Below are 112408 nucleotides of genomic sequence, written 5' to 3' on the forward strand. Positions count from 1 at the left end.
TCGACATCGTGACCTTCCGTACGGGAGCTCTGCTGGCGGGGTGCGAGGAGCGTAAATTCGCCTCGAACAATGCGTCAACAGTTTGTTGAAAATGAAGTGTGGTGTTCCGGTCGGCGGCGACGCCTGGGCGCGACAGGACAGGTTGTCAGCGCCGCCGCCGACCGGAAATCAGGGGCCCCGGGAAGGGGCTGGGGCCTGGCCCGGAAGACAGGCCCCAGGGATCAGACCTGCTGGCCGGAGAGGCGCTCGACGGCGCGCAGCAGGGCCGAGTGGTCCAGGCCGCCGTCACCCTGCGCGCGCAGCGAGGCGACGAGCTGGGCGACGACCGCGCCGACCGGGAGGGCCGCACCGACGTTGCGGGCGGCGTCGGTGACGATGCCCATGTCCTTGTGGTGCAGGTCGATCCGGAAGCCGGGCTTGAAGTCCCGGTTCAGGAAGTTGTCCTTCTTGCGGGTCAGCACGGTCGAGCCGGCCAGACCGCCGTTGAGGACGTCGAGGGCGGCGTTCAGGTCCACGCCCGACTTCTCCAGGAAGACCACGGCCTCGGCGCACGCCTGGATGTTGACGGCGACGATCAGCTGGTTGGCGGCCTTCACCGTCTGGCCGGAGCCGTGCGGGCCGCAGAGCACGATGGTCTTGCCGAGGGCCTCCAGGATCGGGAGGGCCTCGTCGAAGTCGGCCTGCTCGCCGCCGACCATGATCGAGAGGACGGCCTCGATGGCGCCGGCCTCGCCGCCGGAGACGGGAGCGTCGATGACGCGGATGCCCTTCTCCTTGGCGTTCTTCGCCAGGTCGACCGAGGTCTGCGGGGTGATCGAGGACATGTCCACGATCAGCGCGCCCTGCTTGGCGTTCTCCAGGATGCCCTCGGGGCCGTAGGAGATGGCCTCGACCTGCGGGGAGGCGGGCACCATCGTGATGATGACGTCGGCGTCCTTGACGGCCTCGGCGATCGAGCCGGCCGCGGTGCCGCCGGCCTTGGCCAGGCGGTCCAGCTTGTCCTGCTCCAGGGTGAAGCCGGTGACCGAGTAACCGGCCTTCAGGAGGTTCTCGGACATGGGGGAGCCCATGATGCCGAGGCCGATCCAAGCGATCTTGGGGAGGGTGCTCATGAGGGTGCCTCTCAAAACAAGGTGGTACGGGGAGGGGGCCTGCGTCAGCGGGCGGGGCGGGCCTCGGCCGGCAGCCATTCGAAGGAGGCGGCGGCGTCGGCGGCCTTGTACTCCAGGCCGACCCAGCCGTCGTAACCGGCCTTCTTCAGCTCGTCGAGCAGCTGCTCCAGGGGGAGCTCGCCGGTGCCCGGCGCGCCGCGGCCCGGGTTGTCCGCGATCTGGACGTGGCCGGTCTTGGCCGCGTACTCCGCGATGACCTGGCTGACGTCCTCGCCGTTCATCGACAGGTGGTAGATGTCGAGGAGGAACTTGGCGTTGCCGAGGCCGGTGGCCGCGTTCACCTTGTCGACGACCTCGATCGCGGCGGGGGCGCTCACCAGCGGGTAGAGCGGCGACTCCGGCTTGTTGAGGGTCTCGACGAGGAGGATCGCGCCGATGCGGTCGGCCGCGCGGGCCGCCAGCACCAGGTTCTCCAGGGCGAGGGCGTCCTGGATCTGCGGGTCCACACCCTCGACGCGGTTGCCGTAGAGGGCGTTGAGCGCCTTGCAGCCGACCGAGGCGGCGAAGTCGGCGGCCACCTCGATGTTGGCGCGGAAGCGGTCCGACTCTTCCCCGGGCACGGAGAGGGCTCCGCGGTCCGGGCCGGGGAGCTGCCCGGCGTAGAAGTTCAGGCCCACCAGCTGGGTGCCGGCGTCCTCAAGGGCCTTCTTGAGGGCGTCGAGCTCGCTCTGCTCGGGGGTGGCGGTGTCGATCCAGGGCCACCACAGCTCGACCGCGGTGAAGCCCGCCGCGGCGGCGGCCGCGGGGCGCTCCAGGAGCGGGAGTTCCGTGAAGAGGATCGACAGGTTCACATCGAAGCGCTGGTCCGAGTATCCCATGAGGGGCGGCGCTCCTTCCGTATTGCGGAAGTAAGTTTCTGTCTGACGGAATGTTGCAAGGCGGGCGGCGCACTTGTCAAGAGGTCCCCGCAGGTCCGGGGCTCCCGTGGGGGCGGGTGGGGCCTTAGCGTGGGGCCATGGAGCGTTTGAGAGTGGAGTTCACGACCGAGCCGTTCGACCTCGACGAGGCGCCGGCGCACGCGGTCGTGGCCCGTGAGGTCATCCAGTCGGCCGAGCTGGACGCGGTCGACGTAGGTCCCTTCGGCAACACGGCGGAAGGCGACGCCGACGCGGTGCTCACCGCCGTCGACGCCCTGCTGCGCGAGTCACTGGCGGCCGGCGCCACGCGCGTCTCGCTCCAGGTGAACGTGATCGGGGAGGACGGGAAGTGAGCGAGCACCCCTTGGTCGCGGCGGTGAAGCCCCTGGTGGACGCCATGGGCGCCGAGCTGCTCGTCCCCGCGCAGGCGGAGGGCGACGACGTCGTCCTGTCCTGGGAGGGCGAGGACGTGCTCGCCGTGCGCCTGCCCCAGCTCTCGGACTCCCTGGACCACATCCTCGCGGCGATGGAACGGCGGCACGGGATGCCGCTGGCCGAACTGGACCGCAAGGCGAAGCAGGAAGTCGTCCGGATCCTGGAGGCACGCGGTGCCTTCTCGGTGCGCCACGGGGTGGAGACGGTGGCGGGCGCGCTCGGCGTCAGCCGCTTCACGGTGTACAACTACCTGAACCGGGAGACCGCCCTGAACAGGGAAAAAGCCGCCAAGGCCGAGTAGTTGATCATGTGTGACCGGGAGCCGTCGTCCAGATGTCGGGACGACGGCTTTTGTGTGGCCGAGTTTTCAACAAAGTGTTGACGTTGTGTTGCGGAGGGCGTTAGCTATCCGCAGCCCGTCCGACGCACAGCGAAAAACAGCCACGGAGGCTTCCCGTGACTTCAGGTACGACACCGGGCCTCACCCGGTTCAACACCTCCTCGGACAGCGAGGCCGCCGCCGCGCTCCACGAGGTGTGTTCCAGTTCGGCGTGGGGGAGCAAGGTCCTCGCCCAGCGCCCGTACTCCACCGCCGAAGCCCTCTTCCTCGCCAGCGACGCCGCCATGGCCGAGCTGACCACCGAGGACCTGGCCGAGGCGATGGCGGGGCACCCGCCGATCGGTCGTCCGAAGGCAGGGGACCCGACCTCCTCCCGCGAGCAGAGCGGGATGGCCGGCGCCTCCGCGGAGCTCAAGGCCGAGATGCTCGAACTGAACCTGGCCTATCAGGAGAAGTTCGGTCATGTCTTCCTCATCTGCGCCACCGGCAGGACCGGCGAGCAGATGCGCGACGCGGTCCGGGAACGGATCGGGAACTCACCCGAGACGGAGCGGGAGATCGTCCGCACCGAACTGGGCAAGATCAACCGCATCCGGCTGAACCGTCTCGTGGAGACCACCGAGAACCCCGAGACCTCCGAGACCTCCGAGGAAGAGAGCTCCGCATGAGCACCGACACCACCGCCTCGGTGTCCACGCACATCCTGGACACCAGCATCGGCCGCCCGGCCGAGGGCGTGGCCATCACGCTCGCGGCCCGCAGCGGCTCCGACGCGCAGTGGGTCACGCTCGGCGGCTCCGCCACCGACGCGGACGGGCGCTGCAAGGACCTGCCGGCGCTGCCGGAAGAAACCACCCACGTGCGTCTCGACTTCGAGACCGAGACGTACTTCGCCAAGAAGCAAGCCGAGGCGCAGCAGGACGCCCCCCGCGTAAGGGACAGCGGTGCGTTCTTCCCGGAGGTGGCGATCACGTTCGCCGTCAAGCCGGGCGAGCACTACCACGTACCGCTGCTGCTCAACCCGTTCGGCTACTCCGTTTACCGAGGGAGCTAGCAGACATGCCCACGATTCTCGGCCAGAACCAGTACGGCAAAGCAGAGAACCGCGTCGTCAAGATCACGCGGGACGGCGCCACCCACCACATCAAGGACCTGAACGTCTCCGTCGCCCTCTCCGGCGACCTCGACGACGTCCACCTCACCGGCTCCAACGCCCACTGCCTCCCCACCGACACGACGAAGAACACCGTCTTCGCGTTCGCCAAGGAGTACGGCATCGAGTCCGCCGAGCAGTTCGGCATCCACCTCGCCCGCCACTTCGTGACGAGCCAGGAGCCGATCCACCGGGCGCGGATCCGGATCGAGGAGTACGCCTGGGAGCGCATCGCCTCCTCCGACGCCAACTCCAAGTTCATCGGCGCCGACGAGGTCAACCACTCCTTCGCCCGCAAGGGCCAGGAGACCCGCGTCACCCAGATCACCTACGACGGCGAGAAGTGGGAGGTCATCTCCGGCCTCAAGGACCTCGTCGTCATGAACTCCACCAACTCGGAGTTCTGGGGCTACATCAAGGACAAGTACACGACGCTCCAGGAGGCGTACGACCGCATCCTGGCCACCCAGGTGTCCGGTCGCTGGCGGTTCAACTGGACCGACGACGACCAGCGCATGCCCAACTGGGAGCGGTCCTACGAGCAGACCAGGAAGCACATGCTCGAGGCCTTCTCGGAGACGTACTCGTACTCCCTCCAGCAGACGCTGTACCAGATGGCCACGCGCATCATCAACCACCGCTCGGAGATCGACGAAGTCCGCTTCTCGCTCCCGAACAAGCACCACTTCCTGGTGGACCTCGAGCCCTTCGGCCTGAAGAACGACAACGAGGTCTACTACGCCGCCGACCGCATGTACGGCCTCATCGAGGCCACCGTCCTCCGCGACGGAGCCACGGCGCAGATCCCGGTCGACATGACCAACCTCTAAGCGGCATCTGAGTGACCGGCCCCCGCCCGCCCGCAGTCGGGCGGGGGCCGCACCAGACCGGAGGGAATCTCATGGCACAGCCTGCAAAGGGGCCGGCAACCGCCGAAGGCCCGTGTTCCACCCCTCCGTCCACCCCGGGACCGGCCTCGGCCGAATGCCATCCGGTGGACGAAAAGCTCCCCGCCTCGCGGCTCGTCCCCGCGGCACTCCAGCACATCGCCGCCATGTACGCCGGCGTCGTCACCCCTCCGCTCATCATCGGCCAGGCCGTCGGCCTGGACGCCGCAGGAATGACACGGCTCATCGCGGCCAGCCTGCTCATCGCCGGCTGCGCGACCATCCTGCAGACCCTCGGCCTCGGACGCTTCGCCGGCAACCGGCTCCCGTTCGTCAACGCCGCCTCGTCCGCCGGCATCGCCCCGATGCTCGCCATCGCCGAGACCAGCGCCCCCGGACACCAGCTCCCCGCCATCTACGGCGCGGTGATGGTCGCCGGAGTCTTCTGCCTCGCCGTCGGACCCTTCTTCGGCAGGCTCCTGCGCTTCTTCCCGCCGCTCGTCACCGGCGTCGTCATCACCCTGATCGGCGTCACCCTGATGCCGGTGCCCGTCAGCTGGGCCCAGGGCGGCGACAAGACCGCCGCCGACTTCGGCGCCATGAAGTACCTGGCGCTCGCCGGCTTCACCCTCGTCGTCGTCCTGCTCTTCCAGCGCTTCGGCAAGGGCTTCGTCAAGCAGATCGCCCTGCTGCTCGGCCTGCTCATCGGCACCCTCGCCGCGATCCCCTTCGGGATGGCCGACTTCAGCGCCCTGCGGGAGGCTCCCGTCGCGGCCCTGCCCGCCCCCTTCGCCTTCGGAGCCCCCGAGTTCCAGCCCGCCGCGATCCTCTCCCTGTGCATCGTGATGCTGGTCCTCATGACCGAGTCCAGCGCCGGCATGCTCGCCCTCGGCGAGATCTGCGAGCGCCGCAGCGACGGGAAGACCATCACCCGCGGCCTGCGCACCGACGGCATCGCCACCCTGCTCGGCCCCGTCTTCGGCGGCTTCCCGACCTCCGCCTTCGCGCAGAACGTCGGCGTCGTCTCGCTGACCCGGGTCCGCTCCCGGTACGTGGTCGCCGTCGCCGGCGGCGCCCTCCTCGTCCTCGGCGCCTTCCCCGTCCTCGGCGCGGTCGTCTCCATGGTCCCGATGCCCGTCCTCGGCGGCGCCGGCATCGTCCTCTTCGGCTCGATCGCGGTCAGCGGCATCCGCACCCTGTCCGAGGCCGGACTCGACGACAGCTCCAACATCATCCTGGTGGCCGTCGCGCTCGGAGCGGGCATCATCCCGCTCGCCGCGCCCACCTTCTACGCCGGCTTCCCCGCCTGGGCGCAGACGGTGCTCGGCTCCGGCATCAGCGCGGGCGCGCTCGTGGCCGTCCTGCTGAACCTGTTCTTCCACCATCTCGGCACCCGGAGCCGTCACGCGGCTCCGGCACTCAAATCCTCCTAGGGTCCTGCCGTGCCCGAACCATCCCCGAGGAATGAAGGAAGCACCGCCATGGCAGCACCTTCGGCAGCCCAGCGCATCGTCATCGAGAACGCGGCGATCGCGACCGTCGACGCGAACGACACCGAGTACGCCTCCGGCCACCTCGTCGTCGCCGACAACAAGATCGAGTCCATCGGCGCCGGCAGGGCGCCCGAGGGCCTGGAGAACGTGGTCCGCCGGATCGACGCCACCGGTCACCTGGTGACGCCCGGTCTGGTCAACACCCACCACCACTTCTACCAGTGGATCACCCGAGGCCTGGCCACCGACCACAACCTGTTCAACTGGCTGGTCGCGCTCTACCCGACGTGGTCCCGGATCGACGAGTCGATGGTCCGCGTGGCCGCGCAGGGCTCCCTGGCGATGATGGCCCGCGGCGGTGTCACCACGGCCATGGACCACCACTACGTCTACCCGCAGGGCTCCGGCGACCTGTCCGGCGCCATCATCGGCGCGGCCTCCGACATGGGCGTCCGCTTCACCCTGGCCCGCGGCTCCATGGACCGCAGCGAGAAGGACGGCGGCCTGCCGCCGGACTTCGCCGTCGAGACCACCGAGGGCGCGCTCGCCGCGACCGAGGAGACGGTGCGGAAGTACCACGACGCCTCCTTCGACGCGATGACCCAGGTCGCCGTCGCCCCCTGCTCGCCCTTCTCGATCTCCACCGAGCTGCTCCGCGAGGGCGCCGCCCTCGGCCGCCGCCTCGGCGTGCGCATGCACACCCACGGCTCGGAGACCGTGGAGGAGGAGAAGTTCTGTCACGAGCTCTTCGGCATGGGCCCGACGGACTACTTCGAGTCGACCGGCTTCCTCGGCGAGGACGTGTGGATGGCGCACTGCGTCCACATGAACGACTCCGACATCGAGGCCTTCGCCCGCACCAAGACCGGTGTGGCGCACTGCCCCTCCTCCAACGCGCGCCTCGCCGCCGGCATCGCCCGCGTACCGGACATGCTCAAGGCGGGCGTCCCCGTCGGCCTCGGCGTCGACGGCACCGCCTCCAACGAGTCCGGCGAGCTCCACACCGAGCTGCGCAACGCGCTCCTCATCAACCGCCTCGGCGCCCACCGCGAGGCCGCGCTCAACGCCCGCCAGGCCCTGCGCCTCGGCACCTACGGCGGCGCGCAGGTCCTCGGCCGCGCCGACAACATCGGCTCGCTGGAGGCCGGCAAGCTCGCCGACTTCGTCCTCTGGAAGATCGACGGCCTCGGCCACTCCTCGATCGCCGACCCGGTCACCGCCATCGTCTTCGGCGCGGCGGCCCCGGTCACCGCCTCCTTCGTCAACGGCAAGCAGATCGTCGAGAACAACCGACTCCTGTTCGCCGACGAGGAGCAGATCGCGCGCGACGCGCGCGCGGAGGCGCAGCGCCTGGCCCGGATCACGGCCCAGAGCTGACCCTCCCCATGGAGTCCGACCGAGGGGGACGGCCCTCGGCCGGTCGCCGCGGACCCGAGCGGGGTCCGCGGCAGCCCGACCGGGTGGTGCCGTACGCCGTGTGCGTACGGCACCACCCGGGACGGTGAAGCGTGCCCGCACCCCCACACCGGGCACCCGTCCCGCACCGCGCCCCCTCCAGCGGCACCGCTCCACCCCGGAACGCGCCGCACCCCTTCCGCGGTACCGCTCCACCCCGCAACGAGCCGCACCTCCTGCACTTCGCATCGCATCGCACCACCTCCCTGAACCCCTCGTCGCCGCCGACGTGTAACCGACCGGAGGAACCGCCGTGGCCGCCAAGCCCCAGGTTCGCAATGCACCAGACGCAGGCCCCGCCCCCGAAGACCGCGAGAAGCATCCGGTCGACGAGACGCTGCCCCCACTCAAGATGCTCACCAGCGGCCTCCAGCACGTCGCCGCCATGTACGCGGGCGTCGTCGCCCCGCCCCTGATCGTCGGAGCGGCCGTCGGCCTCTCCGGCACCGAACTCACCTTCCTCACCGGCGCCAGCCTCTTCACCGCCGGCCTCGCCACCTTCCTGCAGACCCTCGGCATCTGGAAGATCGGCGCCAAGCTGCCGTTCGTCAACGGCGTCACCTTCGCCGGCGTCGCGCCGATGCTGGCGATCGTCGACACCACCGAGAACAAGGCCGACGCGCTTCCCGTGATCTTCGGGGCGATCATCGTCGCCGGACTCCTCGGCTTCGCCGCCGCCCCCTTCTTCTCCCGGCTCGTGCGGTTCTTCCCGCCGGTCGTCACCGGCTCCGTGATCACCCTCATCGGCGTCTCCCTCCTCCCGGTCGCGTTCGGCTGGGCCCAGGGGCCCAACCCCAAGGCCCAGGACTACGGTTCGACCACGTACCTGTCGCTCGCCGGCATCACGCTCGTCGTGGTCCTGCTGCTCCGTCGCTTCACCCGCGGCTTCCTCAAGCAGGTCGCCGTCCTGGTCGGCCTCGTCCTCGGCACGCTCATCGCCATACCCTTCGGGGTCACCGACTTCAGCCCGGTGCAGGAGGCCGACATCGTCGGCTTCCCGACCCCCTTCCACTTCGGCGCCCCGCAGTTCGCCCTCGCCGCGATCATCTCCATGTGCGTGGTCATGCTGGTCTCCATGACCGAGTCGACCGCCGACATGCTGGCGCTCGGCGAGATCGTCGAGCGGCCCGCCGACGAGAAGACCATCGCGGCCGGACTGCGCGCCGACACCCTCGGCTCCGCGCTCAGCCCGCTCTTCAACGGCTTCATGTGCAGCGCCTTCGCGCAGAACATCGGCCTGGTCGCCATGACCAGGATCCGCAGCCGCTTCGTCGTCGCCGCCGGCGGCGGCTTCCTGGTCCTGATGGGCCTCTCGCCGGTCGCCGCCTCGCTCATCTCGGTCGTGCCCCGGCCGGTCCTCGGCGGCGCGGGTGTCGTCCTCTTCGGCTCGGTCGCCGCCAGCGGCATCCAGACCCTGGTCAAGGCCGGCCTGGAGAAGGACAACAACGTGCTGATCGTGGCCGTCTCGCTGGCCGTCGGCATCATCCCGATCACGAAGCCGGACTTCTACCACGCCTTCCCGGAGACCGCGCAGATCATCCTGGACTCCGGCATCTCCACCGGCTGCGTCGCCGCCGTCCTCCTCAACGTGGTCTTCAACCACCTGGGCCGGGGCCGCGACGCCGACGAGGTCACCGCGCCCATGGAGCCCGGCGAGGAGATCTCCGGCAGCGCCTCGGCGAAGGCGGCGCACGTCCACTGAACCCGCTCCTCGACCCACCGCCCGCCCCGGTCCCCGCGCACGCCGCGGGGGCCGGGGCCCCGGTGCGTGTTGACCGCACGCGGGCCGGGGCCGTGGTGCTGGTCAACCCCAACACCTCCACCGCCACGACCGCGATGATGACCGCCCTCGCCCGGCGCGCCCTCGGCCCCGCCCGACCCGTCCGGGGCGTGACCGTCGCCCGGGGCCCGGAGATGCTCACCGACCCGGAGGCCCTGCGGGCCGCCGCGCCCGAGGTCCTCGCCGCGGGCCTCCGCGCCACGGCCGAGGGCGACTGCGCCGCCCTCCTCGTCGCCGCCTTCGGGGACCCGGGCCTCGCGCGGTTGCGCGAGGCGGCCGCCCCGGCCGGGATCCCGGTGGTCGGCCTCGGCGAGGCGGCGCTCCTGGAGGCGGCCGCCGAAGGAACGCCCTTCGGGATCGCCACCACCACCCCGCTCCTCGCCGACGCCATCCACGCGCGCGTGACCGCGCTCGGCCTCGCCGACCGGTACACCGGCCTCCGGCTCACCGCCGGCGCCCCCGAGCGCCTCTCCGCCGATCCGGTGCTCCTCCTCGACCGGCTGGAACGCGCCGTCCGCGCCTGCGCCGAACGCGACGGGGCCCGCGCCGTCGTCATCGGCGGCGGCCCGCTCGGCGAGGCCGCCGAGGAGCTCCGCGTCCGCTGCGCGGTCCGCGTCGTGGCCCCGGTCCCGGCGGCCTGCCGCGCGATCACCCGCCTGCTGACGGAGTGACGGCCACCGAAGGCCCTCACCGCTCGACCGCGATCCGGCGCCGGCACTCCCCGGCCAGCGAGGGGTAGGCGGCGGCGATCGCCTCGTACAACCGCCGCCTCAGCAGCCGTTCCGCCTCGCCGCGTCCGGCCTCCCCGTACAGACCGTCGAGCAGCGCCTCGTACCGCGACAGGGCGTGTCGCAGATAGCTCACCTGCCACCGCACGAGCGCCCCGGCGGGCGGGGGCACGGCCATGGATCCGGACGCGGACGCGGGCGCGGCCGCCGCCCCGGCCGGTGCGCCGCCCGGGGCCGCGGCGGGACCCGGGGGCACGGCGGGACCCGGGGCCGCGGCGGGGCCCGGCCCGGGGCTCCGCGCTCCCAGCAGATGCCGGTGCCGCACGGCCCGCCGCTCCAGCTCGGGCCGGGGCAGCAGGGGCACCTCGATCGGCTCCGCGCGGATCGCGGCCAGGACGGCGGCCCGCCGCCGCTCCGCGTGGACCCCGGCGGCCGAGGCCCGGGCCCGGCAGAGCGCGGCCGTCTCGGCGAACTCCGGCGTCCGCTCCACCGTCTCCACCCGGGCCAGCAGATAGAGCCGCACGGGCGCGAGGGACCAGCGGCGCGGATCGCGCCCCTGCACGTCCGGGGTGCCGAGCAGGTCCCGCACCATCGCGTCGGTCCAGCCGCGCAGGCGCACTCCGGCAAGGCTCACATAGGTCGTACGGTCCGTCATGATTCCCCCTGGTTCGACTACGGAGCGTGACGATTCCAGTGAAGCGCACCCCACTGACAACGACCCCTTGCCGAGTCGCCGCCCCTTGTGCGATATAGGTCTGGACCTTTTCGACGGACGGAGGCCGGCCCGTGCAACGCCAGCTCGCCGCAAGCCTGTTGACCGCACTCGCGCTCGCCCTCACCGCCTGCTCCACCGCCGCCCCCGCCCCGGAGGACACCCAGGCGCCCACCGCCCCCGCCGGAGTCACCGCCACCGCGGGCAGCGCGAGCACGGTCCACGTCATGTGGAACGCGGCCACCGACGACCGCGCCGTCACCGGATACGCCGTCTACCGCGACGGCCGCGAGGTCAGGGACCTCCCCGCCACCACCCTGATGACCGACGTCGTCGGCATCGCCCCCGCCACCCGCCACCGCTTCACCGTCCGCGCCCGCGACGCCGCCGGCAACGTCTCGCCCCCCAGCGCCGCCGTCACCGCCACGACCCTCCCCGCCGCCGCGGAGGACCGCACGCCGCCCACCGCCCCGACCGCCCTCCGCGTCACCGCCGACGGCAGCCGCGCCGCCTCCCTGCGCTGGTCGCCGTCCCGCGACGACACCCGGGTCACCGCGTACGACGTCTACCAGGCCGACACCCGTGTCCACACCGTCCCCGGCACCGCCACCACCGCCCACCTCACCGGCCTGCGCCCCGGCACCGCCTACGCGTTCACCGTCCGCGCCCGCGACGCCGCCGAGAACTCCTCCCCGGACAGCGCCCCGGCCGACCTCACCACCGCCCCCTCCCCGGGCGCCCCGCCGAACACCGCCCCCCAGGACCTCACCGCGACGGCCGCGAAGGGCGAGATCACCCTCACCTGGACCCCACCGAAGACGGGCGCCCCCGTCACCCACCACGAACTCCACCTCGACGGCCGCTTCGCCACCACCATCGTCTGGGGCACCACCCCGCCCCCGGGCCGCGCCACCTACACCTTCCCGGTCCAGGACCCGCCGGGCACCCGCTACGTCGTCACCCTCCGCGCCCGGCTTCCGGACGGCACCTGGGGCGACTTCTCGGCGCCGAGAACCGTGACGGTCCGCTGAACCCCCCTCCGGCCGAACGGAATCGCGCCCTCCCGCGCAACCCGGCGGAACCCCACCCCGCGACCGAGGGAAGCGACAGGCCGCCGGGGGCGCCGATGGCCGAGCCGCTCCGCGCACCCCGGCCTCCGGACCCCGGCCGGCCGCGGCCGGCGCCAGACCCGGGGCGTCCGCGGCCCGCGGCGACACTCCTGAGCCGCGGCGCCTGCCCGCCGGAACCGGCTGCCCGGAATTACCCTGGGAAGCGTGGCCGAGACCGTTCTCACCAACACCGGGCTCGACAGCTTCCTCGACGGAGCGCCCGAGCATCGTGACCCCGCGTTCGCGCGGGCCGCCGAAGCGGTCCTGGGACTGCTCGCCCTGCGCGGCGCCGACCGGGCGACGGGCCTGCCCGAGCCGACGCCCGGCCTCGTGCGGCAGCTCCTGGTGGAGGACCTGCCGACCTTCGTGTACGCCCCGCCCGGCCAGCTCGCCGCCTACCCGGCCGTCCTCGGGGCCCTCGCGGCACGGTTCGACGGAGGGCGGCGCGAGCGGATCGCCTCGGTCGTCGCCGAGTCCGCGCCCGACTTCGAACGCGCCATGAACGACCCCGGCAACCTCACCTGGCACCGCTGGTACGCCTCGCTCCTGCGGACCGTCGGCGCCGACCTCACCGACCCCGAGGACGTACGGCGCCGGCTCGCCGCCCTCGACGGGGCCCCGCTCCCCGACGGGGTGCGCCGCGCCCACCTCATGGGGCGGACCGCCCTCGCCGACGTCCTGCTCTCCGAGGCGCTCACGCGCGCGTACGTGCGGGACGCCGAAGCGCCCCCGGCCGCCGGGCCGCTGCTCACCGACCACGCCGTCGCGACCGGCATCGGCCGGCTCGCCGCCGCGCTCCAGGACCGGTGGACCGCCGCCGGGCTCGCCGAACAGCTCGCCGGGCCGTACGCGCGGTTCGCGCCGGGACCCGAGGCCTTCCCCCACCTCGTCCTCGCCGACGCCCTCCTCGACGAGCACCTCGACTACCACGGCGACCCCGCCGCCCCCGTGCCCCCGCCGCCCGCGATCGAGGCCGGGCCCGTCGAGGAGGACGCCGACAGCCTCATCGGGGCCGTCGAGGAGCTCGCGGAGGAGGAGTTCGAGCCCTACGGGGGCGAGGCGCCGCACCTGCTGTACGTGGTCTACCAGCGCGGCTGCGCCGCCGAGTCCGTCGCCCGCAAGGCCGCCGAGTACGAGGACTGGACCGTCGACCCGGCCCTGGAGGACCTGGCGGTGCCGGTGCCGGACGCGGCGCCCGAGGAGTACACCGTCCCGCCCCTGCCGGAGCTCGTACGGCTCCTCGGCACGGCCGAGCTGACCGAGGCCGACCGGGCCCGGCTCGAAGGAGCGGCCCGCGAGCTCGCCGCGGTCCTCGACCGCCTCGCCGCCACCGGCCTGGTCTTCCGCCGCGGCGACGCCTTCGGGCTCACCCCGCGCGGGGCGGGCGCCGTGCGCTATCTGCTCGCGGTGCGCGGGGTCACCGCGCCCGACGCCGCCGAGGCCGCCGCCTGGACCGCGCCGGAGGCGGTCGCCGCCGCCGGGGGCTGGCCGACCTCCGTCGCCGCGCGCGTGCTCGCCGACTGGCTGCACGCGCGCATGGACACCGCGGACGCCTGGTCCGAGCTGCTCGCCGCCCTCGGCACCGTCCACGCCGGGACCTCCGAAGCGGCCGCCACCCGGGGCCTCTTCGCCGTGCTGGACACGGCCGGGGTGCCGCCGGAGGCCCTGCGCGGCGCCCTCCGCGACCCGGTCATCGGCGCGTACGCCCTGGAGGCCCTGCGCGAGCGGGGCGAGCCGGCGGACCCGATCCAGGTGCGGGCCTCGGCCCGGGCCCTGCACGTCCTCGACGGGCTGCCGGCCAAGAAGGGCCCCCTGGAGTCCCGCCGTGCCGCCTTCGACGCGGCGGCGGCCGACTGGCCCGGCGGTTCCGCCGCCCTGGTCCGCGCGATGGCGGCGGCGGACCGCCACGAGACCGAGCGGGTCCTCCGCCCGCTCGGCATCGCGCTCCCGTGACGAGCGCCGGGCCCCGCTCCTCGACCCGACCCGATCCGAGAGACAGGCCCTAGCCCGCCGCGAGGTACATCCCCGACGTCCCCGCCCCCGCCGTGTTCCGGCAGCTCCGGTTCCCCGTCGGGACGGCGTTGATCAGGGCCAGGCAGCGGCCGAGGGCCTGCTGGCCGTAGGCGTTGGGGTGCATCGACTCCTGGACGAGGCCCTGGGTGCTCTGGCTGTCGATCCAGCGCGCCCACTCGCTCGTCGCCGCCGACGGGGGCACGGTCGAGGTGACCTGCTTGCTCGCCTTCGCGCAGACCTCACGGCCCTGGAGCGCGTCCCGCAGGTCCAGGAACTGCACGCCCTTGGCCGTGGCGACGCCCTTGAGGCGGTCGGCGATCTGGGGGACCAGCGAGTCGCGGGCCCAGTCGGAGTCGGCGTTCCAGAAGGGGCAGCCACCGGTGTTGGTGCGGGACCAGCCGCTCTCCGCGTACCGGTTGTCGGCGGCGCGCGGGATGGGGGAGGGGTACGACTGGAGGACGATCCGGTAGTCGCCGGCGGCGTATCCGGCGGCGGACATGACCGCCCGGATCTCGTCGACGGACCGGCCGACGGCGGCCATCGCGCCGTCGATCTTCGCGTCGACGGCGGCCTGCTGGTCGTCGTGGCAGTACGAGTACCAGACGATGTAGTCGGTCGCGCAGGTGCTGATGATGTCGCCGAAGCCGAGGTCGTTGCCGCCGATGGACAGGGCGATCAGCTTGACGTCGTTCGCGGCGGCCACGGCCGCCAGTTGGTCGGCCTGCGGTGCCTCGCCCTTGAAGGCCTGGCCGCCCTGGGAGGCGCGGAAGACGTTCGCCGTGGTCGCCCCGGAGCAGGCGAGGTTGATCAGCGAGCTCGCGATCGGACCGGCGCTCCTGACCTCGGAGACGTCCGAGCGGTGGCAGCCGCCGGCGGTGGCGCCGTACACCCTGGACGGGTCGTAGGCGCTGCCCGTCCAGGCGCGGTCGGTGCCGTTGCGGCTGCCGGAGTTGGTGAGGCTGTTGCCGAGCCAGCGGCCGGCCTCGCCGGAGATGTAGCTGTCGCCCATGGCGACGACGGCGGTGGGGCCGGAGCCGGGGGAGGCGTGGGCGGCGGGGGCGGCGAGGGAGGCGAGCCCGGCGGCGGTACACAGTGCCAGGAGTGCGCGCAGCGCACGGCGGGGGGACGAAGGCATGGCTGTGCTCCTGCGGTACGCAGTGACGTGGGGGACAGCCGCCGGCCGGTGGCATGGCGGAATCTCGCACGGCGTGGCTTGTTACCGCTAGGTAGCTGCATATCTCGGTTCCGTCACGTCCCCTGTGGGATCACAGGAACGGGAACAGGGCCCCGCCCCCGGTGCTGTGCGACACCGGGGACGAAGCCCTGCTCAGGTTGCTGTCGGCGGCTGTGCGGGCAGCCGAATCAGCCGTACGGGTCGAGTCAGCCGACCAGCTGCTCGTACGCGGGAAGCGTCAGGAAGTCCGCGTAGTCCGCGTCGAGCGAGACGTGCAGGAGCAGGTCGTGCGCCTGCTGCCACCTGCCGGCCGCGAAGGCCTCCTCGCCGATCTCCGCGCGGATGGCGGCGAGCTCCTCGGCGGCGACCTTGCGGGCCAGCTCGGGGGTGGCCTTCTCGCCGTTCTCGAAGACCACGCCCGCGTTGATCCACTGCCAGATCTGGGAGCGGGAGATCTCGGCGGTGGCCGCGTCCTCCATCAGGTTGAAGATGGCGACGGCGCCGAGGCCGCGCAGCCACGCCTCGATGTAGCGGACGCCGACCTGGACGGCGTTGCGCAGGCCTTCGTACGTGGGCTTCGCGTCGAGCGAGTCGATGGCGATGAGGTCGCCCGGGGCCACCGAGACGTCCTCGCGCAGGCGGTCCTTCTGGTTGGGCCTGTCGCCGAGGACGGCGTCGAAGGAGGCCATCGCGATCGGGACCAGGTCGGGGTGGGCGACCCAGGAGCCGTCGAAGCCGTCGCCGGCCTCGCGGTCCTTGTCGGCCTTGACCTTCTCGAAGGCGACCTTGTTGACCTCGGCGTCCTTGCGGGACGGGATGAACGCCGCCATGCCGCCGATCGCGTGCGCGCCGCGCTTGTGGCAGGTGCGCACGAGGAGTTCGGTGTACGCGCGCATGAACGGGGCGGTCATCGTGACCGCGTTGCGGTCCGGCAGGACGAACTTGGCCCCGCCGTCACGGAAGTTCTTGACGATGGAGAAGAGGTAGTCCCAGCGGCCCGCGTTCAGGCCGGCGGCGTGGTCGCGGAGCTCGTAGAGGATCTCCTCCATCTCGTACGCGGCCGTGATGGTCTCGATGAGGACCGTGGCGCGGACGGTGCCCTGCGGGATGCCGACGTAGTCCTGCGCGAAGACGAAGATGTCGTTCCAGAGGCGGGCCTCCAGGTGCGACTCCGTCTTCGGGAGGTAGAAGTACGGGCCCTTGCCGAGGTCGATCAGACGCTGGGCGTTGTGGAAGAAGTACAGGCCGAAGTCGACGAGCGCGCCGGGCACCGGGCGTCCGTCGAAGGTGAGGTGACGCTCCTCCAGGTGCCAGCCGCGCGGCCGCATGACGACGGTGGCGAGCTCCTCGGCGGGCTTCAGGGCGTACGACTTGCCCGAGCGCGGGTCCGTGAAGTCGATCTTCCGGGTGTACGCGTCGATCAGGTTGACCTGGCCGAGGACGACGTTCTCCCAGGTGGGCGCCGAGGCGTCCTCGAAGTCGGCGAGCCAGACCTTCGCGCCGGAGTTGAGCGCGTTGATCGTCATCTTGCGGTCGGTCGGGCCGGTGATCTCGACGCGGCGGTCGTTCAGGGCCGCCGGGGCCGGCGCGACCCTCCAGGAGTCGTCGGCGCGGATCGCGGCGGTCTCCGGAAGGAAGTCCAGGGTGGACGTGCGGGCGATCTCGGCGCGACGCTCCGCTCGGCGGGCGAGGAGCTCGTCCCGGCGCGGGGTGAACCGCCGGTGCAGTTCGGCGACGAAGGCCAGGGCGGCCTCGGTGAGCACCTCCTCCTGACGCGGGAGGGGCTCGGCATCGACGACGGCCAGGGGGGACGGCGCTGGTGCGGACATGAACTGTCACTTCCTTCAGCGGACTTCACGGGCGGTGCCAGGCGGCCGCCGGGCGTCACGGGGCGGCACGGAGTGCCGCAGGCGCCGAGATACGGCCGCGAGCGCCTTCTGAACGAGCAGGCGCTTCTGAACAGTGGATACTAGTTTCCTCATGGTGGAAGTTCAATGGTTTGTTGATGTCGAGATTCTCCGGATCGACAGAACATGGCGCTCGGTGCCAGGCCGTTCACTCCGTGGGTTCACCGCGGTTCACTCCAGACGGGACAGATCCGCCTCCGTGTCGATGTCGTAGGGCTCGGCCACATCCGAACAGTCCACCGGGGTGATCGCATCCCGGTGCGCCGCCAGGTAGTCCCGCGCGCCCCGGTCGCCCACCGCCGTCTCCGCGATCCCCGCCCAGTGCCCGGCGCCGAACAGCACCGGATGCCCCCGCACCCCGTCGTACGAGGCGGCCGCCAGCGCGTCCCGCGAGCCGTACGCCGCCCGCACCCGGGCCACGGCCTCCACCCCGATCCCCGGCTGGTCGACCAGCAGGACGAGCGCCGCGTCCACCCCGCGCGGGTCGGCGGCCAGCGAGGCGAGCCCGGCCCGCAGCGAGGAACCCATCCCCTCCGCCCACTCCGGGTTGTCCACCAGCACGCACCCGGGCAGCTCCGCCCGCTCCCGTACGACCTCGGCCGAGGCCCCCAGCACCACGTGCACCACCTCGCAGCCGGCTCCGCGCAGCACCCCCACGGCATGCTCGACCAGCGGCCGCCCCCGGTGCGCGAGCAAGGCCTTCGGCCGCCCTCCGAGCCGTCTGCCGCCTCCCGCGGCGAGCAGCAGTCCGGCGACGACGGGGCTTCGATCCTCTGCGGTTGTCATGAGGACTGCATACCTCATGGGGCGGAATCACACGGTCGCCTGAATTCCGTTCACCAAGGGTGGCGCGCTGGGGTGGCGAAGGAGTTAACTGACCCGCGACTCACGGCGCCCGACCGCCGTCCGGGGGCGACTCGGAGTGTTCGGAGTGGAGTTCTGCGCACAGTGGGGTGCGAGGGGGAGAACCGTGTTGCGAAGCGTGGGGCAGAGGCGAGTGACCGGCGAGGGCGTGGACCCCAGGGTGGCCGAGCTGCGGGCCGCGGTGTCCCGGCTCCGGCGCGAACTGGCCGCACACCGGGTCGACTTCGCCGACCGGGGCATCGCCGAGGACGAGCTCGCCGCCCTTGACGCCATGGCGCTCAGCGGCGACCCCGAAGTACGCCGGCTGCGCCGCTCGCTGCTGCTCGTCGCGGGCTCCGTCGGCTCCGTCAGCGCCCTCGCCGAGGGCCTCGCCGGGGTTCGGCGCGCGGTGGAACTCTTCGGCCCGCCGCAGCCCGGGCAGTAGACCGGCGACAGGGCCCGGGTCCGGTCCGGGGGCCGTCCGCGACCCGTCCCGGGGCCCGTCCGCGATCGGTCCCGGGTCTGTCCACGATCGGTCCGGGGCCCGTCCACGGCCGGCCCCGGGCCCGTCCACGACCGGGTCGGAAGCCACCGTCCAAGGCCGGGCACGGATCCGTCCAAGGCCGGCCCCAGGCCCGTCCACGGCCGGCCCCGGGCCCGTCCACGGCCGGCCCCGGGCCCGTCCACGACCGGGTCGGCGGCGACCGTCCAGGACCGCCCCCGGGCCCGTCCACGGCCGAGCCGGTGACCGTCCAGGACCGGGGCGAGGCCCGGCGGGCCACGGCGGCCGGGCGGGTTCTCCCGGAGGCCCCTCCGGGCCGGGACCTCCGGGTACCCCGGAGGGGTTCCCATGGCTCTGTGCGGTGGCCGAAACGGAGAGAAGACTCCCACCCTGGAGGAAGGACCCGCCTCGGCGGGCCCGGCCGGAAGGCGGTGGTGGACGTGGAGGACACGAGCGAAGAACCTTCCCGGGACGTCCCGCTCCCGGACGGCGCCGACCCGCTCTCGGACGGCACCGACCCGCTGGGGAACCCGTTCCTGCGGACCCGGTTCGCCCTGCCGGCCCGCCCCGGCACGTTCCTGCGCCGCGACCGGCTGGTCCGGCATCTCGGGCAGGCCCTGCGGACCCCGCTGACCGTGGTCAACGGCAGCGCGGGAGCCGGCAAGACCCTCCTGGTCGCCGACTGGGCCGCGAACCCGGAGGAACCGCTCGCCTGGCTCACGCTCGACGCGGCGGTCGAGGGTCCGGGGATGTTCTGGGCCCATCTGCTCCAGTCCCTGAAGGCCGGCGGCGTACCGGTGCCCGCCACGATCGGCTTCCCCGCCGACGCGTCCCGGGTCCACCCCACGCTCCTGAGCCGGCTCGCCTGGGAACTCGCCCGGCGCGACCGGCCCGTCGTCCTGGTGATCGACGAGTTCGACCGGATGACCGACCCCGAGGTCGCGCGGCAGCTGGAGTCCGTCCTGCGGCACGCGGGGCGGGGACTGCGCCTCGTCCTCGTCAGCCGTACCGAACCCCTCCTCCCGCTCCACCGCTACCGCCTCGCCGGCGAGGTGACCGAGATCCGGGACGCCGATCTGGCCTTCACCACCGAGGAGGCGGCGGAACTCCTCGGGATGCACGGGCTGTCGCTGGCCGCTCCGGTGGTCGCGGCGCTGGTGGAGCGCACCCGGGGATGGGCGGCGGGCCTCCGGCTGAGCGCCCTGGCGGCACGGTCGAGCCGGGATCCCGAGCTCTATCTGAAGGAGTTCGAGGCGGGACGGGGCACGATCGCCGACTTCCTGCTGGCCGAGGTGCTGGAACGGCAGCCTCCCGAGACCCAGGACCTGCTGCTGCGGATCAGCGTGCTGGACCGCTTCTGCCCTGACCTGGCGGACGAGCTGACCCGGCGGCGCGACGCCGCGACGATCCTGGCGGAGCTGCACCAGGCGAACGCCTTCGTCGAGGACTTCGGACACGACTGGTACCGGCTCCATCCGCTCTTCCGGGAGATCCTCCGGGCCCATCTGCGTCGGCGCGCTCCCGGCCTGGAGCCGCAGTTGCACCGGCGTGCCGCGCACTGGCTGCGACGCTCCGGAACGCTCTCCGAGACGCTGTCCAACGCCGCCGCCGCGCAGGACTGGACGTACATGGCCCAGGTCCTGGTCGAGGACCTGGCGATCGGACAGCTCTTCACCGGCCCGGACTCCGGAGAGCCGGCGGACTGGTTCGCCGGAATGGAGCGGGAGGGAGAGGCGTCCGACCCGGCCACGAACCTCGTCCGCACCGCGTGCGCGCTGGCCAGGTCGGACCTCGACGGCGGCATGGCACACCTGCGCCGGGCCGCCGGACAGCTCGCGGTCGACGGCCGCGGCACCCCGGCGGCCCTGCTGAGCTGCGCCCTCCTGGAGGCACTGGCCGGCCGGCTCGCCGGCTCGGTGCGTCTGGCCGACCGGGCCGACCGGTCGGCCCGGCGGTTGATGCCGCAGCTTCCTCCCCGGCTGCTGGAAGGGCACCCGGAACTCGGCGCCCTGCTGCTGACCCACGTGGGCGCGTCCCGGCTGTGGGCCGGACGCCTCGACGAGGCCCGGGCCACCCTCACCGAGGTGACCCGCGGTCCCCGTACGGCGTCCACGGCGCTCCCGCGCATGGAGGCGCTGGAACACCTGGCACTCGTCGACCACCTCAACGGGTGGCCGAGCGCGGCGGAGCGCAAGGTCCTCGCGATGGAGGCCGAGGCCGAGCGGTACGGTCTCGCCCGGCCGCCGGGCTCCGGACTCGGACAGTCGGTGCTCGCCGCCGTCGCCGTCGACCGGGGCGAGGTGGACCGCGCCGAGGCCCTCCTCGCCCGGACGTCCGACCAGCCGCCGGCGACCCCGGTGGCGGCCGCCGCCAGGCGGACCGTTGCGGCCGGCGTGCTCCTGGCCCGGGGCCGCAGGGGGGACGCACTGGCCGTCGCGACCCGGTCCCTCCCCGCAGCCGAGGCATCGCCCTGGGCGCAGGGCCGCGCCGCCCTGGCCGTCGCGGACGTCCACCTGGCCGAGGGGCGCCCGGACGCGGCCGTCGAAGCCCTCCGGCAGGTCGTCGGTGACCAGCCGCTGTGCACCGTCGGCGTGGCACGGGCCCGCCTCGCCGCCGGGGACCCCGGCACGGCCGTCCGCCTGCTCGACGATCTCGCGGCCCGTGTCCGGTCAGGACCGGGGGTGGCCGTACCGGCCGCGCTGGTACGGGCTCAGGCGGCGGTGCTGGAGGAGGATCCCGTCTTCGCCCGCAGGCTGCTGGCGAAGGCTCTCGTCGAGGGCCGCCGCGAGGAGCTCAGGGGCCCCTTCCGGAGCGCCGGGCCATGGATCGACCCCTTCCTGGCGGAGCCTCCGCTGCGGGCACTGGCCGCCGGATGGCTCGTACCCGACCCGGAGCCGTCGGACGAGGAGGCCCGGGGCGGGTCCGGGCCCGGGACGCCCGTGGAGGAGCTCAGCGGGCGGGAGCGCGAGGTCCTGGAGCGGCTCGCCCGGGCGATGTCGGCCGAGGACATCGCCGCCGACCTCTGCGTGTCCGTGAACACGGTCAAGACCCACCTCAAGAGCGCCTATCGCAAGCTGTCGGTCCACCGGCGCAACGAGGCCGTCCGCCGCGCCCGTGAGCTGCGGCTCCTGTGACCGGGCGCCCGGCGCCGGAACGACGACGGACGCCGGCGGCCCTCACCCGCGGCGGGTGAGGCGGCCGGCGACCGTTTCGGATGTGATGGCGGGGAGGGTGGGCTTCCCCTTCCGCTGCCGCTGACACCGGCGGCCCGGCCCGGCGAGGTGGCGACCGTGAAGAAGTGGCACGCTCTGATCGTGCTGGGGGCGGCCCAGTTCCTGATGGTGCTGGACACCGCCGTCATGAACGTCTCCATCAGCCAGCTGGTCGAGGACTTCGACACCGAGGTGACCACGATCCAGGCCGTCATCACCCTGTACGCCCTGGTCATGGCCGCCTTCATGATCATCGGAGGCAGGTTCGGGGACATCCTGGGCCGGCGCCGCGTCTTCCTGATTGGCATGACGGTCTACGGCGTCGGATCGGCCCTGACCGCCGTGGCGCCCCGGCTGTGGGTCCTGGCCCTGGGATGGTCGGTCATCGAGGGGCTCGGCGCCGCCCTGGTGCTCCCGTCCATGGCGGCCCTCGTCGCCGCGTCCTACCAGGGCCGCGACCGCTCCGTCGCCTACGGCGTCATCGGAGGCCTGGCCGGTGCCGGCATCGCGGTCGGCCCGCTGCTCGGCGGCTGGGTGACGACGTACCTCACCTGGCGCCTGGTCTTCGCGGGCGAGGTCGTGGTGGTGCTGGCCGTGCTGCTCCTGCGGCGGGTGATACCCGAGGAGCCGCCGGCGGACCGGCGTCCCGGCCTGGACGGCGTCGGCGCCGTCCTGTCGGCCGCCGGCCTGGGCCTCGGAGTGCTCGGTGTGCTGCAGAGCAGCACCTGGGGATGGGTGGAGCCGCGCAACCCGCCCTTCACGGTCTTCGGCTTCGCCCCCACGCTGTTCGTGGTCGGGGCCGGAGTGGTGGTCCTGTTCCTCTTCCGGCTCTGGGAGGACAGGCGGGAGGCGCGGGGCGCCGACCCCCTGGTCCACCTGGCCCTGCTCCACAGGCCCGCCCTGCGTTCGGGGCTGATGACCCTGCTGAGCCAGAACCTCATCCTGCTGGGGCTGTTCTTCACCATCCCGCTGTATCTGCAGGTGGTGCAGGGGCTCGACGCCTTCGAGACGGGACTGCGGCTGCTGCCGGTCTCCCTCACCATGCTCGCGGCCTCCCTGGGAGCGGCGAAGCTCGGGCGCAGGCTGGGCCCGCGGCTGATCGTGCGGACGGCCCTGGTGCTGCTCCTCGCCGCCATCGCCTGGCTCCTCGGCACCATCGACCCCGTCATCGACGACGCCCAGTTCTTCGGGGCCATGGCGCTCCTCGGCCTGGGCATGGGACTGCTCGCCTCGCAGCTCGGCAACGTCGTCCAGTCCAGTGTGGGAGAGCGGGAGCGCAGCGAGGTCGGGGGCCTGCAGTTCACCGCCCAGAATCTGGGATCCGCGCTGGGCACGGCCCTCATCGGTTCGATGCTGATCGGGGCCCTGGCCCAGGCCTTCACCACCCAGGTGGAGGACGACCCGAGGCTCTCGGACGAGGCACGCCGGCAGACGAGCGTCGCCCTGGAGGCCGGGATCAGCTTCGTCCCCACCGACCAGGTCCGCTCGGCCGCGGAGGACGCCGGGCTTCCGCCGCGCGAGGTGGACGCCGTCACCGACTCGTACGCCTCGGCCCAGTTGCGCGGTCTCAAGGCGGCCGTCCTCGCGACCGGGGGCATCACCCTGGCGAGCTTCCTGGTGACGCGCGGCCTCCCCGGCGCGGGCGGGGCCGCAGGGGCGGACGGGGCCACGGGGACAGGCAGTGCCGCAGGGACGAACGGGGCCACGGGGACAGGCGGGTCCGCAGGGACGGGTGGGGCCACGGCCGACGGGCCCACGGGGCCCACGGGTGCGGGGCGCCGCCGGAACACCGGGGGCCCCACGCCGCCGGAGTCGGACTCCGCGGCCCCCTGATTCACCCGCGGAGGGTGAGGACGCCGGAGACGCGGAGACGGACCATCGCATCAGGGCCCGACCGGCCCCGTGACAGCCACCCCCACCACGGGAGGGGCAGACCATGCAGTACGAGATCCGGATCGACGGGCTCATGTCGGAGACGCTGATCGGATCCTTCCCCGAGCTGGAGCACGTGATGATCTCCGGCCAGACGGTGCTGTACGGCCCCCTCGTGGACGAGGCCCACCTCTACGGGCTGCTGGCCCGCTTCCAGTCCCTCGGACTGCACGTGGTGGAGCTGCGGCGGCTGCCGGAATGACCGAGGGGGACCCCGGCGGGAGCCCGGCGGGAGAAGGAACCGGAAACGGAGCGGAGACATGGACACACAGATGTACCTCGCCTACGACTACCCGCTGCTGAGCATGTTCTGGACCATGCTGTGGCTCTTCCTGTGGGTCCTGTGGTTCATCCTGCTCTTCCGGATCATCGCCGACATCTTCCGCGACGACAGCATGGGCGGCTGGGGCAAGGCCGGCTGGATGGCGTTCGTCATCCTGCTGCCGTTCCTCGGCGTGCTCGTCTACGTGATCGCCCGCGGCAAGAGCATGGGCCGCCGGGAGATCGACCACGCACGCGAGAAGCAGCAGGCCTTCGACGCCTACGTCCGCGAGACCGCCGGCAGCGGCGGAAGCCGTCCCAGCCGGGCCGAGGAACTCCGCCGGCTCGCCGACCTCCGCACCCAGGGCGACATCAGCGAGGAAGAGTTCCAGCAGGCCAAGGCCCTCGTCCTGAACGACGACCGTCCGTCCACGGCCGCCGGCGCCACCACGGCCCCCCGGTGAGACGGGTCCGGGAGAAGGAGAGACCGAGATGAACGCCACGCACACCGCTCACCCCTCATCGGCGAAATACGCCTGGGCCGGAGGCCTGCGGGTCTTCGCCGCCGTCATGCTCGCCCTCGCCGGACTGTTCGGCATCTTCCGGGGGATCATGGCCATCGCCGAGGACGAGGTCTTCGTCACCACGCCCCACTACGTCTTCCAGTTCGACCTGACCGGCTGGGGCTGGGTCCACCTGGGCCTGGGCATCGTCGCCCTGCTGGTCAGCTTCGGACTCTTCACGGCGGCCGCCTGGGCCCGGTACACCGGCGTCGGCATCGCCGCGCTCGTGATCATCGCCAACTTCCTGTCGCTGCCGTACTACCCGTGGTGGTCCGTCATCATGATCGTGATGTCCGGAGTCATCATCTGGGCCCTGTGCGTCGACCGGGGCGAGGACGAGGGCGTCATGGGCGGGAGGCAGCCGTGAGCGACCTCAAGTTCGAGCAGAAGGGCTCCCTGACCCGCACCGAGGCGGCCGAACAGCTGGAGGCGCTCGCCGAGGCCCTCAGGGCGGGCGAGGAGGCCGAGATCCCGCTGGGGACCGGCGTACTGAGCCTGCGGGTCCCCGAGAGGCTCCGCAGCGAGGTGGAGTTCGAGGTCGGCGACGGCGAGATCGAGCTGGAGATCGAGCTGAAGTGGCGGACGGGCGGCGGCTCGCGCGACACGGCCGCCTCCGGGGAGGAGGACGACGGGACGGAAGAGCCCGAGCCGGAGTCCGAGCCCGAACCGGAGCCCGAGCGGAGGACCCGGCCCGCGCCGAAGAAGGCCGGGGCGAAGAAGACCGGGGCGGGGAGCGGCCCGTCCGCCCCCGCCGCCCGGAGACGGAAGGCCGCGCCACCCGCCAAGACCAGGCGGGCCGCCGCGAAGCCCGCGTGAGCCGGTTCCCGCTCGGGGGCGGGGTCCTCGTTTCACCCACTTGACCTGGCCACCGTGCCGGTCCGGCCGGGCACGAGTTGGGTGGGAACCCGGACCCCGGAGAACGGAACCTGCCATGTACGAGATGCACATCGCGCCCGACAGCTCCAGCGGACTTCTGGTCTGGCACGTGATCGCCAAGCAAGCGGGCAGCAGCCTGTGCGGACAGACCGTCGACCGTGACGCGGACGGGATGCGGACGGACCGGCACTGCCTGCCGTGCATGCGGTCCTTCCAGAACCTGATGGCCGCCCGGGCGGACTCCCCGGCCGAGGGCCGGCCCGACGGTCTCACCGCCTGATCAGCCGCCGTGCCGTCGCCGCCGCCACCGCCGCCGTGCGCGAGTCCACGCCCAGCTTCGCGAAGACGTGCACCAGGTGGGACTTCACCGTCGCCTGGCTCAGGAACAGCGCCTTGCTGATCTGCTGGTTCGACAGGCCCTCGCCCACCAGCTGGAGCACCTCCAGCTCGCGCTTGGTGAGGGCCTCCGCCGGCGTCCGCATGCGGTCCATCAGCCGGTGCGCCACCGCCGGTGCGAGGGCCGACTGGCCGGCCGCCGCCGTCCGGACCGCCGCCGCCAGCTCCTCCGGCGGCGCGTCCTTCAGGAGGTAGCCGGAGGCGCCCGCCTCCACCGCCGCCAGGATGTCCGCGTCCGTGTCGTACGTCGTCAGGACCAGCACCTTCGGCCCGCCCGGCGCCGCCGTGATCGCCGCCGTCGCCTCCGAGCCGTGCATCCCGGCGCCGAACTGCAGGTCCATCAGGACCACGTCCACGTCCCCGGCGGCGGCCAGCTCCACCGCGCGCTCGGCCGTGGCCGCCTCCGCGACCACCGCGAAGTCCGGCTCGGTGTCGAGGACCGCGCGCAGGCCCGCCCGCACCACCGGGTGGTCGTCGGCGAGGAGGAGTCGAATGGTCATGCGGACGCTCCAGCGGGGAGGGGGAGGGAGACGGCGACGGCGGTGCCCTGGCCGGGCGCCGACTCGACGGTGAACGTGCCGCCCAGCGACTCCGCCCGCGAGCGCATCGCCGGAAGACCGAAGCCGCCGTCGGAGGAGGGGCGCACGGACGCGGGCTCGAAGCCCCGGCCGTCGTCGACCACGTCCAGGGTCACCGACGCGTCCATGAACGACAAGGTGATCTCCGCCCGCGAGGCCGAGGCGTGCCGCACCGTGTTCGCGAGCGCCGATTGCGCGATCCGCAGCAGCGCCACCTCGTACGGCGTGGGCAGCTCGACCGGCGTGCCGCTCACCGAGAACCGGACCCGGGGCCCCGCTCCCGGGGCCGCGCCGGTGACCGGCTCGCACAGCCGCTCCAGCGCCGCCGCGAGGGAGCCGTGCTCCAGGTCCGGCGGCGAGAGCGCCCGGACGAAGCGCCGCGCCTCCGCCAGGTTGTCCTGCGCCGCCTCGCGGGCCCGGCCGATGTGGCCCGCGGCGGGGGAGTCCGGCGGGAGCACCCGCTCGGCCGCCCGCAGCAGCAGCTGGATCGAGGACAGGCCCTGCGCGAGCGTGTCGTGGATCTCCCGCGCCAGCCGCTCCCGCTCGGCGAGCGTCCCCGCGTGCCGCTCCGCCGCCGCCAGCTCCGCCCGCGTCTCGATCAGCTCCTCGATGAGCCGCCGCCGCCGCTCGCTCTCCCGGTACAGCGCCTGGTAGCCGAGGACCGTCGCCACCGCGACCGCGGCGCCGAGCAGCGGCCCGATGAAGACCCCGGGATTGAGCGCGGCACCGTGCCCGACGTACGAGAGGATCGCCGCGCCCGCCGTCAGCGTCACGGCCGGCAGCGACCAGCGCGTGGGCAGCAGGTGCAGCTGGAGGAAGTACAGGGGGAAGGCCAGCCAGAGCGCTTCCGGGGTGAGCCAGAGCAGCCCGAGCCACGACGCTCCGAGGACCGCGAGCCAGACGGCGGCGGCCCGCTGCGAGCTCCGCACGGACGGCAGGTACGAACCGGTCGCGTACACCCCGCCCATGACGACCGCCCCCGCCGTCCCGGCGGCCGAGTGCGCCCGTACCGCCGCCAGGACGAGCAGCCCCGCCATGAGGAGGTGCAGACAGAGGCGCAGCGCGCGCAGGGCGGGAGTGAGGGAGCGGGGATCCATGATCCCTCCAGCGTAGACAGCGGGCGACGATCCGGACTCAACCGAAAGTTTGATTGCGGAGCCATCCGTGGCGCGATGCCCGCGGGGCGCCTCGCGGACCAATCTGGTCGGCATGTTCGTGGCATGGAGAGACCTGAGATTCGCCAAGGGGCGTTTCACCCTCATGGGCACCGTGATCGTGCTGATCACCCTGCTCGTGGGGTTGCTGTCCGGGCTGACCGCCGGACTCGCGCGAGAGAACATCTCCGCGATCACCGGTCTGCCCGCCGACCGGCTGGCCTTCGCGGCGCCGCCGTCCGGGCAGTCGGTCTCCTTCACCAACTCGACGGTGACGGAGGCACAGTGGCGCGGCTGGGCGGAGCGGCCCGGGGTGACGGAGGCCGATCCGCTCGGCATCCGCACCCTCAACGCCGCCGCCGGGGACCGCACCGCGGCCGTCTCCGCCTTCGGCACGGAACCGGACGCGGGACTCGCCCCCGCCGCCGTCGGCGCGGGCCGGGCCGTCCTGTCCGAGTCGGCGGCGGAGGAACTGGCCGTGCGGGCCGGCGACCGCGTCCGCCTCGGCACGCTGGAGGTCACCGTCGCCGCGGTCTCCGGCGACGCCTCGTACAGCCACACCCCCGTGGTGTGGACCTCCCTCGACGACTGGCAGAGGCTCGACCACAGCGGCACCACCTCCGAGGACCAGGCCACCGTCATCGCGCTGAGCGGCGGTGACGGCGTCGACTGGGCGGCCGGCGACGGGGCGGTCGGCACCGAGGCCCGCACCCTCGACGGGGCCCTCACCGCCATAGGGTCCTACCAGGCCGAGAACGGCTCGCTGCAGCTGATGCGCGGCTTCCTCTTCGCGATCTCCGCCCTCGTCATAGGAGCCTTCTTCACCGTCTGGACCATCCAGCGCAGCGGCGACGTCGCCGTCCTCAAGGCGCTCGGCGCCTCCACCCCGTACCTCCTCAAGGACGCCCTCGGGCAGGCCGTCCTCATGCTCACCGCGGGCACCCTGCTCGGCACCGCGCTCGCGGTCGGCATCGGCGCCCTCGTCAGCGGCGGGAACGTGCCCTTCGTCCTGGAGCCGCTCACCGTCCTCGGGCCGGCCGCCGTGATCGTCGTCCTCGGTGTCCTCGGCGCCGCCCTGTCCATCCGGCGGATCACCGCCGTCGACCCCCTCACCGCCCTCGGGAGCGCCCGATGAGCCTCGTCCTCGACGCCGTCACCCTCACCTACCCCGACGGCGACGGCCGGCTCACCGCCCTCGACGCCGTCTCCCTGACCGTCCCCGCCGGCACGCTCACGGCCGTCGTCGGACCCTCCGGCTCCGGCAAGTCCAGCCTCCTCGCGGTCGCCGCCACCCTGGTGACCCCGGACGAGGGGCGGGTCGTCGTCGCCGGTACGGACACGGGGGCGCTCACCCCCGCCGCCAAGGCGGAGCTGCGCCGGGAGCACATCGGGATCGTCTTCCAGCAGCCCAATCTGCTGCCCTCGCTGAGCGCGGCGGAGCAGCTCCAGGTGATGGCCCATCTGTCGGGGCGTTCCCCGAAGGCGGTACGGGACCGGGCCCTGGAGCTCCTCGACGCGGTGGGCCTCGCGGACCAGGCGCACCGGCGCCCGCACCAGCTGTCGGGTGGTCAGCGGCAGCGCGTGAACATCGCGCGGGCGCTGATGAACGAGCCGTCCGTCCTCCTGGTCGACGAACCGACGAGCGCCCTGGACCACGAGCGGGGGGCGGCGGTCATGGACCTCCTCGCCGCGCTGACGGCCGAGCGCGGGACGGCGACGGTCCTGGTCACCCACGACCGCACGCACCTGGCCCGTACGGACCGCACGGTGACGGTCCAGGACGGCCGTCTGACGGGGACGGAGTCGGAGTCGGTACGGGCCTGAGGGCCGGGCGGTCGGGCGGGCCCGAGGCGGGCCGTCGTCCGGTCCGGCGGGCCCGAGGCGGGTCCGCCGTCCGGATCGGCGGCTCCGGGCCGGGCGTCACCCGGTCCGGCGGGTCCCGGAGCGGGCCCGCCACCCCAGGGCGACCGCGGCCAGGCCCACCAGCACGGCGACGTACGCGCCGCCGAGGCCGTTGCCGGTGCCGAGGCCGCCGTCGGCGGTGACCGCGACCACCGTCCCGACGGCCACGGCGATCGGCCCGGCCACGAGGGCCGTGACGGAACCGTTCCGGCGGGCCCAGGCGCGGAGGCGGCCCCGGCCCGCCGTACGGGCCAGGGCGAGGCCGCCGTTGACCGCTCCGAGCAGGCCGACCAGCGCGGCCATGGAGGAGGCGACGCGGCCGACGCTCAGGGTGTAGACGCTCGCGGCGACCGGCTGGACGGCGGGCTCGGCGGCCGCCGGCACGGCGAGCGCGAGGCCGCCGACCAGGACGGCTCCGGTCAGGGCGAGCACGGTGCGGACCGACATGGGGTGCTCCTTCTCCTCGGGGGAACGGGACCTCCCGAGCATGTCCGCCGGACCCGCCGCGCGTCGTCCGGCGGGCGCGGTCACTTCGCGCTGCCGCGGGCGCGGCAGGAACGGACCGGACTACCGCGTCCGCGGTAGTCGCGGCTCCTCCGCGGGCGGGATCCGCCCGCGCTCCCGCGCGGCTAGGGTGCGCGCATGATCAGAGGACGGTTCGGTGTTCCGGACGGCGTCGTCGACGCGGTGATCGCCGTCGGCGTGACGGGGGCGCTGCTGCTCACCGGGGCTTCCGGGGAGCACGCGGCCGGCGGCCTTGACCTCCTGGGCCTCGGGCTCCTCGCCGCCGGCGGGCTGGCCCTGGCCGCGCGCCGTCGCGCTCCGGTGGCCGTCCTGGTCGTGACCGGGCTGTGCGCGGTCGGCCATCAGACGGCCGGTTTCGACGTGCCCGCCGTCGCGTACCTGTTCGCGGTGTACGCGGCCGTACGGGCGGGGCACCGCGCCGTCACGGTCGCGGTGAGCGTGCTCGTGCTCGCCGCCCTGCCGGTGGCGGCGCTGGCCTCGGGCCTGCACGACACGGGCGAGGCGTTCGCGCGGGCCCGCGGCGCCCTGGAGCTGGCCTGGCTGGTGGCCGCCGGCGCCGCGGGGGAGGCACTGCGGCAGGCCGAGCGGCGGGCGGACGAGGCCGAGCGCACCCGGGAGGAGACCGCGCGCCGCCGCGCCGACGAGGAACGGCTGCGCATCGCGCGCGAGCTGCACGACTCGCTCACCCACCAGATCTCGATCATCAAGGTGCAGTCCGAGGTCGCGGTGCACGTGGCCCGCCGGCGCGGCGAGCGGGTGCCGGAGGCGCTGCTCGCGATCCAGGAGGCCGGGCGGGAGGCGACCCGGGAACTGCGGGCCACCCTGGAGGCGCTGCGCGACGACGACACGGCCCCGCCGCGCGGTCTCGCCGACGTTCCGGAGCTGGTGGCGCGGGCCCGGCTGGCAGGTCTGGACGCGACGTTGACGATCGAGGGCGAGCGGTCCGGGGTGCCGGTCGCGGTGGACAGGACCGTCTACCGGATCGTCCAGGAGTCGCTCACCAACGTCGCCCGCCACGCGGACGCGGCCACGGCCTCGGTACGGATCGACTGCCGCCCCGACGCCCTGACCGTACGGGTCGACGACGACGGGAAGGCGGCGCCGGGCGCCGTGCCGACGCCCGGCACGGGACTGCTCGGGATGCGCGAACGGGTCGCCGCACTCGGCGGGGGCCTGAGCGCGCGGCCGCGTACGGAGGGCGGCTTCACCGTCCGGGCCCGGCTCCCCCTGGAGCGGACCTCGTGATCCGCGTCCTGCTGGTCGACGACCAGCCGCTCATCCGCAGCGGGTTCCGCGCGCTCCTCGACCTGGAGGACGACATCCGGGTGGTGGGCGAGGCCGGGGACGGCCGGGAGGGGCTGGCCCTGGCGGGGGAGCACCTGCCGGACATCGCGCTCGTGGACGTCCGGATGCCCGTCATGGACGGCGTCGAGCTGACCCGGCGCATCGCCGCCGATCCGGCTCTGGCCGGGGTGCACGTGGTCGTCCTGACCAACTACGGCCTGGACGAGTACGTCTTCGAGGCGCTGCGTGCGGGCGCCGCCGGGTTCCTGGTCAAGGACGTCCTGCCGGAGGACTTCCTGCACGCCGTGCGGGTCGCGGCGCGCGGTGACGCGCTGCTCGCCCCGTCGATCACGCGCAGGCTCATCGACCGGTACGTCTCCGAGCCGTTCGGGACCGGCACCGGCGCCGGTCTGGAGGAGCTGACCAACCGCGAGCGCGAGGCCGTCGCCCTGGTCGCGCGGGGTCTGTCCAACGACGAGATCGCGGACCGCATGGTGATCACGCCGATGACCGCGAAGACCCACGTCAACCGGGCCATGGTCAAGACCGGGGCCCGCGACCGGGCCCAACTGGTCGTCCTCGCCTACGAGTCGGGTCTGGTGGCACCGCGTGCTCCCCGCCCCTGACGGGCGACGTCGGGGCCGACGGTCCGGTGGCGGTCGCGCTCGCGTGCGTCCTCGCCCCCGGGCCCGCCCACGGTGGCGGGCCCCGGGGGCGGCCGGGGCTCAGCCCTGGCCGTTGCCCGAGGTGTTCGCCAGGGCCGCCGACAGTTCGCGGGCGACCTCCTGGAGGATGGGGACGATCTTCTCGGTGGCCGCCTCGGTGACGCGGCCCGCCGGGCCCGAGATGGAGATGGCCGCCGCGGTGGGGGAGTCGGGGACGGAGACCGCGAGGCAGCGGACTCCTATCTCCTGCTCGTTGTCGTCGACCGCGTAGCCCGTCTCGCGGACCGCCACGAGCGCGTCGAGGAAGCCGTCCGGCGTGGTGATGGTCTTCTCGGTCGCGGCGGGCATGCCGGTGCGGGCGAGCAGCGCCCGCACCTCCTCCGCCGGCGTGTGCGCCAGGAGCGCCTTGCCGACGCCGGTCGAGTGCGGCAGGACCCGCCGGCCGACCTCGGTGAACATGCGCATGGAGTGCTTGGACGGCACCTGCGCGACGTACACGATCTCGTCGCCGTCGAGCAGCGCCATGTTCGCGGTCTCGCCGGTCTCCTCGACGAGCCGCGCCAGGTAGGGGCGGGCCCAGGTGCCGAGGAGGCGGGAGGCGGACTCGCCGAGCCGGATGAGCCGGGGGCCGAGGGCGTAGCGGCGGTTGGGCTGCTGGCGCACGTAACCGCAGGCGACGAGGGTCCGCATCAGGCGGTGGATGGTGGGGAGCGGAAGTCCGCTGCTGGCGGAGAGCTCGCTCAGCCCTACCTCGCCCCCGGCGTCGGCCATCCGCTCCAGGAGGTCGAAGGCGCGCTCAAGGGACTGGACGCCCCCGCTCGCGGCGGGTTTGGCGGCGTCGGTGGTGCTGGCGCTGGACGTCGGCACGTCAACGGTCCTTTCGGGGCAGGCGGGCAAGGCAGCAGCCTACCGGGCCGTCGACCGGGGCACACGGCCCCGGTACCGGCGTCAGCGCCGGTCAGGGGGTGTTTGTCCGGTGTCGGTGACGGCCCGGGGCGGTCCCGGTCCGGCTCGCATGTGCGGAGCTACGTTCTACTGTACGAAATTTAGATTCCACTTTGTGGAAAGATCCAAGTCGGGTTCACCGGCGCCCGATGCTGGAAGTGTGCCCTTGACGACCCCTCGCTCGGAAGTGAAGACTCCTTTTCAACAGTTCGTTGAAATTCCGTTGAAGTGCTTGAAGAAGGGGTACGGGTGGACGTCAACCTGGTCCTGCGCTCGACACGCGTCATCACCCCCGAGGGGACGCGCCCGGCGTCGATCGCCGTCTCCGGAGGGACGATCGCGGCCGTGCTGCCGTACGAGGCCGAGGTGCCCGCCGGCGCCCGGCTGGAGGACGTCGGCGACGACGTCGTCCTTCCCGGGCTGGTCGACACCCACGTCCACGTCAACGACCCGGGCCGCACCGAGTGGGAGGGCTTTTGGACCGCCACCCGCGCGGCCGCGGCCGGCGGCATCACCACCCTGCTCGACATGCCGCTCAACTCGCTGCCCCCGACCACCACCGTGGAGAACCTGCGGATCAAGCAGGAGGTCGCCCGGGCCAAGGCCCACATCGACGTCGGCTTCTGGGGCGGCGCCCTGCCCGACAACGTCAAGGACCTGCGCCCGCTGCACGACGCCGGCGTCTTCGGCTTCAAGTGCTTCCTGTCGCCCTCCGGCGTCGAGGAGTTCCCCGAGCTCGACCAGGAGCAGCTGGCCACCTCGCTGGCGGAGATCTCCGGCTTCGGCGGCCTGATGATCGTGCACGCCGAGGACCCGCACCACCTGGCCGCCGCGCCGCAGCGGTCGGGCGGCGCGTACGCCGACTTCCTCGCCTCCCGGCCCCGGGACGCGGAGAACACCGCGATCGAGAACCTGATCAACCAGGCCCGCCGGCTCGACGCCCGGGTCCACGTGCTGCACCTGTCGTCCTCGGACGCGCTGGCGGCCCTCGCCGCGGCCAGGGCCGAGGGCGTGAAGGTCACCGTCGAGTCCTGCCCGCACTTCCTGACCCTGACCGCGGAGGAGATCCCGGACGGGGCCACGGAGTTCAAGTGCTGCCCGCCCATCCGCGAGGCCGCCAACCAGGACGCGCTGTGGCAGGGGCTGGCGGACGGGGTGATCGACTGCATCGTCTCCGACCACTCGCCGTCCACCGCGGATCTGAAGACGCCGGACTTCGCCTCGGCCTGGGGCGGGATCTCCTCGCTGCAGCTGGGCCTGCCGGCGATCTGGACCGAGGCCCGCCGCCGCGGTCACACCCTGGAGGACGTGGTGCGCTGGATGTCGGCGGGCCCGGCCCGGCTGGCGGGGCTGGAGCGCAAGGGTGCCATCGAGGCCGGCCGGGACGCCGACTTCGCCGTCCTGGACCCCGACGCCGTCTTCACCGTCGACCCGGCCGAGCTCCAGCACCGCAACCGGATCACCGCCTACGCGGGCAAGACCCTCCACGGCGTCGTGAAGTCCACCTGGCTGCACGGGGAACGCATCAACGACCACGGCACCCTGACCGAGCCCTCCGGCCGCCTCCTCGAAAGGAACAACTGACGTGTCGTCCATACCCAGCTTCACCGGTGACGCGAGCCCCTACGGCGGCGGCGATCCGTACGCCGACTACCGGACGGCCGACTTCCCCTTCACCCAGTACGCGGACCTCGCGGACCGGCGCCTGGGCGCGGGCGTCATCGCGGCCAACGACGAGTTCTTCGCCGAGCGCGAGAACCTGCTCAAGCCCGAGGCCGCCGAGTTCGACCCCGAACACTTCGGCCACAAGGGCAAGATCATGGACGGCTGGGAGACCCGCCGCCGCCGCGGTGTCTCGGCCCAGCAGCCGCACCCCACCGAGGACGACCACGACTGGGCCCTCGTACGCCTCGGCGCGCCCGGCGTCGTCCGCGGCATCGTCGTCGACACCGCCCACTTCCGCGGCAACTACCCGCAGGCCGTCTCCGTCGAGGCCACCTCCGTGGCCGGCTCGCCCTCGCCCGAGGAGCTCCTCGCCGACGACGTGAAGTGGACGACGCTGGTCCCGCGCACCGCCGTCGGCGGCCACGCCGCCAACGGCTTCGCCGTCGACGTCGAGCAGCGCTTCACCCACCTGCGCGTCAACCAGCACCCCGACGGCGGCATCGCCCGCCTCCGCGTCTACGGCGAGGTCGCCCCGGACCCGGCGTGGCTCGGCGTCCTCGGCACCTTCGACCTCGCGGCCCTGGAGAACGGCGGCCAGGTCGAGGACGCCTCGGACCGCTTCTACTCCCCGGCCACCAACACCATCCAGCCGGGCCGCTCCCGCAAGATGGACGACGGCTGGGAGACCCGCCGCCGCCGCGACAAGGGCAACGACTGGATCCGCTACGGCCTGGTCGCCGAGTCCGAGATCCGCGCCGTCGAGATCGACACCGCCTACCTCAAGGGCAACAGCGCGGGCTGGGCCGCCCTCTCCGTCGCGGCCGAGGGCTCGGAGGAGTGGACCGAGATCCTGCCCCGGACCCGCCTCCAGCCCGACACCAACCACCGGTTCGTGCTCGACACCCCGGCCGTCGGCTCCCGCGTCCGGATCGACATCTACCCGGACGGCGGCATCTCCCGCCTCCGCCTCTTCGGCTCCCTCACGGAGGCCGGTACGGCGCGGCTGACCGCCCGCCACCAGGAGCTCGGCGGCTGACGCCACCGGCTCCCCGAGCCGGGCGTGTCCACGCGGCCCGGCTCCCCCGAACTGGGCGGGTACGACACCCCGCCCGGCCCGCGAGGGCGCACCGACCCGACAGCACCGGTGCGCCCTCGCGCCCCCTTTCCTAGGCGGCGTGCCCGCCGTCCACCGAGAACTCGGCGCCCGTCACGTACCGCCCGCCGGGCCCCGCCAGGAAGGCGACCATCGCCGCCACCTCGTCCGGGGTGCCGAAGCGGCCGAGCGCCGTCATGGCCGCCTGCCCCTCCGCGTACGGCCCGTCCGCCGGGTTCATGTCGGTGTCGACGGGGCCGGGGTGGACGATGTTCGCCGTGATGCCGCGCCCGCCCAGCTCCCGGGCGAGCGCCTTCGTCAGGCCGATCAGCGCGGCCTTGCTCATCGTGTAGAGGCTGCCGCCGGGGCCCGGCACCCGCTGGGTCATGCAGGTGCCGATCGTGACGATCCTGCCTCCCTCGGGCAACCGCGCGGCCGCCGCCTGCGAGGCGAGGAAGGCCGCCCGGACGTTCACCGCCAGGACCCGGTCCACGTCCGCGAGGGAGAGTGACTCCAGCGGGCCGAGGACGCCGGCGCCGACGTTGTTCACCAGGACGTCGAGGCGGCCGAGGGCGTCCGCCGCCCACTCCACCGCGCCCGCCGCGTCCCCGGCGTCGGCCGCGTCGGCCCGCAGGGGCAGCGCCTTGCGGCCGGCCGCCTCGATCCGCCCGGCGACCTCCTTGGCCCGTGCCTCGTCCCGGACGTAGGTGAAGGCCACGTCGGCGCCCTCCCGGGCCAGCCGCACCGCCGTCGCCGCACCGATCCCCCGGCTGCCGCCCGTCACCAGGACCGCCGTGCCGTTCATCGTGGACATCCCGAAACCTCCGTGAGAAGTGCTAACTGGTTGCGGGTTCAATGAAAGTCGGCGGGGCGTCAGGACGCTGGCGGGAATCGGACGCCGACCCGGCCGGCGGCCGGCGAGACGCGGACCCGGCCGCCGGGGCGCCGACCCGGTCGCCGGTCGGCCCCCGACCAGGCCGCCGAGACACCGCCCCCTCCGCCGATGACTTCCGCCGGGCGGTGGAGTCGGAAGGGGTGAGACACGATGGTCCGGAGAACAGAAAGGGCACCCGCCATGGCCACCCTCAGCCTCACCCAGTTCCTCACCCTCGACGGCGTCGTCCAGGCCCCCGGCGGCCCCGAGGAGGACCCCAGTGAGGGCTTCGGGCACGGCGGCTGGTCCGTGCCCTTCGGCGACGAGGACTTCGGGCAGCGCATCACCGAGATCTTCGCCCGCCCGACCGCCTTCCTCCTCGGCCGCCGCACCTACGACATCTTCGCGGGCTACTGGCCCCGGCACACCGACCCCACCGACCCCGTCGCCTCCAAGCTCAACGCCCTCCCCAAGTACGTCGCCACCACCACCCTCACCTCCGCCGACTGGCAGAACACCACCCTGCTCCACGGCGACGTCGTCAAGGAGGTCGCCGCCCTCAAGGAGCGCCTCGACGGGGAGATCCAGATGCACGGCAGCGCGGGACTCGCCCGGACCCTCCTCGACCACGACCTCATCGACACCCTCCACCTGCACGTCTTCCCCGTGGTCCTGGGCACCGGCCGCCGCCTCTTCACCGACGGGGTCCGCCCCACCGCCTTCCGCCTCACCGACGCGCGCACCACCGGTGCGGGCGTCGCCCTCCACACGTACGAGCTGGCCGGCCGCCCCACGTACGGCAGCTACTGATCCGGAGCCGGACACCGTTCCGGGCGGCAGGAAAGGTGTAGCCACCACGGGCCGGTCCCGGTACGGTGATCGCTCCGAGTGCGAGCCGTCGAAGTCTCCACCCCGCCCCGACCGTTGGAGAACCGGCCCGCGATGTCAGCCTCGTCGATCGCCGCCCCCGTGTCCCTTGGCGCCCCGCGCCGCGCCTGGCTCACCGACCTGCCCGTCCTGCTCGTCGCCCTCGTCTGGGGCACCAGCTATCTCGCGGCCAAGGGCATCACCACCGGCCACACCGTCATCGCGGTCCTCGTGCTGCGGTTCGCCGTGGTGGTGCCCGTCCTCGTCGCCGCCGGGTGGAGCAGGCTCCGGGCCCTGAGCGCCGCCCAGTGGCGCGGCGCCGCGACCCTCGGACTGATCCTCGGCGGGATCTTCCTCCTGGAGACGTACGGCGTCGTCCACACCTCCGCCACCAACGCAGGCCTGATCATCAGCCTCACCATGATCTTCACCCCGCTCGCCGAGGCCGCCGTCACCCGCACCCTCCCTCCCCGCGCCTTCCTCGCCGCCGCCGCGCTCTCCGTCACCGGTGTCGTCCTGCTGACCCAGGGCGGAGGGTTCACCACCCCCTCCCTCGGCGACCTGCTCATGCTGCTCGCCGCCCTCGCCCGCACCGTCCACGTCCTGGCCATGTCCCGGATCAAGGCGGTCCGGTCCGCCGACTCGCTCTCCCTCACCACCGTCCAGCTCGGCTCCGCCGTCGCCGTGTTCGCCGTCATCGCCACCCTCCCCGGCACCGGCGCCTCCCCCTGGGCCGTCGCCCTCGACTTCGGCCCGCGCGAGTGGGCCGGGCTCCTCTTCCTCTCCGTCTTCTGCACGCTCTTCGCCTTCTTCGTGCAGATGTGGGCCGTCCGCCGCACCTCGCCCTCCCGGGTCAGCCTCCTCCTCGGCACGGAACCGCTCTGGGCCGCCGCCGCGGGCATCGCCCTCGCCGGCGACCGCCCCGGCGCCCTCGGCCTCGCGGGCGCGATCCTCGTTCTCGCGGGCACGAGTTGGGGCCGCCGCACGGCCGACGGGGAAGCCGGGTAGGTTCTTCGACCATGCGTTCACTCGTGTACGACAATGCGTTCCGCGCCCGTGCCCGACGCACCCAGGGCTGGGGCCTCGGACTCCTCGCCCTCGCCGTGCTCCTGTGGATCTGGCTCGCGGTGCTCCTCTTCACGCCCTACGAGACCGGTGAGTCCGACCACGACTGCACATCCCGGTTCACCAGCGAGAACCTCCACGACAGCGACAGCGGCTGCGTCAACGAGCGCGACTGGCCCGAACTCCTCGCCGTCCTCGGCGCGTCCGTGCCCGTGGCCGTCATCGGCTCCGTCCTCTACACCAGCGGCTCCGTGTCCCACCGCATGGCCGAACACCTCGCCGAGGTCACTCGCCTCGACCGGGCGAGCGCCTGACCCCGCCGGGGCTCAGTCCTCGGCTGTTCGGCTCCCCGCGATCGCGAGGACCAGCCCGAGGACCGCGACGACGATGTTCGCGAACAGCTCCCGGTCCTCCAGGAACCACACGTTCTCCGTGAGGAACCGGGTCAGCCCCATGAAGTGGAACCAGCCGCCGGTCAGCTCGCGGATCACTCCGGCGACACCGGCCAGGAACAGCAGCACCCCGAGACCCTCAAGAAACTTCTTCATGACCCGATCATGGAGGGGACGGCCGGCCGGCCGCGTCCGCCGCTCGTCCACGGAGATCGATACCAAAGTATCGATCTCCGCGACTCCGGTAGCCCGACGGCCTGTACGACCGCCTGCGCACGCCCGGCCTGCGTACATTTGCGGACATGACCCGTACGGACCGGCAGCGTTGGCTGCTCCCCTCCCACCTGGCCGAACCGGGCGGGACCGGAGCGGCCAGGCCCCGCCGTACCCTCCGCGACTGGATCGTGGACACCACCCTGTTCCTCCTCGCCGCGTTCGTCGGCCTCCTCGCCGCCGACACCAGCGCGCAGTACACCAGCGAGACCGTCACCCTCGTCGACCAACTGGCCGGCGCCGTCGCCTGCTGCGCCCTCTGGCTGCGCCGCCGGTGGCCCGTCGGGCTCGCCGTCGCCCTCTCCCTGGCGAACGTCGTGGCCCCGGTCGCCGCCGGAGCCCTCCTCGCGAGCCTGTTCAGCGTCGCCGTACGCCGTCCGTTCCGCGAGATCGCCTGGATCGGCGCGCTCGCCGTCGCCACCTCCGCCGCCCAGGTCTTCGTCCGCCCCGACCCCACCACCAACGCCGGTCTCTCCGTCGCCCTCGGCTTCGTCCTCATCCTCCTCGTCACCGCCTGGGGCATGCTCGTCCGCTCCCGGCGCCAGCTCGTCGAAGCCCTCAGGGAGCGGGCCCGCCGCGCCGAGGCCGAGGCCGAACTGCGCGCCGCCCAGGCCCAGCGGCTCGCCCGCGAGGCCATCGCCCGGGAGATGCACGACGTGCTCGCCCACCGGCTCACCCTGCTGAGCGTGCACGCCGGAGCCCTGGAGTTCCGGCCGGATGCCCCGCCCGAGCAGATCGCCCGCGCGGCCGGAGTCATCCGCGACAGCGCCCACGAAGCCCTCCAGGACCTCCGCGAGATCATCGGCGTCCTACGAGCCCCCGGCGAGAACGGCGACGGCGACCGGCCCCAGCCCACCCTCGCCACCCTCGGCGCGCTGGTCGACGAGTCCCGCGAGGCCGGTGCGAAGGTCGTCCTCGACAGCACCGTCGACGACCCGGCCGCCGTGCCCGCCGCCACCGGCCGCACCGTCTACCGCATCGCGCAGGAGGCCCTCACCAACGCCCGCAAGCACGCCCCTGGCACCACCGTCACCGTCACCGTGCGCGGCCGGCCCGGCGAAGGCCTCACCGTCGACATCCACAACCCGGCCCCCGCGGGTCCGGTGCCCCACGTCCCCGGCTCCGGGCAGGGCCTCATCGGCCTCACCGAACGGGCCACCCTCGCCGGCGGCCGGCTGGAGCACGGCCCGGCCCCCGACGGCGGTTTCGCCCTGCACGCCTGGCTGCCGTGGCCGGCGTGACCTTCCGACCGATCCCGTCGTACGTGCGGCTGCCGTGGCCGGCGTGACCTTCCGACCGATCCCGCCGTACACGCGGCTACCGTGGCCCCCATGACCATCCGGCTGATCGTCGTCGACGACGACCCCCTGGTCCGCGCGGGCCTCTCCCTCATGCTCGGCGGCGCCGACGACCTCGAGATCGTCGGCGAGGGCGCCGACGGCCGCGACGTCCCCGAACTCGTCGCCCGGCACGCCCCGGACGTCGTCCTCATGGACATCCGCATGCCCCACGTGGACGGCCTCACCGCCACCGAACGGCTCCGCGCCCGCCCCGGCGCCCCCGAGGTCGTCGTCCTCACCACCTTCCACGCCGACGAGCAGGTGCTGCGCGCCCTGCGGGCCGGTGCCGCCGGTTTCGTCCTCAAGGACACCCCGCCCGCGGAGATCGTCGCCGCCGTCCGCCGGGTCGCCGCGGGCGACCCCGTCCTCTCCCCGGCCGTCACCCGCCAGCTCATGACCCACGTCGTGGAGCGGCCGGAACGGTCGCCGCGGCGCGCCACGGCCGCCGGACGCCTCGCCGAACTCGGCGACCGCGAGAGGGAGGTGGCCGTCGCCGTCGGGCGCGGCCGGTCGAACGCCGAGATCGCCGCCGAGCTGTACATGAGCGTCCCCACGGTCAAGACCCACGTCTCCCGGATCCTCGCCAAGCTCGGCCTCAACAACCGCGTCCAGATCGCGCTCCTGGTCCATGACGCGGGCCTGCTGGACGAGGCGGGCGGAGACTAGTCGGATAGTCTTCCCCGATGTCCGTCATCGAACTGGGGGAGTACGGCGCGGACTTCACCGCGAACCCGTACCCCTACTACGCGAAGCTCCGTGAAGCAGGGCCCGTCCACGAGGTGCGGATGCCCGACGGCTTCCAGTTCTGGCTGATCGTCGGCCACGAGGAAGGACGCGCGGCGCTCGCCGATCCCCGGCTCGCCAAGTCCCCGTCCGTCATCGGCGTCCGCCCCCCGGAGGAGGACGTCATCGGCGTCCACCTCCTCGCGGCGGACGCCCCCGACCACACCCGGCTGCGCCGCCTGGTCACGGCGGAGTTCACCGGCCGCCGGGTCGAGGGCCTGCGCCCCCGCATCGAGCGGCTCACCCACGAACTCGCCGACGCCATGGAGCCGGCCGGCCGCGCCGACCTCGTCGACGCCTACGCCTTCCCGCTGCCGATCACCGTCATCTGCGAGCTCCTCGGCGTCCCCGCCGAGGACCGCGCGACCTTCCGCGGCTGGTCGAACGAGCTCGTCACCCCGACCGGCGAGCGGGGCATCCTCGACGCCCTGGAGGGCTTCGGCGGCTATCTCGACGGGCTCATCGAGGACAAGCGGGCCGCAGGGCCCGCCGACGACCTGCTCTCCGGTCTGATCGCCGCCCGCGCCGAGGACGGCGACCGGCTCTCCGGGCCCGAACTCCGCGCCATGGCGTATCTGTTGCTCATCGCCGGCCACGAGACCACCGTCAACCTGATCTCCAACACCGTGCGCAACCTGCTCACCCACCCCGAGCAGCTCGCCGCCCTGCGCGCCGACCCGGACCTCCTCGACGGGGCGATCGAGGAGTCCCTGCGGTACGACGGACCGGTGGAGACCGGCACCTTCCGCTTCACCCGGGAGCCCGTCGCCATCGGCGACACCGTCATCCCGGCGGGGCAGAGCGTCCTGGTGGGGATCGGCGCGCTCGACCGGGACCCGGCCCGCTTCCCCGAACCCGACCGCTTCGACATCCGCCGCGACACCCGGGGCCACCTCGCCTTCGGTCACGGCATCCACTACTGCCTGGGCGCGCCGCTCGCCCGGCTGGAGGGCAGGATCGCCCTCCGGACGCTCCTGGACCGCTTCCCCCGGCTGGAACTCGACGCGGACCCGAACACGTTGGACTGGCTGCCCGGCATGCTCATGCGCGGGACCCGTCATCTCCCCGTCCGGTGGTGAACCCTTGAGCGATCAGACCCCCGCCCTCGACCTCGACCTCGCCCAGAAGGTCCTCGACGCGCAGCCGTTCAGCCGGCTCGTCGGCGCCCGCCTCACCGAATTCGGCGCGGGCCGGGCGGTTCTGGAGCTGGACCGCCGCGACGAGCTGAGACAGCAGAACGGCTTCCTGCACGGCGGGGTGCTCTCGTACGCGGCGGACAACGCGATCACCTTCGCCGCGGGCGCCGAGCTCGGCCCGGCCGTGCTGACGGCCGGGTTCTCCATCCAGTACGTCCGGCCCGCGACCGGCGGCGTGCTGCGCGCCCGGGCGGAGGTGGTCCACGCCGGGCGGCGGCAGGCGGTGGTGCGCTGCGACCTGTCGACCGTCGACGAGCAGGGCGCCGAGACGCTGTGCGCGGTGGCCCAGGGCACGGTGTTGTCAGCCGGCTGACCCGGCCCCGTCGCCCCGACCGGCTCACCCGCCCTGGTGAGACGGACCGGCCCCGTCGCTTCGACCGGCTCACCCGCCCCCATGAGCCGGACCGGCCTCGCCGTTCCCGACCGGCTCACCCCGCCCCGGTGAGCCGGACCGGCACCCGCTCCCGCCGTGAGCGCTCGCACGCCTCGGCGATCCGGAGCGCCGCCAGGGCCTCCCGGCCGTCGCAGGGGTTGGGCGCCTCGCCGCGCACCAGCCGTACGAAGGCGTCCAGCTCCGCCTCGTACGCGGGGGCGAACCGCTCCAGGAAGCCGGGCCAGGGCTTGTCCGGGGCGGGCGGGCCCTGCGGCTCCGCCGAGGTGAGCGGGGTCCGGTCGTCCAGGCCCACCACGATCTGGTCCCGCTCGCCCGCCAGCTCCATGCGGACGTCGTACCCGGCGCCGTTGCAGCGGGTCGCGGTCGCCGTCACCAGCGTGCCGTCGTCCAGGGTGAGCACGGCCGCGGCCGTGTCCACGTCGCCCGCCTCCCGGAACATCGCGGGCCCGGCGTCCGAGCCCGTCGCGTACACCTCGACGACCTCCCGCCCGGTCACCCAGCGGACGACGTCGAAGTCGTGCACGAGACAGTCGCGGAAGAGACCCCCGGAGAGCGGCAGGTACGCGGCGGGCGGCGGCTCCGGGTCGGAGGTGACCGCCCGCACGGTGTGCAGCCGGCCGAGCCGCCCCGACCGCACGGCCTCGCGCGCCGCCCGGTACCCCGCGTCGAAACGGCGCATGAAGCCCAGCTGGAGCACCGTGCCCGCCTCCGTCACCGCGTCGAGCGCCCTCAGCGTCCCCGGCACGTCCAGGGCGATCGGCTTCTCGCAGAAGGCCGGCAGGCCCGCCCGGGCGGCGCGGGCGATCAGCTCCGCGTGCGCGGCCGTCGCCGAGGCGATCACCACGGCGTCCAGGGCGTGCCCGAGCAGCGCGTCCACGTCCGGCGCCGCCTCCGCCCCCAGCGCCCCCGCCACCCCGGCCGCCCGGACGGCGTCCGCGTCCGCCAGGACCAGCGACTCGACCTCCGGGTGCCGGGCCAGCACCCCCGCGTGGAAACTCCCGATCCGTCCCGTACCGATCAGTCCGATGCGCATGGCCCCACCGTGGAGGCGGGCGGCCCGACTGTCAAGGATTTGTCCGGACAACCGGACGTCACGACTTCCCGTCATCAGCTTCCGGTCCTCAGCGGCCCCGGGCTACGCTCGCCCCGTGTCCAAGCAGTCCGGCTCCTCCCTCCCCCCGCTCTCCGTGGACCGCACCAGCCCGGTCCCGCTCTACTTCCAGCTCGCCCAGCAGCTGGAGAGCGCCGTGGAGAACGGGACGCTCGCCCCGGGCACCCTCCTCGGCAACGAGATCGACCTCGCCACCCGCCTCGGCCTCTCCCGGCCCACCGTCCGCCAGGCCATCCAGTCCCTCGTCGACAAGGGCCTCCTGGTCCGCCGCCGCGGCGTCGGCACCCAGGTCCTGCACGGCAGGGTCCGCCGCCCGATGGAGCTCAGCAGCCTCTACGACGACCTCGCCGCCGCCGGACAGCGCCCCGCCACCCGGGTCCTGGTCAACCGGCTCGAACCCGCCGCGGGACCGGTCGCGGCCGCCCTCGGCGTGCCCGAGGGCACCGAGGTCCACTACCTCGAACGGCTCCGCACCGCGCACGGCGAGCCGATGGCGTACCTGCGCAACCACCTGCCCGCGGGTCTCGTCGACCCCGACACCGCACGCCTGGAGACCACCGGCCTCTACCGCCTGCTCCGCTCCGCCGCGCTCACCCTGCACAGCGCCCGCCAGGCCGTCGGCGCCCGCGCCGCGACCGCCGAGGAGGCCGCGCTCCTCGACGAACCGGAGGGCGCGCCGCTGCTCACCATGGAGCGCGTCACCTTCGACGACACCGGACGCGCCGTCGAGTACGGCTCCCACCTGTACCGGGCCACCCGCTACTCCTTCGAGTTCCAGCTGATGGCCCGTCCGTAGCCACTCGGGGGGACCCCTCACCGGCGCCACGACCCGCATGACCGATACTGCAATGCACGCAGAAGGACACAAAGGAGGGCACGGCCTCGTGACCAGGCTTCGGACAGGAGGGGTACGCGCCGCAGTCGGCGCCGTCCTCGCCCTCGCACTCACCGCGGCGCTCGCCGGGTGCAGCAGCACCGGCGGAAAGCGCGCGGAGGACGCCCGCAAGGCCGCCGCGGCCCAGGGCAGGGCGGCCGTCGACACCCCCCGCTGGACCTTCGCGATGGTGACCCACTCGGGCGACGGCGACACCTTCTGGGACATCGTCCAGAACGGCGCCAAGCAGGCCGCCGTCAAGGACAACATCAACTTCCTCTACGCCCACAACGACGAGGGCAAGGAACAGGCGCAGCTGATCGACTCGTACGTCGCCAAGGGCGTCGACGGACTGATCGTCACCCTCGCCAAGCCCGACGCCGTGAAGGCCGCCGTCGAGAAGGCCGTCAAGGCCGGCATCCCGGTGATCACCGTGAACTCGGGCGCCGAGCAGTCCAAGGCCTACGGCGCGCTCACCCACATCGGCCAGGACGAGACCGTCGCCGGCGAGGCCGTCGGCGAGGAACTCGACAAGCGCGGCAAGAAGAAGGCCCTCTGCGTCCTGCACGAGCAGGGCAACGTCGGCCACGAGCAGCGCTGCGCCGGAGTGAAGAAGACCTTCGGCGGCGAGTTGGTGAACCTGTACGTCGACGGCACCAACATGCCCGACGTCAAGGCCTCCGTCGAGGCCAAGCTCCAGTCCGACAAGGACATCGACGCCGTCGTCACCCTCGGCGCCCCCTTCGCCGACACCGCCGTCCAGGCCGTGAAGGGCGCCGGCAGCAAGGCCGAGGTCGACACCTTCGACCTCAACGCCAAGGTCGCGACCGCCCTGGAGGCCGGCACCCTCGGCTTCGCCGTCGACCAGCAGCCCTACCTCCAGGGCTACGAGGCCGTCGACCTGCTCTGGCTGTACCGCTACAACGCCGACGTCCTCGGCGGCGGCAAGCCGGTCCTGACCGGCCCCCAGATCATCACCAAGGACCAGGCCGCCGCGCTGAAGCAGTACGCGGATCGGGGCACCCGATGAGCTCCACCGCCCCGCCGTCGGACGGCGTCGACCACGTCGACGAACGACTGCTGCGCACCACCCCCCTGAAGAAGCTGCTCGCCCGCCCCGAGCTCGGCTCGGTCGTCGGCGCGATCGCCGTCTTCGCCTTCTTCGCGGTGGCCGCCGACAGCTTCCTCAACCCCTCCAGCCTCGGCACGGTCCTCTACGCGGCCTCCACCCTCGGCATCATGGCCGTCCCGGTCGCCCTGCTGATGATCGGCGGCGAGTTCGACCTCTCCGCCGGTGTCCTGGTCACCAGCTCCGCGCTGGTCTCCTCGATGTTCAGCTACCAGATGACGGCGAACGTCTGGGTCGGCGTCGGCGTCTCGCTGCTCGTCACCCTGGCGATCGGCGCCTTCAACGGCTTCATGCTGACCCGCACCAAGCTCCCCAGCTTCATCATCACGCTCGGCACCTTCCTCATGCTGACCGGCCTGAACCTGGGCCTCACCAAGCTGATCAGCGGCACCGTCTCCACCAAGAGCATCGCCGACATGGAGGGCTTCCCCTCCGCGCGGAAGCTCTTCGCCTCGGAGGCGACGATCGGCGGCGTCGAGTTCAAGGTCACCATCCTGTGGTGGCTCGGCCTCGTCGCGCTCGCCACCTGGATCCTGCTCCGCACCCGCTTCGGCAACTGGATCTTCGCCGTCGGCGGCGGCGCCGACGCGGCCCGCGCGGTCGGCGTCCCCGTCCACCGCACGAAGATCGGCCTCTACATGGGCGTCGCCTTCTGCGCCTGGATCTCCGGCCAGCACCTGCTCTTCTCCTTCGACGTCGTCCAGTCGGGCGAAGGCGTCGGGAACGAGCTGATCTACATCATCGCGGCCGTCATCGGCGGCTGCCTGATCACCGGCGGATACGGTTCGGCCATCGGCTCGGCGGTCGGCGCCCTCATCTTCGGCATGACCAGCAAGGGCATCGTGTACGCCGAGTGGAACCCCGACTGGTTCAAGTTCTTCCTGGGAGCGATGCTGCTCCTGGCGACCCTGCTGAACGCCTGGATCCGCAAGCGCGTGGAGGCCACGAAATGACCACTCCGCTCGTGGAGCTGGCCGACGTCAGCAAGTACTACGGCAACATCCGCGCCCTCGAAGGCGTCTCCCTGGAAGTGAACGCGGGCGAGATCTCCTGCGTCCTCGGCGACAACGGCGCCGGCAAGTCCACCCTCATCAAGATCGTCGCCGGTCTCCACCGGCACGACGCCGGGACCTTCCGCATCGAGGGCGAGGAGGTCACCCTCGCCAACCCGCGCGACGCCCTCGACCGGGGCATCGCCACCGTCTACCAGGACCTCGCCGTCGTCCCCCTCATGCCGGTCTGGCGGAACTTCTTCCTCGGCTCCGAACCCACGAAGGGCAAGGGCCCCCTCAAGCGGCTCGACGTCGAGCTGATGCGCACCACGACCCGCGAGGCGCTGCTCCGCATGGGCATCGACCTCCGCGACGTCGACCAGCCCATCGGCACCCTCTCCGGCGGTGAGCGCCAGTGCGTGGCCATCGCCCGCGCGGTCCACTTCGGCGCCAAGGTCCTCGTCCTCGACGAGCCCACCGCCGCGCTCGGCGTCAAGCAGTCCGGGGTCGTCCTGAAGTACGTGGCGGCCGCCCGCGACGAGGGCCTCGGAGTGGTTCTCATCACCCACAACCCGCACCACGCCTACCTCGTCGGCGACCGTTTCGTCCTCCTCAAGCGGGGCGTCATGGCCGCGAGCCACACCAAGGACTCCGTCACCCTGGACGAGTTGACCCGGCAGATGGCGGGCGGCAGCGAGCTGGAGGACCTGCGCCACGAACTGGAGCGGCCGACCGGCGCGTGACCGGCCCGTTCCCCGACGTGACGGCCCCTTCACACCCCACCTGGCAGAATCGGAGCCGATGAGTACCTACCGTGACCTCGCCCACCGGGGAGCCGCCCGCGGGACCGTGCTGCGCACCGTCGGGAGCCGGGAGCGGCGCTCCCACCTGACGGCGCCCCGGGTGCCGACCGTCGGCATCGACATCGGCGGTACGAAGGTGATGGCCGGCGTCGTCGACGCCGACGGCAACATCCTGGAGAAGCTCCGCACGGAGACCCCGGACAAGTCCAAGAGCCCCAAGGTCGTCGAGGACACCATCGTCGAGCTGGTCCTGGACCTCTCCGACCGGCACGACGTGCACGCCGTCGGCATCGGCGCGGCCGGCTGGGTCGACGCAGACCGGGCCCGGGTCCTCTTCGCCCCGCACCTCGCCTGGCGCAACGAACCCCTCCGCGACGCCCTCCAGGGCCGCCTCGCCGTCCCCGTCATGGTCGACAACGACGCCAACACCGCCGCCTGGGCCGAATGGCGCTTCGGCGCCGGACGCGGCGAGGACCACCTCGTCATGATCACCCTCGGCACCGGCATCGGCGGGGCCATCCTGGAGGACGGCCAGGTCAAGCGGGGCAAGTACGGCGTCGCCGGAGAGTTCGGCCACATGCAGGTCGTCCCGGGCGGCCACCGCTGCCCCTGCGGCAACCGGGGCTGCTGGGAGCAGTACAGCTCGGGGAACGCGCTGGTCCGCGAGGCCCGCGAACTGGCCGCCGCCGACTCCCCGGTCGCGTACGAGATCATCGAGCGGGTGAAGGGGAACATCCCCGAGATCACCGGCCCCCTCATCACCGAGCTCGCCCGCGAGGGCGACGCCATGTGCGTCGAGCTGTTCCAGGACATCGGCCAGTGGCTCGGCGTCGGCATCGCCAACCTCGCCGCCGCCCTCGACCCCTCCTGCTTCGTCATCGGCGGTGGCGTCTCCGCCGCCGACGACCTGCTCATCGGCCCCGCGAGGGACGCCTTCCGCCGCCACCTCACCGGCCGCGGCTACCGCCCCGAGGCCCGCATCACCCGCGCCCAGCTCGGCCCCGAGGCCGGGATGGTCGGCGCCGCCGACCTCGCCCGGCTCGTCGCCCGCCGCTTCCGCCGCGCCAACCGGCGCCGCGTCGAGCGGTACGAACGGTACGAGCGCTACGCCCAGGCCCTGCGCAACGGGACCTCGGGCCGGACCGCACGCACCCCCGAGGACCCCTCTTCATGACCCCGCCCCAGCAGACCACCCTGCCCCAGCAGGCCACCCTGACCCGCCCTCCGCAGGACAAGCTGCCCGAGGACCGGGGGCACATGATCCGCCGCCGCTGGCTGACGGCCGTCATCATCGTGCTCCTGGTCGGCATCCCGGCCGGCTACCTCGTCGTCTCCGCGGAACAGAGCCGTGCCAGCGGCCGCGACAAGGAGCGCGAGTCCTCGCCGGCCGGCCTCCAGGACAACTGGCCCTCGCTGATGAAGCGCCGGGTCTTCGAGATCCCGATCCCCTCCGGGGCCTGGGACGTCGCCTACTACGAGACCAGCAACTGGAAGACCAGCCGGCTGTACGTCCAGTTCACGACGACCGCCGGCGGCCTCGACGCCTTCCTCGCCGAGTCCGGGACCTCCCGCTCCGCGCTCGCCCCGGGCCGGGTCACCGTCGGGGAGCGCGACGCCGACATCGCCGGCTGGACCTTCACCCCCGGCGTGAGCTGGGCGGGCGCCGTCGTCACCCGTGAGGAACCGCGTCCGCGGACCGACATCACCGTCGACCTCACCGACCCGGCCTTCCCCCGGGTGTACGCGGTGTCGACGACGAGCCCCTGACGCCCCCCACAGCCCCGAGGAACCGCCCCGAAGAACCGCCGCGGGGACCGATCCCCACGACGATCGCCCCCGGGAGACCCCGGGGGCGATCGTCGTTCACGTGCGCGTGCGGACCGGTCGTCGATCAGCCGGTGCTGTCACCCAGGCCCAGCACCCGCGGGTCGTGGCCGGGGAAGTCCCCGGGCACGCCGCCCACGTCGATCGTGCGGCCGTACACGCCGGCCAGGAACGCGACGGCGCCGACCGGGAACTCCGGCCAGTCGCCGTTGTCCCCGCGCACGACGGCCGGCCACGCGTCAGGATCGGCCGGGCTCGTCCTCCAGGAGAAGGTGTCCCCGGAGGAGGACGACGCCCGGGAGATCAGGCCGCCCGGCTGCGGGAAGGGGACGTGGTCCTCGGTGTCGCCCCTCTCGAACAGGTCCTGGAGGACCTCGTCGTCCCTGGCCTCGGCCGCCCACAACGCCTCGGCGCCGGGCCGGGGGACGGACACCGTCAGGAAGTCGTCGACGACCAGGACCGGGTAGGCCTCCGCCAGAGCACGGAAGTCCGGGGGCAGAGCGGCCCCGAGGCCCGCACCGCGCGCTCCGCGCTCACTCCGGGGGCCGGATCACCCGGCCCCCGGGCCGACCCGGATGTTCACTCCGTGGACAGGTGGTCGCGGTGCTTCCGGTCGGTGCTAGGGTCCCGCCCATGCAGCGCACCACCACCCTCGCCATGATGCGAATGATGCCCCGAACTTCGGAGGCGCTTCGCTAGCGAAGCCGTGCGCGCACAGGATTGCGACGGACCCTCCGGAAACGGAGGGTCCGTTTTTCGTTTCCCCCGATTTCTTTCCCCCAGTTCGACAGAAGGCGAAGAACCCGCCATGACCCGTCCACCGGTCGTCTCCCTCACCGACTGTGCCGATGCCAACGCCCTGGCCCGGCAGTCCACCCGTATCGCCACCCTCTTCGGCGCCACGCCGACCGTCCTGCCGCTGACGGGGCCGGACCCGGAGGGCGCAGCCGCCCTCACCCTGCTCGACCTGCTGCGCTCCACGGACCTGATCGGCGGGCCGACGCAGCCCGTGGTGGTCCTGGTCAACATCGCCCCGAGGGACGGGCACTGGCCCAACGGCGTGCCGTTCTGCTGGTTCCGGCACGGGGAGCACCTGGTCATCAGCACGCTGAACCACCGGGTCCTCGCCCCGCTGGCGGCCTACCTGGGCGTCACCGAGGTTCACGTCACCGACGTCCGCGAGGTGCTGGAGGCCGCTGCCGCCGGATGGGCCGAGCTGGCGCCCGCCGAGGTCGAGGAGATGGTGCGGACCCAGTTCCGCAGCCTGTGGTACGTGCCCCTGCTCGCCCGCTGGCTCGCGGACGGCCGCGAGGTTCCCGCGCGGCCGCAGGCGGTTCAGCCGCCCGTCGCGCGCGAGGTGCGGGTCGCGGTCGTGGACAACTTCGGCAACTGCAAGCTGGACCTGCCGGCCGTCGAACTTCCCGGCTACGACGGCGAGAAGGGCCTGCTCGTGCACAACCGGCACGAGGGCCGCGACGTCGAGGTGCGATGTTACGACCGGCTCCCCGACGTCCCCTACGGCGAGCCCGGAATCACGGTCGGAAGCTCCGGTGTCGGCTTCGCCGAACTGGTGATCCGCGGCGGTTCCGCGGCCGACGTGTTCGGTCTGCACCAGGGCGACCAGGTGTTCGATCTCACCAGCTGATATCTCTATCTCACCTCTCTTTTCCCGGACCTCTCCCGAAGGACCCCCGATGTCCCGTACCCGGATAGCCGTCGCGGCCTCCGCCGCCGCCACCGCCGTCGTCCTGGCGGCGGCCGGCTGCGCGCCCCAGCCCCAGAGCACCACCCCCGGCGCGGCCGGTTCCGCCAAGGCCGCCGACTGCACGACCGGCAGCCCGAGCCTCCACAAGCCCGGCCAGCTGACCGTCGCGACGGATTCCCCCGCCTACGAGCCGTGGTTCGACAGCAACACCCCGTCCAACGGCAAGGGCTTCGAGAGCGCGGTGGCCTATGCGGTGGCCGGCAAGCTGGGCTTCGCGAAGGACCAGGTGAAGTGGGTCGTCGAGCCCTTCGCACACTCCTACGCCCCCGGCGCGAAGTCCTACGACTTCGACATCAACCAGATCTCCATCACCCCGCAGCGCGCCAAGGCCGTCGACTTCTCCGGCAGCTACTACACGGCCAGCCAGGCCGTCCTGACGCTGAAGGACTCGAAGTTCGCCGACGCCACGTCCCTGAGCGCCTTCAAGGACGCCAAGATCGGCGTTCAGGTCGCCACGACCAGCTACCAGGCCGTGCTCGACCAGCTCAAGCCCTCGCAGAAGCCGAGCGTCTTCAACACCACCAAGGACGAGGTCACCGCGCTGACGAACGGACAGATCGACGCGATCGTCACCGACCTGCCCACCGTGTTCTACCTGGCGGGAGCGGAGCTGGACAACGGGAAGATCGTGGGCCAGTTCGGCTACGCGGGCGGCACCCCCGAGGAGTTCGGCCTGCTCCTGCCGAAGAACAGCGGCTACACCTCCTGCGTGGACAAGGCCCTGAGCGCCCTCAAGGCCGACGGGACCATCGCCAGGCTGACCAAGCAGTGGCTGTCCGCGTCGGCGAACGTCCCCGAGCTGAAGCAGTAACGGGCCCGACCGTGGAACTCACGAAAACCGCCGTGTCGCCGGCACCGGACGACGACACCCACCGGCCCAGCGAGCACGAGCTGGAGCGGCGGCGCTTCCGCCGCTCCCGCCGGCGCCGCCACACCTGGATCTCCGCCCTGTGCACCGTCCTGGCCCTGGTGGCACTGGGCGCGGGGGCGGTCGCCTCGCCGGGCTGGGAGCGGGTCCACAGCCTGTTCCTGGACGGCGCCGAGCTGCGGGCCGCGTTCCCCGAACTCCTCAAGGGCTTCTGGCTCAACATCCAGATGTTCCTCGTCGCCGAGGTGCTGATCCTCGTCCTGGGACTGCTGATCGCCCTGGTGCGGGTGACCCGCGCGCCGGGCCTGCAGCCGCTGCGGCTCGCCGCGACCGTCTACGTGGACGTCTTCCGCGGGGTGCCGACCCTGCTGCTCGTCTTCCTCGTCGGCTTCGGCCTGCCGGCCCTGCAGTTGCAGGGCACCCCCTCCCAGCCCTGGGTGCTCGGCGTGATCGCCCTGGTCCTCTCCTACGCCGCCTACGTCGGCGAGGTGTTCCGGGCGGGGCTGAACTCGGTGCACCCCGCGCAGCGCAACGCCGCCCGGGCCCTGGGGCTCAACCAGCGCCAGACGCTGCGGCACGTGGTGCTGCCGCAGGCGGTGCGCAACGTCGTTCCGCCGCTGCTCAACGACTTCATCGCGCTGCAGAAGGACACCGCGCTGGTCGCCGTCCTCGGCCCGCTGGAGGCGCTGCGCGCCGCGCAGATCAAGGCCGACTACGACTTCAACTACACCCCCTACCTGGGAGCGGCTCTCTTGTTCATCGCGGTGACCATCCCGCTGACCCGCTTCGCCGACCGGCTCCAGCGGCGGGCCGCGGAGCGCACCTGGGCGGGGGCGGGCCGATGAGCCGGCCACTGCTGCGCATCCGCGGCCTCCGCAAGCAGTACGGCTCGCGCCCGGTGCTGCGCTCGATCGACCTGGACGTCGCCGAGCACCAGGTCGTCTGCCTCATCGGCGGCTCCGGCTCGGGCAAGTCCACCCTGCTGCGGTGCGTGGACCTGCTGGAGGTCGTCGACGACGGCACCGTGCACCTGGGCGACAGCGAACTGACCGACCCGCGCCTGGATCCCGATGTGGCCCGCAGGCGGATCGGCATCGTCTTCCAGGCCTACAACCTGTTCCCGCACCTGAGCGTGCTGGACAACGTCACCCTCGCGCCCCGCCAGGTCCACGGGGTGCCCCGCAAGCAGGCCGAGGCACGGGCCCTGGAGCTGCTGGACCGGCTCGGCCTGGCGGACAAGGCGCGCGAGCACCCCGACCGGCTGTCCGGCGGCCAGCAGCAGCGTGCCGCGATCGCCCGCGCCCTGGCCACCGAACCGGAGCTGCTGCTCTTCGACGAGATCACCTCGGCCCTCGACCCCGAGCTGGTCGGCGAGGTACTGGAGGTGGTCGCGGACCTCAAGCAGCGCGGCCTGACCATCCTGATGGCCACCCACGAGATGGACTTCGCCCGGCGCGTCGCCGACCGGGTCTGTTTCCTGGAGGGCGGCGTGATCGTGGAGCAGGGCACCGCGGAACAGGTGCTGACGGCCCCGCGGGAGGCGGCCACCCGGCGCTTCCTCGCCCGCGCCCTCGACACCCCCTAGGGCCGGTTCCTCCGGATCGCCACGAGGGGCGGACCCCCTCAGGTTCGACCCGGCGCTGTGCGGGGCGGCGGGAGATGAGAGGGTCTTGCGGGTGAGCGAGACACCGACGAACACCCTGCAATACCGTGTCGACGGGCGCGAGGACGCCCCGGTCCTGGTCCTGGGACCGTCCCTCGGTACGACCTTCCACATGTGGGACCGGCAGATACCGGAGCTCAGCCGTGACTGGAGGGTCGTCCGCTTCGACCTCCCGGGACACGGGGGCGCGCCCGCGGAGCCCTTCACCTCCGTCGCCGAACTCGGCGACCGGCTCCTCGCCACCCTCGACGCGCTCGGCGTCCAGCGCTTCGGGTACGCGGGCTGCTCCCTGGGCGGCGCCGTCGGCCTCGACCTCGCCCTGCGTGCGCCCCACCGGGTCGCCTCGCTCGCGCTGGTCGCCGCCTCGCCCCGGTTCGGCACCGCCGACGAGTTCCGTCAGCGGGGCGTCATCGTCCGCACCAACGGTCTGGAGCCGATGGCCCGCACCGCGCCCGAGCAGTGGTTCACCCCGCTCTTCGCCGGCGCGCAGCCCGCCATCGTCGACTGGGCCGTCCAGATGGTCCGGACCACCGACCCCGCCTGCTACATCGCCGCCTGCGAGGCCCTCGCCGTCTTCGACGTCCGCGAGGCCCTCGGCAGCATCGGCATCCCCGCCCTCGTCCTCGTCGGCTCCGAGGACCAGGTCACCGGTCCCGCCGAGGCCCGCACCCTGGTCGCCGGGATCTCCGACGCCCGGCTCGCCGTCGTCCCCGGCGCCTCGCACCTGGCCCCCGTCGAGCAGCCGGCCGCCGTCACCGACCTGCTCGCCGAGCACTTCTCCGGCACCGCCCAGGAGACCAGCGGCACCCTGACCGTGCCGCCGCACGTGCCGCCCGCGCCGGTCGTCGAGCCCACCCCGGCCGCCCCGGTCGTCGAGCCTGCCGGGGCCGGCCGGCCCGATCCGTACGAGAAGGGGCTCGGGCTGCGCCGCGAGGTCCTCGGCGACGCCCATGTCGACCAGGCCCTCGCCGACGACCCGGACGGCGCCTTCCAGGAGCTCGTCACCCGCTACGCGTGGGGCGAGGTGTGGAGCCGCGAGGGGCTCGACCGGCGCCTGCGCAGCGCCGTCACCCTCACCGCCCTCCTCGCCGGCGGGCATCGGGAGGCCCTCGCCGACCACACCCGGGCGGCCCTCCGCAACGGTCTGTCGCCGGAGGAGCTCCGCGAGATCGTCCTCCACGCGGGCGTGTACTGCGGCCTCCCGGCCGCCGAGACGGCGCTGCGGGTGGTCAACCGGGTCATCGAGGAGGAGACGACGCCCCCGGCGTAGCCTGACGGTGTGAAGCTGACGAAGAAGTCCCACGCCTGCGTGCGGCTGGAGAAGGACGGCCGCACGCTCGTCATCGACCCCGGCACGTTCACCGAGGAGGACGCCGTCCTCGGAGCCGACGCGCTGCTCGTCACCCACGAGCACCCCGACCACTTCGACGAGGGCCGGCTGCGCGCGGCCCTGGAGGCCAACGCGGCCGCCGAGATCTGGACGCTGCGCAGCGTCGCCGACCGGCTCTCGGCGGCCTTTCCCGGCCGGGTGCACACCGTGGGGCACGGTGACGCCTTCACGGCGGCCGGCTTCGACGTCCAGGTCCACGGCGAGCTGCACGCGGTGATCCACCCGGACATCCCGCGCATCACCAACGTGGGCTACCTCGTCGACGGCACCGTCTTCCACCCCGGCGACGCGCTGACCGTGCCCGACCACCCGGTCGACACGCTGCTGCTGCCCGTCATGGCCCCCTGGAACAAGATCTCCGAGGTCATCGACTACGTGCGCGAGGTCAAGCCGCGCCGGGCGTACGACATCCACGACGCGCTGCTCACCGATCTCGCGCGGCCCATCTACGACCGGCAGATCGGCGGGCTCGGCGGCACCCACCACGCGCGCCTCGCCTCCGGCGCCTCCGCCGAGCTCTGAATCCGCGCGCTGTCACACCCCGCCAGTAGGCTTGCGCCCATGCGCATCGCCACCTGGAACGTCAATTCGATCACCGCCCGGCTGCCCCGGCTCCTGGCCTGGCTGGAGAGCAGCGGCACCGACGTGCTGTGCATCCAGGAGACCAAGTGCACCGCCGAGCAGTTCCCCGTCGAGGAGCTGCGCGCCCTGGGCTACGAGTCGGCGGTCAACGCCACCGGCCGGTGGAACGGCGTGGCCCTGGTCTCCCGGGTCGGCCTCGCGGACGTGGTGACCGGGCTGCCCGGCGGCCCGGAGTACGACGGGGTGCAGGAGCCCCGGGCGATCTCCGCGACCTGCGGCCCGGTCCGCGTCTGGTCGGTGTACGTGCCGAACGGCCGCGAGGTGGCCCACGAGCACTACGCGTACAAGCTGCGCTGGCTGGAGGCGCTCAAGGCGGCCGTCGCGGAGGACGCGGCGGGGGAGCGCCCCTTCGCGGTTCTCGGCGACTACAACATCGCCCCGACGGACGAGGACGTCTGGGACATCGCCGTCTTCGAGGGCGCCACGCACGTGACGGAGCCGGAGCGGGCCGCGCTCGCCGGGCTCCGCGAGACCGGTCTCGCCGACGTGGTCCCGCGCCCCCTCAAGTACGACCACCCCTTCACGTACTGGGACTACCGCGCGCTCGGCTTCCCGAAGAACAAGGGCATGCGCATCGACCTGGTCTACGGGAACAAGTCCTTCGCCGAGGCGGTCTCCGACAGCTACGTGGACCGCGAGGAGCGCAAGGGCAAGGGCGCCTCGGACCACGCGCCGGTCGTCGTCGACCTGGACGTCTGACGCCGGTCGCGATGATCACCGCGCGCCGGGTGGTGGTCCGCGCGGCCACGGTGCGACGCTGTTCGGATGAACATTCCCTTTCTGGACAGCTGGCGCAAGCGGCACGAGCCCGACTCCTCGGACTCCCCCCTGGTCGCGGCCTTCGACCGTGATCCGGAGGGGGTGGCCGAGCTGCTCTCCGAGTGCGAGCTGCTGCGGTCCCGGGTGGCGGAGGCCGGGGTGGCCCTGGACGACACCCCGGGCTCCCTCCAGGAGCTCGACCAGCTCCCGCCCCGCTGGCGGAACGATCCCGAGGAGCTGCCCTGGTTCGGGAACGACGCCGGGCTCTACCTCGGCACCGTGATCGTCCGGAACGTGCCGGGCGCCCGGTGGCAGGTGTGGCCCGGCGGCGGCCCCGTGGTGCGGCTGGCCTCCGGCCGGGAGATCCAGGTCGTCGAGGCCGGCCTCGACTGGGCGATGACGGGCGCGCCGCAGCTCTCCCAGGTGTACGCGGAGGCCTCCGAGTACTGAGCTTCCGCCGGCTCCGAGCCACCCTTCCGCAGTAAATACGGATTATTCCCGTTTCATGCGTGTCGGGCGTGAAGTCCCTTTTTCTCGTGGAAAGTTTGCGCTGACCGCGACACCGCCGAGAAACGGGGCAGGGCAGCGCATGGCCGTCGTCGATCCGCTGATCGAACTGCGTGGCGTCAACAAGCACTACGGCGCGCTGCACGTCCTCCAGTCCGTCGACCTCACCGTCGGGCGCGGGGAGGTGGTCGTGGTCATCGGCCCCTCCGGGTCCGGCAAGTCCACCCTCTGCCGCGCGATGAACCGGCTGGAGAGCGTCGAGTCGGGCGAGATCCTCATCGACGGCCGGCCCCTCCCCGAGGAGGGCAAGGCGCTGGCCCGGCTGCGCGCCGAGGTCGGCATGGTCTTCCAGTCCTTCAACCTCTTCGCGCACAAGACCGTCCTCGCCAACGTCTCCCTCGCGCAGACCAAGGTCCGCAAGCGCAGGAAGGAGGAGGCCGACCGGCGTTCGCGCGAACTCCTCGACCGGGTCGGACTGGCCGCGCACGCCGACAAGTACCCGGCCCAGCTCTCCGGCGGCCAGCAGCAGCGCGTCGCCATCGCCCGCGCCCTCGCCATGGACCCCAAGGCCCTCCTCTTCGACGAACCGACCTCGGCCCTCGACCCGGAGATGATCAACGAGGTCCTGGAGGTCATGCGGCAACTCGCCCGCGAGGGAATGACGATGGTGGTCGTGACCCACGAGATGGGCTTCGCGCGCTCCGCCGCCAACCGGGTCGTCTTCATGGCCGACGGGAAGATCGTCGAGGACCGCGCCCCGGAGGAGTTCTTCACCGCCCCGCGCAGCGAGCGCGCCAAGGACTTCCTCTCCAAGATCCTCAAGCACTGACCGGGTGGGAACCATGCAGCGCACGCACCGGAGCCTCGCCCCCCTCGCCCTGCTGCTCGCCGTGACGGCGGCGCTCGGCGGCTGCGGCAAGGAGGGCAGCCCGCCCGTCAAGGGCCCGCAGCCCGACCAACTCCCCGTCTACCGCGTCGAGTCGGGCTTCACCCTGCCGGACTCCGCCACCTGGAAGCGGGCGAGGAAACGCGGCCGGCTCGTCGTCGGAGTCAAGGAGGACCAGCCCTACATGGGGGAGAAGGACCCCGCCACCGGCCGCTACTCCGGCTTCGACATCGAGATCGCCAGGATGACGGCCGCCTCCCTGGGCTTCGACCCGGCCGGCGTCGACTTCCGCACCATCGCCTCGGCCAACCGCGAGACGGCCCTCCAGAACGGCCAGATCGACTACTACGTCGGCACGTACACCATCAACGACAACCGCAAGAAGCTCGTCGGCTTCGCCGGACCCTACTACCGGGCCGGCCAGTCCCTGCTGGTCCGCACCGACGAGAACGACATCGACGGACCGCAGGACCTGGACGGCAAGCGGGTCTGCTCGGCCGCCGGCTCCACCCCGTACCAGCGCATCGAGAGGGACCACCCCGAGGCCGAACTCGTCGCCTACGACACCTACTCCGTCTGCGTGGACAACCTGCTGACCTACCAGGTCGACGCGGTCACCACCGACGACACGATCCTCATGGGCTACGCCGCCAAGGTCCCCGACGAACTCAAGGTCGTCGGCAAGCCGTTCTCCGAGGAGCCGTACGGCATCGGCGTCCCGCACGGCGACACCGCCCTGCGGTTCGCCCTCGACGACGCCATCGCCGCCCACGAGAAGAACGGCGACTGGAAGAAGGCGTACGACGCCACCCTCGGCCTCTCCGGGGTCCCCGCCCCGAAGCCGCCCGCCATCGACCGCTACCCGGCCAACTGAGGACCGCACCAGCTGACATGGACGTACTGACAGACAACTTCCCGCTCTACGCCGAGGGGTTCCTCGGCACCGTCGAACTCACCGTCTACGCCTCGGCGCTCGCCCTCGTCCTGGGCTTCGTCATGGCCTCCTTCCGGGTCGCGCCCGTGGGCTCCTTCCGGGTCTTCGGCACGGTCTGGGTCACCGTCCTGCGCAACACCCCGCTGACCCTGCTCTTCTTCGCGGTCATGCTGGGCCTGCCCCGCTTCGGACTCGTGCTGCCCTTCAAGCTGTTCGCGGTCCTCGCCCTCGGCTGCTACACCTCCGCCTTCATCTGCGAGGCGCTGCGCTCCGGCATCAACACCGTGCCGCGCGGCCAGGGCGAGGCCGCCCGCAGCCTGGGCATGACCTTCTCCCAGACCCTCTCCACGATCGTCCTGCCGCAGGCCTTCCGCACCGTCATCCCGCCCGTCGGCTCCACCCTGATCGCCCTCGCCAAGAACTCGGCGATCGCCGGGGCGTTCAGCGTCACCGAACTCCTCGGCACCTACAAGACCCTCAGCGAACTCGGCTACAACATCGTCTGGACCTTCGTCTGGATCGCCGTCGGATACCTGATCATCACCCTCACCATCAGCGCCCTCTTCCACCTCATGGAGAAGCGCTGGGGAGTCGCCCGATGACCGAGTCCACCGCCCTCTACGACATCCCCGGGCCCCACGCCCGACAACGCCACCTCCTCTACGGACTCGCGTCCACCGCGGTCCTCCTCGCCCTGGCCGGATGGGTCCTCCACCTCCTCCTCGACACCGAGCAGTTCACCTCCGCCAAGTGGACGCCCTTCGCGTACAAGGGCATCCAGGAGCTGCTGCTCAGGGGCCTCGGCAACACCCTCAAGGCCTTCGCCTACGCCTCGGTCCTCTCGCTCGCCCTCGGCGCGGTCCTCGCCACCGGACGCCTCTCCGAGCACCGGGTGCCGCGCTGGATCTCGACCCTGCTCGTCGAGTTCTTCCGCGCCATGCCCGTCCTCGTGATGATCTTCTTCATCTTCGTGGCGCTCAAGGTGCAGCCGCTGCCCGCGCTCGTCGCAGGCCTGACCCTCTACAACGGCTCCGTGCTCGCCGAGGTCTTCCGCACCGGCGTCCACGCCGTCGCACGCGGGCAGGGCGAGGCGGCGTACGCGCTCGGCATGCGCAAGGCCCAGGTGATGACGTACGTCCTGGTGCCCCAGGCCGTGCGCGCCATGCTCCCGGCCATCATCAGCCAGCTCGTGGTCGCCCTCAAGGACACCTCGCTCGGCTTCCTCATCACCTACGAGGAGTTCCTGCACGCGGGCAAGCTGATCGCGTCCAACCTCGACTACGACCTGCCGTTCATCCCCGTCGTCCTCGTCATCTCACCGATCTACATCGGGATGTGCATGCTGCTCTCCTGGTTCGCCACCTGGGTGGCCCGCAGGGAGCGCCGCAGCCCGAAGACGAAGGCCGTGGACGTCGCCCCGGCCGAACCACGGACGCTGCTGCCGGGACAGCAGTAGCGCGGGGAAGGGGGCAGGACCCCTCCCGGGGCCGCACCCGCCCGGCAGCAGCCGGTGATCACTCCTCCCGCAGCGGGACCGACACGTACGACGGGTCGGCCGCGGGGGAGGAGAAGGTCAGCTGCGCGCCGGTCGGGTTGTGCTCGATGTAGAGCGGGTCGACGGTGTCGACGACCAGGGCGAGCCGGTGCCCGGCCGGGACGTCGTAGGCCGTCGAGAAGAGCTCCAGGTCGACGCCGAACGGCTGCCCCGGGGTCCGGCCGTGGAAGGTGTACGGGGCGCTGCTCACCAGCTTGCCGAAGCCGAGCGGGCCCACGTCGTAGAGGTACGCGACGAAGGTGCCGCTCTCCGCGGTCGGGGTGACCGTGGTGTGCACCTCCACCGTGCCGCGCACCCGCTGCGGGGCGTCGTACCGTTCCGACTGCCAGACGCCGGCGAAGGCGCGGGGGAGGAGGGGGACGGAGACGGCGGGCGGGGCCTGGAAGAACTGGTCCAGGAGGTTGGAGAGCATGACGACGCCGCCGTCGGCGCCGGAGTCGACGTTCGCCCGGATCCGCTGCGTACCGTCGAGGTCGAACTTCCGCCGGTTCGCGTCGAGGGACTTCCAGTCGGGATAGCCCTCGTAGCCGGCGTCCGAACGGGGCTTCAACCGGACGGGCTGCTCGCGGTCGACGCCGTTGTCGACGCCCTTGAGGTAGTGGTCGAACCAGCGGTGGGCGCTGGTCCAGGTGTCGTTGGGCAGGCCGAGGAGACCGGTGGCCTCGGCCGTGGCGTGGTCGCCCGGACGGAACTCCAGGCGCTTGGGGCCGGTGAGCCTCTCGTAGAAGCTCGCGTACTGGTTGGGCGGGAAGATGGTGTCTCCCCAGGCGTTGCCGAGCATGATCGCGGCGCCGTTGGCGTTGATCCGGTCGACCTGCTCGACGGCGGAGCGCTTGCGGCCCCAGGCGATCATGTCCTCCTCCTTGGCCAGGTCGGAGGAGAGGAAGTCGGCCAGGATCTGCCGGAGTTCGGGGCCCGGCCGCCCGGTGAGGTAACCGGCGCCGCCGAGCAGGGCGGCGGCCTGGAGGTGCTGGGTGCGGCCGCTGTAGATGGAGTCGATGAGGTCGGCCCAGCCGCTGAGCGCCGCGACGGCCTTGACGCGCGGGTCGTGCGCGGCGGCGAGCAGGCTGATCCCCGCGCCGTACGAGACCCCCGCCATGCCGACGTGGTCCGGGTCGGCCGGGGTGTTCGCGAGGGCCCAGTCGATCACCTTGGAGGCGTCGGCGATGTCCTTGGGGCCGGCGGTCTCGATCTCGCCGCCGGACTGCCAGAAGCCGCGCGAGTTGTAACTCACCACGACGTAGCCGGAGTCGGCGAGCTTCCGGGCCTGGGCGAGGTACTCGACCTGGGGCACGGCCCAGCTGGTGGGCAGCACGATCAGGGGGTGGCGGGGGGCGCCGTCGGCTCCGGCGGGGGTGACGACGTTCGCCTTGAGGACGGTGCCGCCGTCCCCGGCGATGTCGACGAAGCGGATGCCGGTCGAGCCGGTGCCGGCGGCCTGGGCGGTGGGGGCGAGCCCGAGGGCCGTCCCGGCCACGAGGGCGGCGGAGGCGGCGAGGGCCAGGGATGTGCGCACGGGGCACTCCTCACTGGGGCACTGGTGGGGCAGTGGAGTGAAAGTGACCCGACGGTAACGGGAGCGCCTTACCCGTGGTAACCGGTTGGTAAGTTACGTGCGGGTAACGATTGGCCGGAGGGCGACGCCCTCGCCGAGGGCCGAGGGGGGACTCCCCGGCCCCGGCCGACGGCGAACCTCGAACTGTGCGTCCCGTCCTGCGGAAAACGGCTCCGACCCGTCATGATGGTGACGTCTTCACCCCGAGGGGAGGGTCGATGGAGAACGCGGACGACACACCCGACGTCTTCGACCCGCGGATCTACGCCGTCGGCATCCCGCACGACCGCTTCCGCGTCCTGCGCGACCGGGCCCCCGTCGCCCGCCAGGAGGAGCCGGAGATCCTCGGCTGGCCCGCCGGGTCCGGGTTCTGGGCCGTCACCCGGCACGCCGACGTCGTCCGGGTGCTCAAGGACTCGGGGACGTACTCCTCGTACCTCGGCGCCACCCAGATCCGCGACCCCGACCCCGCCGACCTGCCCTTCATCCGGCGCATGATGCTCAATCAGGACCCCCCGGCACACGGCCGCCTGAGGCGGCTCGTCAGCCGGGCCTTCACCCCCGGGCGGATCGAGCGCTTCGCCGTGACCGCTCGTGAGCGGGCCCGCGAGCTGCTCGGCGCCGCGTTCGCGGCCGGCGACGAGGTGGACCTCGTCCGGGCCGTCACCGACGACTACGCGCTGCTCAACCTCACCGACCTGCTCGGAGTGCCCGCGAGCGACCGGAGGCTGCTGCACGCCTGGACCGAGCGGGTCATCGCCTACCAGGACCCCGACGAGCCACCGGTCCTCGACGCGGAGGGACGGCCGGTCAACCCCCGCTCGCCCGCCATGCTCGCCGAGATGTTCGCCTACGCCCAGGAGCTCGCCGCGTACAAGCGCGCGCACCCGGCCGACGACGTCATGAGCGTGCTCGCGGCCTCCGAACTCGCCGACGCCGAACTGGAGATGTTCTTCTTCCTGCTGACCGTCGCCGGGAACGACACCGTCCGCAGCGCGGCCCCCGGAGGGATCCTCGCCCTCGCCGGACACCCCGACGAGCAGCGGAGGCTGTGGAGCGGCGAGGTCTCCGTGGACACGGCCGTGGACGAACTCCTCCGCGTGCACCCGCCCGTGCTCTCCTTCCGGCGCACCGCCGCCCGCGACACCGAACTCGCCGGACGGAGGATCCGGGAGGGCGACAAGGTCGTCGTCTTCCACGCCTCCGCCAACCACGACGAACGCGTCTTCGCCGACCCGCACCGCCTCGACCTCGGCCGGACCCCGAACCCGCACGTCTCCTTCGGCGACGGCCCGCACGTCTGCCTCGGCGCCCACTTCGCCCGGCTCCAGCTCCGGGTGTTCCACGAGGAGGTGCGCGCGGCCTGCGGCGGCCTCGCCCTCGCGGGGCCGCCCCGGCGCCTCGTCTCCAACTTCGTCAACGGGATCAAGTCGCTGCCGGTTCGACCGCTGGGGCCCTCCGCGCCGCGCTCGTGACGTCGGCCACCAGCTCCACCACGTCGGGGCCGTACGCCTGCGAGTTGACCACCTTCAGGAGGAGCACGAAGGAGCCGTCGCGGTGGCGGCGCGCCAGCGACTCGTAGTGGCGGGCGAGATAGCGGGTCGCCGCCTGGTTGGTGATGGCCCGCTGCCCGCAGAAGAGGAAGACCGGCCGGCAGTCCTCGCCCGCCATGAGCCGGGCCAGGATCACGTACTCCTCGGCACCCGCGTCCATCCGGTAGCGCTCCGAACCGATCAGGAAGGAGCCCCGGTCCTCGCCCGGCTCGACGTCGACGTTCACCGCCACCCCCGGGAGCAGGGTCGCGAGGTGGGCCGCCATGCGCCTGTTCGAATACGGCCCGCCGACGCAGAACTCCGTCCGGTCGCCGAACCCCTGGTGCGCCTGGTCGTGCTGCAGTATGCGCGCGTGCGCCCCGCAGTCCTTGATGAGCGCGCAGAGCTCGAGCAGCGCGAACACGTCGTAGCGGTGCACCGCGCTGTCGCCGCCCGACTCCCTGTTCACCACGAGCAGGCACTCGGAGCTCCGCGGAAGACCGAAGAACGCCTGCTTGCGGCGGAGCCTGCGCCGCCATTGGTACGTGCGGCCCAGCCAGCCGATGGCGGCGCTGACCCCGGTCGCCAGGACCCCGAGCACGATGTTGCGGACGTCTTCGTTCATGGGCGCGCATGCTAGCGGCGATCCGCCCTCCAGTTCGAGGCGGTCCTGACGGGAGGCGGTGCGGGAAGTTACGCTGCGCGGACGGTCGTTGACTGGAGGTAGGAATGCGTCGCTCCGCCGCTGGCAAGGTCTCTCTTCTCGCCGTCGCGGCGACGGTGCTCTCGATGGGCGCCGCCGCGCCACCGAAGGCCCCGCCCGTGGTGGACCCGCCCGTCAAGGAACCCGTCGCCGTCGGCTACGGCGGCGCCGTCGCCAGTGTCGACGCCGACGCCTCGGCCGCCGGCATCGAGGTGCTCCGCAAGGGCGGCAACGCGGTCGACGCCGCCGTCGCCGTCGCGGCCGCCCTCGGCGTCACGGAGCCCTACTCGGCGGGCATCGGGGGCGGCGGCTACTTCGTGTACTACGACGCGAAGAGCCGTACGGTGCGGACCGTCGACGGGCGCGAGACCGCGCCCCGCACCGCCGGACCCGACCTGTTCACCGAGAACGGCAAGCCCATCCCCTTCGAGGAGGGACAGACCAGCGGCCTCGGCGTCGGCACCCCCGGCACCCCCGCCACCTGGAAGACCGTCCTCGACGCCTGGGGCAGCAAGCGCCTCGGCACCCTGCTCGAACCCGCCGAACGGCTCGCCCGCGAGGGCTTCACCGTCGACCCCACCTTCCGCGCCCAGACCGCCGCCAACGAGGCCCGGTTCCGCGACTTCCCGGCCACCTCCGCGCTCTTCCTGCCCGGCGGACAACTGCCCGTGGTCGGATCCGTCTTCAAGAACCCCGACCTGGCCCGTACGTACGAGAAGCTCGGCCGCGAGGGCGTCGGCGCCCTCTACCGGGGGCCGCTCGCCCGGGACATCGTGAACACCGTCCAGGCACCCCCGCTCCGCGCGGGCGCCACCCGGACCGTGCGCCCCGGCGACCTGACGGAGGCCGACCTCGCCGCGTACCGCACCGAGTCCCGCAGGCCCACGAAGGTCTCGTACCGCGGGCTCGACGTCTACGGCATGGCCCCGTCCTCCTCCGGCGGCACCAGCGTCGGCGAGGCGCTGAACATCCTGGAGGGCACCGACCTCTCGACGGCCTCCCCGGCCCGGTACCTGCACCGCTTCATCGAGGCCAGCCGCATCGCCTTCGCCGACCGGGGGCGCTGGGTCGGCGACCCGGCCTTCGAGTCCGTGCCGACGCACGGCCTGCTCTCCCAGCGGTTCGCCGACTCCCGGGCCTGCCTGATCCGCGACGACGCCGCCCTCACCAGCCCGCTCGCCCCCGGCGACCCGAGCAGCCCGGCGCCGTGCGCGAGCGGCGGGACCGCCGCCCCGACCACGTACGAGGGCGAGAACACCACCCATCTGACGGTGGCCGACAAGTGGGGCAACATCGTCGCCTACACGCTCACCATCGAGTCCACCGGCGGCAGCGGCATCACCGTGCCCGGCCGGGGCTTCCTGCTCAACAACGAGCTGACCGACTTCTCCTTCGCCCCGGCGAACCCGGCCGTCCACGACCCGAACCTGCCCGGCCCCGGCAAGCGGCCGCGCTCCTCGATCTCCCCGACCGTCGTCCTCGACCGGCACGGCCGGCCCGTCCTCGCGCTCGGCTCCCCGGGCGGCGCGACCATCATCACCACCGTCCTCCAGACGCTGACGGGCGTCCTCGACCGGGGGCTCCCGCTCGTCGACGCGATCGCCGCGCCGCGCGCCAGCCAGCGCAACCAGACCACCACCGAACTCGAACCGGCCCTGTGGAACAGCCCGTTGAGGACGGAGCTGGAGGCCATCGGGCACGGCTTCCGGCAGAACCCGGAGATCGGCGCGGCGACCGGCGTCCAGCGCCTCCCCGACGGCCGCTGGGTGGCCGCCGCGGAGACGGTCCGCAGGGGCGGCGGCTCGGCGATGGTCGTACGGCCGGCGTCGTAGCGGACTACGGCGCCGTCAGGACGCGCGGTCCTTCGTCCGTGATCGCCACCGTGTGCTCGGCGTGGGACGCGCGCGAGCCGTCGGACGTACGGATCGTCCAGCCGTCCCGCGCCGTGTAGTGCTCGTCCGTGCCGCCGCCGATGAGCATCGGCTCGATCGCGAGCACCATCCCGTGGCGCAGCCTCATGCCCCGGCCCGGGCGCCCCTCGTTGGGGACGCCCGGGTCCTCGTGCATGGCGCGGCCGATGCCGTGGCCGCCGAAGCCGTCCGGGATGCCGTAGCCCGCGTCCCGGCAGACCCGGCCGATCGCATGGGCGATGTCGCCGACGCGGTTGCCGACGACGGCCGCGGCGATGCCGGCCTCCAGGGCCTCCTCCGCCGCGGCGATCAGCCGGGTGTCCTCCGGCCGGGCGGGGCCGACCGTGAAGCTGACGGCCGAGTCGCCGGCCCAGCCGCCCAGCGTCGCACCGCAGTCCACGGAGACGAGGTCGCCCGGCGCCAGCCGGGTGTCGTCCGGGATGCCGTGCACGATGGCGTCGTTGACGGAGACGCACACGACCGCGGGGAACGGCACCGGAGCCCAGTCCGGGTGGTAGCCGAGGAAGGGCGAGCCGGCGCCCGCCCCGGCCAGCACGTCACGCGCGGCCCGGTCCAGCTCGGTGAGCCGCACGCCGGGCGCCGCCTTGTCCCGTACGGCAGCCAGCGCACGGGCCACCACCCGCCCCGACTCGCGCATGGCCGCCAGGGATTCGTTCGTCTTGATCTCCACCATGGCCAATTACTATACCGGTATTAGAATGGTCGGCATGGTGCGCACACCCCTGACCCCCGAAGAGCGCGAGCGCGGCGAGCGCCTGGGCCTGCTCCTGCGCGCGGCGCGCGGCGAGCGGTCCATGGTGGAGGTCGCCGCGGCCGCCGGCCTCTCCGCCGAGACCCTCCGCAAGATCGAGACCGGTCGCGCCCCGACCCCGGCCTTCTTCACCGTCGCGGCGCTGGCCGGGGTCCTCGACCTCTCCATGGACGAGCTCGTGGCCCACTGCACCCCGGCCCCCGTCTGAGCGTCCTCCTACGCGGAGACCGCCAGCTGCACCCGGCTGTGGCGCGGGCGCTCGATCTCGTCCAGGAGGGCGAGCGCCAGATCGGCGTGGGTGATGCGGCCCGGACCGTCGATCACCGTGCCCACCGCCGTCCGGTAGGCGCCCGTCCGCTCCGCGTCCGCGTTCAGGTCGATCCCCGGAACCACCATCAGCCAGTCGAGCCCGGGCCCCGCCTCCGCGGTGAGCAGCTCGAACTCGGCCACGTGCCCCTGGGAGAACGTCCGGTACTGCTCGGGGAAGTCCGGCGCGTCCATCAGTCGCACGCCGGGGGCGGTCTCCAGGGTCGTGGCGATGCCCAGGGTGATCAACCGCCCGACGCCCGCCTCGGTGAGGCCGGCGACCATGGCCTTCGCCGCGGCCGTGAAGAAGTCGACGGAGGGCACGTCGAGACGGACCGCGGCGTTCACCGCCGCGTCGTGGCCCGCCGCGAGCGACGCCACCGAGGCCGCGTCCGTCGCGTCACCCCGTACGAGCGCGATTCCCGCGCCCTCCAGGTCGGCGTACCCGGCCGGGTCGCGGACCACGGCCGTCACCCGGTGACCCCGCGCCACCGCCTCCGCCACGACCGCCCGGCCGACGCGCCCGCCGGCCCCGAAGACGATGATGTTCCTGCTCCTGCCGTTGCTTTCGTTGTCCATGGCAGGACCGTAGGACGGGCATCCCTGGTTACTTCAACGGTACTGGGCTAGCGTCGGCCGCATGACCGAGCAGTCGTCCCCGCAACCGCTGAGCCCCACGCTCTTCGACGATCCCGACTGCGCCGGAAGCCCCTCCCGCCCCCTCCGCGTCGGCGGCAAGTGGACCGCGGTGGTGCTGCGCTGCCTGGAGGACGGAGCGCCCCGCCGCTTCTCCGAACTCCGCGTCCCGCTGCACTGGATCACCCCCAAGGTGCTCACCGAGACCCTCCGCTCCATGGAGCGCGACGGCTTCCTCACCCGCACCGCCCACGACGAGAACCCGCCCCGCGTCGAGTACGCCCTCACCGACCTCGGCCGCTCCCTCCTCACCCCCCTCGACGCGGCCTGCGCCTGGACCCGCGCCCACGCCCCCGAGATCACCGAGGCCCGCGCCGCCTACGAGCGGGCCGCGCCCTAGGGGGTGTCTTGTCGGTCAGGCCGGATCAGGGAGCGGCGTCTGGTGCCGTGCATCGCAAGGCGGAGGAGGGAGGCAACGCGGAGCGTTGTCGACCGACGACAACGCGGCGAGGCGCGGTGCCAGGCGTCGCGAGCCCGGCCTGATCGGCAAGACACCCCCTAAGCTCCCGGGCATGATGCCCGAAGAGCTGCGGCACGGCCGCTACGTCAGCCTGACCACCTTCCGGAAGAACGGCACGGGGGTCGCGACGCCCGTCTGGTACGCGACGGAGGGCTCCGAGCTGTACGTGTGGACCCGCTCCGACTCCTGGAAGGTCAAGCGCCTGCTGGGCGACCCCCGGGTCGAGGTCGCCGTCTGCGACCTGCGCGGGAACGTCGCCGACGGCGCCGAGCGGTTCGCCGGCACGGGACGCCTCGTGGAGGGGGAGGAGCTGCGCCGGATCCGGCGCCTGCTCTCGCGCAAGTACACCTGGCAGTACTGGCTGACCGACGTACCGGCCATGATCGTCCGGCTCGGCAAGCGTCCGCACACCGGGATCGTCGTGACGTTCTGACTCCCGCGCATCCGGATGAAAACAGTCCGTAGTCGCCCCGTAACACGACTGCGGTCCAATACCCGCGGACCGGAAGGTCCCAGACGACCGCGGGGCAGGTGCGTGACGCATGACGGTGTATCAACTACCGGCGGAAATGGCCGCGTTCACGCGCTGGCTGACCGGACTCACGGGCCGCGCCCGGCTTGAGGGCGGCTGGTACGGAGTCTTCGCCGCACGTGACCCGGAAGGCCTGCGCGCCTGCCTCGACGGGGCCGACATCCTGCCCTGGGACGTCGTCGAATCCCTCCTCCAGGACATCGGCGAAGCCGCCGACGGGCCGTTCGCCGCCCGGGGCCGGAGCCTGTACGCGGCGGCGGCGGGCGCCCACGACGGCCGCCCCGGCGGAGCGGAGGCGCTCGCGGAACGCCGGGACCTCATGGAGGCCGAACGCCGGTACGCCGAGACCCGGGCCCGTGAACTCGCCGAGCGACTGCGCGGCACCCCCGACCCGGACGAGGCCGCCCGCCTGGAGCACGACCTCGCCTGGACACGGGACGACCGGGCCAGGGCGGCGGCCCGGGTGAGGGAACTGACGGCGCGCCTCGCCCGGGTGGGGCAGGGGGCGCCGGCCGTGGGCGGGGTGCCGTCGGCGGGGGGTGCGGGGCGGGCGCCGGCTGGTGTCGCCGGTCCGGCGTCGGCCGCGCCGACGGGTGCCGTCGGTTCGGTGCCGGCGGTGTCGGCTGGTGTCGCCGGGCCGGCGTCGGTCGCGTCGGCTGGTGCCCTCGGTCCGGCGTCGGTCGTGCCGGCTCGGGCCGCCGGGCCGTCGGCGGCCGCCGCGAAGCCCGTCAAGGCCAGGCGGCGCCCTCGGGGTGCCCGGTACGCCTGGCTGGAGGAGGGGGCCGAGGCGGTGGAGCGGGAACCGGCGCCCCTGCCCGCGCTCCCGGCCGGGGGAGCGGCGCCCCGCGGCGCCCGCTTCGGCGCCGCCGCCGACCCCGTCCCCGTGGCCGAGGCCCCCGTCATGGACTCCGCCGAGGCCGACCGCGCCGCCGCCGCGGTCCACGCCCTCCGGCGCCTCCGTGCGCAGGGCCGCAGCGGCGAGGCGCACGTCCTGCTCTGCGAAGCGCTCGCCGGGCCGCCGGAACGGCTGCCCGCCCTCGCGGCGGGGCTGCACCGGGCCGGGCTCGGCGCCGACTGGTCCACCCTGCTCTGGGAGGCGGCCTCGCTGCCGCCCGTCCGGCTCGCCGCCGTCGCGGGCGTGCTCGCCGACGTGGGGCGGGCGGCCGACTGCGAGCAACTGCTCCGGCAGGGCGTGGCCCGCCCGGCCGAGGAGCTCGCGGGCGCGTGCGCCGCGCTGCGCGCCGAGGGCCACCACCGTGAGGCGCGCGCCCTGCTCACCGCGTACGTCCGGGTCCGCACCCCCGAGGACGCCGCCCGGCTCGCGGGCGCGGACCCGCACGCCCTGGTCCCCCAACTCCTCGCCGCGGCCCGCGAGGTGTCCCCGTCGCGCGAACGCGACCTGCTCCACGCGCTGAGGGTGGCGGGCCTGGCGGGGGCCTGACGGACGGCGGGCGGGCCGCCGTGCGGAGGCGGGCGGCCCCGGGGGCGCACGCCGCGCCGGGCCCACGGTGCCAGGCCCGTGCGTCCGCCCCCCGTCTGCGGCGCGCAAGCCGATGTCCCGGCCGCGACCGACGCCCCCGCCCACCCCGCCACGAGCGGCCGGATGGCCGGGTGGCCGGGGGCAATCCGTACTGGTCCGTACGTGTCGGTACGTGTCCGACGTGGACCACTCGGGTATGAAACATGATCGACCCGGCCGCTTCACGGCGGCGGTCTTGCTCCGGGGTGTGACGGGGCTTACGTTCTCCTCCTACGCACCGCGTCTACGTGCGTAGAGGCTCTCTGACGCCGCGCCGAAGGAGCAGCTCATGACCCACGTCGTACGCGCCGCACTCGTCCAGGCCACCTGGACCGGCGACACCGAATCCATGATCGCCAAACACGAGGAGCACGCCCGCGAAGCCGCCCGGCAGGGCGCCAAGGTGATCGGCTTCCAAGAGGTCTTCAACGCGCCCTACTTCTGCCAGGTCCAGGAGCCCGAGCACTACCGCTGGGCCGAGCCCGTCCCCGACGGCCCGACCGTCCGCCGGATGCAGGACCTCGCCCGCGAGACCGGCATGGTGATCGTCGTCCCCGTCTTCGAGGTCGAGGGCGAGGGCTTCTACTACAACACCGCCGCCGTGATCGACGCCGACGGCAGCTACCTCGGCAAGTACCGCAAGCACCACATCCCCCAGGTCAAGGGCTTCTGGGAGAAGTACTACTTCCGCCCGGGCAACGCCGGCTGGCCGGTCTTCGACACCGCCGTCGGACGGGTCGGCGTCTACATCTGCTACGACCGCCACTTCCCGGAAGGCTGGCGCCAACTCGGCCTCAACGGAGCGCAGTTGGTCTACAACCCCTCGGCCACCCACCGCGGGCTCTCCTCCTACCTCTGGCAGCTGGAGCAGCCCGCCGCCGCCGTCGCCAACGAGTACTTCGTCGCCGCCATCAACCGCGTCGGCATCGAGGAGTACGGCGACAACGACTTCTACGGCACCAGCTACTTCGTCGACCCGCGCGGCCAGTTCGTCGGCGACGTCGCCTCCGACAAGGCCGAGGAACTCGTCGTCCGCGACCTCGACTTCGGCCTCATCGAACAGGTCCGCCAGCAATGGGCCTTCTACCGGGACCGCCGCCCCGACGCGTACGACGGGCTGGTGCAGCCGTGAGCAGCCTGTACGCCCGGCACAAGGCCGTCATCCCCGACTGGATCGCCCTCTACTACCGCGACCCCATCGAGATCACCCACGGCGAGGGCCGCCACGTCTGGGACGCCGACGGACGCAGGTACCTCGACTTCTTCGGCGGCATCCTCACCACCATGACCGCCCACGCCCTGCCCGAGGTCACCAAGGCCGTCGCCGAGCAGGCCGGGCGGATCATCCACTCCTCGACGCTCTACCTCAACCGCCCCATGGTGGAGCTCGCCGAGCGGATCGCCGGCCTCTCCGGCATCCCCGACGCCCGCGTCTTCTTCACCACCTCCGGCACCGAGGCCAACGACGCGGCCCTGCTCCTCGCCACCACGTACCGCCGCTCGAACCAGATCCTGGCGATGCGCAACAGCTACCACGGCCGCTCCTTCTCCACCATCGGCATCACCGGCAACCGCGCCTGGTCGCCCACCGGCCTCTCGCCGCTCCAGACCCTGTACGTGCACGGCGGCGTCCGCGGCCGCGGCCCGTACGCCGGGCTCACCGACGAGCGGTTCATCGAGGCGTGCGTCGCGGACCTGGAGGACATGCTCGGCCAGACCCGCTCGGGCGTCGCCGCCCTCATCGCCGAACCGATCCAGGGCGTCGGCGGCTTCACCTCCCCGCCCGACGGCCTCTACGCCGCCTTCCGCCGCGTCCTCGACCGGCACGGCATCCTCTGGATCTCCGACGAGGTGCAGACCGGCTGGGGCCGCACCGGCGACCACTTCTGGGGCTGGCAGGCCCACGGCCAGGCCGGACCGCCCGACATCCTCACCTTCGCCAAGGGCATCGGCAACGGCATGTCCATCGGCGGCGTCGTCGCCCGCGCCGAGGTCATGAACTGCCTGGACGCCAACTCCATCTCCACCTTCGGCGGCTCGCCGATCACCATGGCCGCCGGCCTGGCCAACCTCTCCCACCTCCTGGAACACGACCTCCAAGGCAACGCCCGCCGCGTCGGCGGCCTCCTCATCGAGCGCGTCCGGGCCGCCGCGGCCGGGGTCGCGGAGGTGCGGGAGGTCCGCGGCCGCGGTCTGATGATCGGCATCGAGCTCACCGAACCGGGCACCGACCGGGCGAACCCGGACGCCGCCACCGCCGTCCTGGAGACCGCCCGCGAGAACGGCCTGCTCATCGGCAAGGGCGGCGGCCACAACACCAGCACCCTGCGCATCGCCCCGCCGCTCTCGCTCACCGTCGCCGAGGCCGAGGAAGGCGCCGCGATCCTCGAACAGTCCCTCAGGTCCCTCTAGCCGGCAGGGGAGAAGTCCCGTGAGCACCCGCACCCTCATCCGCGGCGGCCTCGTCGTCACCGCCGCCGACGAACTCCACGCCGACGTGCTGATCGAGGACGGCCGCGTCGTCGCCCTCGCCGCCCACGGCTCGGACACGGCGGCCGGCTGGACCGCCGACCGGACCGTCGACGCCACCGACCGCTACGTGCTGCCCGGCGGCGTCGACGCCCACACCCACATGGAGCTGCCCTTCGGCGGCACCTTCGCCTCCGACACCTTCGAGACCGGCACCCGCGCCGCCGCCTGGGGCGGCACCACCACCATCGTCGACTTCGCCGTCCAGAGCGTCGGCCACAGCCTGCGCGAAGGACTCGACGCCTGGTACGCCAAGGCCGACGGCAACTGCGCGATCGACTACGCCTTCCACATGATCCTCTCCGACGTGAACGAGCAGACGCTCAAGGAGATGGACAAGCTCGTCCAGGAGGGCATCACCTCCTTCAAGCTCTTCATGGCCTACCCCGGCGTCTTCTACAGCGACGACGGCCGGATCCTGCGCGCCATGCAGCGCTCCGCCGACAACGGCGGACTGATCATGATGCACGCCGAGAACGGCATCGCGATCGACGTCCTCGTCGAGCAGGCCCTCGCCCGCGGCGAGACCGACCCGCGCTACCACGGGGAGGTCCGCAAGGCCCTCCTTGAGGCGGAGGCCACGCACCGGGCGATCCAACTGGCCCGGGTGGCGGGAGCCCCGCTGTACGTCGTGCACGTCTCGGCGGAGGAGGCCGTCGCCGAGATCACCGCGGCCCGCGACAAGGGACTGCCCGTCTTCGGGGAGACCTGCCCCCAGTACCTGTTCCTCTCCACCGACAACCTGGCGGAACCGGGCTTCGAGGGCGCCAAGTACGTGTGCAGCACCCCGCTGCGCCCGAAGGAGCACCAGGCGGCCCTGTGGCGGGGACTGCGGACGAACGACCTCCAGGTGGTCTCCACCGACCACTGCCCCTTCTGCTTCGTGGGCCAGAAGGACCTGGGGCGCGGCGACTTCTCCAAGATCCCCAACGGCCTGCCGGGCGTGGAGAACCGCATGGACCTCCTCCACCAGGCCGTCGTCGACGGGCACATCAGCCGCCGCCGCTGGATCGAGATCGCCTGCGCCACCCCGGCCCGGATGTTCGGCCTCTACCCGCAGAAGGGCACGATCGCGCCGGGCGCCGACGCGGACATCGTCATCTACGACCCCCACGCGACCCAGGTCCTGTCGGCCGAGACCCACCACATGAACGTCGACTACTCCGCGTACGAGGGGAGGACGGTCACCGGTCGGGTGGAGACGGTCCTCTCGCGCGGCGAACCCGTCATCGAGCAGCGGAAGTTCACCGGCCGAGCAGGCCACGGCGTCTTCACCCCGCGCGCCACCTGTCAGTACCTGAACTAGGAGAACGACGTTGGACTTCGGACTCGTCCTGCAGACCGACCCGCCCGCCTCGCAGGTCGTCGGCCTGATGCGCAGGGCGGAGCGCAACGGCTTCCGCTACGGCTGGACCTTCGACTCCGCCGTGCTGTGGCAGGAACCCTTCGTCATCTACAGCCAGATCCTGGCCAACACCACCAAGCTCCACGTGGGCCCGATGGTGACGAACCCGGGGACGCGGACCTGGGAGGTGACGGCCTCCACCTTCGCCACCCTCAACGACATGTACGGCAACCGGACCGTCTGCGGCATCGGCCGCGGCGACTCCGCCATGCGCGTCGCCGGCCGCAGGCCGAACACCCTGGCCCGGCTCGGCGAGGCCATCGAGGTCATCCGCGACCTGGCGGAAGGCCGGGAGGCCGAGGTCGACGGCAATCCGATCCGGATCCCCTGGGTCAAGGACGGCAAGCTGCCGGTGTGGATGGCGGCCTACGGACCCAAGGCCCTCGCCCTCGCCGGGCAGAAGGCCGACGGCTTCATCCTCCAGCTCGCCGACCCCTTCCTGACCGAGTGGATGATCAAGGCCGTCCGGCAGGCCGCCGCCGACGCCGGCCGCGACCCCGACGCCCTCACCATCTGCGTCGCCGCCCCCGCCTACGTGGGCGACGACCTGGCGCACGCCCGCGACCAGTGCCGCTGGTTCGGCGGCATGGTCGGCAACCACGTCGCCGACCTCGTCGCCAAGTACGGCGAGCACTCGTCGATGGTGCCGGAGGAGCTCACCGCGTACATCAAGGACCGGCAGGGCTACGACTACTCCCACCACGGCCGCGCCGACAATCCCGACACGGCGTTCGTCCCCGACGAGATCGTCGACCGCTTCTGCCTCCTGGGCCCCGCCGAGGCCCACATCGAGAAGCTCCGCCACCTCAAGAGCCTCGGCGTCGACCAGTTCGCCGTCTACGACATGCACGACAACCGCGAGGGCACCATCGACGCGTACGGCTCCGAGATCATCCCCGCGCTCGCCCCGTAGCCCGGAGCCGTCGCACCACAGGGCGGAACCACAGGGCGGAGGAACTACAGGGCGGACGCGAGCCGGGCCGTCGCCTGTTGGGCGGCCGTCGCGTCCTTGCGGTCGGCGGCCTCGCGCAGGGCCTTCAGCGCGGCGTCGATCCGGGCCGCCCGGTCGGGGTCCATGTGGTCCTTGACGCGGTCCCAGGTGAGTTCGAGGCTGGTCGCGTCACCGGCGATCGCGCCCGTGTCCCGGGCGGCGCCGTCCAGCGTCGCCTGGCGCGCCCACAGCGCCATCCGGGCGGCCTCGACGGCCGCGAGCGGGTCATGGCGCAGGTGCAGGTCGAGGTCGTTCTGGGCGACCCGGAGCACGGCACCGCGGACGAGCGCGGCATCGCGCGCCTTGACGGCCGCCGTGAGCGAGTCGAGGTCCCGGTCCATCTGCTGGACGAGCAGCGGGGGCACGCGGTCGGCGGCCCGGTACGCGTCCCAGGCGGCGCGCACCTTCGCCACGGCCGCGTCGGTCGCCTCGGCGTGCGCCGCGCGGACCGCCGCCGAGAGGGCGGTGAGTTCGGCGGGCGCGGGGCCCGGGGCGACGTCCGTCGGTACGGCCAGCGAGATCGCCTCCAGGTCGGGGCCGGGTTCGTCGATGGTGAGCTCGCCGTACCCGGGGGCGACGACCTTGTTCTCGCGCGTGCCGTCCAGGTTGATCTCGGTCGTCCTCATCGCGCCCTCGACGGGCCCGTACGGCCCGGGGACCGTCTGCCCGACGGCCTGGACGGTGACCTCCTCGAAGACCGTGCCCGGGCTGTTCTCCGGCCGGTACACGTCACCGGCCTTCGGGGCCTTGGGCATGATCATCGCGGCCGGTCCGGACTTCCCGGCCCGCCACGTGCCGCTGGTGTTCTCGACCACGCCGTTCTCGTAGTTGAAGACGTCCTCGCCGAGGTACCAGACCGATCCGTCGTCGGCCTGCGCGAACCAGTCGGTCGCGACCTCCTGGACCCGCCCGTCCGAGAAGGACACGTACTGGAGCGTGCGTGCCCGGACCTGCTCGCCGTCCACGGTGATGGTCTTGATGTCGGGGAGCAGCGTGAGCTCGGTGCGGAAGGGCTTCCCGTCGACGTGGCCGTCGTAGATCACCTGCTGGATCCTGGAACTGGCGTGGAGCGGGTTGGTGATCTCGGTCGGCCGGCTGAACACGGGCTTGGCCAGGTCGACCCGCTTCTGCTCCGGGGCGAGCGGCAGGCACTCGTCGGTCTTCTTGCCGTTCTCCTCCACGACCCGTACGCAGTCGGTGCTCGCCGAGGGGGGCCCGCTCGCGGCCCCGGCGGTGCAGGCGCCGGTCGCGAGGGTCGCGGCCAGGGCCGCGCTCACCGCGGCCGCCGGGTATCTGGTCCTCATGACTGCCTCCTCTGCCTGACACCGAGGCTTCCACCCGGGTGCTGAAGGGAGCCTGAACGGAGCTGAACCGGCCTTCAGGAGAGGCGGTACGGCCTCCAGAGCGGTGGCCCGGCCTTCAAAGGAGCGTCAAGGAGCGGTGGCCCGGTCTCAGGCCGCCGGGTCCGGCGGGAGCGTCACCTCGAAGCGGGCCCCGCCGAGCCGCCCGTCGGTCACCGTGACCGTGCCGCCGTGCGCCGCCACCAGTTCGGCGACGATGGCGAGCCCGAGTCCGCTGCCGCCGGCGTCGTCCGCCCCGCCCCCGTCGCCCGGCCGGCGGGACCGCGCCTCGTCGAGGCGTACGAACCGCTCGAAGACCCGCTCACGGTCCTCCGGCGGCACGCCCGGACCGTCGTCCTCCACGCCCAGCACCACCCGGCCGTCCGGCTGCTCGGCGAGGTCGAAGGCGATCTCGGAGCGCGCGTGCCTGGCCGCGTTGTCGCCCAGGTTGCGCACCACCCTGCCCAGGCCCCGCGGGTCCGCCCGCCGCCGTGCCGCCGACACCCCGGCCGTACCGATCCGCAGCCCGGGCGCCGCCCGGCGCAGCCGGCGCACCTCCTCCAGGACCAGGTCGTCGAGGTCCACCGGCCGCAGCCGGGGGCGCAGCGCCTCCTCGTCGGCGCGGGCGAGCAGCAGCAGGTCGTCGACCAGCCGCTGGATCCGCAGGTCCTCGGCCAGTACGGTCCCGGCCAGCCGTTCGCTCGTCAGCCGGTCGGGGTGGGCGAGCGCGACCTCGGCGTGCTGGCGGATGGTCGCCACCGGGGAACGCAGCTCGTGCGAGGCGTCGGAGATGAACCGGCGCTGGGCGCTCTGCGCCCGTTCGAGCCTGTCCAGCATGCGGTTCATCGTGGCGGCGAGGCGTGCGATCTCGTCGCGGCCGGGCGGAAGCGGCACCCTGCGGTGCAGTTCCGCCGCCGAGATCGCCTCCACCTCCGATCGGATGGCCGCCACGGGGGCCAGCGCCCGCCCGACCGCCATCCAGGTCGCGCCGGCCACCACGAGCATCAGCAGCGGCAGCCCCGTGACCAGCAGCCGGGTGACGATCCGGGTCGACTCGTCGACCCCGATCAGCGTCTGCCCCGCCAGGACGGTCCGGTCGCCGCCGGGCGCCCCGGCGGTCACCGCCACCACCAGGAACCGGTCCTCGTCCAGCGGCGTGCTGAGGGTGGACTCGGCGCCCCGCCGGGGGTCGGCCAGGGCCGGCAGGTCCTTGACGTTCGGGCTGGCGGCGATCACGTCCCCCTGGGCGTCCAGGACCTGCACGAACTGTTCGTCCTGATCGCCCACGGTCAGCGACGGCACCCCGCGCCCCGACTCGATGACGGCCGCCACCTGCTCGGCCCGGCCCCGCACGGCCTGCCGCACGTCGTCGGTCAGTTCGGCCCGCAGGAGCGCGATCAGGGCCACCGCTCCCGCGATCAGGCCCACCGCCACGACGACGACGGCCGCCACGGCCGACCAGAACCGCACGCCCATGGCCCGCCTACCCTCCGTCGGGGACCAGGCGGTAGCCGTAGCCCCGTACGGTCTCGATGGACGCCCGGCCGAAGGGCCGGTCCAGCTTGTTCCGCAGGTGCCGGACGTAGACCTCGACGATGTTCGGGTCGCCCTCGAAGGCGTCGTCCCAGACGTGCGCGAGGATCTCGTGCTTGGACACGGTCTCGCCGCGCCGGCGCAGGAGGAACTCGAGGAGGGCCAGCTCACGGGCGGTCAGCTCGACCCGTACCCCGCCCCGGGACACCTCCTTGGCCGCCGGGTCGAGCCGCAGGTCGCCGGCGGTGAGGGCGGCGGGCCGCTCGCGCGGTTTGCGGCGCAGCAGCGCACGCAGCCGGGCGAGCAGCACGGCGTACGAGAAGGGCTTCGTCAGGTAGTCGTCGGCGCCGGTGTCGAGCCCCTCCACCTCGTCCCACTCGCCTTCCTTGGCGGTGAGCATGAGGATCGGGGTCCAGTTCCCCTCGGCGCGCAGGGCGGCGCAGACGCGGTAGCCGTTTAGACCGGGGAGCATGATGTCGAGGACGATGGCGTCGTACGCGTGCTCGCGCGCCCGCCACAGGCCGTCCGTGCCGTCCAGGGCGACGTCGACGGCGAAGCCCTCCGCCTCCAGGCCGTTGCGGAGCCCCTCGGCGAAGCGCTCCTCGTCGTCCACGATCAGAACCCGCATGCCCCGATTGTGACCCGCGCCACCTGAACCGGAGCTGAAGGGCCGCGGTGCCGCGCGCCCCCCACGGGCCCCGTACTACGGCAGGACCGGCAGCCCCTTCGGGCGGGCCGGCTGCGCGGGCGGGGTGGTGCCGTACACGTCCGGGCTGATCTCGTAGCCGCGCGCGTCCTGCGCGAGCACCTCCTTGCGGACGGCGGCGAGCTCCTTGCGGCCGAGCCGGGTGAACTCGGTCAGCGACAGCGTCTCCGGGTTCGCCTCGCCCACGGGCTCCACCTTGATGTTGCCCACGTGCGGCGCGTAGGACTTCCGCTGGTGGCCGCCCTCGGGGTCGAGCGGCGCGAACTCGTCCGTCACGAGGACGTGGTGGAAGCAGCCGACCGGGACGCAGACGTTCTGGTTCGTCCGGAACACCGTGGCGCAGTCCAGGAAGTCGATCTCGGGGGCCAGGCCCTCGGTGTAGGTGGGGGTGCCCACCCGCGGCCTGGCGAGCATGGCGATGCCCGCCCTGGCGCCTTCCACGCCGGAGATCCAGGTGTCGGGCGCGCCGACGAGCTCGCCGTTCTCGTAGATCTCCGGGTACTCCCCGAGGCGCCAGACCGTCCCGCGCCGGTCCTGGGCGAAGAACGCCAGCTCCGACTCCTGGATCTCGTCGCCGTTGAAGTCCTGGTCGAACACCACCACGGTGCGCACGCCGTCGATGACCTTGGTCAGGTCGGTCACCGTCGTCACCACGCGGTGGTCCTCACCCGCGACGTCGCCGGTGAGGACCAGCCGGGTGCCGGGCTTCAGCGGGAGGAACGTGTTGTCCACCCGCGGACGGGCGGGGAAGGTGTGCGGCCGGAGGGCGGGGGGCTGCCCGCAGCTGCCCGGAAAGGCCGGGCCGCTCTTCACCCGGGCGGGCGAGGGCGCCTGGGGGGTGTCGGTGGCCGACGCGCCGGGGGCCAGGAGCAGCGCGGCGACGATCGGGCTCAGCAGGGCAGCGGACGCGCGGAGGCGGCGGGGCATTCAGCTTGGTCCTCTCGGTGGAGCCGGGGTGGGGCTCCACCGGGAGGCGGCGGCCCCGTCCGCCGCCTGCCTCAGTGCGTGGCGGCCGCCTCATGCTGCGGCCTGTGACGTCTGAAGCCCTTGCCGAAACGCAGGTACAAGGACGGCACGACGAGCAAATTCAGCAGAGTGGACGTAACCAGACCGCCCACGATGACCACGGCGAGCGGGTACTCGATCTCGTGGCCCGGCCGGTTGCCGAGGATGACCAGGGGCAGCACCGCGAGTCCGGTCGCCAGGGAGGTCATCAGGATGGGGGACAGCCGTTCCCGTGCGCCGCGCAGCACCAGGGCGGGCCCGAAGGTCATGCCCTCGTGCTCCTCCAGGTGCTGGTAGTGGTTGATCAGCAGGATGCCGTTGCGCGCGGCGATGCCGAGCACGGTGAAGAAGCCGACCAGGGAACCCAGCGTGATGTTCCCGCCGGCGATCCAGACCGCGAGCACACCGCCGACCAGGGCCATGGGCAGCGTGAGGAAGGACAGCAGCGCGAGTCGCCAGCTGCGGAAGGAGACCTGGAGCAGGATGAAGATCGCCAGGGCCGCGAAGACCGCGCTGTAGAACAGGACCCGCTGGGCGGCCTGCCGCTCCTCGTGCTCCCCGAGGAGCTCCGTGTGGTAGCCGCGGGGGAATTCCGTGGAGTCGATCGCCTTCTCGACGTCCGCGACGACGGCGCTGAGGTCGCGTCCGGAGACGCCGGCGTTCACGTCGAGGTGGCGCGAACCGTTCTCGCGCGCGATCAGGTTCGGCTGGGGCTCGATGACCACCTGGGCGACGTCGCCGAGGCGCACCGGGGTGCCGGCGGGCGTGTCGATCGGGAGCCGGCTGATGGCCGCCACGTTGTCGCGGGTCTCGGGGGTGCTCCACACCACCGTGTCGTAGGCCCTGCCGTCGCGGAAGATGTCGCCGACCTCCTCGCCGGCCACCAGGGTGGACGCGGCGCGGCGCACGTCACCGGGCTTCAGCTCGTACTTCGCGGCCTTGTCGACGTCGACCTTCACCTGGATCTGCGGGACGTCGACCTGCAGGTCGGCGTGGACGTCCTCGGTGCCGGCGATCTTGCCGATCTTCTCCTGGAGCTCCAGGCCCTTCTCGCGCAGGAGCTTCTGGTCCTGGCCGAAGAGACGGACGACGACCGGGTACTTGGAGCCGGTGAGCACCTCGTCGACGCGTTCGTTGAGGTACGTCTGGACGTTCTGCTCCATGCCGGCGTACCGGCCCACGGTCTCCTTGACCTGCGTGAGGGTCTTGTCGTAGTCGGCCTTGGGATCGATGCTGATCCAGCCCTCGCCGAAGTTGACCCCGGCGATCTCGTCGCCCAGGAACGCCTGCCCGATGTGGGCCCCGAAGACGTTGCGCACCCCGGGGATGGCCCGTACCTCACGGCTCACCTGGGAGACCATGCGCTGTTCTTCCTGCACGGACGTGCCGGGCGTGCTGATGAAGTGCATCAGGAAGTCCCGCTCCTTGAAGGAGGGCATCAGGGACTGGCTGAGCTGCGGCACCAGGAGGGCCGCGACGAGCACGAGCACGCCCGACACCAGATAGGCGTTCACCGGCCGTTTGACGATGCGCCGCAGCCCCGCCGTGTAGCCGTTCTGCAGCCGGCGCAGCAGCGGGGACTGCCGGCGTTCGACCCTGGCCTTGCGCAGCATGATCAGGCACAGGGCGGGGGTCACCGTCAGGGCCACGACCATGGAGGCGAGGATGGCCAGCGTGTAGGAGAAGGCGAGCGTCCGGAAGAACGAACCCGCCACTCCCTGGAGCAGGAACACCGGCACCGTGGCCACGACGATGATCATCGTCGCGTAGACGATCGGACTCCGGACCTCCAGGGAGGCGTTCAGAATGATCTTCGCCACCGACGTGTCGCCCGACGTGTCACCGCCGGACTTCCGGTGCTCGCGCAACCGTCTGAGGATGTTCTCGACGTCGATGATCGCGTCGTCGACGACGGCGCCCAGGGCGATCACGAGTCCGGCGAGGGCCATCGTGTTGACGGTGTCCCCGCGCCAGTGGAGCACCAGCACGGCCGCCATGAGGGACAGTGGGATCGTCAGCAGGCTGATCAGCGCGACGCGCCACTCGTAGAGGAACGCCGCGAGGACCACGACGACCAGCAGGAAGCCGAGGACCAGGGCCTGGGTCAGGTTGTCGATCGCGGTGTGGATGAAGTCCTGCTGCTGGAAGATGGTCGTGTCGAAGTGGACGCCGGGCAGGCCGGGTTCGAGGGACGCGATCGCCTTCTCGACGTTCTTGGTGATCTCCGGGGTGTCGCCCCAGGGCAACTTCTCGACGATCAGCAGCAGACCCGGGTCGCTGCCGACGACGGCGTCGCCGCCCAGTGGCTGGTGGTCCTCCTTCACCAGGGCCACGTCACCGAGCCGGACGGTGCGGTCGCCCGTGGCGTGCACCGGCACCTTGGAGAGGTCGGCGGGCGTCACGACCGGCAGGACGTGCCGGATGCCGAGCCGCTGCCGGGGGGTCTCGATCCAGCCGCCGGTGCCGATGACCGAACCGGCGGTGAACTTGAGCAGACCGGAGTCGACCGACTCGCCGGTGGCCTCCATGACGTCGTCGAGACTGACCTTGTGGGCCTGCATCTTGAGCGGGTCCACCTGGACGGTCATCATCTTCAGCCGCTCGCCGAAGATGCTCACGTTGGCGACGCCGGGCACCCGCAGCAGCCGGGCCCTGACCTCCCAGTACGCCGTCATGGACATGGACATCAGGGCCTTGTCGGAGTGGTCGTCCGAGGACATCCCGATCTTCATGACACGGCTGGTCGCCGCGACGGGCGGCATGATCACCGGCGGGGCCGCCCAGGTCGGCAGGCTGGGCGACACCTGCTGCACCCGCTCCTGGACCTCCTGCCGCGCCTTGAACAGGTCGGCTCCCTCGTGGAAGATCAGCTGGATCGACGAGAGCTGCGCGACGGACTCGGAGCGCAGGTCCTCCAGCCCGTCGAGGCCGTTGAGGGACTGCTCCAGCGGAACGGTGACCAGGGACTCCACGTCGGCCGTGGACAGGCCGAGGCAGGTCGTCTGGATCTCGACCCGGGGCGGTGCGAACTCGGGGAAGACGTCCACCCGCGTCTGGGGCAGCGACGTGATGCCCACGACCATCATCACGGCGGCCGCGGCGACCACGAGGTAACGGAAGCGCAGGCTGGACCGGACGATCCAGCGCATCAGGGTGCCGCGTTCCTCAGTCATTCGTGCTCGCCGTCCGTCTCGTACTCGATGCCGAGCAGTTCGGCGGCCCCGACCGTCACCACGGGAGTGCCCTTCACGAGGCCGGACTTCACGACCGCGTCGTCCTTACCGAACCTCCCCAGTTCGACGGGGGTCCGGAGGTACACGAAGGGCTTGGGGCTGGTGAAGGCGAAGGTCTTGCCTTCCGGGTCGTAGACCACCGCTTTCAGCGGGATGAGCGTCTGCGGCGGCCCGGCGCCGTCCAGCGGTGCCTGCCGCAGCGGCTCCATCGTGATGTGGAGCCGGGCGACGGTGTCCTCGGCCAGGGTCAGACGGGGGATCCTGCCTTCCGGGACCTTCTCGATCTCGGCGGGCGGCTCTTCGTCGTGTTCGGCGGCCGGGGCCGCGGAGGACTGCGAGTCGGCGCAGGCCGACAGGCTCGCTCCACCGGCGAGCAGCAGCCCCGCGGCCGACAGGCCCGCGACCCACCGGCGCCTGCCGAGACGCCGGCGGGGCCCGCCGCGGGGTGCTTCTCGCCGCTCCGTCCTGCCGCCGTCCGCCGCCGCCGCGCCGGGGGCCCGTCCTGCCGTCGACGGTCCCGGTTCCGGGCCGGTGCGACGCCGTCCGAGGCCGCCGGGGGAGGAGTGGAAGCGGATGTAGAGGGCGGGCACGATGAACAGCGTCACGAGGGTCGAGGTGACCAGTCCGCCGAGCACGACGACGGCCAGCGGGTGCAGCACCTCCATGCCCTCGATCGTTCCGAGGACGACCGCGGGCAGCACCGCGACCGCGGTGGCGAGTGCGGTCAGCAGGACCGGGCCGACCCGGTCGCGCGTGGCGTCGACGATGCGCCGCGGGTCCACGGTCCCGTCCTGGCGCGGCTCGGTCTCCTGGTAGCCGCGGACGAGCAGCACCAGGTTGCGCACGGCGATGCCCAGCACGACCAGGAAGCCGCCGAGCGCGCCGACCGACATGACGCCGCCGACGGCGAACGCGGTCAGCACACCGCCCACGCCGGCCAGCGGCAGGGCGAGGAGGACGAGCGTCGCCGCCCGCCAGCTGCCGAAGGCCGCCTGCAGCAGGAGGAAGGAGCCGAGCAGCGCGGCGGCCACGAGCCCCGCGATCCGCAGGTCCTGGCTCTGCTGGTGGGCGACGTCGCTCTGCACCTCGACGTGGTACTCGTACGGCATCGGCATGGCCTGGACGCGGCTCCTGACGTCGTCCAGGACGGTGTTCAGGTCACGCCCGCTGACGTCGGCGACGACGTCGAGGCTGCGCGAGGTGGCGTAGTGCTCGATGACCGTCGGGTACGGCGTGACGCGGACGGAGGCGACGTCGCCGAGGCGCACGTGGCCGCCGTTCGGCGTGTCGATCAGGAGGTCCTGGACCTTCTGCGGAGCGGAGCGCGTCGCGGGCGAACCCCACACGACGACGTCGAAGACCTTCTGCTCCTCGTAGAGGCTGCCCACCGGCAGGCCGGAGAAGTAGGTGGCGGCCGTGCGGCGGACGTCACCGGGCTTGATCCCGTGGCTCTGGGCCGCCGCGAGGTCGACCTTGACCTCGAGGGTCGGCTCCTCGACCACGTCCGGGACCTGCGGCCGGACGATTCCGGGCACCTGCGAGATGGCCTTGCTCACCAGCTGGGCCTGCTGCCGCAGCACGCCCAGGTCCTGGCCGTAGACGCGGACCACGACGGGAGCGCCGTCACCGTTGTCGGCCCGGACCTGGTCCAGCCGGGCCTGCGGGTAGGTCAGCACCTCGCTGTCGAGGCCGGTCTGGCCGCTCATGGTGCGGTTGATCGCGGCGACGGTCCTGTCGTAGTCGGCCGAGCTCTTGAGGTTGACCCAGAACTCCCCGGAGTTGACGTTGACGACCTGGTCGGACTCCCTGGCGCGGCCCACGTGGGCGCCCACGCTCTCGACGCCCGGCAGGGCGCGCAGCTGGTCGGCGGCCGTCTGGCCGAGCCGGTTCATCTCCGGCAGCGACGTGCCGGGCGGCGCCTCCACCTGGATCAGCAGTTCGCGCTGGTGCAGGGAGGGGATGGGGGACGCGCCGTCGAGCTGTGGCCACACCGCGAAGCCCGTGCCGGCCAGCACGGCGGCCGCGGCCACCGCCAGGCCCGGCCGGAGCAGGGTCTTGGGGCTGATCCGGTCGAAGCCGCGGTGGAGCCACCCGAGCACCGGGTTGCGGCGGTGGCCGAGCCGGGTGCGCGCGAGCAGCATGGCGGTCAGTACGGGGGTGAGGGTCAGGGCGACGACGGTGGAGGCGATCACCGCGAGCGCGTAGGAGAGGGCCAGCGGCCGCGCGAACGCTCCGCCTATCCCGCTCAGGAAGACGACGGGCACCACGGCGAGGAGCAGGATCAGCGTGGCGAAGAAGGCGGGCCGCCGCACCGCCGCCGTGGCGTCGACCACGACGTCGGCCACCGACCGGCGCCCGTCGGGGCCCCGGCCGTCACCGGTTCCCCGGTGACCGTCACCGGTTCCCGGGCCCTCGCCGGTTCCCCGGTCTTCGCGCCGGAGCTGTCCCTGGACGCGGTCGAACCCGATGACGATGTCGTCGATGACGGCTCCGAGGGCGATCGCCAGCCCGGCGAGGACCATCATGTTGAAGGGCGAGCCGCGCAGATAGAGCACCCACAGGGCGGCCGTCTCCGCCAGCGTGATCGACACGAGGCTGATCAGGGCGACGCGCCAGGAGAGGAAGTACAGGCCGAGCAGCACCGAGACGGCGGGCACGGCGACGAGCACCCACAGGCCCACGTTGTCGAGCGCCGTGTCGACGAAGGACGCCGGCCGGTACACGTGGGTGTCGACGGTGATGCCGGACAGTCCGGGCTGGAGCGAGGTCATCGCCTCTTCGACGGCGTGGGTGACCTCACGGGTGTTGGCGCCGGGGTACTTCTCGATCACCAGCATGATCCCGGGGCCGTCGCTCAGCGTCACGTCGCCGATGAGGGGCTGGTGGTCCTCCACCACGCTGGCCACGTCACCGATGCGCAGCCGCTTGTCGGGGGTGTCCTCCACCGCCACGGAGGCCAGGTCCTGTGCCTTGGTGATGGGCAGCACGTGCTGGATCGCCAGCCGCTGGCTCGGGGTGTCGATGAAGCCGCCGGTGCCCGGCGTCGAAGCCTCCACGAAGGTCAGCGGCGACACCCACAGGGCGTTGCCCGTCGTGCGGATCACCTGGTCCAGCGAGACGCCCCGGCTGCGCAGCTGCGCCGGGTCGACCTGGACCTGCAGCTGCCGGTCCTGCTCGCCCCAGATGATCACGTTCGCCACGCCCGGGACGCCCAGCAGGCGCGGCTTGATGTTCCACCGCGCGAGGACGGACATGTCGATGCGGGAGGCGTCCTTCGAGGAGAGGCCGATCATCATCACCCGGCTCGTCGAGGACAGCGGCTGGATCATGACCGGCGGCTTGCCCACCTGGGGCAGTCCGCCCACCTGGATCAGGCGTTCCTGGACGGCCTGCCGGGCCTTCTGCTCGTCCGTTCCCGGTCCGAAGACCAGGTCGACGGAGGACAGGCCGGGGGCCGACTCGGAGGTGATCTCGTCGAGCCAGGCCACGCCGTTCAGCAGGTCCTGTTCCAGCGGGACGGTGATGAGCTGCTCGACCTCGGCCGCCGACAGGCCCGGTGCCTCGGTCTGGATCTGCACCTGCGTCGGAGCGAACTCCGGGAAGACGTCCGCCGACGCCGCCCGCGGGAGCTGGAAGAACCCCAGGGCCAGCACGGCCGCTGCCACACCGATGATCAGGTTCCGGAACGTAAGACTGAGAGAAAGGATTCTGTGGACCACGGCAGGGTCCTGCCTTCCAGAGCGACTGCGCGTTCCGCCGAGCCGCCCTCGGACCCTCTTGCACAGGGCTTGGCGGAGCGCGGGATCACGCACCGGACGGACGGCGTACCGGGCGCCCGCACGGGGTCGTCCGTCCTGCTGCGGCATCAGTCGCCGGCTTCGACCGGCGATGGAGAGGCTTCCCGGGCATCGCCCTCTCCGCGCCTCCGCGGGAAGGACGAGCCGGCCTCGTATTCATGTCCGGTAAGAGCTGTAAACCGACTGAGCTGCCAGTCATGTCCGTAGTCGGTAGATACGTCGTAAATGTAGCCAGTAGGTAAAACCCCTGTCAACGGATTCCCCGAAAGGGATTAGAGAGTCGGATATCAGGGAAGGGGCGCGTGGAATGGTCCGTCGGGTGCGCGGTCGCGGGAGCACAGGGTCACGTCCCTCCCCTTGAGGTAGGCCAGCAGCCATGCGCCGAACGTCATCTCGTAGAGGGTCCAGGACGGGCTGTCCATCTCCTGGACCAGGACGCGCCAGGACGACGAGGGGCCCTCGGGAACGGCCAGGAAGACCGCCTCGCCCGTCGTGGCCGTCGCCACCGGCAGCAGTTCCCCGGCGCCCGCCCCCGCCCGGCTCGGCAGGAACTCCGCCATGTCCTCCTCGCGCCAGAACTCGATCTCCTGCCTGACGAAGCTTCCCAGGTCGTGCAGGAGGTGGACGGCGGGATGTTTCAGATACAACTGCCCGTTGATCGAGATCGAACCGTAGGCGTCCACGATCTCGCGGAAGTCCGCGGGAAAAGCGACGCCGAATTCCCGCTCCAGTTCGTTCCACGGCTCGGGATCCGACCAGTCGAACCGTGATTCGCCCAACAGGGCCCGTACGTCCGAAAGCGTTGTCATCGCCGACCTCCTTCTGGCACCTCGATCCGGTGCCGGTCTCGGCGAACTGTTCCTCACGCGACCGACACCCCGTCAAGCGCTGACGCAATCGCGGCATTTCGCGGGCCGGGCGGTGAAGGACGAACGGGTGCCGGCGGGACGGGCCGCCGAACGCGTGCCGGCGGGACGGGCCGCCGAACGCGTGCCGGAGGGACGGGCCGCCGAACGGGTGGCGGCAGGTGGCGGGGCGTTCCGCCTCCCTTGACGCCCCTGCCCCACAGGACGAGACTCCGCACGGTCAAGAACCCCACGCCCCGCACGGCCTCGTTCCGTCCCCGAACGAAGGGTTCCGTCCATGACCGCAACCGCACCCTCCGGCAGAACCGGCCCCTCCGGCGTCCACGACGGCCGTGTCGAGCTCGCGCCCGGCACGGCCCCCGCGGACCCCCGCTTCGCCAACGACGACCTGCTCCCCGTCCCCGTGGCCGACCGCCGCTGGACCACGTACAACTTCGCGGCCCTCTGGGTCGGCATGGCCCACAACATCCCCTCGTGGATGCTCGCCTCCGGTCTCGTCGCCCTCGGCATGGACTGGAAGCAGGCCGTCCTCACCATCGCCCTGGCCAATGTCGTCGTCCTCGTGCCGATGCTGCTCACCGGGCACGCCGGACCCAAGTACGGCATCCCCTTCCCCGTCCTCGCCCGCGCCTCCTTCGGACTGCGCGGGGCCAACCTGCCCGCCCTCGTCCGGGCCGGGGTCGCCTGCGCCTGGTTCGGCATCCAGACCTGGATCGGCGGCCAGGGCGTCTTCGTCCTGCTCGACAGGATCTTCGGCGGCGGCTGGGCGGAGGCGTCGGAGGTCGGCGGGCAGCCCTGGACGCTGTGGCTCTGCTTCGTCCTCTTCTGGGCCCTCGAACTCGCCGTCATCTACCGGGGGATGGAGGCCCTGCGCCGCTTCGAGAACTGGGCCGCGCCCTTCGTGATCGTCGGCGCGCTCGCCCTCCTCGTCTGGATCACGGTCAAGGCGGGCGGCCTCGGCCCGCTCCTCGACCAGCCGTCGAAGCTGGGCTGGGGCGCCGACTTCTGGCCCGTCTTCTTCCCCGCCCTCATGGGCATGATCGCCTTCTGGGCCACGCTCAGCCTCAACATCCCCGACTTCACCCGCTTCGGCGCGGGCCAGCGGTCCCAAGTCCTGGGCCAGACCCTCGGGCTGCCCACCACCATGACCCTGTTCGCGCTGCTCTCGGTACTCGTCACCTCCGGCTCGCAGGCGGTGTACGGGGCGCCCGTCTGGGATCCGGTGGCGCTCGCCGCGAAGACCGACAACGTCTTCGGCCTGCTCTTCGCCCTGGTGACGGTCCTGGTCGCCACCCTGTCGGTGAACATCGCGGCGAACGTCGTCTCCCCGGCGTACGACCTCGCCAACCTCGCCCCGAGACGGGTGAACTTCCGTACGGGCGCCCTGATCACCGGCGTCGTCGGCGTGCTCATCATGCCGTGGAAGCTCACCGCCACCCCCGAGCTGTACATCTTCACCTGGCTCGGTCTGGTCGGCGGGCTCCTCGGCACGGTCGCCGGCATCCTCATCGCCGACTACTGGCTCGTCCGCCGGACCGTCCTCGACCTCGAAGGCCTCTACCGGGCCGACGGCCCCTACCGGTACCGGCGCGGCTGGAACCCGGCGGCCGTCCTCGCCTTCGCGGTCGGCGGCGTCCTCGCCGTGGGCGGCTCCCACTCGGCGCCGGGCACGGGCCCGTTCCCGGAGGACGGCCTGATCCCCTTCCTGAAGCCCCTCGCGGACTACGGCTGGGCTGTGGGCCTCGCCGCCGCCCTGCTCCTGTACACCGCCCTCATGAGGCGCGGGGCAGCTTCCCGGCCGTTCGCCCGATCCAGCTGAGGTAGGACCAGACCCGGGTGTTCACGGCGGGGGTGTCGGTCGCGCACCCCTTCCCGTACGAGACCAGACCGATCAGGTACGGCCGCCCCGCGATCGTGTGGACCAGGGGGCCGCCGGAGTCGTACTGACAGGTGTCCCGCCCGGGCGCGTACGTGCAGAGCTGGGCGGCGGTGACCTGGGACATGCCCCGGGCCCCGCACGTCGGGTTGCTCATGGTGCCGAGGACCACGGTCCGCAGGACGTCGGAGGTACGGCCCCCGAAGGAGGTGGTGCCCCAGCCGGGGGCCTCGACCTGCGTGTGGTCGAAGGTGCCGTGGGCGAACCGGAAGGGCAGGGCGACCGGCCGCACGTCACGGTTGAACACCACCGGCTCGGCCAGCCGGACCAGCGCGATGTCGTCGCGCTGGGCGGCCGGGTCGTAGTCCGGGTGCGTGAGGAAGGCGGCGGGGGGCGCGAGCACCGCGTTCGGACTGTCGTCCCCGCGCGTCAGGTCGTGGTCGCCGAGGAGCACCCCCACGCGGGCGGTGTCGCCGTAGGAGCCGGTCAGGCAGTGCGCGGCGGTGAGCACGTACCGGTCGCCGACCAGGGCCCCGCCGCACATCACCCGCCGCTCGGCCAGGTCCACGAGCCCCACCATGAACGGGTATTGATGGGCCCGCGCCTCCTGGCCCCCGACGACCGCGTGCGCGGGCGGCGCGATGCCGAGGGGGCACACCGCCATCAGGGTGCCCGCGACCGCCGCCATGAGCTTCCTCGCCCGTCCCATCTGATCTCCGCCCCGTTCCCGGTGCCGGGATGTGCGGAGACGTTTCCGCACGGCTGCCGTCCCGACCGTCATGAGCACCAACGAGCCGAACGCACCAGGGGTCACCCACCGCCGCCCCGCCCATCCCGCTGCGGGCGCCCGCGCGCCGGGGCGGCCACCACCCACCGCTGCGGGCAGTAGCCCCGCCGGGGCGGCGCCCACCCCGCGCCCCCGTTGTGGGCTGCGCCCACCCCCGTGTAGGACCTGCGCCCTGCCGGGCCGGTGCCCCCCCGCGCCCCCGTTGTGGGCTGCACCCACCGGGCGGTGTCCGCCCCCGCCCACCCCGTTGTGGGCTGCGCCCGCCGGTGCGGTGCCCACCCCCGTCCCCCGTTGTGGGCAGTCGTTCCGCTGGGGCGGAACGGGTGGGCACAACGGACCCGCGCCCTGCCGGCGCCCGAGGCTCACGTGCCTGGACCCGCACCCCGTGCACAGCGCACCGGTGGTGCGGGTCCAGGCCCGGAACGCGAAGGCGCCGCTGATGGGCGCCGTCCCGTGTGCCCACCCGTCCCGCCCCAGCGGGACGATTGCCCACACGGAGGTGGGCAGGGGCACCGCCCCGCAGGACGCGGGCCCCACACGGGCGGGTGGACGGGGGCACCGCCCAGCAGGGCGCGGGCGTGACCCGCACGGGCGGGAGGGGGCCGCCCAGGCGGGCGCGGGCGCAGCCCCACGGGCAAGGCGGGGGCGCGGTCCCCACGGAGGTGCGGGAGGGGCGCCGGGCCGCGGCACGTGCGGGGTGGCGTGGCCCGCGTCGGGCATCGCCCCGCCGGGCGCGGCCCCACGGGGGCGAGGCAGGGAGGGGCCCCGCCGGGCAGGCCCCGCACGGGTGGGGGTGCTACGGGACCCGGGAGGTCCATTGCGGGGTGGTGAACTTGGACTCCGCCAGTTCCTTCGCCCGGCGAAGCTCGTCCTCCGTGAGGCGTCCCTCCGCGAGCCCGTACCGCCCCCGGAAGGACGCGATCATCCGCTCGATCACCGCCTCGCGCGGCAACCCCGTCTGCCGGCGCAGGGGATCCACGCGCTTCTTCGCGCTCTTCGTCCCCTTGTCGGAGAGCTTCTCCCGGCCGATCCTCAGCACCTCGGTCATCTTGTACGCGTCGATGTCGTACGCCATCGTCACGTGGTGCAGCACCGCCCCCTCGCCCGCCACGAGCCGCTTCTGGGCCGCGCCCGCGATCTTCCCCGCGTCCGTGGCGATGTCGTTGAGCGGCTGGTACCAGGCCCGGACCCCCATGTCGCCGAGCGCGCCGAGCACCCAGTCGTCCAGGTAGGCGTAGCTGTCGGCGAAGGACAGGCCCTGCACGAGGGCGTCGGGGACGGAGAGCGAGTACGTGATCGTGTTGCCCGGCTCGACGAACATCGCCCCGCCGCCGCTGATCCGGCGCACCACCTGGATGCCGTGCCGCTCCGCCGCCTCCGCGTCCACCTCGTTGCGCAGGGACTGGAAGCTGCCGATCACCACCGCCGGGGCGCCCCACTCCCAGACCCGCAGGGTCGGCGGGCGGCGGCCGGCGGCCACCTCGGCTGTCAGGACCTCGTCGAGCGCCATGTGCAGCGCGGGGGACTGCGGCGGCTCGTGGACCAGCTGCCAGTCGTAGTCGGTCCAGTCCGTGGCGTGGGCGAGGGCGCGCCGGACCGCGATCCCGACGCCCTCCGCGGTCAGGCCGTACATCTGCGTGCCGGGCGGCAGCGCCGCCTCGATCCGCGCGGCGAGCCCCGAGGCGTCCGTGTCGGCCGGCGCGCCTTCGAGGGCCCCGTCGATCGCGAGGATCGCCTCGTCCGGTTCGAGGAAGAAGTCGCCCGCGACCCGGACGTTCCGCAGGACGCCGTTCTCGCTGTCGAGGTCGACGACCACCAGCTTTCCGCCGGGGACCTTGTACTCGCCGTGGTAGGCGCCGTGCACGGGAACCCTCCCTGCGTGTAAGGGATGAACTCGGACAGAGGGTACTCCCCGGGGAAACGGGGGATGACGAGCGCGGCGTACCGGTTGTCAGCGGCCCGTGCTTAGCTGGGACGCATGATCGAAGACTTCTTGGAGCAGGTCCTCGGCGGCCGTACGGCCGAGGTCGAGGAGGCCGTCCGCAAGGCGGCCGCCGCCGAGATCATGCCGCGTTTCCGGCAGCTCGCCGCCGACGACATCGTCGAGAAGAACGGACCGCACGACCTGGTCACCGTCGCCGACCGGGCCGCCGAGGCCCATCTCACCGCGTCCCTGACGGCCCTCCTGCCCGGCTCCGTGGTCGTCGGCGAGGAGGCCGTGCACGCCGACCCCGCCGTGTACGAGGCGCTGCGCGGCGACGCCCCCGTCTGGATCGTCGACCCCGTCGACGGCACCCGCCAGTTCGTCCACGGCGACCCGGCCTTCTGCACCCTCGTCGCCCTCGCCCGGCACGGCGAGGTCCTCGCCTCCTGGACCTTCGCGCCGGCCCTGGAGGAGTTCGCCGTCGCCGTGCGCGGACGCGGCGCCACGCTCAACGGGCGGGAGATACGCTCCGGTTCACCAGCGCCCGGCGAGGTCCTGGAGGTCGCCACCTCGCACCCCGACTACACCACCCCGGACCAGAAGCGGGCCCTGCTCGGTCTGCGCACCGAGGGCGTCCGCCCCCGCCCCTGCGGCTCGGCCGGCCTCGAGTACCTCGCCGTGGCGCGCGGGGAGCTGGCCGGAACGGCTTTTTCCTGGGAGTACGCCTGGGACCACGCCGCCGGCCTCCTGCTGGTCGCCGAGGCGGGCGGCTCGACCACGACGGTCGCGGGAGAGTCGTTCCGCATCGCCGGGGGCAACGCGCTGCCGTTCACGACGGCCCGGGACGCGGCGACCGCCGAGCGGATCCGGACGCTCCTCAGGGGCGCGTGAGGCGCGCTTTTCCACCCGCCTATCCTGGGGGTCTTGGCCATCGGCTGACGAAGGAGTCCAAGGTGACGAACGAGACGTCGATGCTCGATGCCGTCGTCGTGGGGGCGGGACCCAACGGACTGACGGCCGCCGTCGAACTGGCCCGGCGCGGCCTCTCCGTGGCCGTCTTCGAGGCCAAGTCCACCGTCGGCGGCGGCGCGAGGACCGAGGAGCTCACCCTCCCCGGCTTCCGCCACGACCCGTGCTCCGCCGTGCACCCGCTCGGCGCCGCCTCGCCCGTCTTCAAGTCGATGCCGCTCGACCGGTACGGCCTGGAGTGGCTCCACCCCGAACTGCCCATGGCCCACCCCTGGGACGACGGCACCGCCGCCGTCCTCGCCCGTTCCGTCGCCGAGACCGCCGCCTCCTTCGGGCCGCGCGACGCCGGGACGTACCGCCGGCTCGTCGCCCCCTTCCTCGGCAAGTGGGACACGCTGGTGAGCGACTTCATGCAGCTGCCGCTCACCGCGCTGCCCCGCGACCCGGTCACCCTCGCCCGCTTCGGCCTCGCCGGACTGCCGCCGTCCACCTGGCTGATGCGAAGGTTCCGGGACGAGAAGGCCCGCGCGCTCTTCGCCGGGCTCGTCGCCCATGTCATCGCCCCGCTCGACGGCATCGCCACCGGCGCCGTCGGCCTGGTCTTCGCGCTCGCCGCGCACACGGGCGGCTGGCCGATGCCCCGGGGCGGCTCGCAGTCGATCTCCGACGCCCTCGCCGCGTACCTCAAGGACCTCGGCGGCGCCGTCCACACCGACTTCGAGGTCAAGCGGCTCGACGACCTGCCGCCGGCCCGCGCCTACGTCTTCGACACCTCGCCCACCGCCCTGGCCCGGATCGCCGGCTTCGGCGGGCACTACGACCACTACAAGTACGGCGCCAGCGCCTTCAAGATCGACTACGCGCTCGACGGGCCCGTGCCCTGGACCGCCGAGGAGGCCCGCCGGGCCGGCACCGTCCAGGTCGGCCCCACCGCCGGGGAGATCGGCACCGCCCTGCGCGAGGCCTCCTCCGGGACCGCCCCCGACGCGCCCTTCCTCATCACCGCCCAGCCGAGCCTCGTCGATCCCTCCCGCGCCCCCGAGGGCAAGCACGTCTTCTGGGCGTACGGCCACGTGCCCAACGGCTGGCGCGGCGACCTCACCGACGCGATCGAGCGTCAGATCGAGCGCTTCGCCCCCGGCTTCCGCGACCGCGTCCTGGCCCGCGCCACCGCCGGCCCGCCCGAACTCGCCGACCGCAACGCCAACTACATCGGCGGCGACATCGCCTGCGGAGCCGCCCGCGGCCTCCAGCTCCTGCTGCGCCCCACGCTGTCCCTCCGCCCCTACGCGACCCCGCACCCGGCGGTCTTCCTCTGCTCCTCCGCGACCCCGCCCGGCCCCGGCGTGCACGGCATGTCCGGGCACAACGCGGCGAAGGCGGTCTGGCGGAGCCTGCGAAAATAGACTGGTCCCCATGGCCAAGTACTTCGACGTGCACCCCGACAATCCCCAGCCCCGCACCATCAACGCGGTGGCCGACTCCATCCGGAACGGGGCGCTCGTCGCGTACCCGACCGACTCCTGCTACGCGCTGGGCAGCCGCATCGGCAGCCGTGACGGCATCAGCCGGATCCGTGCCATCCGCGACCTCGACGACCGGCACCACTTCACGCTGATGTGCGCGAACTTCGCCCAGCTGGGCCAGCTCGTGCACATCGACAACGACGTCTTCCGCGCCGTCAAGGCGTCCACCCCCGGCGCGTACACCTTCATCCTGCCGGGCACCAAGGAGGTGCCCCGTCAGCTGCTGCACCCCAAGAAGAAGACGGTCGGCGTCCGCATCCCCGACCACGTCGTCACCCAGGCCCTCCTCGCCGAACTCGGCGAGCCGCTGCTCTCCAGCACCCTGCTCCTGCCCGACGAGGCCGAACCCCTCACCCAGGGCTGGGAGATCAAGGAGCGGCTCGACCACCAGGTGGACGCGGTGCTCGACTCCGGCGAGTGCGGCACCGAGCCCACCACCGTCGTCGACTTCTCCAGCGGCGAGCCCGAGATCGTCCGCCGCGGCGCGGGGGACACCGCCCGGTTCGAGTAGACGGCCGCGGAAGCGGTCCACCGGTCCCGAAGCGGCCCTTCCCGGCCCGGTCGTGATCACCGTACGGTCGGCGTGAACGTCCGTTCACGCGCACCCACGGAGGTCCGAGCCGCATGATCGTCATCGCCCACGTCAGCGACGTCCACATCGACGGCGAGCAGCGGAGCCAGGACCGCACCCGCGCCGTCCTCCGGTACCTGGAGGAGCTGCCGTACGACCTGGCGGCCGTCCTCGTCACCGGTGACATCGCCGACCACGCGACCCCGGACGAGTACGCGGTGGCGCGGGAGCTGCTGACCTCCCGCCACCCGCTGCTCGTCTGCCCCGGCAACCACGACGACCGCGCCGCCTTCCGCAAGGGCCTCCTCCAGGAGGAGACGGCGGTACGCCCCTACGCGCCCGTCGACCAGGTGCTCCGGGGCGAGGGTTTCGTCGTCGCCCTCTGCGACTCCTCGGTGCCCGGCGAGGACCAGGGCCTCCTGGAGGACGAGACGATCGAGTGGCTCGACGGCGTCCTCGCCGGCACCCCGCACGAGGTGCCCGTCCTGGTCGCCTTCCACCACCCGCCGGTCCCGCTGCACACCCCGTACGTGGACGGGATCCGGCAGTTCGGCGAGGAGCGGCTCGCCGCGCTCGTCGACCGCCATCCGCACCTGACCGCCTTCCTCGCGGGCCACGCCCACACGGCGGCCGCCACGACCTTCGCCGGGCGTCCGCTGCTCGTCGCGCCCGGCGTCGTCTCCGCCCTCCGGCTGCCCTGGGAGAACCCGGGCTCCGAGAACCCGCACGTCCACCTCGACCTGCCGCCCGCCCTCGCCTTCCACGTCCTCGGCGAGGACGGCCGGCTGACCACCCACTACCGGACGGTCACGCTCTGAGGAACCGGGACGGGGCCGGGGCCGGAACGTGGCCGGGCCCGGGGCGAGGGGCCCGCACGTCCATGTCGTTTTCTCGCCAGCCCGCGCGCCGTCCGTCCCCGATCCTGGAACCATGCACACCGACACCGAGCGCTGCGTACGGGCCGTCCAGTCCAAGGAGGCGCGTTTCGACGGCGTGTTCTTCACCGCCGTCCGCACCACCCGGATCTACTGCCGGCCCAGCTGCCCGGCCGTCCCGCCCAAGCCCGAGAACATGGAGTTCCACCCCAGCGCCGCCTCCTGCCAGCGCGCCGGCTACCGGGCCTGCAAGCGGTGCCGCCCCGACACCAGCCCCGGCTCGCCCCAGTGGAACGTCCGGGCCGACGCCGTCGCCCGTGCCGTGCGCCTCATCCAGGACGGTGTCGTCGACCGCGAGGGCGTCCCCGGACTCGCCCGCCGGCTCGGCTGGTCCACCCGCCAGATCGAACGGCAGCTCCTCGCCGAACTGGGCGCCGGACCGCTCGCCCTGGCCCGCGCCCAGCGCGCCCAGACCGCCCGGCTGCTCATCGAGACCACCCCGATGCCCTTCGGCGAGATCGCCTTCGCGGCCGGTTTCTCCTCCATCCGCACCTTCAACGACACCGTCCGCGAGGTCTTCGCCCTCACCCCCGGCGAACTCCGCGCCCGCGCGGCCCGCCGGTCGCCGGTCGGGGCGACCGCGACCCCCGGTGCCATCGGCCTCCGGCTGCCGTTCCGCACCCCGCTCGAACCCTCCAACCTCTTCGGCCACCTCGCCGCGACCGCCGTCCCCGGCGTGGAGGAGTGGCGCGACGGCGCCTACCGGCGGACGCTGAGCCTCCCGTACGGACACGGCATCGTCGCCCTCGCCCCCCGCCCCGACCACATCGCCTGCCGCCTCTTCCTCACCGACCCGCGCGACCTCACCCACGCGATCAGCCGCTGCCGCCGGCTCCTCGACCTCGACGCCGACCCCGTCGCCGTCGACGAGCGACTCCGCGCCGATCCGCTGCTCGCCCCGCTCGTCGACAAGGCGCCCGGCCGCCGCGTCCCCGGAACCGTCGACCCCGCCGAGTTCGCCGTACGGGCCGTCCTCGGCCAGCAGGTGTCCACCGCCGCCGCCCGCACCCACGCCGCCCGCCTGGTCGCCGCGCACGGCGTCCCGATCGAGGACCCCGAGGGCGGACTGACCCACCTCTTCCCGGACCCCGAGGCGCTCGCCGCCCTCGACCCCGAGAGCCTCGCCCTGCCGCGCAGCCGCCGCACCACCCTCCTCACCCTCGTCCGGGCCCTCGCCGACGGCTCGCTCCCGCTCGGCCCCGCCGACGACCGCGAGGAGGCCCGCGCCCGCCTGCTCGCCCTGCCCGGCTTCGGCCCCTGGACCACCGAGATCATCGCCATGCGCGCCCTCGGCGACCCCGACGCCTTCCTCCCCGGCGACCTCGGCGTCCGCCGCGCCGCCGAGGGACTCGGCCTGCCCGGCACCCCGGCCGCGCTCACCGCCCGCGCCGCGCACTGGCGTCCCTGGCGCGCCTACGCCGTCCAGTACCTCTGGGCGACCGACGACCACCCGATCAACGTCCTGCCCGCGTAAAGGAATCCGCCCCATGCCCGCCATCCGACACACCGTCGTGGACAGCCCGTACGAGCCGCTGACGCTCGTCGCCGTCGACGGCGTCCTCAGCCGCGTCCACATGACCGGCCAGCGCCACCGCCCGCCCGAGGAGACCTTCGGCGAGCCCGACCCGCGGCCCTTCGGCGAGGCGATCCGCCAGCTCGACGCCTACTTCGCGGGTGAACTCACCGAGTTCGACCTGCCGTTGAACCTGATCGGCACCCCGTTCCAGCTGCGGGTCTGGCAGCAGCTGCTGCGCATCCCGTACGGGGAGACCCGGACGTACGGCGAACTCGCCGAGGAGCTGGGCAGCCCCGGCGCCTCCCGGGCCGTGGGCCTCGCCAACGGCAAGAACCCCGTCAGCATCATCGTCCCCTGCCACCGGGTGATCGGGGCGGGCGGCGGGCTCACCGGCTACGGCGGCGGTCTGGACCGCAAGCAGCGGCTGCTCGCCTTCGAATCGGGTACGGCGGAACCGGACGCCCTGTTCTAGGCGAGCCGGTCGAGCAGCGCGGGCAGCGCCGTGCCGATCGGCTCGCGCACGACCTCGTCGGCGACGGGATCGTACGGGGTGGGCTCGGCGTTCACGATGATCAGCCGGGCGCCGTGCTCGGCCGCGATCCCGGCGAGGGAGGCCGCCGGCTGGACCTGGAGGCTGCTGCCGACCACGATGAACACCTCGGTGGCCTTGGCGATCGCCATGGCGTTGCCGAGCACCACCGGATCGAGCCGCTGCCCGAACATCACCGTCGCGGTCTTCAGGATCCCGCCGCACGCCCGGCACGCCGGGTCGTCCTCGCCGGCCCGCACCCGGTCGAGCGCCTCCGCCGTCGACGACCTCGCGTGGCAGGCCGTGCACACCACCGACCGCGCCGAGCCGTGGAGTTCGAGGACCTTCCGTTCGGGCACCCCGGCCGCCTGGTGCAGCCCGTCCACGTTCTGCGTGATCACCCGCAGCGCGTTGCCGCTCGTCCGCTCGTACGCGGCGATCGCGCGGTGCGCCACGTTCGGCTCGGCGCCCAGGACCGGGCCTTCGAGCCGCATCCGCCACGAGCGGCGGCGGATCTCCGGATCGGCCATGTACGGCCCGTACGTCACGAGCCGCTCGGCCTCGGGGTCCTGCCGCCACACGCCGTTCGGGCCCCGGTAGTCGGGGATGCCCGAGTCCGTGGAGATGCCGGCACCGGTGAAGATCGCGACCATCGTCATGCGGAGACCCTAGGCACCGCCGAACCGCTCCCGCGAGCGGGTTTCCCGGTGTTAGGTTCCGGCCATGGCCAAGGTGAACATCGGTCTCGACGCCGAACTCGTCGTGGAAGTCATGGTCCTCGCAGGCATCGGCAACCCCCAGGACGCCGTCGAGGCGGTCGTCCGCGACTACATCGCCCGCGGCCACCGCACCGAGGCGCGGGCCGTCAGCCGGGACGAACCGCAGCGCACCGGCGAGATCGTCCCGCCGGAACCCCCGCAGGGCTGAGGATGCCGGAGGCCTCCGACCGGCGCGCCCGTCTGCTCCTGGGCGGGTGCTTCTGGGCCCTCGTCGGCGGCCTCGTCCTGGTCGTCGGCGCTCTGCTGCTCCTCGCGGCCGCCCTGTCGTCCCTCGAACGGCCCGCGGACCCCAAGCCTCCCCTCACCCCGCCCGCCCGGCCAACCGCAGGGTCCGTTCCGCCAGTTCGCTGATGCGGACCCCGTCGAAGCCGAAGACGGCGCTGCGCACCCGGTCCCGCAGGGGTTCCGACCACTGCGGCGGGATCGCGGCCGCGCCGCAGCGGACTCCGGCCACCGAACCCGCCGTCGCCCCGTTGGAGTCGGTGTCCAGGCCGCCGCGGACGGTCAGCGCGATCGTCCGGGTGAAGTCGCCCTCCCCGTAGAGGAGCCCGGCCGTCAGGACGGCCGCGTTCGGGACGGTGTGGATCCAGCCGAGGCCCGCCGTCCGCTCCGCGAGCTCGGTGAGCGCCTCCGACCAGCCGAGCCCCGCCTCGTACAGCGCGACCGCACCCCGTACGGTCCGGGCGAGCCGGCTGCCCGCCGGCACCCGTTCCAGACTCGTCTCCAGGGCCGACCGCACGTCCGGCGCGGTGAAGGCCGCAGCGATCAGCGCCGCCGCCCACATCGCCCCGTACACGCCGTTCCCGGTGTGCGAGAGGACCGCGTCCCGACGGGCCAGCGAGGCGGCCCGGTGCGGGTCGCCCGGACAGGTCCAGCCGTACACGTCGGCCCGGATCAGCGCCCCGATCCACTCCTGGTACGGATTGTCGTACGTGGCGGTCAGCGGCGGCCGCAGACCGTCGGCGAGGTTCCGGTAGGCGACCCGCTCCGCCGTGAACGTCTGCAGGTACGGCAGCCGCAGCAGCCACTCCCGGCCGACCTGCTCGGTGGTGAACGCGAAGCCGTACGTCTCCAGGAGGTGCAGCCCCAGGACCGACCAGTCGACGTCGTCGTCCCGGCAGCTGCCGTCGACCCCGCCCCGCACGCACCGCTTCCACTCGGGCCGCAGCTCGAAGCCCTCCGCCCCGGGCGGCGGGGGAGGGAGGTAGTCCGTCAGCGGGAGCGCCCGGGTCAGCCTCAGGTACGCGTCGATGCGCTCCCGGGTCCAGTGGTCCCCCCGCTCCACGGGCTTGCCGAGCATGTTCCCGGCGATCCGGCCCGTCCAGCCGCCCAGGATCCGGTCCCCGAGCTCCCCGTCCGTGAACCCCATACCTCCGGTGTACCGAATCCGGCGGCCGGGTGCGCGCCGGGACTCAGCGCCGGTCCTCGGCGCGCTCCGCCTCGGTACGGCCCTCCGCCGCGCGGGGCGGCCGCCGGTGGCGGTCACCGGCCCGCTCGGTCATCGCCTCACCGACCAGGGTCCGCACCGCGTCCCGCAGCCCGTGCAGGGCCTGGTGCCGGGCCGGGCCCGCTCCCGGGTCCGCCCGCAGCTCCTTCAGGAGCGCGAAGCACAGCACCAGCATCACCACCACGAACGGCAGCGCCACCAGGATCGTCGCCGTCTGCAGCGAGTTCAGACCGCCCGCCACCAGCAGCACCGCCGCCACCGCGGCCATCAGGACGCCCCAGGTCACCACGAGCCAGGTCGGCGGATGGAGCGCGCCGCGACTCGTCAGCGAACCCATCACCAGCGAGGCCGAGTCCGCGCTCGTGATGAAGTACGTCATCACCAGGAGCATCGCGAGGACCGACGTCACCGTCCCGATCGGCAGCGCCTCCAGCATCGCGAACAGCGAGGCCTCCGCGCCGTCCTTCACCGCCGTCGCCAGGTCCGCCGCGCCCGTCGACTCCAGCCGGATCGCGGTCCCGCCCATGACGCAGAACCACACCACCGTCGCCCCCGACGGCACGAGCAGCACTCCCACCAGGAACTCCCGGATCGTCCGGCCGCGCGAGATCCGGGCGATGAAGGTGCCGACGAACGGTGCCCAGGACAGCCACCACGCCCAGTAGAAGATCGTCCACGCCCCCAGCCAGTCGCGGTCGGTGAACGCGCCCGTGCGGCTGGCCATCGGCAGCAGCTGGTGCAGGTAGCCGCCGACGGAGGCCGGGACGGTGTCGAGGATGTAGACGGTCGGGCCCAGCAGGAAGACGAAGGCCATCAGACAGGCCGCGAGGACGATGTTCAGCGTGGACAGCCACTTCACGCCCTTGTGGAGACCGGAGAACGCCGACAGCACGAACGCCGCCGACAACGCCACGATGACGATCAGCTGCGTGGCCGTCGAGTTCTCCACGCCCATCGTCAGGTTCAGCCCCTCGGCGACCTGGAGGGCGCCCAGACCCAGACTCGTCGCCGTGCCGAACACCGTCGCGAACACCGCGAGGAGGTCGATCGCCTTGCCCGGCCACCCGTCCGCCCGGCGCGCCCCCATCAGCGGCACGAAGGCGGAGCTCAGCCGGTTCCCCCGCCCCTTGCGGAAGCCCGCGTACGCGAGCGCGAGGCCCGCGATCCCGTAGATCGCCCACGGGGTCAGCGTCCAGTGGAAGAACGAGTACTCCATCGCCGTGAGGGCCGCCGCGCCGGTCCCCGCGGAGGCGCCGCTCGCCGGCGGAGGGTTCAGGAAGTGCGTCAGCGGCTCCCCGACCCCGTAGAACATCAGGCCGATGCCCATTCCGGCGCTGAACATCATCGCGATCCACGCCAGATTCGTGAACTCCGGCTCCGAGTCGTCCGCGCCCAGCCTGATCCGGCCGAAGCGGCTCAGCGCGATCACCACGCACAACACCAGGAAGGCGTCCGCCGCGACCACGAAGAGCCAGGCGAAGTTCGACAGCACCCACTTCAGGGCGGAGGAGGACGCGCTGTCGAACGAGTCCTCGCCCAGCGCCGCCCAGCCGGCCACCGCGACGACGGCCGCGACCCCGATCCCGATGACCTTCCCGTCGGGTCCGCCATCAGGAATGATCTCTTCCGTGCTCATGCGACCCCACTATGGTGCGGAATATCGCCTTATCAGGGGGTGGCACGCCGTCTGGCCGTACGGATAGGGTCTGCCTCGGCGCGACTGCACGTTCGAAAGCAAGGGATGCAAGGTGACGGACGGGGCAGCAACTCAGGTCGCTCACGTGCTCGTGGCGGCCGACAAGTTCAAGGGCTCGCTCACGGCCGTGCAGGTCGCGGAGCGGGTCACAGCAGGACTGCGACGGGTCGTCCCGGAGCTCACGGTGGAGACGCTGCCCGTCGCGGACGGCGGCGACGGCACCGTCGCGGCGGCCGTCGCGGCCGGCTTCGAGCGGCGCGAGGTCCGCGTGACCGGCCCGCTCGGCGAGCCGGTCACCGCGGCGTTCGCTCTGCGCGGCACCACCGCGGTCGTCGAGATGGCGGAGGCCTCGGGCCTCCAGCTGCTCCCGCCCGGCGTGTTCGCCCCCCTCACGGCGACCACGTACGGCTCCGGAGAGCTGCTCCGCGCCGCCCTGGACGCGGGCGCCACCACCCTCGTCTTCGGCGTCGGCGGCAGCGCCACCACCGACGGCGGCGCCGGCATGCTCGCCGCGCTCGGCGCCCGGTTCCTCGACGCGGCCGGCGAGCCCGTCGGCCCCGGCGGCGCACCCCTCGCGGACCTCGCCACGGCCGACCTCAGCGGCCTCGACCCCCGCTTCGCCTCGGTCGACCTGATCCTCGCGAGCGACGTCGACAACCCGCTCACCGGGCCCAAGGGCGCCCCCGCCGTCTACGGCCCGCAGAAGGGCGCGACCCCGGAGGACGTCCAGGTCCTCGACGCGGCCCTCGCGCACTTCGCCACCGTCCTGGAGAAGACCATCGGCTCCCGGGCCGCCGAGGCCGCCGTCGCGCCCGGCGCGGGCGGCGCGGGCGGCATCGGGTACGGCGCGCTCATCCTCGGCGCGAGCTTCCGGCCCGGCATCGAGCTGATGCTGGAGGTCCTCGGCTTCGCCCCCGCCCTGGAGCGCGCCACCCTCGTCATCACCGGCGAGGGCTCCCTCGACGAGCAGACCCTCCACGGCAAGGCGCCGGCCGGGGTCGCCGCGGCGGCCCGCGCCGCGGGCAAGGAGGTCGTCGCGGTCTGCGGGCGCCTCGCCCTGCCGCCGGAGGCACTGGGCGCGGCCGGGATCCGTCGCGCCTACCCGCTCACGGACCTGGAGCCGGACACGGCGAAGTGCATCGCGAACGCGGGGCCGCTCCTGGAAATGGTGGCGTCCAACATCGCCCACGACTTCCTGTCGTAGCCCCCACCCCGGCGGGCACTCGCCCCGCCGGGACGGCGCCCCCCTCGCACCCCGTTGCCTGAAGCAGCGCCCACCCCTCGCACCCCCACTGCGGGCTGCGCCCGCGGGGAGGCGCTGCCCCCGTTGTGGGCAGTCGTTCCGCTGGGGCGGAACGGGTGGGCACAACGGAACGGCGCCCTTACCGGCGCCCGAGGCTCCCGCGCCTGAACCCGCACCGACAGGCGCGGCTCGCACGTGGTGTGGGTCCAGGCCCGGAACGCGGAAGCGCCGCTCAGGGCGCCGTCCCGTGTGCCCACCCTCCCCCAAGCTCTCGGCTTCGCTCGAGCAGGGGGGACCCCCTTGCCCCAGCGGGACGATTGCCCACACGGGCGGGTGGGCGGGGGCACCGTCCAGCAAGGCGCGGGACCCGCACGAGCAACAAGGGGAAGCCGCCCAGCAAGGCGCGGGCCCGCACGAGCGAGGGGGAGCCGTCCAGCAAGGGCGCGGGGCGTGTGGCGTCCCGTGGGCTACGCGTCCTGGTTCGTGAAGCCCGTCCGCCAGGACGGCCGGGCCGGGGTCCACCCCAGCGCGCGGGCCCGGGCGTTCAGCGCCCCCCGGGCCCACTCCACCCGTCCCCCGGACCGCTCCGGGACCGGTACGCCCAGGGCCGCCCCGAGGACCGGCAGCCAGGCGTGCCCGGGGGCCGGCTCGTCGTCCACCACGTTGTACGCGCCCGACGGCCACCCCAGGGCCCGCACGGCCGCCTCGGCGGCGTCGGCGACGTGCACGAACGAGCTGACCGAGTCGTCGGCCGCCGTGCTGCCGAGGAACCGTGCCGCCGGGTCCCCAGCCAGCGCGGCGGCGACGGCGCCGCCCGGCGCGTACCAGGTGCCGGGCCCGTAGAGGATCCCGTAGCGCAGCACCACCGCTTCGGGCAGCTCGGCCACCGCGGACTCCAGGGCCCGCACCCCGGCGACGATCCGGGCCCGCGGCGCCTCCTCGGTCGGATCGAACGGCACGGACTCGTCGGCGGGACCGTCCCCGGGGGCGTACGCCCAGCTGATCGACTGCGCGACGATCCGCCGCACGCCCGCCGCGCGCGCCGCGTCCACCAGGTTGCGGGTGCCGTCGATGCGGAGCCGGTTGTTCGCGGCCCCGTCCGCCCCGCCCAGGTCGGTGAGCTGGTGGACTACCGCGTCCGGCGCGATGGAGGCCACCGCCCGGCGCACCGCCTCCGCGTCGAGCACGTCCACGGGACGGGGCCCGCGCCGGGAGATGCCCACGACCTCATGGCCGGCCGCCTCCAGGCGGGGCGACAACCGACGACCGACGGCACCCGTGGCGCCCGCGACCAGTACACGCATGGGCCCACCCTAGAAGATCGTCATCCGGTGGTAACACGGTGGTGTGAAGCTCCCTCCATGACCGTGCGCATCGAGGAGAACCCCTCCCACCCCCACCTCCCCACCCTGCTCACCGCCTACCACCTCGTGAACCAGGCTGAGAAGGGCGCCGCCGTCGCCACCGCCGCCGAGCTCCCGCCCGGGTACCGCGCCGAGGCCGAGGACCCGGGCGGCGCGTTCGCCGCCGACACCGTCCTGCTCGCCACCCCGCCCGGCGCCGACGAGCCGGCCGGGTGCGTGGTCCTCAAGGCCCCCGAGGACGGCCGCGCGCCCGAGATCAAGCGGCTCTGGGTCGCGCCCGGGGCCCGCAGGAAGGGGCTCGCGCGGGCGCTCATGGCCGAGGCCCTGCGCCGGGCGGCCGCCGCTGGCGCCCCCGCCGTGCGCCTCACGGTCTGGAACTGGCGGGAGGAACCGCTCGCTCTCTACCGGAGCCTCGGCTTCGGGGCCGTCGAATCGTGGGACGACCGGCCGGACCTCCTCTGCCTGGAGAAGCGGCTCGACGTCATCGAGCGCCTCACCCCCGCCGCCGTACGCGCCCACGCCCCCGCCGGCCTCGCCGCGCTCCTCGTCGACGCCGTCGACGGCGGGGCCTCCGTGGGCTTCCTGGCGCCCCTGGACGCCGCCGAGGCGGCCGAGTGGTGGTCGGGGATCGCCGGGGAGGCGGAGAGGGGCGTACGGGACGTCTGGGCCGCCCAGGGGCCCGACGGGAGCCTCACCGGCGTCGTCACCCTCGTCCGCGTCGGGGCGGCCAACGGGCGGCACCGCGGCGAGATCGCCCGGCTCCTGGTCCACAGCTCGGCTCGCGGAGGGGGCCTCGGGCAGCGCCTCCTCACCACGGCAGAGGCGCACGCCGCCGCGACCGGCCTGAGGCTGCTGGTCCTGGACACCCAGACCGGCAGTCCGGCCGAGCGCCTCTACCGGGGCGCGGGCTGGACCGCCGCCGGGACGATCCCGGACTACGCCGCCGACCCCGCCGGCACCCTCCGCCCCACCACGCTCTACTACAAGCGCCTCTAGGGGCGTCCCGGGCACGCGAAAGGGCCCCGGGAGGCGATTCGCCTCCCGGGGCCCTTCGTACGCTGTTCCGCCGCCCGCTACGGCAGCTGTGCCGCCCGCGCCTCCCGGCTCTCACGCCGGTTGTCGCGGAAGGTGTTCGCCCGGCGGGCCGTCGCGAAGAGGGGGATCACGGCGCCCAGGGCGACCTGGAGCGCGCAGCCGGTCTGGAGCAGGAACGCCCCGCCCGGCGCGTCGAACGCCCAGGCCGCCAGCATGGCCATCGCGCCGACGATCCAGCTGAGCATCGCCACCGCGAGGACGCCCCGGGGCTTCGGGTACTCGACCCGGCTGACCATCAGCCACGCCACTCCGATGATCGCGAGCAGCGTCGGGATGAAGGGCAGCTCCAGGAGCACGATCGAGACGACCGTCAGCGCGCCGAAGGGGCTCGGCATGCCCTGGAACATGCCGTCCTTCATCGTCACGCAGGAGAATCTCGCGAGCCTCAGGACCACGGCCAGCAGCACCACGATCGCGGCGACCGCCGAGACCTTCTGCTGCGCGTCGTCCGCGACCATTCCGTACACGAGTACGAAGTAGGCCGGGGCCAGACCGAAGCTGATCAGGTCCGACAGGTTGTCGAGCTCGGCGCCCATCGGCGAGCTGCGGAGCTTGCGCGCCACGATGCCGTCGAAGAGGTCGAAGATCGCCGCGGCCAGCATCAGGATCACGGCGGTGGCGGCGCTGTTGCGCGCCATGCCGGTCTCGCTGCTGCCGGTGAGGTGCGGGATGAGGATGCCGGTGGTGGTGAAGTACACCGCCATGAAGCCGCACGTGGCGTTACCGAGCGTGAGGGCGTCCGCTATGGACAGCCTCAGCGACAGCGGCATCTCCTCGACGTCCTCGGCGTCCGCCTCCGACTCCGCGACCCAGTCGGCCGCCCGTGTGTCGGGATCAATCACGGTCAATGCGAGTCACCCCCGCGGTGGTGGCCTGGCCGACCTCGACCGCGACCTCGACGCCCTCGGGGAGGTAGATGTCGACGCGCGAGCCGAACCGGATCAGACCGATGCGGTCACCCTGCTCGACCTTCGTCCCCTGCGGGATGTACGGCACGATCCGTCGGGCGACGGCGCCGGCGATCTGCACCATCTCGATGTCACCGAGCTCGGTGTCGAAGTGCCAGACGACGCGCTCGTTGTTCTCGCTCTCCTTGTTGAACGCCGGGACGAAGCCGCCGGGGACGTGCTCCACGGACGTGACCGTGCCGGCCAGCGGCGCGCGGTTGACGTGGACGTTCAGCGGGCTCATGAAGATGGCGACCCGGGTGCGCCCGTCCTTCCACGGCATGATGCTCTGCACCACGCCGTCGGCGGGGGAGATGACCCGGCCCTGAGCGATCTCGCGCTCGGGGTCGCGGAAGAACCAGAGCATGCCGGCCGCGAGAGCGGTGGTCGGCACGGCGATGGCCGCGGCGCGCCTCGACTTGCGGGAGCGCGCGAGGCTCAGCGCCGCGGTGGCCACGGTCGGCAGAAGCCACGGCGATGCTCCGCGTGCGATGCGTGCGCCCTTGAGGCTGTCGCGATGTGCAGAGGTTCGACTGTCGGGCATGGATGACCTTCGTAGCGGATGATGCCGCACTGGCAACGGGGGACGGCGGCTTTCCGGCGATGCTATCGGTTGCGGGGCGCAACTGGGCAAGCCAGGAACCGAGTCGACGGCCGGAAGACGAACACGGGGTGTGATCTTCTTCGCGGCCGTACCGACTCAAAAGCGACAATCAGCCCTGGAATCGGTACTCCTCCAGGAGCCGACGACCAATGATCATTTTCTGGATCTCGGCGGTACCTTCGCCGATGAGCAGCATCGGAGCCTCCCGGTAGAGACGCTCGATCTCGTACTCCTTCGAGAAGCCGTATCCGCCGTGGATGCGGAAGGCGTCCTCGACGACCTCCTTGCAGTATTCGGAGGCGAGGTACTTCGCCATCCCTGCTTCGAGGTCGTTTCGTTCCCCGGAGTCCTTTTTGCGTGCTGCGTTCACCATCATGGCATGGGCGGCCTCGACCTTGGTAGCCATTTCGGCCAGCTTGAACTGGATGGCCTGGTGCTGGGCGATCGCCTTGCCGAAAGTGTGACGTTGCTGGGCATACGAGACGCCCAGTTCGAAAGCACGCTGCGCGACGCCGCAACCACGGGCCGCCACGTTCACGCGGCCGACCTCGACGCCGTCCATCATTTGGTAAAACCCTCGGCCGGTGACCCCGCCGAGCACGCGATTGGCCGGAATGCGCAGTCCGTCCATGATGAGTTCGGTCGTGTCGACGCCCTTGTAACCCATCTTGTCGATCTTGCCGGGGATCGTGAGGCCGGGGCGGACCTCTCCGAAGCCGGGCTCCTTCTCGACGAGGAAGGTCGTCATCGACTTGTGGGGGGCGGTGCCCTCCGGGTGTCCTTCGTCACTTCGGACGAGAACGGCCACCAGCGTTGACGTGCCGCCGTTCGTCAGCCACATCTTCTGGCCGTTGAGGACGTACTCGTCGCCGTCCTTGACCGCCTTCGAGGTGATCGCCGACACGTCCGAGCCGAGGCCCGGCTCCGACATCGAGAAGGCGCCGCGCGTCTCGCCGGCCGCCATCCGCGGAAGGAAGTACTCCTTCTGCTCCTGGGTGCCGTGCTGCTTCAGCATGTACGCCACGATGAAGTGCGTGTTGATGATGCCGGAGACCGACATCCAGCCGCGGGCGATCTCCTCCACGCACAGCGCGTAGGTGAGCAACGACTCACCCAGGCCCCCGTACTCCTCGGGGATCATCAGACCGAAGACGCCGAGCTCCTTGAGCCCGTCGACGATCTGCTGCGGGTACTCGTCGCGGTGCTCCAGCTCCGTCGCGACCGGGATGATCTCCTTGTCGACGAAGTCCCGGACGGTGGCGAGGATCTCCTGCTGGACGTCGGTCAGACCGTGGGTCTGGGCGAGTCGCGCCATGGCTACTTCTCCTGTGCCTTCAGCTCCGGGCGGCCGGGCTGCTCGCCGCCGCGCTCCTTGATGTACGTCTCGGTGGGGACCATCACCTTGCGGCGGAAGACGCAGACGAGGGTGCCGTCCTGCTTGTAGCCCTTGGTCTCGACGTAGACGATGCCGCGGTCGTTCTTCGACTTCGACGGGGTCTTGTCGAGGACCGTGGTCTCGCCGTAGATCGTGTCGCCGTGGAAGGTCGGCGCCACGTGCCGCAGCGACTCGATCTCCAGGTTGGCGATCGCCTTGCCGGAGACGTCCGGCACGGACATGCCGAGCAGCAGCGAGTAGATGTAGTTGCCGACGACGACGTTCTTGCCGAAATCCGTCGTGTTCTCGGCGTAGTTCACATCCATGTGCAGCGGATGGTGGTTCATCGTCAGCAGGCAGAAGAGGTGGTCGTCGTACTCGGTGACCGTCTTTCCGGGCCAGTGCTTGTAGACGGCACCGACTTCGAACTCTTCATAGGTGCGGCCGAACTGCATCGGACTCAGGCCTCCGGGATCTCGAACTTGCTGGTGCGCTGCATGCCGGCGGCGCGGCCCTTGCCGGAGATGACCAGGGCCATCTTGCGGGAGGCCTCGTCGATCATCTCGTCGCCGAGCATCGCGGAGCCCTTCTTCCCGCCGGCCTCGGACGTGTAGTAGTCGTACGCGTCGAGGATCAGCTCGGCGTGGTCGTAGTCCTCCTGCGAGGGCGAGAAGATCTCGTTCGCGGCGGCGACCTGGTCCGGGTGGAGCACCCACTTGCCGTCGAAGCCCAGGGCGGCGGCGCGCTGCGCGACCGCCTTGTAGCCCTCCTGGTTGCGGATCTGCAGGTAGGGGCCGTCGATCGCCTGGAGGTTGTTGGCGCGGGCCGCCATCAGGATGCTCATCAGGATGTGGTGGTACGCGTCCGCCGGGTAGCCGGGCGGCTGCTCGCCGACGACGAGGGACTTCATGTTGATGGAGGCCATGAAGTCGGCCGGGCCGAAGATGATCGTCTCGACGCGCTGGGAGGCCTGCGCGATCGCGTTGACGTTGGTCAGGCCCTGCGCGTTCTCGATCTGCGCCTCGATGCCGATCTTGCCGACCTCGAAGCCCATGGTCTTCTCGATCTGCGTGAGCAGCAGGTCGAGGGCGACGATCTGCTGGGCGTCCTGGACCTTCGGCAGCATGATGCAGTCGAGGTTCTGGCCGGCGCCCTCGACGACCGTGACGACGTCGCGGTAGGTCCAGTGGGTCGTCCAGTCGTTGACGCGGACCACGCGGGTCTTGCCGGTCCAGTCGCCCTCGTTCAGGAACTTCACGATGGTGTGCCGGGCCTCGGGCTTGGCCAGCGGGGCGCACGCGTCCTCCAGGTCGAGGAAGACCTGGTCGGCGGCGAGGCCCTGGGCCTTCTCGAGGAAGCGCGGGTTGGAGCCGGGGACCGCCAGGCAGGAGCGGCGGGGGCGGAGCCGGTTCACAGGGCTGGTCATGCGAGGACCTCCGTACTTTCCAGGGGGCTGAGCTTGTTCGCTTGCCGGATCTCGTCGACGATACGGCCGATGATCTCCGTGATACCGAAGTCCTTCGGTGTGAAGACGGCGGCCACGCCCGCGCGCTTCAGTTCTGCGGCGTCGGCGTTCGGGATGATCCCGCCGACGATGACCGGGATGTCCGTCGCGCCCGCCTCGCGGAGGCGGTCGAGGACGTCCGGGACCAGCTCGGAGTGCGAGCCGGAGAGGATCGACAGGCCCACGCAGTGCACGTCCTCCGCCAGGGCGGCGCTGACGATCTGCTCGGGGGTCAGCCGGATGCCCTGGTAGACCACCTCGAAACCGGCGTCACGCGCGCGTACGGCGATCTGCTCGGCCCCGTTGGAGTGCCCGTCCAGGCCCGGCTTGCCGACGAGCAGCCGCAGCCGCCCGCAGTTCAGCTCCTCGGCGGTGCGGGCCACCTTCTCGCGGACCAGCGCGAGCGGCGTGCCCTCCTCGGCCGTCACGGCGACCGGGGCGGAGGAGACGCCCGTGGGGGCGCGGAACTCGCCGAACACCTCGCGCAGGGCCCCGGCCCACTCGCCGGTGGTGACCCCGGCGCGGGCGCACTCCAGGGTGGCCTCCATGAGGTTCTCCGTGCCCTTGGCGGCCTCCTTGAGGCGCTCCAGGGCCTTGCAGGGCCGCGGGTGGTTGAACGGCGGCTGGTAGCGGTTGTCGCGCCAGGTCTTCAGCGAGGCGACGACCCGGGCCTCGACCGCCGGGTCGACCGTCATGATCGCGGTGTCCAGGTCGGCGGTGAGGGGGTTCTCCTCGGTCGACTGGAAGATGTTCACGCCGACGATCTTCTCGTCGCCGGCCTCGATCCGGGCGCGCCGCTCGGCGTGCGAGGAGACCAGCTGCGACTTGAGGTAACCGGACTCGACGGCGGCCATCGCGCCGCCCATCTCCTGGATCCGGTCGATCTCGGCCAGGGACTCCTCGACGAGGGAGTCGACCTTGGCCTCGATCACGTGCGAGCCGGCGAAGATGTCCTCGTACTCCAGCAGGTCGGACTCGTGGGCGAGCACCTGCTGGATGCGGAGCGACCACTGCTGGTCCCACGGGCGGGGGAGGCCGAGGGCCTCGTTCCAGGCCGGGAGCTGCACGGCGCGCGCGCGGGCGTCCTTGGAGAGGGTGACGGCCAGCATCTCCAGGACGATCCGCTGGACGTTGTTCTCCGGCTGGGCCTCGGTCAGGCCGAGGGAGTTGACCTGGACGCCGTAGCGGAAACGGCGCTGCTTCGGGTTCTCGATGCCGTACCGCTCCAGCGTGATCTTGTCCCAGATGCGGCCGAAGGCGCGCATCTTGCACATCTCCTCGATGAAGCGGACGCCCGCGTTCACGAAGAAGGAGATGCGGGCGACGACCTCGCCGAAGCGGTCCTCGGGGACCTGACCGGAGTCGCGGACCGAGTCGAGGACCGCGATCGCGGTCGCCATCGCGTACGAGATCTCCTGGACCGGCGTGGCCCCGGCCTCCTGCAGGTGGTAGCTGCAGATGTTGATCGGGTTCCACTTCGGGATGTGGTTGACCGTGTACGCGATCATGTCCGTCGTGAGGCGGAGCGAGGGGCCGGGCGGGAAGACGTGCGTCCCGCGCGACAGGTACTCCTTCACGATGTCGTTCTGGGTGGTGCCCTGGAGCTTGGTGATGTCCGCACCCTGCTCCTCGGCGGCCACCTGGTAGAGCGCCAGCAGCCACATGGCGGTGGCGTTGATGGTCATCGAGGTGTTCATCTGCTCCAGGGGGATGTCCTGGAACAGCCGGCGCATGTCACCGAGGTGCGAGACGGGGACGCCGACCCGGCCGACCTCGCCGCGGGCGAGGATGTGGTCGGGGTCGTACCCGGTCTGCGTCGGCAGGTCGAACGCGA

At 72.7% G+C, this 112408-nt stretch carries 108 protein-coding genes (2 of these 108 running past the window's edge); 70 read left to right on the top strand and 38 right to left on the bottom strand.

The window, feature by feature from the left end; genetic code table 11:
• The 3 genes from ACIGW4_RS23675 to ACIGW4_RS23685 all read right to left on the bottom strand — a co-directional run.
• On the bottom strand, window positions 1–7 hold the start of the coding sequence (locus ACIGW4_RS23675) for a catalase (protein WP_123456116.1). 1451 nt of this gene lie to the left of the window's left edge; the window shows 7 of its 1458 coding nt (coding positions 1–7); it begins with the start codon at window positions 5–7; its stop codon lies off the left edge, out of view.
• A 214-nt stretch (window positions 8–221) separates the two neighbouring features.
• Window positions 222–1112 carry a 2-hydroxy-3-oxopropionate reductase gene (locus ACIGW4_RS23680; protein WP_086830848.1) on the bottom strand — a complete coding sequence of 297 codons (891 nt, stop codon included), beginning with the start codon at window positions 1110–1112 and terminating at the stop codon, window positions 222–224.
• A 44-nt stretch (window positions 1113–1156) separates the two neighbouring features.
• A complete protein-coding gene (locus ACIGW4_RS23685; RefSeq protein WP_123456117.1) occupies window positions 1157–1990 on the bottom strand; it encodes a TIM barrel protein in 834 nt (277 codons plus the stop codon).
• A gap of 137 nt (window positions 1991–2127) precedes the next feature.
• Here ACIGW4_RS23685 and ACIGW4_RS23690 point away from each other — a divergent pair, with 137 nt between their 5' ends.
• From ACIGW4_RS23690 to ACIGW4_RS23730, 9 genes are all read left to right on the top strand, one after another.
• Window positions 2128–2382 (top strand): thiamine-binding protein, encoded by a 255-nt coding sequence (locus ACIGW4_RS23690; protein WP_123456118.1) that lies wholly within the window; start codon window positions 2128–2130, stop codon window positions 2380–2382.
• 44 nt (window positions 2383–2426) lie between these two features.
• Entirely contained in the window at window positions 2427–2765 is a 339-nt protein-coding gene (locus ACIGW4_RS23695; protein ID WP_093878560.1) for a helix-turn-helix domain-containing protein, read from the top strand.
• Window positions 2766–2920: 155 nt separating this feature from the next.
• On the top strand, window positions 2921–3472 hold the full coding sequence (gene uraD / locus ACIGW4_RS23700) for a 2-oxo-4-hydroxy-4-carboxy-5-ureidoimidazoline decarboxylase (protein ID WP_359589897.1): 552 nt from the start codon (window positions 2921–2923) through the stop codon (window positions 3470–3472).
• A complete protein-coding gene (uraH, locus tag ACIGW4_RS23705) occupies window positions 3469–3858 on the top strand; it encodes a hydroxyisourate hydrolase (RefSeq protein ID WP_017236881.1) in 390 nt (129 codons plus the stop codon). Before uraD ends, uraH begins: the two co-directional genes overlap by 4 nt.
• 5 nt (window positions 3859–3863) lie before the next feature.
• Complete coding sequence (gene pucL / locus ACIGW4_RS23710; RefSeq protein ID WP_123456120.1) at window positions 3864–4787, top strand: factor-independent urate hydroxylase; 924 nt, start codon at window positions 3864–3866, stop codon at window positions 4785–4787.
• Between the two features lie 71 nt (window positions 4788–4858).
• Complete coding sequence (locus ACIGW4_RS23715; RefSeq protein ID WP_123456121.1) at window positions 4859–6277, top strand: nucleobase:cation symporter-2 family protein; 1419 nt, start codon at window positions 4859–4861, stop codon at window positions 6275–6277.
• A gap of 48 nt (window positions 6278–6325) precedes the next feature.
• Entirely contained in the window at window positions 6326–7714 is a 1389-nt protein-coding gene (locus tag ACIGW4_RS23720) for an 8-oxoguanine deaminase (protein ID WP_123456122.1), read from the top strand.
• Between the two features lie 331 nt (window positions 7715–8045).
• Window positions 8046–9494: a nucleobase:cation symporter-2 family protein gene (locus ACIGW4_RS23725; protein WP_123456123.1), complete on the top strand. Its 1449-nt coding sequence runs from the start codon at window positions 8046–8048 to the stop codon at window positions 9492–9494.
• Between the two features lie 62 nt (window positions 9495–9556).
• Entirely contained in the window at window positions 9557–10243 is a 687-nt protein-coding gene (locus tag ACIGW4_RS23730) for an aspartate/glutamate racemase family protein (RefSeq protein ID WP_260174543.1), read from the top strand.
• Between the two features lie 16 nt (window positions 10244–10259).
• Here the strand turns inward: ACIGW4_RS23730 and ACIGW4_RS23735 are convergent, their stop codons facing one another.
• Window positions 10260–10955 (bottom strand): hypothetical protein, encoded by a 696-nt coding sequence (locus ACIGW4_RS23735; RefSeq protein ID WP_398713463.1) that lies wholly within the window; start codon window positions 10953–10955, stop codon window positions 10260–10262.
• A 131-nt stretch (window positions 10956–11086) separates the two neighbouring features.
• On the opposite strand from ACIGW4_RS23735, the gene ACIGW4_RS23740 reads away from it, so the two are divergent.
• Window positions 11087–12043 (top strand): fibronectin type III domain-containing protein, encoded by a 957-nt coding sequence (locus ACIGW4_RS23740; protein WP_399582698.1) that lies wholly within the window; start codon window positions 11087–11089, stop codon window positions 12041–12043.
• A 243-nt stretch (window positions 12044–12286) separates the two neighbouring features.
• The gene (locus ACIGW4_RS23745) at window positions 12287–14074 is read left to right on the top strand and encodes a hypothetical protein (protein ID WP_399582700.1); all 1788 of its coding nucleotides are present in this window, start codon (window positions 12287–12289) and stop codon (window positions 14072–14074) included.
• A 49-nt stretch (window positions 14075–14123) separates the two neighbouring features.
• On the opposite strand, the gene ACIGW4_RS23750 is transcribed toward ACIGW4_RS23745, so the two are convergent.
• The 3 genes from ACIGW4_RS23750 to ACIGW4_RS23760 all read right to left on the bottom strand — a co-directional run bounded on the left by ACIGW4_RS23750 (window position 14124) and on the right by ACIGW4_RS23760 (window position 18001).
• Complete coding sequence (locus ACIGW4_RS23750) at window positions 14124–15269, bottom strand: GDSL-type esterase/lipase family protein (protein WP_399582702.1); 1146 nt, start codon at window positions 15267–15269, stop codon at window positions 14124–14126.
• A gap of 245 nt (window positions 15270–15514) precedes the next feature.
• Window positions 15515–17137, bottom strand: coding sequence for a malate synthase A (gene aceB, locus ACIGW4_RS23755; protein ID WP_398713469.1), 1623 nt, complete (start codon window positions 17135–17137; stop codon window positions 15515–15517).
• 249 nt (window positions 17138–17386) lie between these two features.
• Window positions 17387–18001 (bottom strand): NTP transferase domain-containing protein, encoded by a 615-nt coding sequence (locus ACIGW4_RS23760; protein WP_123457566.1) that lies wholly within the window; start codon window positions 17999–18001, stop codon window positions 17387–17389.
• Window positions 18002–18185: 184 nt separating this feature from the next.
• Between ACIGW4_RS23760 and ACIGW4_RS23765 the strand changes: the two genes are divergently transcribed.
• From ACIGW4_RS23765 to ACIGW4_RS23800, 8 genes are all read left to right on the top strand, one after another.
• Complete coding sequence (locus tag ACIGW4_RS23765; RefSeq protein ID WP_359589891.1) at window positions 18186–18503, top strand: DUF5955 family protein; 318 nt, start codon at window positions 18186–18188, stop codon at window positions 18501–18503.
• Between the two features lie 491 nt (window positions 18504–18994).
• Window positions 18995–21694, top strand: coding sequence for a LuxR C-terminal-related transcriptional regulator (locus ACIGW4_RS23770; protein ID WP_399582705.1), 2700 nt, complete (start codon window positions 18995–18997; stop codon window positions 21692–21694).
• Between the two features lie 156 nt (window positions 21695–21850).
• The gene (locus tag ACIGW4_RS23775) at window positions 21851–23605 is read left to right on the top strand and encodes an MFS transporter (protein ID WP_399582707.1); all 1755 of its coding nucleotides are present in this window, start codon (window positions 21851–21853) and stop codon (window positions 23603–23605) included.
• Window positions 23606–23708: 103 nt separating this feature from the next.
• Window positions 23709–23906 (top strand): hypothetical protein, encoded by a 198-nt coding sequence (locus ACIGW4_RS23780; protein ID WP_030693005.1) that lies wholly within the window; start codon window positions 23709–23711, stop codon window positions 23904–23906.
• Window positions 23907–23964: 58 nt separating this feature from the next.
• Window positions 23965–24429: an SHOCT domain-containing protein gene (locus ACIGW4_RS23785; protein ID WP_123456131.1), complete on the top strand. Its 465-nt coding sequence runs from the start codon at window positions 23965–23967 to the stop codon at window positions 24427–24429.
• A 28-nt stretch (window positions 24430–24457) separates the two neighbouring features.
• Complete coding sequence (locus ACIGW4_RS23790; RefSeq protein ID WP_398713474.1) at window positions 24458–24895, top strand: hypothetical protein; 438 nt, start codon at window positions 24458–24460, stop codon at window positions 24893–24895.
• Entirely contained in the window at window positions 24892–25344 is a 453-nt protein-coding gene (locus tag ACIGW4_RS23795; RefSeq protein ID WP_399582710.1) for an amphi-Trp domain-containing protein, read from the top strand. Before ACIGW4_RS23790 ends, ACIGW4_RS23795 begins: the two co-directional genes overlap by 4 nt.
• A gap of 115 nt (window positions 25345–25459) precedes the next feature.
• Window positions 25460–25684 (top strand): hypothetical protein, encoded by a 225-nt coding sequence (locus ACIGW4_RS23800; protein WP_399582711.1) that lies wholly within the window; start codon window positions 25460–25462, stop codon window positions 25682–25684.
• Here ACIGW4_RS23800 and ACIGW4_RS23805 read toward each other — a convergent pair.
• Window positions 25674–26300 carry a response regulator transcription factor gene (locus tag ACIGW4_RS23805; RefSeq protein WP_123456135.1) on the bottom strand — a complete coding sequence of 209 codons (627 nt, stop codon included), beginning with the start codon at window positions 26298–26300 and terminating at the stop codon, window positions 25674–25676. The genes ACIGW4_RS23800 and ACIGW4_RS23805 overlap by 11 nt on opposite strands.
• Window positions 26297–27475, bottom strand: a complete 1179-nt coding sequence (locus tag ACIGW4_RS23810; protein ID WP_399582713.1) for a histidine kinase — start codon at window positions 27473–27475, stop codon at window positions 26297–26299. Before ACIGW4_RS23810 ends, ACIGW4_RS23805 begins: the two co-directional genes overlap by 4 nt.
• A gap of 112 nt (window positions 27476–27587) precedes the next feature.
• Between ACIGW4_RS23810 and ACIGW4_RS23815 the strand changes: the two genes are divergently transcribed.
• Together ACIGW4_RS23815 and ACIGW4_RS23820 are read left to right on the top strand one after the other, a co-directional pair.
• A complete protein-coding gene (locus ACIGW4_RS23815) occupies window positions 27588–28667 on the top strand; it encodes an ABC transporter permease (RefSeq protein WP_399582715.1) in 1080 nt (359 codons plus the stop codon).
• Window positions 28664–29356, top strand: a complete 693-nt coding sequence (locus ACIGW4_RS23820; protein WP_123456138.1) for an ABC transporter ATP-binding protein — start codon at window positions 28664–28666, stop codon at window positions 29354–29356. The genes ACIGW4_RS23815 and ACIGW4_RS23820 overlap by 4 nt, the downstream gene beginning before the upstream one ends.
• Before the next feature lie 96 nt (window positions 29357–29452).
• On the opposite strand, the gene ACIGW4_RS23825 is transcribed toward ACIGW4_RS23820, so the two are convergent.
• A complete protein-coding gene (locus ACIGW4_RS23825; protein WP_399582717.1) occupies window positions 29453–29881 on the bottom strand; it encodes a DUF6223 family protein in 429 nt (142 codons plus the stop codon).
• Window positions 29882–30076: 195 nt separating this feature from the next.
• Between ACIGW4_RS23825 and ACIGW4_RS23830 the strand changes: the two genes are divergently transcribed.
• Both ACIGW4_RS23830 and ACIGW4_RS23835 read left to right on the top strand, forming a co-directional pair.
• Entirely contained in the window at window positions 30077–31204 is a 1128-nt protein-coding gene (locus tag ACIGW4_RS23830) for a sensor histidine kinase (RefSeq protein WP_399582718.1), read from the top strand.
• Window positions 31201–31869, top strand: coding sequence for a response regulator (locus ACIGW4_RS23835; protein ID WP_399582719.1), 669 nt, complete (start codon window positions 31201–31203; stop codon window positions 31867–31869). The genes ACIGW4_RS23830 and ACIGW4_RS23835 overlap by 4 nt, the downstream gene beginning before the upstream one ends.
• Before the next feature lie 99 nt (window positions 31870–31968).
• Here the strand turns inward: ACIGW4_RS23835 and ACIGW4_RS23840 are convergent, their stop codons facing one another.
• Complete coding sequence (locus ACIGW4_RS23840) at window positions 31969–32775, bottom strand: IclR family transcriptional regulator (protein ID WP_093873352.1); 807 nt, start codon at window positions 32773–32775, stop codon at window positions 31969–31971.
• Window positions 32776–33102: 327 nt separating this feature from the next.
• Here ACIGW4_RS23840 and allB point away from each other — a divergent pair, with 327 nt between their 5' ends.
• On the top strand, window positions 33103–34437 hold the full coding sequence (gene allB, locus ACIGW4_RS23845) for an allantoinase AllB (RefSeq protein WP_399582722.1): 1335 nt from the start codon (window positions 33103–33105) through the stop codon (window positions 34435–34437).
• Window position 34438: 1 nt separating this feature from the next.
• Window positions 34439–35554: an allantoicase gene (gene alc, locus ACIGW4_RS23850; RefSeq protein ID WP_093873350.1), complete on the top strand. Its 1116-nt coding sequence runs from the start codon at window positions 34439–34441 to the stop codon at window positions 35552–35554.
• Window positions 35555–35684: 130 nt separating this feature from the next.
• Here the strand turns inward: alc and ACIGW4_RS23855 are convergent, their stop codons facing one another.
• A complete protein-coding gene (locus ACIGW4_RS23855) occupies window positions 35685–36425 on the bottom strand; it encodes an SDR family NAD(P)-dependent oxidoreductase (protein WP_123456143.1) in 741 nt (246 codons plus the stop codon).
• Between the two features lie 261 nt (window positions 36426–36686).
• Here ACIGW4_RS23855 and ACIGW4_RS23860 point away from each other — a divergent pair, with 261 nt between their 5' ends.
• The 3 genes from ACIGW4_RS23860 (at window position 36687) to ACIGW4_RS23870 (ending at window position 38731) form a co-directional block, all read left to right on the top strand.
• A complete protein-coding gene (locus ACIGW4_RS23860; RefSeq protein ID WP_399582725.1) occupies window positions 36687–37295 on the top strand; it encodes a dihydrofolate reductase family protein in 609 nt (202 codons plus the stop codon).
• 132 nt (window positions 37296–37427) lie between these two features.
• Entirely contained in the window at window positions 37428–38360 is a 933-nt protein-coding gene (locus ACIGW4_RS23865) for a DMT family transporter (protein ID WP_123456145.1), read from the top strand.
• Between the two features lie 11 nt (window positions 38361–38371).
• On the top strand, window positions 38372–38731 hold the full coding sequence (locus ACIGW4_RS23870) for a hypothetical protein (RefSeq protein ID WP_123456146.1): 360 nt from the start codon (window positions 38372–38374) through the stop codon (window positions 38729–38731).
• Window positions 38732–38743: 12 nt separating this feature from the next.
• On the opposite strand, the gene ACIGW4_RS23875 is transcribed toward ACIGW4_RS23870, so the two are convergent.
• The gene (locus tag ACIGW4_RS23875) at window positions 38744–38965 is read right to left on the bottom strand and encodes a hypothetical protein (RefSeq protein WP_398711817.1); all 222 of its coding nucleotides are present in this window, start codon (window positions 38963–38965) and stop codon (window positions 38744–38746) included.
• A 146-nt stretch (window positions 38966–39111) separates the two neighbouring features.
• Between ACIGW4_RS23875 and ACIGW4_RS23880 the strand changes: the two genes are divergently transcribed.
• The 4 genes from ACIGW4_RS23880 (at window position 39112) to ACIGW4_RS23895 (ending at window position 42714) form a co-directional block, all read left to right on the top strand.
• On the top strand, window positions 39112–40323 hold the full coding sequence (locus ACIGW4_RS23880) for a sensor histidine kinase (RefSeq protein WP_123456148.1): 1212 nt from the start codon (window positions 39112–39114) through the stop codon (window positions 40321–40323).
• A 90-nt stretch (window positions 40324–40413) separates the two neighbouring features.
• The gene (locus ACIGW4_RS23885) at window positions 40414–41088 is read left to right on the top strand and encodes a response regulator (RefSeq protein WP_399582727.1); all 675 of its coding nucleotides are present in this window, start codon (window positions 40414–40416) and stop codon (window positions 41086–41088) included.
• Between the two features lie 17 nt (window positions 41089–41105).
• On the top strand, window positions 41106–42284 hold the full coding sequence (locus ACIGW4_RS23890) for a cytochrome P450 (protein WP_359589878.1): 1179 nt from the start codon (window positions 41106–41108) through the stop codon (window positions 42282–42284).
• A gap of 4 nt (window positions 42285–42288) precedes the next feature.
• Entirely contained in the window at window positions 42289–42714 is a 426-nt protein-coding gene (locus tag ACIGW4_RS23895) for a PaaI family thioesterase (RefSeq protein ID WP_399582729.1), read from the top strand.
• A 115-nt stretch (window positions 42715–42829) separates the two neighbouring features.
• Here the strand turns inward: ACIGW4_RS23895 and ACIGW4_RS23900 are convergent, their stop codons facing one another.
• Window positions 42830–43828, bottom strand: a complete 999-nt coding sequence (locus ACIGW4_RS23900; protein ID WP_399582731.1) for a Gfo/Idh/MocA family oxidoreductase — start codon at window positions 43826–43828, stop codon at window positions 42830–42832.
• A 154-nt stretch (window positions 43829–43982) separates the two neighbouring features.
• Between ACIGW4_RS23900 and ACIGW4_RS23905 the strand changes: the two genes are divergently transcribed.
• The 6 genes from ACIGW4_RS23905 (at window position 43983) to ACIGW4_RS23930 (ending at window position 49471) form a co-directional block, all read left to right on the top strand.
• Window positions 43983–44702, top strand: a complete 720-nt coding sequence (locus tag ACIGW4_RS23905; RefSeq protein WP_123457569.1) for a GntR family transcriptional regulator — start codon at window positions 43983–43985, stop codon at window positions 44700–44702.
• Window positions 44703–44790: 88 nt separating this feature from the next.
• The gene (locus ACIGW4_RS23910; protein ID WP_399582733.1) at window positions 44791–45810 is read left to right on the top strand and encodes a sugar ABC transporter substrate-binding protein; all 1020 of its coding nucleotides are present in this window, start codon (window positions 44791–44793) and stop codon (window positions 45808–45810) included.
• Window positions 45807–46862, top strand: coding sequence for an ABC transporter permease (locus tag ACIGW4_RS23915; protein WP_123456154.1), 1056 nt, complete (start codon window positions 45807–45809; stop codon window positions 46860–46862). Before ACIGW4_RS23910 ends, ACIGW4_RS23915 begins: the two co-directional genes overlap by 4 nt.
• Complete coding sequence (locus ACIGW4_RS23920) at window positions 46859–47644, top strand: ATP-binding cassette domain-containing protein (RefSeq protein ID WP_359589876.1); 786 nt, start codon at window positions 46859–46861, stop codon at window positions 47642–47644. The genes ACIGW4_RS23915 and ACIGW4_RS23920 overlap by 4 nt, the downstream gene beginning before the upstream one ends.
• A gap of 58 nt (window positions 47645–47702) precedes the next feature.
• On the top strand, window positions 47703–48878 hold the full coding sequence (locus ACIGW4_RS23925) for an ROK family glucokinase (protein WP_123456156.1): 1176 nt from the start codon (window positions 47703–47705) through the stop codon (window positions 48876–48878).
• A complete protein-coding gene (locus tag ACIGW4_RS23930) occupies window positions 48875–49471 on the top strand; it encodes a hypothetical protein (protein ID WP_185094675.1) in 597 nt (198 codons plus the stop codon). The genes ACIGW4_RS23925 and ACIGW4_RS23930 overlap by 4 nt, the downstream gene beginning before the upstream one ends.
• Before the next feature lie 124 nt (window positions 49472–49595).
• Here ACIGW4_RS23930 and ACIGW4_RS23935 read toward each other — a convergent pair whose 3' ends face one another.
• The gene (locus ACIGW4_RS23935; protein WP_399582736.1) at window positions 49596–49961 is read right to left on the bottom strand and encodes a hypothetical protein; all 366 of its coding nucleotides are present in this window, start codon (window positions 49959–49961) and stop codon (window positions 49596–49598) included.
• 375 nt (window positions 49962–50336) lie between these two features.
• Here ACIGW4_RS23935 and ACIGW4_RS23940 point away from each other — a divergent pair, with 375 nt between their 5' ends.
• From ACIGW4_RS23940 to ACIGW4_RS23995, 12 genes are all read left to right on the top strand, one after another.
• On the top strand, window positions 50337–51173 hold the full coding sequence (locus tag ACIGW4_RS23940) for an SAM hydroxide adenosyltransferase (protein WP_123456158.1): 837 nt from the start codon (window positions 50337–50339) through the stop codon (window positions 51171–51173).
• A 49-nt stretch (window positions 51174–51222) separates the two neighbouring features.
• Window positions 51223–52104, top strand: coding sequence for an ABC transporter substrate-binding protein (locus ACIGW4_RS23945; protein WP_123456159.1), 882 nt, complete (start codon window positions 51223–51225; stop codon window positions 52102–52104).
• 32 nt (window positions 52105–52136) lie between these two features.
• Window positions 52137–53006, top strand: coding sequence for an amino acid ABC transporter permease (locus ACIGW4_RS23950; RefSeq protein ID WP_185094676.1), 870 nt, complete (start codon window positions 52137–52139; stop codon window positions 53004–53006).
• On the top strand, window positions 53003–53746 hold the full coding sequence (locus ACIGW4_RS23955) for an amino acid ABC transporter ATP-binding protein (protein WP_123456161.1): 744 nt from the start codon (window positions 53003–53005) through the stop codon (window positions 53744–53746). The genes ACIGW4_RS23950 and ACIGW4_RS23955 overlap by 4 nt, the downstream gene beginning before the upstream one ends.
• Window positions 53747–53837: 91 nt before the next feature.
• Window positions 53838–55094 carry an alpha/beta fold hydrolase gene (locus ACIGW4_RS23960; protein ID WP_399582738.1) on the top strand — a complete coding sequence of 419 codons (1257 nt, stop codon included), beginning with the start codon at window positions 53838–53840 and terminating at the stop codon, window positions 55092–55094.
• A 9-nt stretch (window positions 55095–55103) separates the two neighbouring features.
• Window positions 55104–55736, top strand: coding sequence for an MBL fold metallo-hydrolase (locus tag ACIGW4_RS23965; protein WP_399582740.1), 633 nt, complete (start codon window positions 55104–55106; stop codon window positions 55734–55736).
• Between the two features lie 39 nt (window positions 55737–55775).
• On the top strand, window positions 55776–56555 hold the full coding sequence (locus ACIGW4_RS23970; RefSeq protein ID WP_123456164.1) for an exodeoxyribonuclease III: 780 nt from the start codon (window positions 55776–55778) through the stop codon (window positions 56553–56555).
• Between the two features lie 66 nt (window positions 56556–56621).
• A complete protein-coding gene (locus ACIGW4_RS23975; RefSeq protein WP_123456165.1) occupies window positions 56622–57065 on the top strand; it encodes a DUF6278 family protein in 444 nt (147 codons plus the stop codon).
• A gap of 139 nt (window positions 57066–57204) precedes the next feature.
• Window positions 57205–57951 (top strand): amino acid ABC transporter ATP-binding protein, encoded by a 747-nt coding sequence (locus ACIGW4_RS23980; protein ID WP_123456166.1) that lies wholly within the window; start codon window positions 57205–57207, stop codon window positions 57949–57951.
• Between the two features lie 13 nt (window positions 57952–57964).
• Entirely contained in the window at window positions 57965–58882 is a 918-nt protein-coding gene (locus ACIGW4_RS23985; protein WP_399582743.1) for a glutamate ABC transporter substrate-binding protein, read from the top strand.
• A 17-nt stretch (window positions 58883–58899) separates the two neighbouring features.
• Complete coding sequence (locus ACIGW4_RS23990) at window positions 58900–59544, top strand: amino acid ABC transporter permease (RefSeq protein ID WP_123456167.1); 645 nt, start codon at window positions 58900–58902, stop codon at window positions 59542–59544.
• The gene (locus ACIGW4_RS23995) at window positions 59541–60398 is read left to right on the top strand and encodes an amino acid ABC transporter permease (RefSeq protein WP_123456168.1); all 858 of its coding nucleotides are present in this window, start codon (window positions 59541–59543) and stop codon (window positions 60396–60398) included. Before ACIGW4_RS23990 ends, ACIGW4_RS23995 begins: the two co-directional genes overlap by 4 nt.
• Window positions 60399–60456: 58 nt before the next feature.
• Here the strand turns inward: ACIGW4_RS23995 and ACIGW4_RS24000 are convergent, their stop codons facing one another.
• Window positions 60457–62013: an alpha/beta fold hydrolase gene (locus ACIGW4_RS24000; RefSeq protein ID WP_399582745.1), complete on the bottom strand. Its 1557-nt coding sequence runs from the start codon at window positions 62011–62013 to the stop codon at window positions 60457–60459.
• A gap of 257 nt (window positions 62014–62270) precedes the next feature.
• On the opposite strand from ACIGW4_RS24000, the gene ACIGW4_RS24005 reads away from it, so the two are divergent.
• On the top strand, window positions 62271–63527 hold the full coding sequence (locus ACIGW4_RS24005; protein ID WP_399582746.1) for a cytochrome P450: 1257 nt from the start codon (window positions 62271–62273) through the stop codon (window positions 63525–63527).
• Here the strand turns inward: ACIGW4_RS24005 and ACIGW4_RS24010 are convergent.
• Window positions 63478–64209, bottom strand: coding sequence for a hypothetical protein (locus tag ACIGW4_RS24010; RefSeq protein WP_398711791.1), 732 nt, complete (start codon window positions 64207–64209; stop codon window positions 63478–63480). The two genes, ACIGW4_RS24005 and ACIGW4_RS24010, sit on opposite strands and share 50 nt — an antisense overlap.
• 104 nt (window positions 64210–64313) lie before the next feature.
• Here ACIGW4_RS24010 and ggt point away from each other — a divergent pair, with 104 nt between their 5' ends.
• On the top strand, window positions 64314–66119 hold the full coding sequence (gene ggt / locus ACIGW4_RS24015) for a gamma-glutamyltransferase (RefSeq protein WP_399582749.1): 1806 nt from the start codon (window positions 64314–64316) through the stop codon (window positions 66117–66119).
• Between the two features lie 4 nt (window positions 66120–66123).
• Here ggt and map read toward each other — a convergent pair whose 3' ends face one another.
• Window positions 66124–66891: a type I methionyl aminopeptidase gene (gene map, locus ACIGW4_RS24020; protein ID WP_398711787.1), complete on the bottom strand. Its 768-nt coding sequence runs from the start codon at window positions 66889–66891 to the stop codon at window positions 66124–66126.
• A 34-nt stretch (window positions 66892–66925) separates the two neighbouring features.
• On the opposite strand from map, the gene ACIGW4_RS24025 reads away from it, so the two are divergent.
• Window positions 66926–67177: a helix-turn-helix domain-containing protein gene (locus ACIGW4_RS24025; RefSeq protein ID WP_123457572.1), complete on the top strand. Its 252-nt coding sequence runs from the start codon at window positions 66926–66928 to the stop codon at window positions 67175–67177.
• 8 nt (window positions 67178–67185) lie between these two features.
• Here ACIGW4_RS24025 and ACIGW4_RS24030 read toward each other — a convergent pair whose 3' ends face one another.
• The gene (locus ACIGW4_RS24030; RefSeq protein ID WP_399582751.1) at window positions 67186–67854 is read right to left on the bottom strand and encodes an NAD(P)-dependent oxidoreductase; all 669 of its coding nucleotides are present in this window, start codon (window positions 67852–67854) and stop codon (window positions 67186–67188) included.
• Window positions 67855–67915: 61 nt separating this feature from the next.
• On the opposite strand from ACIGW4_RS24030, the gene ACIGW4_RS24035 reads away from it, so the two are divergent.
• The 7 genes from ACIGW4_RS24035 (at window position 67916) to ACIGW4_RS24065 (ending at window position 75329) form a co-directional block, all read left to right on the top strand.
• Window positions 67916–68311, top strand: a complete 396-nt coding sequence (locus ACIGW4_RS24035) for a winged helix-turn-helix transcriptional regulator (protein ID WP_398711784.1) — start codon at window positions 67916–67918, stop codon at window positions 68309–68311.
• Between the two features lie 172 nt (window positions 68312–68483).
• On the top strand, window positions 68484–68864 hold the full coding sequence (locus tag ACIGW4_RS24040) for a PPOX class F420-dependent oxidoreductase (RefSeq protein ID WP_359589859.1): 381 nt from the start codon (window positions 68484–68486) through the stop codon (window positions 68862–68864).
• Window positions 68865–69000: 136 nt separating this feature from the next.
• Window positions 69001–70404: a UL36 very large tegument protein gene (locus tag ACIGW4_RS24045; RefSeq protein ID WP_399582753.1), complete on the top strand. Its 1404-nt coding sequence runs from the start codon at window positions 69001–69003 to the stop codon at window positions 70402–70404.
• Window positions 70405–70771: 367 nt separating this feature from the next.
• Complete coding sequence (locus tag ACIGW4_RS24050) at window positions 70772–71614, top strand: nitrilase-related carbon-nitrogen hydrolase (RefSeq protein ID WP_356906872.1); 843 nt, start codon at window positions 70772–70774, stop codon at window positions 71612–71614.
• Window positions 71611–72894: an aspartate aminotransferase family protein gene (locus ACIGW4_RS24055; RefSeq protein ID WP_359589856.1), complete on the top strand. Its 1284-nt coding sequence runs from the start codon at window positions 71611–71613 to the stop codon at window positions 72892–72894. Before ACIGW4_RS24050 ends, ACIGW4_RS24055 begins: the two co-directional genes overlap by 4 nt.
• A gap of 19 nt (window positions 72895–72913) precedes the next feature.
• Complete coding sequence (gene hydA / locus ACIGW4_RS24060) at window positions 72914–74317, top strand: dihydropyrimidinase (RefSeq protein WP_399582755.1); 1404 nt, start codon at window positions 72914–72916, stop codon at window positions 74315–74317.
• Between the two features lie 10 nt (window positions 74318–74327).
• The gene (locus ACIGW4_RS24065; protein WP_398711774.1) at window positions 74328–75329 is read left to right on the top strand and encodes a TIGR03842 family LLM class F420-dependent oxidoreductase; all 1002 of its coding nucleotides are present in this window, start codon (window positions 74328–74330) and stop codon (window positions 75327–75329) included.
• Between the two features lie 44 nt (window positions 75330–75373).
• On the opposite strand, the gene ACIGW4_RS24070 is transcribed toward ACIGW4_RS24065, so the two are convergent.
• From ACIGW4_RS24070 to ACIGW4_RS24100, 7 genes are all read right to left on the bottom strand, one after another.
• Window positions 75374–76711 (bottom strand): hypothetical protein, encoded by a 1338-nt coding sequence (locus ACIGW4_RS24070; RefSeq protein WP_398711772.1) that lies wholly within the window; start codon window positions 76709–76711, stop codon window positions 75374–75376.
• Window positions 76712–76858: 147 nt separating this feature from the next.
• Window positions 76859–78223 carry a sensor histidine kinase gene (locus ACIGW4_RS24075; RefSeq protein WP_399582758.1) on the bottom strand — a complete coding sequence of 455 codons (1365 nt, stop codon included), beginning with the start codon at window positions 78221–78223 and terminating at the stop codon, window positions 76859–76861.
• A 7-nt stretch (window positions 78224–78230) separates the two neighbouring features.
• Window positions 78231–78908, bottom strand: coding sequence for a response regulator transcription factor (locus ACIGW4_RS24080; RefSeq protein WP_399582759.1), 678 nt, complete (start codon window positions 78906–78908; stop codon window positions 78231–78233).
• Window positions 78909–78983: 75 nt separating this feature from the next.
• Window positions 78984–79913 carry a hypothetical protein gene (locus ACIGW4_RS24085; protein ID WP_398711771.1) on the bottom strand — a complete coding sequence of 310 codons (930 nt, stop codon included), beginning with the start codon at window positions 79911–79913 and terminating at the stop codon, window positions 78984–78986.
• Between the two features lie 71 nt (window positions 79914–79984).
• Window positions 79985–83164, bottom strand: a complete 3180-nt coding sequence (locus ACIGW4_RS24090; protein WP_399582761.1) for an efflux RND transporter permease subunit — start codon at window positions 83162–83164, stop codon at window positions 79985–79987.
• Window positions 83161–86889: an efflux RND transporter permease subunit gene (locus tag ACIGW4_RS24095; protein ID WP_399582763.1), complete on the bottom strand. Its 3729-nt coding sequence runs from the start codon at window positions 86887–86889 to the stop codon at window positions 83161–83163. The genes ACIGW4_RS24090 and ACIGW4_RS24095 overlap by 4 nt, the downstream gene beginning before the upstream one ends.
• A 419-nt stretch (window positions 86890–87308) precedes the next feature.
• Window positions 87309–87830, bottom strand: a complete 522-nt coding sequence (locus ACIGW4_RS24100; protein WP_359589845.1) for an SMI1/KNR4 family protein — start codon at window positions 87828–87830, stop codon at window positions 87309–87311.
• A 334-nt stretch (window positions 87831–88164) separates the two neighbouring features.
• Between ACIGW4_RS24100 and ACIGW4_RS24105 the strand changes: the two genes are divergently transcribed.
• Complete coding sequence (locus ACIGW4_RS24105; RefSeq protein WP_359589844.1) at window positions 88165–89706, top strand: NCS1 family nucleobase:cation symporter-1; 1542 nt, start codon at window positions 88165–88167, stop codon at window positions 89704–89706.
• Here the strand turns inward: ACIGW4_RS24105 and ACIGW4_RS24110 are convergent.
• Window positions 89660–90472, bottom strand: coding sequence for a serine protease (locus ACIGW4_RS24110; protein WP_399582766.1), 813 nt, complete (start codon window positions 90470–90472; stop codon window positions 89660–89662). The genes ACIGW4_RS24105 and ACIGW4_RS24110 overlap by 47 nt on opposite strands.
• A gap of 874 nt (window positions 90473–91346) precedes the next feature.
• Complete coding sequence (locus ACIGW4_RS24115; protein WP_399582767.1) at window positions 91347–92414, bottom strand: biotin/lipoate A/B protein ligase family protein; 1068 nt, start codon at window positions 92412–92414, stop codon at window positions 91347–91349.
• Window positions 92415–92528: 114 nt separating this feature from the next.
• Here ACIGW4_RS24115 and ACIGW4_RS24120 point away from each other — a divergent pair, with 114 nt between their 5' ends.
• The 6 genes from ACIGW4_RS24120 to ACIGW4_RS24145 all read left to right on the top strand — a co-directional run bounded on the left by ACIGW4_RS24120 (window position 92529) and on the right by ACIGW4_RS24145 (window position 98463).
• Complete coding sequence (locus ACIGW4_RS24120) at window positions 92529–93365, top strand: inositol monophosphatase family protein (protein ID WP_399582768.1); 837 nt, start codon at window positions 92529–92531, stop codon at window positions 93363–93365.
• Window positions 93366–93445: 80 nt separating this feature from the next.
• Complete coding sequence (locus tag ACIGW4_RS24125; protein ID WP_399582810.1) at window positions 93446–94849, top strand: phytoene desaturase family protein; 1404 nt, start codon at window positions 93446–93448, stop codon at window positions 94847–94849.
• Window positions 94850–94859: 10 nt separating this feature from the next.
• Window positions 94860–95480: an L-threonylcarbamoyladenylate synthase gene (locus ACIGW4_RS24130; protein ID WP_123456190.1), complete on the top strand. Its 621-nt coding sequence runs from the start codon at window positions 94860–94862 to the stop codon at window positions 95478–95480.
• A gap of 113 nt (window positions 95481–95593) precedes the next feature.
• Complete coding sequence (locus ACIGW4_RS24135) at window positions 95594–96358, top strand: metallophosphoesterase (RefSeq protein WP_398711758.1); 765 nt, start codon at window positions 95594–95596, stop codon at window positions 96356–96358.
• A gap of 112 nt (window positions 96359–96470) precedes the next feature.
• On the top strand, window positions 96471–97949 hold the full coding sequence (locus tag ACIGW4_RS24140) for an AlkA N-terminal domain-containing protein (protein ID WP_399582770.1): 1479 nt from the start codon (window positions 96471–96473) through the stop codon (window positions 97947–97949).
• 13 nt (window positions 97950–97962) lie between these two features.
• Window positions 97963–98463 (top strand): methylated-DNA--[protein]-cysteine S-methyltransferase, encoded by a 501-nt coding sequence (locus ACIGW4_RS24145; protein ID WP_359589840.1) that lies wholly within the window; start codon window positions 97963–97965, stop codon window positions 98461–98463.
• On the opposite strand, the gene ACIGW4_RS24150 is transcribed toward ACIGW4_RS24145, so the two are convergent.
• Window positions 98460–99179 (bottom strand): SIR2 family NAD-dependent protein deacylase, encoded by a 720-nt coding sequence (locus ACIGW4_RS24150; protein ID WP_399582773.1) that lies wholly within the window; start codon window positions 99177–99179, stop codon window positions 98460–98462. The two genes, ACIGW4_RS24145 and ACIGW4_RS24150, sit on opposite strands and share 4 nt — an antisense overlap.
• A gap of 64 nt (window positions 99180–99243) precedes the next feature.
• On the opposite strand from ACIGW4_RS24150, the gene ACIGW4_RS24155 reads away from it, so the two are divergent.
• Complete coding sequence (locus ACIGW4_RS24155; RefSeq protein ID WP_093873280.1) at window positions 99244–99447, top strand: type II toxin-antitoxin system VapB family antitoxin; 204 nt, start codon at window positions 99244–99246, stop codon at window positions 99445–99447.
• A gap of 153 nt (window positions 99448–99600) precedes the next feature.
• Here the strand turns inward: ACIGW4_RS24155 and ACIGW4_RS24160 are convergent, their stop codons facing one another.
• Window positions 99601–100668 (bottom strand): ADP-ribosylglycohydrolase family protein, encoded by a 1068-nt coding sequence (locus ACIGW4_RS24160; protein WP_398711751.1) that lies wholly within the window; start codon window positions 100666–100668, stop codon window positions 99601–99603.
• A 43-nt stretch (window positions 100669–100711) separates the two neighbouring features.
• Complete coding sequence (locus tag ACIGW4_RS24165; protein WP_359589837.1) at window positions 100712–102382, bottom strand: BCCT family transporter; 1671 nt, start codon at window positions 102380–102382, stop codon at window positions 100712–100714.
• 112 nt (window positions 102383–102494) lie between these two features.
• On the opposite strand from ACIGW4_RS24165, the gene ACIGW4_RS24170 reads away from it, so the two are divergent.
• Window positions 102495–103646 (top strand): glycerate kinase, encoded by a 1152-nt coding sequence (locus tag ACIGW4_RS24170; protein ID WP_399582775.1) that lies wholly within the window; start codon window positions 102495–102497, stop codon window positions 103644–103646.
• 506 nt (window positions 103647–104152) lie between these two features.
• Here the strand turns inward: ACIGW4_RS24170 and ACIGW4_RS24175 are convergent.
• Window positions 104153–104989, bottom strand: coding sequence for an NAD-dependent epimerase/dehydratase family protein (locus tag ACIGW4_RS24175; protein WP_399582777.1), 837 nt, complete (start codon window positions 104987–104989; stop codon window positions 104153–104155).
• Between the two features lie 57 nt (window positions 104990–105046).
• Between ACIGW4_RS24175 and ACIGW4_RS24180 the strand changes: the two genes are divergently transcribed.
• Window positions 105047–106045, top strand: a complete 999-nt coding sequence (locus tag ACIGW4_RS24180; RefSeq protein ID WP_399582779.1) for a GNAT family N-acetyltransferase — start codon at window positions 105047–105049, stop codon at window positions 106043–106045.
• A 77-nt stretch (window positions 106046–106122) separates the two neighbouring features.
• On the opposite strand, the gene pssA is transcribed toward ACIGW4_RS24180, so the two are convergent.
• The 6 genes from pssA to ACIGW4_RS24210 form a co-directional block, all read right to left on the bottom strand.
• Window positions 106123–106986: a CDP-diacylglycerol--serine O-phosphatidyltransferase gene (gene pssA, locus ACIGW4_RS24185; RefSeq protein ID WP_123457576.1), complete on the bottom strand. Its 864-nt coding sequence runs from the start codon at window positions 106984–106986 to the stop codon at window positions 106123–106125.
• Window positions 106979–107635, bottom strand: a complete 657-nt coding sequence (locus ACIGW4_RS24190; RefSeq protein ID WP_123456200.1) for a phosphatidylserine decarboxylase — start codon at window positions 107633–107635, stop codon at window positions 106979–106981. Before ACIGW4_RS24190 ends, pssA begins: the two co-directional genes overlap by 8 nt.
• Window positions 107636–107804: 169 nt before the next feature.
• Window positions 107805–109010: an acyl-CoA dehydrogenase family protein gene (locus tag ACIGW4_RS24195; RefSeq protein WP_017236794.1), complete on the bottom strand. Its 1206-nt coding sequence runs from the start codon at window positions 109008–109010 to the stop codon at window positions 107805–107807.
• A 2-nt stretch (window positions 109011–109012) separates the two neighbouring features.
• Entirely contained in the window at window positions 109013–109525 is a 513-nt protein-coding gene (locus ACIGW4_RS24200; protein WP_123456201.1) for a MaoC family dehydratase, read from the bottom strand.
• A 5-nt stretch (window positions 109526–109530) separates the two neighbouring features.
• Window positions 109531–110496: a CoA ester lyase gene (locus tag ACIGW4_RS24205; protein WP_015037486.1), complete on the bottom strand. Its 966-nt coding sequence runs from the start codon at window positions 110494–110496 to the stop codon at window positions 109531–109533.
• Window positions 110493–112408: the 3' portion of a protein meaA gene (locus tag ACIGW4_RS24210; RefSeq protein ID WP_359589832.1), read on the bottom strand. 121 nt of this gene lie beyond the right edge of the window; the window shows 1916 of its 2037 coding nt (coding positions 122–2037); its start codon lies beyond the right edge, outside the window; its stop codon occupies window positions 110493–110495. Before ACIGW4_RS24210 ends, ACIGW4_RS24205 begins: the two co-directional genes overlap by 4 nt.

It is taken from the genome of Streptomyces sp. NPDC053513 (assembly GCF_044544765.1).
In the GTDB taxonomy this organism is placed as follows: domain Bacteria; phylum Actinomycetota; class Actinomycetes; order Streptomycetales; family Streptomycetaceae; genus Streptomyces; species Streptomyces litmocidini.

What these genes read in the sequence shown, in the direction of transcription:
- ACIGW4_RS23680 (WP_086830848.1), bottom strand. Translation starts at nt 1,112, where the DNA reads ATGAGCACCCTCCCCAAGATCGCTTGGATCGGCCTCGGCATCATGGGC.
- ACIGW4_RS23685 (WP_123456117.1), bottom strand. Translation starts at nt 1,990, where the DNA reads ATGGGATACTCGGACCAGCGCTTCGATGTGAACCTGTCGATCCTCTTC.
- ACIGW4_RS23690 (WP_123456118.1), top strand. Translation starts at nt 2,128, where the DNA reads ATGGAGCGTTTGAGAGTGGAGTTCACGACCGAGCCGTTCGACCTCGAC.
- ACIGW4_RS23695 (WP_093878560.1), top strand. Translation starts at nt 2,427, where the DNA reads ATGGGCGCCGAGCTGCTCGTCCCCGCGCAGGCGGAGGGCGACGACGTC.
- uraH (WP_017236881.1), top strand. Translation starts at nt 3,469, where the DNA reads ATGAGCACCGACACCACCGCCTCGGTGTCCACGCACATCCTGGACACC.
- pucL (WP_123456120.1), top strand. Translation starts at nt 3,864, where the DNA reads ATGCCCACGATTCTCGGCCAGAACCAGTACGGCAAAGCAGAGAACCGC.
- ACIGW4_RS23715 (WP_123456121.1), top strand. Translation starts at nt 4,859, where the DNA reads ATGGCACAGCCTGCAAAGGGGCCGGCAACCGCCGAAGGCCCGTGTTCC.
- ACIGW4_RS23720 (WP_123456122.1), top strand. Translation starts at nt 6,326, where the DNA reads ATGGCAGCACCTTCGGCAGCCCAGCGCATCGTCATCGAGAACGCGGCG.
- ACIGW4_RS23735 (WP_398713463.1), bottom strand. Translation starts at nt 10,955, where the DNA reads ATGACGGACCGTACGACCTATGTGAGCCTTGCCGGAGTGCGCCTGCGC.
- ACIGW4_RS23750 (WP_399582702.1), bottom strand. Translation starts at nt 15,269, where the DNA reads ATGCCTTCGTCCCCCCGCCGTGCGCTGCGCGCACTCCTGGCACTGTGT.
- aceB (WP_398713469.1), bottom strand. Translation starts at nt 17,137, where the DNA reads ATGTCCGCACCAGCGCCGTCCCCCCTGGCCGTCGTCGATGCCGAGCCC.
- ACIGW4_RS23760 (WP_123457566.1), bottom strand. Translation starts at nt 18,001, where the DNA reads ATGACAACCGCAGAGGATCGAAGCCCCGTCGTCGCCGGACTGCTGCTC.
- ACIGW4_RS23780 (WP_030693005.1), top strand. Translation starts at nt 23,709, where the DNA reads ATGCAGTACGAGATCCGGATCGACGGGCTCATGTCGGAGACGCTGATC.
- ACIGW4_RS23785 (WP_123456131.1), top strand. Translation starts at nt 23,965, where the DNA reads ATGGACACACAGATGTACCTCGCCTACGACTACCCGCTGCTGAGCATG.
- ACIGW4_RS23790 (WP_398713474.1), top strand. Translation starts at nt 24,458, where the DNA reads ATGAACGCCACGCACACCGCTCACCCCTCATCGGCGAAATACGCCTGG.
- ACIGW4_RS23800 (WP_399582711.1), top strand. Translation starts at nt 25,460, where the DNA reads ATGTACGAGATGCACATCGCGCCCGACAGCTCCAGCGGACTTCTGGTC.
- ACIGW4_RS23805 (WP_123456135.1), bottom strand. Translation starts at nt 26,300, where the DNA reads ATGACCATTCGACTCCTCCTCGCCGACGACCACCCGGTGGTGCGGGCG.
- ACIGW4_RS23810 (WP_399582713.1), bottom strand. Translation starts at nt 27,475, where the DNA reads ATGGATCCCCGCTCCCTCACTCCCGCCCTGCGCGCGCTGCGCCTCTGT.
- ACIGW4_RS23815 (WP_399582715.1), top strand. Translation starts at nt 27,588, where the DNA reads ATGTTCGTGGCATGGAGAGACCTGAGATTCGCCAAGGGGCGTTTCACC.
- ACIGW4_RS23820 (WP_123456138.1), top strand. Translation starts at nt 28,664, where the DNA reads ATGAGCCTCGTCCTCGACGCCGTCACCCTCACCTACCCCGACGGCGAC.
- ACIGW4_RS23825 (WP_399582717.1), bottom strand. Translation starts at nt 29,881, where the DNA reads ATGTCGGTCCGCACCGTGCTCGCCCTGACCGGAGCCGTCCTGGTCGGC.
- ACIGW4_RS23830 (WP_399582718.1), top strand. Translation starts at nt 30,077, where the DNA reads ATGATCAGAGGACGGTTCGGTGTTCCGGACGGCGTCGTCGACGCGGTG.
- ACIGW4_RS23855 (WP_123456143.1), bottom strand. Translation starts at nt 36,425, where the DNA reads ATGTCCACGATGAACGGCACGGCGGTCCTGGTGACGGGCGGCAGCCGG.
- ACIGW4_RS23860 (WP_399582725.1), top strand. Translation starts at nt 36,687, where the DNA reads ATGGCCACCCTCAGCCTCACCCAGTTCCTCACCCTCGACGGCGTCGTC.
- ACIGW4_RS23865 (WP_123456145.1), top strand. Translation starts at nt 37,428, where the DNA reads ATGTCAGCCTCGTCGATCGCCGCCCCCGTGTCCCTTGGCGCCCCGCGC.
- ACIGW4_RS23870 (WP_123456146.1), top strand. Translation starts at nt 38,372, where the DNA reads ATGCGTTCACTCGTGTACGACAATGCGTTCCGCGCCCGTGCCCGACGC.
- ACIGW4_RS23875 (WP_398711817.1), bottom strand. Translation starts at nt 38,965, where the DNA reads ATGAAGAAGTTTCTTGAGGGTCTCGGGGTGCTGCTGTTCCTGGCCGGT.
- ACIGW4_RS23880 (WP_123456148.1), top strand. Translation starts at nt 39,112, where the DNA reads ATGACCCGTACGGACCGGCAGCGTTGGCTGCTCCCCTCCCACCTGGCC.
- ACIGW4_RS23885 (WP_399582727.1), top strand. Translation starts at nt 40,414, where the DNA reads ATGACCATCCGGCTGATCGTCGTCGACGACGACCCCCTGGTCCGCGCG.
- ACIGW4_RS23890 (WP_359589878.1), top strand. Translation starts at nt 41,106, where the DNA reads ATGTCCGTCATCGAACTGGGGGAGTACGGCGCGGACTTCACCGCGAAC.
- ACIGW4_RS23900 (WP_399582731.1), bottom strand. Translation starts at nt 43,828, where the DNA reads ATGCGCATCGGACTGATCGGTACGGGACGGATCGGGAGTTTCCACGCG.
- ACIGW4_RS23915 (WP_123456154.1), top strand. Translation starts at nt 45,807, where the DNA reads ATGAGCTCCACCGCCCCGCCGTCGGACGGCGTCGACCACGTCGACGAA.
- ACIGW4_RS23920 (WP_359589876.1), top strand. Translation starts at nt 46,859, where the DNA reads ATGACCACTCCGCTCGTGGAGCTGGCCGACGTCAGCAAGTACTACGGC.
- ACIGW4_RS23925 (WP_123456156.1), top strand. Translation starts at nt 47,703, where the DNA reads ATGAGTACCTACCGTGACCTCGCCCACCGGGGAGCCGCCCGCGGGACC.
- ACIGW4_RS23930 (WP_185094675.1), top strand. Translation starts at nt 48,875, where the DNA reads ATGACCCCGCCCCAGCAGACCACCCTGCCCCAGCAGGCCACCCTGACC.
- ACIGW4_RS23940 (WP_123456158.1), top strand. Translation starts at nt 50,337, where the DNA reads ATGACCCGTCCACCGGTCGTCTCCCTCACCGACTGTGCCGATGCCAAC.
- ACIGW4_RS23945 (WP_123456159.1), top strand. Translation starts at nt 51,223, where the DNA reads ATGTCCCGTACCCGGATAGCCGTCGCGGCCTCCGCCGCCGCCACCGCC.
- ACIGW4_RS23955 (WP_123456161.1), top strand. Translation starts at nt 53,003, where the DNA reads ATGAGCCGGCCACTGCTGCGCATCCGCGGCCTCCGCAAGCAGTACGGC.
- ACIGW4_RS23970 (WP_123456164.1), top strand. Translation starts at nt 55,776, where the DNA reads ATGCGCATCGCCACCTGGAACGTCAATTCGATCACCGCCCGGCTGCCC.
- ACIGW4_RS23975 (WP_123456165.1), top strand. Translation starts at nt 56,622, where the DNA reads ATGAACATTCCCTTTCTGGACAGCTGGCGCAAGCGGCACGAGCCCGAC.
- ACIGW4_RS23980 (WP_123456166.1), top strand. Translation starts at nt 57,205, where the DNA reads ATGGCCGTCGTCGATCCGCTGATCGAACTGCGTGGCGTCAACAAGCAC.
- ACIGW4_RS23985 (WP_399582743.1), top strand. Translation starts at nt 57,965, where the DNA reads ATGCAGCGCACGCACCGGAGCCTCGCCCCCCTCGCCCTGCTGCTCGCC.
- ACIGW4_RS23990 (WP_123456167.1), top strand. Translation starts at nt 58,900, where the DNA reads ATGGACGTACTGACAGACAACTTCCCGCTCTACGCCGAGGGGTTCCTC.
- ACIGW4_RS23995 (WP_123456168.1), top strand. Translation starts at nt 59,541, where the DNA reads ATGACCGAGTCCACCGCCCTCTACGACATCCCCGGGCCCCACGCCCGA.
- ACIGW4_RS24005 (WP_399582746.1), top strand. Translation starts at nt 62,271, where the DNA reads ATGGAGAACGCGGACGACACACCCGACGTCTTCGACCCGCGGATCTAC.
- ACIGW4_RS24010 (WP_398711791.1), bottom strand. Translation starts at nt 64,209, where the DNA reads ATGAACGAAGACGTCCGCAACATCGTGCTCGGGGTCCTGGCGACCGGG.
- ggt (WP_399582749.1), top strand. Translation starts at nt 64,314, where the DNA reads ATGCGTCGCTCCGCCGCTGGCAAGGTCTCTCTTCTCGCCGTCGCGGCG.
- map (WP_398711787.1), bottom strand. Translation starts at nt 66,891, where the DNA reads ATGGTGGAGATCAAGACGAACGAATCCCTGGCGGCCATGCGCGAGTCG.
- ACIGW4_RS24025 (WP_123457572.1), top strand. Translation starts at nt 66,926, where the DNA reads ATGGTGCGCACACCCCTGACCCCCGAAGAGCGCGAGCGCGGCGAGCGC.
- ACIGW4_RS24030 (WP_399582751.1), bottom strand. Translation starts at nt 67,854, where the DNA reads ATGGACAACGAAAGCAACGGCAGGAGCAGGAACATCATCGTCTTCGGG.
- ACIGW4_RS24035 (WP_398711784.1), top strand. Translation starts at nt 67,916, where the DNA reads ATGACCGAGCAGTCGTCCCCGCAACCGCTGAGCCCCACGCTCTTCGAC.
- ACIGW4_RS24040 (WP_359589859.1), top strand. Translation starts at nt 68,484, where the DNA reads ATGATGCCCGAAGAGCTGCGGCACGGCCGCTACGTCAGCCTGACCACC.
- ACIGW4_RS24045 (WP_399582753.1), top strand. Translation starts at nt 69,001, where the DNA reads ATGGCCGCGTTCACGCGCTGGCTGACCGGACTCACGGGCCGCGCCCGG.
- ACIGW4_RS24050 (WP_356906872.1), top strand. Translation starts at nt 70,772, where the DNA reads ATGACCCACGTCGTACGCGCCGCACTCGTCCAGGCCACCTGGACCGGC.
- ACIGW4_RS24070 (WP_398711772.1), bottom strand. Translation starts at nt 76,711, where the DNA reads ATGAGGACCAGATACCCGGCGGCCGCGGTGAGCGCGGCCCTGGCCGCG.
- ACIGW4_RS24075 (WP_399582758.1), bottom strand. Translation starts at nt 78,223, where the DNA reads ATGGGCGTGCGGTTCTGGTCGGCCGTGGCGGCCGTCGTCGTCGTGGCG.
- ACIGW4_RS24080 (WP_399582759.1), bottom strand. Translation starts at nt 78,908, where the DNA reads ATGCGGGTTCTGATCGTGGACGACGAGGAGCGCTTCGCCGAGGGGCTC.
- ACIGW4_RS24085 (WP_398711771.1), bottom strand. Translation starts at nt 79,913, where the DNA reads ATGCCCCGCCGCCTCCGCGCGTCCGCTGCCCTGCTGAGCCCGATCGTC.
- ACIGW4_RS24090 (WP_399582761.1), bottom strand. Translation starts at nt 83,164, where the DNA reads ATGACTGAGGAACGCGGCACCCTGATGCGCTGGATCGTCCGGTCCAGC.
- ACIGW4_RS24100 (WP_359589845.1), bottom strand. Translation starts at nt 87,830, where the DNA reads ATGACAACGCTTTCGGACGTACGGGCCCTGTTGGGCGAATCACGGTTC.
- ACIGW4_RS24105 (WP_359589844.1), top strand. Translation starts at nt 88,165, where the DNA reads ATGACCGCAACCGCACCCTCCGGCAGAACCGGCCCCTCCGGCGTCCAC.
- ACIGW4_RS24110 (WP_399582766.1), bottom strand. Translation starts at nt 90,472, where the DNA reads ATGGGACGGGCGAGGAAGCTCATGGCGGCGGTCGCGGGCACCCTGATG.
- ACIGW4_RS24120 (WP_399582768.1), top strand. Translation starts at nt 92,529, where the DNA reads ATGATCGAAGACTTCTTGGAGCAGGTCCTCGGCGGCCGTACGGCCGAG.
- ACIGW4_RS24125 (WP_399582810.1), top strand. Translation starts at nt 93,446, where the DNA reads ATGCTCGATGCCGTCGTCGTGGGGGCGGGACCCAACGGACTGACGGCC.
- ACIGW4_RS24130 (WP_123456190.1), top strand. Translation starts at nt 94,860, where the DNA reads ATGGCCAAGTACTTCGACGTGCACCCCGACAATCCCCAGCCCCGCACC.
- ACIGW4_RS24135 (WP_398711758.1), top strand. Translation starts at nt 95,594, where the DNA reads ATGATCGTCATCGCCCACGTCAGCGACGTCCACATCGACGGCGAGCAG.
- ACIGW4_RS24140 (WP_399582770.1), top strand. Translation starts at nt 96,471, where the DNA reads ATGCACACCGACACCGAGCGCTGCGTACGGGCCGTCCAGTCCAAGGAG.
- ACIGW4_RS24145 (WP_359589840.1), top strand. Translation starts at nt 97,963, where the DNA reads ATGCCCGCCATCCGACACACCGTCGTGGACAGCCCGTACGAGCCGCTG.
- ACIGW4_RS24150 (WP_399582773.1), bottom strand. Translation starts at nt 99,179, where the DNA reads ATGACGATGGTCGCGATCTTCACCGGTGCCGGCATCTCCACGGACTCG.
- ACIGW4_RS24155 (WP_093873280.1), top strand. Translation starts at nt 99,244, where the DNA reads ATGGCCAAGGTGAACATCGGTCTCGACGCCGAACTCGTCGTGGAAGTC.
- ACIGW4_RS24160 (WP_398711751.1), bottom strand. Translation starts at nt 100,668, where the DNA reads ATGGGGTTCACGGACGGGGAGCTCGGGGACCGGATCCTGGGCGGCTGG.
- ACIGW4_RS24165 (WP_359589837.1), bottom strand. Translation starts at nt 102,382, where the DNA reads ATGAGCACGGAAGAGATCATTCCTGATGGCGGACCCGACGGGAAGGTC.
- ACIGW4_RS24175 (WP_399582777.1), bottom strand. Translation starts at nt 104,989, where the DNA reads ATGCGTGTACTGGTCGCGGGCGCCACGGGTGCCGTCGGTCGTCGGTTG.
- ACIGW4_RS24180 (WP_399582779.1), top strand. Translation starts at nt 105,047, where the DNA reads ATGACCGTGCGCATCGAGGAGAACCCCTCCCACCCCCACCTCCCCACC.
- ACIGW4_RS24190 (WP_123456200.1), bottom strand. Translation starts at nt 107,635, where the DNA reads ATGCCCGACAGTCGAACCTCTGCACATCGCGACAGCCTCAAGGGCGCA.
- ACIGW4_RS24195 (WP_017236794.1), bottom strand. Translation starts at nt 109,010, where the DNA reads ATGGCGCGACTCGCCCAGACCCACGGTCTGACCGACGTCCAGCAGGAG.
- ACIGW4_RS24200 (WP_123456201.1), bottom strand. Translation starts at nt 109,525, where the DNA reads ATGCAGTTCGGCCGCACCTATGAAGAGTTCGAAGTCGGTGCCGTCTAC.
- ACIGW4_RS24205 (WP_015037486.1), bottom strand. Translation starts at nt 110,496, where the DNA reads ATGACCAGCCCTGTGAACCGGCTCCGCCCCCGCCGCTCCTGCCTGGCG.